General features: G+C 70.3%; 103 protein-coding genes, 1 tRNA gene and 2 pseudogenes (2 of these 106 running past the window's edge). 62 read left to right on the top strand and 44 right to left on the bottom strand.

Features of this window, described 5'->3' with window-relative positions; genetic code table 11:
- The 3 genes in view from priA to hisF are tightly spaced (at most 21 nt apart) and all read left to right on the top strand, a layout consistent with a single transcriptional unit that may run on beyond the window.
- Positions 1–200, top strand: the final stretch of a protein-coding gene (gene priA, locus ABN273_RS07650; RefSeq protein ID WP_349447937.1) for a bifunctional 1-(5-phosphoribosyl)-5-((5-phosphoribosylamino)methylideneamino)imidazole-4-carboxamide isomerase/phosphoribosylanthranilate isomerase PriA. It extends 523 nt beyond the left edge of the window; only the last 200 of its 723 coding nucleotides appear in the window; its start codon lies off the left edge, out of view; its stop codon occupies positions 198–200.
- Between the two features lie 21 nt (positions 201–221).
- Positions 222–632, top strand: coding sequence for a Rid family hydrolase (locus ABN273_RS07645; RefSeq protein WP_349447936.1), 411 nt, complete (start codon positions 222–224; stop codon positions 630–632).
- A complete protein-coding gene (gene hisF / locus ABN273_RS07640) occupies positions 629–1,390 on the top strand; it encodes an imidazole glycerol phosphate synthase subunit HisF (protein WP_349447935.1) in 762 nt (253 codons plus the stop codon). Before ABN273_RS07645 ends, hisF begins: the two co-directional genes overlap by 4 nt.
- 90 nt (positions 1,391–1,480) lie before the next feature.
- Here the strand turns inward: hisF and ABN273_RS07635 are convergent, their stop codons facing one another.
- The 3 genes from ABN273_RS07635 to ABN273_RS07625 form a co-directional block, all read right to left on the bottom strand.
- A complete protein-coding gene (locus ABN273_RS07635) occupies positions 1,481–2,842 on the bottom strand; it encodes a glutamine synthetase family protein (protein ID WP_349447934.1) in 1,362 nt (453 codons plus the stop codon).
- A 61-nt stretch (positions 2,843–2,903) separates the two neighbouring features.
- Positions 2,904–3,119 carry a hypothetical protein gene (locus ABN273_RS07630; RefSeq protein WP_344985121.1) on the bottom strand — a complete coding sequence of 72 codons (216 nt, stop codon included), beginning with the start codon at positions 3,117–3,119 and terminating at the stop codon, positions 2,904–2,906.
- Between the two features lie 139 nt (positions 3,120–3,258).
- Entirely contained in the window at positions 3,259–3,888 is a 630-nt protein-coding gene (locus tag ABN273_RS07625; RefSeq protein ID WP_349447933.1) for a TIGR03085 family metal-binding protein, read from the bottom strand.
- A 115-nt stretch (positions 3,889–4,003) separates the two neighbouring features.
- On the opposite strand from ABN273_RS07625, the gene ABN273_RS07620 reads away from it, so the two are divergent.
- Entirely contained in the window at positions 4,004–5,800 is a 1,797-nt protein-coding gene (locus ABN273_RS07620; RefSeq protein WP_349448253.1) for an ABC transporter ATP-binding protein, read from the top strand.
- Complete coding sequence (locus tag ABN273_RS07615; protein ID WP_349447932.1) at positions 5,797–7,578, top strand: ABC transporter ATP-binding protein; 1,782 nt, start codon at positions 5,797–5,799, stop codon at positions 7,576–7,578. Before ABN273_RS07620 ends, ABN273_RS07615 begins: the two co-directional genes overlap by 4 nt.
- Here ABN273_RS07615 and ABN273_RS07610 read toward each other — a convergent pair whose 3' ends face one another.
- Both ABN273_RS07610 and ABN273_RS07605 read right to left on the bottom strand, forming a co-directional pair.
- The gene (locus ABN273_RS07610; RefSeq protein WP_349447931.1) at positions 7,579–7,968 is read right to left on the bottom strand and encodes an ATP-binding protein; all 390 of its coding nucleotides are present in this window, start codon (positions 7,966–7,968) and stop codon (positions 7,579–7,581) included.
- Positions 7,961–8,842 (bottom strand): MEDS and STAS domain-containing protein, encoded by an 882-nt coding sequence (locus tag ABN273_RS07605; protein WP_349447930.1) that lies wholly within the window; start codon positions 8,840–8,842, stop codon positions 7,961–7,963. Before ABN273_RS07605 ends, ABN273_RS07610 begins: the two co-directional genes overlap by 8 nt.
- A gap of 89 nt (positions 8,843–8,931) precedes the next feature.
- Here ABN273_RS07605 and ABN273_RS07600 point away from each other — a divergent pair, with 89 nt between their 5' ends.
- The 10 genes from ABN273_RS07600 (at position 8,932) to ABN273_RS07555 (ending at position 19,282) form a co-directional block, all read left to right on the top strand.
- On the top strand, positions 8,932–9,267 hold the full coding sequence (locus tag ABN273_RS07600) for an STAS domain-containing protein (protein WP_349447929.1): 336 nt from the start codon (positions 8,932–8,934) through the stop codon (positions 9,265–9,267).
- Positions 9,268–9,332: 65 nt separating this feature from the next.
- The gene (gene hisI, locus ABN273_RS07595; RefSeq protein WP_349447928.1) at positions 9,333–9,680 is read left to right on the top strand and encodes a phosphoribosyl-AMP cyclohydrolase; all 348 of its coding nucleotides are present in this window, start codon (positions 9,333–9,335) and stop codon (positions 9,678–9,680) included.
- A 9-nt stretch (positions 9,681–9,689) separates the two neighbouring features.
- The gene (locus tag ABN273_RS07590; RefSeq protein ID WP_349447927.1) at positions 9,690–10,247 is read left to right on the top strand and encodes a Trp biosynthesis-associated membrane protein; all 558 of its coding nucleotides are present in this window, start codon (positions 9,690–9,692) and stop codon (positions 10,245–10,247) included.
- Positions 10,248–10,393: 146 nt separating this feature from the next.
- The gene (locus ABN273_RS07585) at positions 10,394–10,984 is read left to right on the top strand and encodes a DUF4190 domain-containing protein (protein WP_349447926.1); all 591 of its coding nucleotides are present in this window, start codon (positions 10,394–10,396) and stop codon (positions 10,982–10,984) included.
- Positions 10,985–11,146: 162 nt separating this feature from the next.
- The gene (locus tag ABN273_RS07580; protein ID WP_349447925.1) at positions 11,147–11,710 is read left to right on the top strand and encodes a CD225/dispanin family protein; all 564 of its coding nucleotides are present in this window, start codon (positions 11,147–11,149) and stop codon (positions 11,708–11,710) included.
- Positions 11,711–11,733: 23 nt separating this feature from the next.
- Positions 11,734–12,165 carry a DUF2752 domain-containing protein gene (locus ABN273_RS07575; protein WP_349447924.1) on the top strand — a complete coding sequence of 144 codons (432 nt, stop codon included), beginning with the start codon at positions 11,734–11,736 and terminating at the stop codon, positions 12,163–12,165.
- Between the two features lie 120 nt (positions 12,166–12,285).
- Positions 12,286–13,125, top strand: coding sequence for an indole-3-glycerol phosphate synthase TrpC (gene trpC, locus ABN273_RS07570; RefSeq protein WP_349447923.1), 840 nt, complete (start codon positions 12,286–12,288; stop codon positions 13,123–13,125).
- Between the two features lie 23 nt (positions 13,126–13,148).
- Positions 13,149–14,369 carry a tryptophan synthase subunit beta gene (gene trpB / locus ABN273_RS07565; RefSeq protein WP_502910981.1) on the top strand — a complete coding sequence of 407 codons (1,221 nt, stop codon included), beginning with the start codon at positions 13,149–13,151 and terminating at the stop codon, positions 14,367–14,369.
- Positions 14,370–14,481: 112 nt separating this feature from the next.
- Positions 14,482–15,276 (top strand): tryptophan synthase subunit alpha, encoded by a 795-nt coding sequence (trpA, locus tag ABN273_RS07560; RefSeq protein WP_349447922.1) that lies wholly within the window; start codon positions 14,482–14,484, stop codon positions 15,274–15,276.
- Between the two features lie 136 nt (positions 15,277–15,412).
- Positions 15,413–19,282: an endo-alpha-N-acetylgalactosaminidase family protein gene (locus ABN273_RS07555; protein ID WP_349447921.1), complete on the top strand. Its 3,870-nt coding sequence runs from the start codon at positions 15,413–15,415 to the stop codon at positions 19,280–19,282.
- 94 nt (positions 19,283–19,376) lie between these two features.
- On the opposite strand, the gene ABN273_RS07550 is transcribed toward ABN273_RS07555, so the two are convergent.
- Positions 19,377–19,787: a TetR-type transcription factor C-terminal domain-containing protein gene (locus ABN273_RS07550; protein ID WP_349447920.1), complete on the bottom strand. Its 411-nt coding sequence runs from the start codon at positions 19,785–19,787 to the stop codon at positions 19,377–19,379.
- A 204-nt stretch (positions 19,788–19,991) separates the two neighbouring features.
- Here ABN273_RS07550 and ABN273_RS07545 point away from each other — a divergent pair, with 204 nt between their 5' ends.
- From ABN273_RS07545 to ABN273_RS07520, 6 genes are all read left to right on the top strand, one after another.
- Positions 19,992–20,477 (top strand): MauE/DoxX family redox-associated membrane protein, encoded by a 486-nt coding sequence (locus tag ABN273_RS07545; RefSeq protein WP_349447919.1) that lies wholly within the window; start codon positions 19,992–19,994, stop codon positions 20,475–20,477.
- Entirely contained in the window at positions 20,464–21,222 is a 759-nt protein-coding gene (locus ABN273_RS07540) for a DsbA family protein (protein ID WP_349447918.1), read from the top strand. Before ABN273_RS07545 ends, ABN273_RS07540 begins: the two co-directional genes overlap by 14 nt.
- Before the next feature lie 26 nt (positions 21,223–21,248).
- Positions 21,249–22,388, top strand: coding sequence for a prolipoprotein diacylglyceryl transferase (gene lgt, locus ABN273_RS07535; protein ID WP_349447917.1), 1,140 nt, complete (start codon positions 21,249–21,251; stop codon positions 22,386–22,388).
- Positions 22,385–23,089 carry a VIT1/CCC1 transporter family protein gene (locus ABN273_RS07530; protein WP_349447916.1) on the top strand — a complete coding sequence of 235 codons (705 nt, stop codon included), beginning with the start codon at positions 22,385–22,387 and terminating at the stop codon, positions 23,087–23,089. The genes lgt and ABN273_RS07530 overlap by 4 nt, the downstream gene beginning before the upstream one ends.
- 1,061 nt (positions 23,090–24,150) lie before the next feature.
- Positions 24,151–24,837, top strand: a complete 687-nt coding sequence (locus tag ABN273_RS07525; RefSeq protein ID WP_349447915.1) for a hypothetical protein — start codon at positions 24,151–24,153, stop codon at positions 24,835–24,837.
- 394 nt (positions 24,838–25,231) lie between these two features.
- Positions 25,232–25,819, top strand: a complete 588-nt coding sequence (locus ABN273_RS07520; protein WP_349447914.1) for a hypothetical protein — start codon at positions 25,232–25,234, stop codon at positions 25,817–25,819.
- Positions 25,820–25,867: 48 nt separating this feature from the next.
- On the opposite strand, the gene ABN273_RS07515 is transcribed toward ABN273_RS07520, so the two are convergent.
- Positions 25,868–27,412, bottom strand: a complete 1,545-nt coding sequence (locus ABN273_RS07515; protein WP_349447913.1) for a bis-aminopropyl spermidine synthase family protein — start codon at positions 27,410–27,412, stop codon at positions 25,868–25,870.
- Between the two features lie 416 nt (positions 27,413–27,828).
- On the opposite strand from ABN273_RS07515, the gene gltB reads away from it, so the two are divergent.
- Entirely contained in the window at positions 27,829–32,334 is a 4,506-nt protein-coding gene (gene gltB / locus ABN273_RS07510; RefSeq protein WP_349447912.1) for a glutamate synthase large subunit, read from the top strand.
- A gap of 14 nt (positions 32,335–32,348) precedes the next feature.
- Complete coding sequence (locus ABN273_RS07505) at positions 32,349–33,845, top strand: glutamate synthase subunit beta (protein ID WP_349447911.1); 1,497 nt, start codon at positions 32,349–32,351, stop codon at positions 33,843–33,845.
- 40 nt (positions 33,846–33,885) lie between these two features.
- On the opposite strand, the gene ABN273_RS07500 is transcribed toward ABN273_RS07505, so the two are convergent.
- Positions 33,886–34,719: a helix-turn-helix domain-containing protein gene (locus ABN273_RS07500; RefSeq protein WP_349447910.1), complete on the bottom strand. Its 834-nt coding sequence runs from the start codon at positions 34,717–34,719 to the stop codon at positions 33,886–33,888.
- A 93-nt stretch (positions 34,720–34,812) separates the two neighbouring features.
- Here ABN273_RS07500 and ABN273_RS07495 point away from each other — a divergent pair.
- From ABN273_RS07495 to pyk, 4 genes and pseudogenes are all read left to right on the top strand, one after another.
- Positions 34,813–35,873: pseudogene (locus tag ABN273_RS07495) on the top strand (aldo/keto reductase).
- 147 nt (positions 35,874–36,020) lie between these two features.
- Positions 36,021–37,688 (top strand): S8 family peptidase, encoded by a 1,668-nt coding sequence (locus ABN273_RS07490; protein ID WP_349447909.1) that lies wholly within the window; start codon positions 36,021–36,023, stop codon positions 37,686–37,688.
- Positions 37,685–38,047, top strand: a complete 363-nt coding sequence (locus tag ABN273_RS07485) for a DUF2784 domain-containing protein (protein WP_349447908.1) — start codon at positions 37,685–37,687, stop codon at positions 38,045–38,047. Before ABN273_RS07490 ends, ABN273_RS07485 begins: the two co-directional genes overlap by 4 nt.
- 34 nt (positions 38,048–38,081) lie before the next feature.
- Positions 38,082–39,512 carry a pyruvate kinase gene (pyk, locus tag ABN273_RS07480; RefSeq protein WP_349447907.1) on the top strand — a complete coding sequence of 477 codons (1,431 nt, stop codon included), beginning with the start codon at positions 38,082–38,084 and terminating at the stop codon, positions 39,510–39,512.
- 217 nt (positions 39,513–39,729) lie between these two features.
- On the opposite strand, the gene dapD is transcribed toward pyk, so the two are convergent.
- Together dapD and ABN273_RS07470 are read right to left on the bottom strand one after the other, a co-directional pair.
- Positions 39,730–40,692 carry a 2,3,4,5-tetrahydropyridine-2,6-dicarboxylate N-succinyltransferase gene (gene dapD / locus ABN273_RS07475; RefSeq protein ID WP_349447906.1) on the bottom strand — a complete coding sequence of 321 codons (963 nt, stop codon included), beginning with the start codon at positions 40,690–40,692 and terminating at the stop codon, positions 39,730–39,732.
- 101 nt (positions 40,693–40,793) lie between these two features.
- The gene (locus ABN273_RS07470; RefSeq protein ID WP_349447905.1) at positions 40,794–41,216 is read right to left on the bottom strand and encodes a pyridoxamine 5'-phosphate oxidase family protein; all 423 of its coding nucleotides are present in this window, start codon (positions 41,214–41,216) and stop codon (positions 40,794–40,796) included.
- An 81-nt stretch (positions 41,217–41,297) separates the two neighbouring features.
- Here ABN273_RS07470 and ABN273_RS07465 point away from each other — a divergent pair, with 81 nt between their 5' ends.
- Positions 41,298–41,483 (top strand): hypothetical protein, encoded by a 186-nt coding sequence (locus tag ABN273_RS07465; protein ID WP_349447904.1) that lies wholly within the window; start codon positions 41,298–41,300, stop codon positions 41,481–41,483.
- A gap of 3 nt (positions 41,484–41,486) precedes the next feature.
- Here the strand turns inward: ABN273_RS07465 and ABN273_RS07460 are convergent, their stop codons facing one another.
- Positions 41,487–42,128: a transcriptional regulator gene (locus tag ABN273_RS07460; protein WP_349447903.1), complete on the bottom strand. Its 642-nt coding sequence runs from the start codon at positions 42,126–42,128 to the stop codon at positions 41,487–41,489.
- A 189-nt stretch (positions 42,129–42,317) separates the two neighbouring features.
- A tRNA-Leu gene (locus ABN273_RS07455) sits at positions 42,318–42,392 on the bottom strand.
- A gap of 115 nt (positions 42,393–42,507) precedes the next feature.
- Between ABN273_RS07455 and ABN273_RS07450 the strand changes: the two genes are divergently transcribed.
- The gene (locus tag ABN273_RS07450) at positions 42,508–43,092 is read left to right on the top strand and encodes an ANTAR domain-containing response regulator (protein WP_349447902.1); all 585 of its coding nucleotides are present in this window, start codon (positions 42,508–42,510) and stop codon (positions 43,090–43,092) included.
- 19 nt (positions 43,093–43,111) lie between these two features.
- On the opposite strand, the gene ABN273_RS07445 is transcribed toward ABN273_RS07450, so the two are convergent.
- Entirely contained in the window at positions 43,112–43,702 is a 591-nt protein-coding gene (locus tag ABN273_RS07445; protein WP_349447901.1) for a hypothetical protein, read from the bottom strand.
- Positions 43,703–44,141: 439 nt separating this feature from the next.
- Here ABN273_RS07445 and ABN273_RS07440 point away from each other — a divergent pair, with 439 nt between their 5' ends.
- The gene (locus tag ABN273_RS07440; protein WP_349447900.1) at positions 44,142–45,440 is read left to right on the top strand and encodes an ABC transporter substrate-binding protein; all 1,299 of its coding nucleotides are present in this window, start codon (positions 44,142–44,144) and stop codon (positions 45,438–45,440) included.
- A gap of 46 nt (positions 45,441–45,486) precedes the next feature.
- Here the strand turns inward: ABN273_RS07440 and ABN273_RS07435 are convergent, their stop codons facing one another.
- The 6 genes from ABN273_RS07435 to ABN273_RS07410 all read right to left on the bottom strand — a co-directional run bounded on the left by ABN273_RS07435 (position 45,487) and on the right by ABN273_RS07410 (position 50,745).
- Positions 45,487–45,888, bottom strand: a complete 402-nt coding sequence (locus tag ABN273_RS07435) for a hypothetical protein (protein WP_349447899.1) — start codon at positions 45,886–45,888, stop codon at positions 45,487–45,489.
- 62 nt (positions 45,889–45,950) lie between these two features.
- Positions 45,951–46,733 carry an ABC transporter ATP-binding protein gene (locus ABN273_RS07430; protein ID WP_502910962.1) on the bottom strand — a complete coding sequence of 261 codons (783 nt, stop codon included), beginning with the start codon at positions 46,731–46,733 and terminating at the stop codon, positions 45,951–45,953.
- The gene (locus tag ABN273_RS07425) at positions 46,730–47,668 is read right to left on the bottom strand and encodes an ABC transporter ATP-binding protein (RefSeq protein WP_349447898.1); all 939 of its coding nucleotides are present in this window, start codon (positions 47,666–47,668) and stop codon (positions 46,730–46,732) included. Before ABN273_RS07425 ends, ABN273_RS07430 begins: the two co-directional genes overlap by 4 nt.
- On the bottom strand, positions 47,658–48,656 hold the full coding sequence (locus ABN273_RS07420; RefSeq protein ID WP_349447897.1) for a branched-chain amino acid ABC transporter permease: 999 nt from the start codon (positions 48,654–48,656) through the stop codon (positions 47,658–47,660). The genes ABN273_RS07425 and ABN273_RS07420 overlap by 11 nt, the downstream gene beginning before the upstream one ends.
- A 16-nt stretch (positions 48,657–48,672) precedes the next feature.
- On the bottom strand, positions 48,673–49,965 hold the full coding sequence (locus ABN273_RS07415) for a branched-chain amino acid ABC transporter permease (protein WP_349447896.1): 1,293 nt from the start codon (positions 49,963–49,965) through the stop codon (positions 48,673–48,675).
- Between the two features lie 384 nt (positions 49,966–50,349).
- Positions 50,350–50,745, bottom strand: coding sequence for a PaaI family thioesterase (locus tag ABN273_RS07410; RefSeq protein ID WP_349448250.1), 396 nt, complete (start codon positions 50,743–50,745; stop codon positions 50,350–50,352).
- A gap of 80 nt (positions 50,746–50,825) precedes the next feature.
- On the opposite strand from ABN273_RS07410, the gene polA reads away from it, so the two are divergent.
- From polA to coaE, 7 genes are all read left to right on the top strand, one after another.
- The gene (polA, locus tag ABN273_RS07405; RefSeq protein WP_349447895.1) at positions 50,826–53,516 is read left to right on the top strand and encodes a DNA polymerase I; all 2,691 of its coding nucleotides are present in this window, start codon (positions 50,826–50,828) and stop codon (positions 53,514–53,516) included.
- A 59-nt stretch (positions 53,517–53,575) separates the two neighbouring features.
- Entirely contained in the window at positions 53,576–54,670 is a 1,095-nt protein-coding gene (locus ABN273_RS07400) for a polysaccharide deacetylase family protein (RefSeq protein WP_349447894.1), read from the top strand.
- A 193-nt stretch (positions 54,671–54,863) separates the two neighbouring features.
- Entirely contained in the window at positions 54,864–56,345 is a 1,482-nt protein-coding gene (rpsA, locus tag ABN273_RS07395) for a 30S ribosomal protein S1 (protein ID WP_349447893.1), read from the top strand.
- Positions 56,346–56,502: 157 nt separating this feature from the next.
- Positions 56,503–57,636 (top strand): epoxide hydrolase family protein, encoded by a 1,134-nt coding sequence (locus ABN273_RS07390; protein WP_349447892.1) that lies wholly within the window; start codon positions 56,503–56,505, stop codon positions 57,634–57,636.
- A gap of 91 nt (positions 57,637–57,727) precedes the next feature.
- Positions 57,728–59,200, top strand: a complete 1,473-nt coding sequence (locus tag ABN273_RS07385; RefSeq protein ID WP_349447891.1) for an alpha/beta fold hydrolase — start codon at positions 57,728–57,730, stop codon at positions 59,198–59,200.
- A complete protein-coding gene (locus ABN273_RS07380; protein WP_349447890.1) occupies positions 59,197–59,676 on the top strand; it encodes a GNAT family N-acetyltransferase in 480 nt (159 codons plus the stop codon). Before ABN273_RS07385 ends, ABN273_RS07380 begins: the two co-directional genes overlap by 4 nt.
- A 64-nt stretch (positions 59,677–59,740) precedes the next feature.
- Entirely contained in the window at positions 59,741–60,343 is a 603-nt protein-coding gene (gene coaE, locus ABN273_RS07375) for a dephospho-CoA kinase (protein WP_349447889.1), read from the top strand.
- 16 nt (positions 60,344–60,359) lie between these two features.
- On the opposite strand, the gene ABN273_RS07370 is transcribed toward coaE, so the two are convergent.
- Positions 60,360–65,933 (bottom strand): WD40 domain-containing protein, encoded by a 5,574-nt coding sequence (locus ABN273_RS07370; protein WP_349447888.1) that lies wholly within the window; start codon positions 65,931–65,933, stop codon positions 60,360–60,362.
- Positions 65,934–65,999: 66 nt separating this feature from the next.
- On the opposite strand from ABN273_RS07370, the gene ABN273_RS07365 reads away from it, so the two are divergent.
- Positions 66,000–67,172 carry an ArsB/NhaD family transporter gene (locus ABN273_RS07365; protein WP_349447887.1) on the top strand — a complete coding sequence of 391 codons (1,173 nt, stop codon included), beginning with the start codon at positions 66,000–66,002 and terminating at the stop codon, positions 67,170–67,172.
- A gap of 35 nt (positions 67,173–67,207) precedes the next feature.
- Here the strand turns inward: ABN273_RS07365 and ABN273_RS07360 are convergent, their stop codons facing one another.
- The 6 genes from ABN273_RS07360 to ABN273_RS07335 all read right to left on the bottom strand — a co-directional run bounded on the left by ABN273_RS07360 (position 67,208) and on the right by ABN273_RS07335 (position 73,490).
- The gene (locus ABN273_RS07360) at positions 67,208–68,035 is read right to left on the bottom strand and encodes an inositol monophosphatase family protein (protein ID WP_349447886.1); all 828 of its coding nucleotides are present in this window, start codon (positions 68,033–68,035) and stop codon (positions 67,208–67,210) included.
- Positions 68,036–68,045: 10 nt separating this feature from the next.
- Positions 68,046–68,663, bottom strand: a complete 618-nt coding sequence (locus ABN273_RS07355) for a hypothetical protein (RefSeq protein WP_349447885.1) — start codon at positions 68,661–68,663, stop codon at positions 68,046–68,048.
- Positions 68,660–69,748 carry a hypothetical protein gene (locus ABN273_RS07350; protein ID WP_349447884.1) on the bottom strand — a complete coding sequence of 363 codons (1,089 nt, stop codon included), beginning with the start codon at positions 69,746–69,748 and terminating at the stop codon, positions 68,660–68,662. The genes ABN273_RS07355 and ABN273_RS07350 overlap by 4 nt, the downstream gene beginning before the upstream one ends.
- A 113-nt stretch (positions 69,749–69,861) precedes the next feature.
- Positions 69,862–70,635 (bottom strand): sporulation protein, encoded by a 774-nt coding sequence (locus ABN273_RS07345; RefSeq protein ID WP_349447883.1) that lies wholly within the window; start codon positions 70,633–70,635, stop codon positions 69,862–69,864.
- Between the two features lie 10 nt (positions 70,636–70,645).
- Positions 70,646–71,884 (bottom strand): SPFH domain-containing protein, encoded by a 1,239-nt coding sequence (locus tag ABN273_RS07340; protein WP_349447882.1) that lies wholly within the window; start codon positions 71,882–71,884, stop codon positions 70,646–70,648.
- 1 nt (position 71,885) lies between these two features.
- Positions 71,886–73,490: an SPFH domain-containing protein gene (locus ABN273_RS07335; RefSeq protein WP_349447881.1), complete on the bottom strand. Its 1,605-nt coding sequence runs from the start codon at positions 73,488–73,490 to the stop codon at positions 71,886–71,888.
- Between the two features lie 60 nt (positions 73,491–73,550).
- Here ABN273_RS07335 and ABN273_RS07330 point away from each other — a divergent pair, with 60 nt between their 5' ends.
- From ABN273_RS07330 to uvrB, 3 genes are all read left to right on the top strand, one after another.
- Positions 73,551–73,724, top strand: a complete 174-nt coding sequence (locus tag ABN273_RS07330; protein ID WP_349447880.1) for a hypothetical protein — start codon at positions 73,551–73,553, stop codon at positions 73,722–73,724.
- Between the two features lie 369 nt (positions 73,725–74,093).
- Positions 74,094–75,710 carry an IS200/IS605 family accessory protein TnpB-related protein gene (locus tag ABN273_RS07325; RefSeq protein WP_349447879.1) on the top strand — a complete coding sequence of 539 codons (1,617 nt, stop codon included), beginning with the start codon at positions 74,094–74,096 and terminating at the stop codon, positions 75,708–75,710.
- Between the two features lie 43 nt (positions 75,711–75,753).
- A complete protein-coding gene (uvrB, locus tag ABN273_RS07320; RefSeq protein ID WP_349447878.1) occupies positions 75,754–77,862 on the top strand; it encodes an excinuclease ABC subunit UvrB in 2,109 nt (702 codons plus the stop codon).
- Between the two features lie 282 nt (positions 77,863–78,144).
- Here the strand turns inward: uvrB and ABN273_RS07315 are convergent, their stop codons facing one another.
- Complete coding sequence (locus tag ABN273_RS07315) at positions 78,145–78,906, bottom strand: alpha/beta fold hydrolase (protein ID WP_349447877.1); 762 nt, start codon at positions 78,904–78,906, stop codon at positions 78,145–78,147.
- A gap of 57 nt (positions 78,907–78,963) precedes the next feature.
- Between ABN273_RS07315 and ABN273_RS07310 the strand changes: the two genes are divergently transcribed.
- Positions 78,964–79,521 (top strand): PadR family transcriptional regulator, encoded by a 558-nt coding sequence (locus ABN273_RS07310; RefSeq protein ID WP_349447876.1) that lies wholly within the window; start codon positions 78,964–78,966, stop codon positions 79,519–79,521.
- A gap of 89 nt (positions 79,522–79,610) precedes the next feature.
- On the opposite strand, the gene ABN273_RS07305 is transcribed toward ABN273_RS07310, so the two are convergent.
- From ABN273_RS07305 to ABN273_RS07295, 3 genes are all read right to left on the bottom strand, one after another.
- On the bottom strand, positions 79,611–80,489 hold the full coding sequence (locus ABN273_RS07305) for a serine protein kinase RIO (RefSeq protein WP_349447875.1): 879 nt from the start codon (positions 80,487–80,489) through the stop codon (positions 79,611–79,613).
- A gap of 321 nt (positions 80,490–80,810) precedes the next feature.
- Positions 80,811–81,380 (bottom strand): Uma2 family endonuclease, encoded by a 570-nt coding sequence (locus ABN273_RS07300; RefSeq protein WP_349447874.1) that lies wholly within the window; start codon positions 81,378–81,380, stop codon positions 80,811–80,813.
- Positions 81,381–81,443: 63 nt separating this feature from the next.
- Positions 81,444–82,049: a hypothetical protein gene (locus tag ABN273_RS07295; RefSeq protein WP_349447873.1), complete on the bottom strand. Its 606-nt coding sequence runs from the start codon at positions 82,047–82,049 to the stop codon at positions 81,444–81,446.
- Between the two features lie 165 nt (positions 82,050–82,214).
- Between ABN273_RS07295 and ABN273_RS07290 the strand changes: the two are divergent.
- The 3 genes and pseudogenes from ABN273_RS07290 to ABN273_RS07280 form a co-directional block, all read left to right on the top strand.
- Positions 82,215–82,334: pseudogene (locus ABN273_RS07290) on the top strand (3-alpha-hydroxysteroid dehydrogenase); the annotation flags it as partial.
- Positions 82,335–82,410: 76 nt separating this feature from the next.
- Positions 82,411–82,602, top strand: coding sequence for an SDR family oxidoreductase (locus ABN273_RS07285; protein ID WP_502910961.1), 192 nt, complete (start codon positions 82,411–82,413; stop codon positions 82,600–82,602).
- Positions 82,603–83,397, top strand: a complete 795-nt coding sequence (locus ABN273_RS07280) for an alpha/beta fold hydrolase (protein ID WP_349447872.1) — start codon at positions 82,603–82,605, stop codon at positions 83,395–83,397. It begins immediately after the preceding gene.
- Here ABN273_RS07280 and ABN273_RS07275 read toward each other — a convergent pair.
- Positions 83,388–83,987: a DUF4126 domain-containing protein gene (locus tag ABN273_RS07275; RefSeq protein ID WP_349447871.1), complete on the bottom strand. Its 600-nt coding sequence runs from the start codon at positions 83,985–83,987 to the stop codon at positions 83,388–83,390. The genes ABN273_RS07280 and ABN273_RS07275 overlap by 10 nt on opposite strands.
- A gap of 4 nt (positions 83,988–83,991) precedes the next feature.
- On the bottom strand, positions 83,992–84,897 hold the full coding sequence (locus ABN273_RS07270) for a phosphotransferase (protein WP_349447870.1): 906 nt from the start codon (positions 84,895–84,897) through the stop codon (positions 83,992–83,994).
- Positions 84,898–84,965: 68 nt separating this feature from the next.
- Here ABN273_RS07270 and ABN273_RS07265 point away from each other — a divergent pair, with 68 nt between their 5' ends.
- Positions 84,966–87,323 (top strand): GcvT family protein, encoded by a 2,358-nt coding sequence (locus tag ABN273_RS07265; RefSeq protein ID WP_349447869.1) that lies wholly within the window; start codon positions 84,966–84,968, stop codon positions 87,321–87,323.
- On the opposite strand, the gene ABN273_RS07260 is transcribed toward ABN273_RS07265, so the two are convergent.
- The 4 genes from ABN273_RS07260 to ABN273_RS07245 all read right to left on the bottom strand — a co-directional run bounded on the left by ABN273_RS07260 (position 87,301) and on the right by ABN273_RS07245 (position 92,235).
- Positions 87,301–88,059: a GntR family transcriptional regulator gene (locus tag ABN273_RS07260; RefSeq protein ID WP_349447868.1), complete on the bottom strand. Its 759-nt coding sequence runs from the start codon at positions 88,057–88,059 to the stop codon at positions 87,301–87,303. The two genes, ABN273_RS07265 and ABN273_RS07260, sit on opposite strands and share 23 nt — an antisense overlap.
- A gap of 134 nt (positions 88,060–88,193) precedes the next feature.
- The gene (iscB, locus tag ABN273_RS07255; RefSeq protein WP_349447867.1) at positions 88,194–89,507 is read right to left on the bottom strand and encodes an RNA-guided endonuclease IscB; all 1,314 of its coding nucleotides are present in this window, start codon (positions 89,505–89,507) and stop codon (positions 88,194–88,196) included.
- A gap of 862 nt (positions 89,508–90,369) precedes the next feature.
- A complete protein-coding gene (locus tag ABN273_RS07250; RefSeq protein WP_349447866.1) occupies positions 90,370–91,500 on the bottom strand; it encodes a nitronate monooxygenase in 1,131 nt (376 codons plus the stop codon).
- A gap of 72 nt (positions 91,501–91,572) precedes the next feature.
- A complete protein-coding gene (locus ABN273_RS07245) occupies positions 91,573–92,235 on the bottom strand; it encodes an acyltransferase (protein WP_349447865.1) in 663 nt (220 codons plus the stop codon).
- Positions 92,236–92,345: 110 nt separating this feature from the next.
- On the opposite strand from ABN273_RS07245, the gene pyrG reads away from it, so the two are divergent.
- From pyrG to ABN273_RS07195, 10 genes are all read left to right on the top strand, one after another.
- Positions 92,346–94,010, top strand: a complete 1,665-nt coding sequence (gene pyrG, locus ABN273_RS07240; protein WP_349447864.1) for a CTP synthase — start codon at positions 92,346–92,348, stop codon at positions 94,008–94,010.
- Complete coding sequence (locus ABN273_RS07235) at positions 94,007–94,609, top strand: NUDIX domain-containing protein (RefSeq protein WP_349447863.1); 603 nt, start codon at positions 94,007–94,009, stop codon at positions 94,607–94,609. The genes pyrG and ABN273_RS07235 overlap by 4 nt, the downstream gene beginning before the upstream one ends.
- 15 nt (positions 94,610–94,624) lie before the next feature.
- Positions 94,625–95,530, top strand: a complete 906-nt coding sequence (locus ABN273_RS07230; RefSeq protein ID WP_349447862.1) for a site-specific tyrosine recombinase XerD — start codon at positions 94,625–94,627, stop codon at positions 95,528–95,530.
- 123 nt (positions 95,531–95,653) lie between these two features.
- Positions 95,654–96,589, top strand: a complete 936-nt coding sequence (locus ABN273_RS07225) for a ParA family protein (protein WP_502910980.1) — start codon at positions 95,654–95,656, stop codon at positions 96,587–96,589.
- Positions 96,586–97,404, top strand: coding sequence for a segregation and condensation protein A (locus tag ABN273_RS07220; protein WP_349447860.1), 819 nt, complete (start codon positions 96,586–96,588; stop codon positions 97,402–97,404). Before ABN273_RS07225 ends, ABN273_RS07220 begins: the two co-directional genes overlap by 4 nt.
- A 610-nt stretch (positions 97,405–98,014) precedes the next feature.
- Positions 98,015–98,548 (top strand): SMC-Scp complex subunit ScpB, encoded by a 534-nt coding sequence (scpB, locus tag ABN273_RS07215; RefSeq protein WP_349448249.1) that lies wholly within the window; start codon positions 98,015–98,017, stop codon positions 98,546–98,548.
- The gene (locus ABN273_RS07210; RefSeq protein ID WP_349447859.1) at positions 98,545–100,239 is read left to right on the top strand and encodes a pseudouridine synthase; all 1,695 of its coding nucleotides are present in this window, start codon (positions 98,545–98,547) and stop codon (positions 100,237–100,239) included. The genes scpB and ABN273_RS07210 overlap by 4 nt, the downstream gene beginning before the upstream one ends.
- Positions 100,240–100,308: 69 nt before the next feature.
- Positions 100,309–100,668 carry a chorismate mutase gene (gene aroH, locus ABN273_RS07205; RefSeq protein ID WP_349447858.1) on the top strand — a complete coding sequence of 120 codons (360 nt, stop codon included), beginning with the start codon at positions 100,309–100,311 and terminating at the stop codon, positions 100,666–100,668.
- Positions 100,669–100,732: 64 nt separating this feature from the next.
- Positions 100,733–101,833 (top strand): prephenate dehydrogenase, encoded by a 1,101-nt coding sequence (locus tag ABN273_RS07200; RefSeq protein ID WP_349447857.1) that lies wholly within the window; start codon positions 100,733–100,735, stop codon positions 101,831–101,833.
- 22 nt (positions 101,834–101,855) lie between these two features.
- Positions 101,856–102,140 (top strand): hypothetical protein, encoded by a 285-nt coding sequence (locus ABN273_RS07195; RefSeq protein ID WP_349447856.1) that lies wholly within the window; start codon positions 101,856–101,858, stop codon positions 102,138–102,140.
- On the opposite strand, the gene ABN273_RS07190 is transcribed toward ABN273_RS07195, so the two are convergent.
- On the bottom strand, positions 102,115–102,309 hold the full coding sequence (locus ABN273_RS07190; RefSeq protein WP_349447855.1) for a DUF2795 domain-containing protein: 195 nt from the start codon (positions 102,307–102,309) through the stop codon (positions 102,115–102,117). The genes ABN273_RS07195 and ABN273_RS07190 overlap by 26 nt on opposite strands.
- 111 nt (positions 102,310–102,420) lie before the next feature.
- The gene (locus ABN273_RS07185) at positions 102,421–103,266 is read right to left on the bottom strand and encodes a glycosyltransferase family 2 protein (RefSeq protein WP_349447854.1); all 846 of its coding nucleotides are present in this window, start codon (positions 103,264–103,266) and stop codon (positions 102,421–102,423) included.
- 103 nt (positions 103,267–103,369) lie between these two features.
- Between ABN273_RS07185 and ABN273_RS07180 the strand changes: the two genes are divergently transcribed.
- The 6 genes from ABN273_RS07180 (at position 103,370) to ABN273_RS07155 (ending at position 110,368) form a co-directional block, all read left to right on the top strand.
- Positions 103,370–104,017, top strand: coding sequence for a TetR/AcrR family transcriptional regulator (locus ABN273_RS07180; RefSeq protein ID WP_349447853.1), 648 nt, complete (start codon positions 103,370–103,372; stop codon positions 104,015–104,017).
- Positions 104,014–105,369 (top strand): carotenoid oxygenase family protein, encoded by a 1,356-nt coding sequence (locus ABN273_RS07175; RefSeq protein ID WP_349447852.1) that lies wholly within the window; start codon positions 104,014–104,016, stop codon positions 105,367–105,369. Before ABN273_RS07180 ends, ABN273_RS07175 begins: the two co-directional genes overlap by 4 nt.
- A 115-nt stretch (positions 105,370–105,484) precedes the next feature.
- Entirely contained in the window at positions 105,485–106,207 is a 723-nt protein-coding gene (cmk, locus tag ABN273_RS07170; protein WP_349447851.1) for a (d)CMP kinase, read from the top strand.
- A gap of 39 nt (positions 106,208–106,246) precedes the next feature.
- Positions 106,247–107,638 (top strand): ribosome biogenesis GTPase Der, encoded by a 1,392-nt coding sequence (gene der / locus ABN273_RS07165; protein ID WP_349447850.1) that lies wholly within the window; start codon positions 106,247–106,249, stop codon positions 107,636–107,638.
- Positions 107,639–107,932: 294 nt separating this feature from the next.
- Positions 107,933–109,195, top strand: a complete 1,263-nt coding sequence (gene aspS / locus ABN273_RS07160; RefSeq protein ID WP_349447849.1) for an aspartate--tRNA(Asn) ligase — start codon at positions 107,933–107,935, stop codon at positions 109,193–109,195.
- Positions 109,196–109,288: 93 nt separating this feature from the next.
- Positions 109,289–110,368, top strand: a complete 1,080-nt coding sequence (locus ABN273_RS07155; protein WP_349447848.1) for a PP2C family protein-serine/threonine phosphatase — start codon at positions 109,289–109,291, stop codon at positions 110,366–110,368.
- Between the two features lie 13 nt (positions 110,369–110,381).
- Here the strand turns inward: ABN273_RS07155 and ABN273_RS07150 are convergent, their stop codons facing one another.
- The 6 genes from ABN273_RS07150 to ABN273_RS07125 form a co-directional block, all read right to left on the bottom strand.
- Positions 110,382–112,061, bottom strand: coding sequence for an MFS transporter (locus ABN273_RS07150; RefSeq protein WP_349447847.1), 1,680 nt, complete (start codon positions 112,059–112,061; stop codon positions 110,382–110,384).
- Positions 112,058–112,702 (bottom strand): LppX_LprAFG lipoprotein, encoded by a 645-nt coding sequence (locus ABN273_RS07145; protein ID WP_349447846.1) that lies wholly within the window; start codon positions 112,700–112,702, stop codon positions 112,058–112,060. The genes ABN273_RS07150 and ABN273_RS07145 overlap by 4 nt, the downstream gene beginning before the upstream one ends.
- A 60-nt stretch (positions 112,703–112,762) precedes the next feature.
- Complete coding sequence (locus ABN273_RS07140; RefSeq protein ID WP_349447845.1) at positions 112,763–113,221, bottom strand: MarR family winged helix-turn-helix transcriptional regulator; 459 nt, start codon at positions 113,219–113,221, stop codon at positions 112,763–112,765.
- Positions 113,222–113,291: 70 nt separating this feature from the next.
- A complete protein-coding gene (locus ABN273_RS07135) occupies positions 113,292–113,876 on the bottom strand; it encodes a 4'-phosphopantetheinyl transferase family protein (RefSeq protein ID WP_349447844.1) in 585 nt (194 codons plus the stop codon).
- A 17-nt stretch (positions 113,877–113,893) separates the two neighbouring features.
- Entirely contained in the window at positions 113,894–114,712 is an 819-nt protein-coding gene (locus tag ABN273_RS07130; protein WP_349447843.1) for a hypothetical protein, read from the bottom strand.
- Positions 114,709–115,343 carry the final stretch of an MCE family protein gene (locus ABN273_RS07125; RefSeq protein ID WP_502910960.1) on the bottom strand. The gene runs 670 nt beyond the window's last position, so 635 of the gene's 1,305 nt are visible here — the last part of the coding sequence; its start codon lies off the right edge, out of view — the gene reads right to left on this strand; it ends in the stop codon at positions 114,709–114,711. Before ABN273_RS07125 ends, ABN273_RS07130 begins: the two co-directional genes overlap by 4 nt.

Below are 115,343 nucleotides of genomic sequence, written 5' to 3'. Positions count from 1 at the left end.
GTCCCAATCTCGACCTCTACCGCCGGATCCTGGCCCGCACCGGCCGGCCCGTCGTGGCCAGCGGCGGCGTCTCCAGCCTGGATGACCTGGTCGCACTCGCCTCCCTCGTTCCCGACGGACTGGAGGGGGCCATCGTGGGCAGGGCGCTCTACGCTCACGCGTTCACACTGGAAAACGCGCTTGACGCAGTACGCGTGTAGCTCTTGCCGGGAGGGGGCGAGATGAGCGTTGGCATCTTCGGCATGGAAAGCACCGGCTCGCGGGTGTTCTCCGGCGGCATCTGGGAGGAGAGGTACGGCTACGCCCGCGCCGTCATCGCGGGTGATCGGGTGATCGTGTCCGGTTGCACGGCCACGGTCGACGGAGAGGTGCGCCATGTGGGCGACGCCTACAGACAGAGCCTGACCGCGATCGACATCGCGCTGGAGGCCGTCACGATGGGCGGTCTGACCTGCGAGGACGTGGTCATGGTCCGTTACTATGTGGTGGAGCAGCGCCACTTCGACCTCGTTGGGCAGGCCATCGGCGAGGTCTTCGGAAAGGTGCGTCCCGCCTGCACTGGAGTGAGGGTGGCCGGGCTGGTCGACCCTCGAATGCTGGTCGAGATCGAAATCGAGGCTGTTCGAGCATGACCGTAGCCGTAAGAGTCATCCCCTGTCTCGACGTGGACGCCGGGCGCGTGGTCAAGGGCGTCAACTTCGAGAACCTGCGCGACGCCGGCGACCCCGTCGAGCTGGCCAGGCGCTACGACGAGGAGGGCGCCGACGAGCTCACCTTCCTCGACATCACCGCGTCGTCCGGCGAGCGGGAGACCATGCTCGACGTCGTACGCAGGACGGCCGAGCAGGTGTTCATCCCGTTGACCGTCGGCGGCGGCGTGCGCGCGGTCGAGGACGTCGACCGGCTGCTGCGGGCCGGGGCCGACAAGGTGTCGCTCAACACGGCCGCCATCGCCCGGCCCGAGCTGCTCACCGAGGCGTCCCGGCGGTTCGGCGCCCAGTGCATCGTGCTGTCCGTGGACGCCCGGCGCGCGCCCGGCACCGCCAGCGGGTTCGAGGTCACCACGCACGGCGGGCGGCGCGGCACCGGGATCGACGCGGTCGAGTGGGCGGCGCGCGGCGAGGAGCTGGGCGTGGGCGAGATCCTGCTCAACTCGATGGACGGTGACGGCACGCTCGACGGCTACGACCTGGAGATGCTGCGCGCGGTGCGGGCCGCGGTGCGGGTCCCGGTGATCGCCAGCGGCGGCGCCGGCCGCCTGGAGGACTTCCCTCCGGCGGTGGCGGCGGGCGCCGACGCGGTGCTCGCGGCCTCGGTGTTCCACTTCGGCACGCTCAAGATCTCCGAGGTCAAGGACACGCTCCGGCTGGCGGGCCACCCGGTCCGCTGACCGCGCGTCCGTCGTGATGCGGCGCCGTGTCGTGGGGCGGCGCCGTGTCGCGGGGCGGTGCCGCGCGCGCGTCGGCCGGGCGGGGGTCCGTCAGAACACCCGCATGTGGTGGAACAGCTCGTAGGCGACGTCCTTGGCCGCGAACGCCGCCGCCTCCGAGCGTTTCACGGCCAGGTACGCGCTGCGCCGCAGCGGCCCCAGGGCCTCCATGAGCACCTCGTCGGCCTCCAGCGCGTCCAGCGCCTCGTCCAGGGACGAAGGCAGGCGCGTGTACTGGCCGGGCCGCGTGTCCGGGTCCACGTCCACGGCGGGTCCGGGGTCCAGCTTGCGCCGGATGCCGTCCAGGCCCGCGTGGATGACGGCCCCGAGCGACAGGTAGGGGTTGGCGGAGGAGTCCGACGGTTTGAGCTCCAGGTTCGGCTCGCCGGTCTCACCCAGCGGCGAGCACACGCGGACCGCGGCCTCCCGGTTGTCGGGCCCGTAGACGGCGTACGCGCTCGACCACATGCGGGGCGCCAGCCGCCGGAAGCTGTTGACGCTCCCGCACGTCAGCGCCGTCAGGGCGGGCAGGTGGGCGAGCAGGCCGCCGATGAACCCGTCGCGCACCTCGCTCTCCTCGGCGAACACGTTCTGCGTGTCGTTCCACAGCGAAAGATGCAGATGGGCCCCGTTGCCCGCCTGGTCGGCCAGCGGCTTGGGGGCGAGCGTGGCCCACATCTGCATGCGCAGGGCGACCCCGCGCACGGTCTCGCGGTAGAGGACGTGGTTGTCGGCGGCGCGCAGCGCGGGCGCGTGGCGTACGGACAGCTCCTGCTGTCCCGGCCCGAGCTCGGGATGGTAGTGCTCGACGCGCAGCCCCTGCTGTTCCAGGGCGTGGATGAGCTTGATCGTGTAGTCGTGGGCCATGTCGAACCCGACGTTCGCGTAGCAGAGCGAGTCATCCATGGGCACCAGCCGGTCGGGGCCGCCGGTCGGGTCCGGCAGGCGGCGGCCGAGGGTGAACTCCGGCTCGAACGCCGCCACCAGCGTGTAGCCCTCGGTCGCCAGCTCGGCGACGGCGTCCTTGAGGAAGGTGCGTGGGCAGGCCCCCCACGGCTTGCCGTCCGGCAGGCGCAGGTCCGACAGCATCGCCGCCGCGCCGGGGGCGTGGGGCAGCGGGACGTACGTGGCAGGGTCGGGGACGATGCGCACCTCGCCCACCGGACCCATGTGCTCGACCTCCTGGAGCTGGTCGAGCATGTTCATCGCCATCATGGCCACCGTGTGCCCGATGCCCGTGCTGAGCCGTTCGGCCAACCGCGACCGCGATGCCGCCTTACCCCGGATCACGCCTCCGTGGTCGGCGTAGAGAAAACGGATCAGCTCGATGCCCTCGAGCTCGGTTCGCTCGAGGATCCGCCGCGCATTGGGATCGAGCTGATTGATCTTGGTGCCGCTCGGGCGATCTCTCATTCTGCCTGCGTAACACGATCTGGCAGCGCGGGGAAGCATCTACCGCAGACAGAAGCTCGCGTCAGGTCAGAACATTTGTAAAGAAGACAGCCAGTTGGTTGGCGCCTTGGAGGATTCCATCAAACACTCCGTTGACCGCCGCCGCAGCCTGGGCCGGCTTGGTGAAAAGGTAGAACACCACGAACGCGACAGCCACGTAGGTGAGCACCTTCTTGACCTGCATGGGGGCCTCCTGCAGTCCATTCCCAGCCGTATATACCCGGATCTGGGCGATCATCGGCATCTTCTGTGAAGATGTTCATGATCATAACCGGGGGGCTTCTTTCCTCTGCCATGGTACGGGCTAGAACCCGATCGCGAGCCCCTACGACACCGGGAATTCTGCGATAGGCAATCCGGATCACCGGACGGCCCGGCTACACGCCCAGAGGGGCGTCGCGGAGCCGGTCGACGGCCTCAGGGTCGCCGGTCAGCTCCACCTGGGCGTGCCGCTGCCGCCCGAAGCAGAACATCAGCAGCTCGGCGGCCCGGCCCGTGACCTCCACCCTGGTGCCGCCGCGGGGACCGCCGAGCACCACGCCGCCGCCGAGCCGGTGCAGCACCACGCCGACCGGCGCTTTGCGCAGCATCAGCCGGGCACCCGAGGCGACCCGCTTCCAGATGAGCTGCTCGAACTCCTCGGACAGCTCGCGGGGCTCCCACTCCGGCTGGGCGCGGCGCACGTCCTCGTGGTGGACGAAGAACTCCAGCGTGTTGACCGCCTCGTCGAGGAACGGCAGCAGCCCGTAGACGCCGCCCGGCTTGCGCACGACGCCGACCAGCTCGGGGTAGGGATGCCTGGCCTTGAGACCGTCCTGCACGGAGGCGGTGTAGCCGGACAGCGGCTTGATCGCGATGCCACCCATCGCGTCGGGCCTGCGCTCGCGCAGCACCAGGTGGGCGGCCAGATCGTACGTGCTCCAGCCCGTGCAGAGCGTCGGCGCGTCGGGGCCGAGGCGGTCGAACAGGTCGCAGAGCGCGGAGCGTTCGTCGCGAGCATGAGTCACATGGGCAACCCTACCCGCGGGAATAACGTGCAGATCTGGAGAGATAGTGACTTAGGTAGAAATGGCAGATTGAAGGGATCAATTCCGCGTGGCGACCAAGGTCACCTCGGCCGTGATGCGTCAAGGGCTCCGTGTCCTTGGGGTGGCCATTCGCACGGAGAAGGCGGTGTTCGCGCTGGCGGTGCTGGCCAGCGCGCTCTACGGCGGCATGACCGTGGGCTCCGCGTGGGCGCTCGGCTGGGCGACGCAGCACGTGGTGCTGCCCACGTTCGCCCAGGGCAACGTCGCCTCGGGAGCGCTGTGGGTGGGCACGTTCCTGATCCTGGGTGCGGCGTTGCTCAAGTCGTTCGGCGTGGCCGGGCGGCGCATCCTGGCCGGGGTCATCCAGTACCGCATGCAGGCCAGGTCGCGCAGGGACGTGACCAAGCAGTACCTGCGGCTGCCGTTGTCCTGGCACCATCGGCACCCGACCGGGCAGCTGCTGTCGAACGCCAGCGCCGACGCCGAGGCCGCGTGGGCGCCGCTCGCGCCGCTGCCGATGGCCGTGGGCGTGATCGTCATGCTGTTCACCGCGGCGATCGCGATGGTGTTCACCGACCTCACGCTCGCCTTGGTCGGTTTCCTGATTTTTCCAGCTATCGCCGTACTTAACCTGATTTATCAGCGCCAGCTCAGCCCGCTCGCCACCCGCGCCCAGCAGTTGCGCGCCGAGGTCAGCGAGATCGCGCACGAGAGCTTCGACGGCGCGCTCGTCGTCAAGACCCTCGGCAGGGAGGGGCTGGAGACCGACCGGTTCCGGCGGCGCGCCCACGAGCTGCGCGATGCGAACATCGCGGTCGGGCGCGTGCGCGGGCTGTTCGACCCGCTGCTTGAGGCCCTGCCGACGATCGGCGTGCTCGCGGTGCTCGCCGTCGGCGCGATGCGGCTGTCGGCCGGTTCGATCGGCTCCGGCGACCTGGTGCAGGTGGCGTACCTGTTCACGCTGCTGGCCTTCCCGATCAGGGCGCTCGGCTGGGTGCTGGCCGAGCTGCCACGCAGCGTCGTCGGCTGGCAGCGGGTGCAGGCGGTGCTGGATGCGACCGGCTCCATGGAGTACGGCAGCGTAGTCAGCGGGGCCGCCACGGCCTCCTCCGCACCGGCCGCGCTGGAGGTCTCGGGCGTCTCCTACGCCTACGGCGAGGCCGAGGTGCTGCACGACGTGAGCTTCGACGTGCCCGCCGGCCGTACCGTGGCCCTGGTGGGGCCCACCGGAGCGGGCAAGTCCACGCTCGTGCAGCTGCTCGTCCGGCTCGTGGACCCCGACTCAGGGCGCGTGCTGCTCGACGGCGTCGACCTGCGCGATCTCGCCTACGGCGGCATCGCCGAGTCGGTGGCGCTCGTGCCGCAGCAGACGTTCCTGTTCGACGACAGCGTGCGCGGCAACATCGCGCTCGGGCTGGAGACGAGCGACGAGGACGTGTGGGCGGCCCTGCGGCTGGCCCAGGCCGAAGGGTTCGTCGCCCGGCTCGCCGACGGGCTCGACACCCGGGTCGGCGAGCGCGGCGCGTCCCTGTCCGGCGGCCAGCGGCAGCGGCTCGCGCTGGCCCGCGCGGTCGTGCGCCGGCCGCGCCTGCTCATCCTCGACGACGCGACCTCCAGCGTGGACCCGCAGGTCGAGGCCAAGATCCTGTACGGGTTGCGGGACGCGGCCGAGGCGTCGACCGTCGTGGTCGTCGCCTACCGGATGGCCACGATCGCCCTGGCCGACGAGGTCGTCTACCTGGACCACGGCCGCGTCGTGGACCGCGGGACGCACGAGGAGCTGCTCGAGCGCTGCGCCGGCTACCGCAACCTGGTGACCGCGTACGAGCGCGAGGAGGCCGAGCGCGCTGCCATAGAGGTGACAGTGGAAGGGGAAGAGGTCGGCGCATGACGGCGCAGAGCATCCAGGGCAATTCCGAACGTTCCGCGCTGGACACGATCCGGCAAGGGCTCGCACTCGCCCCCGAGTTCCGCAAGGGGCTGGCGGGGACGCTGGCGCTGGCCGTCGTGGCGACCACCGGCAAGATCATTGTGCCGATCGCGGTCCAGCAGACGATCGACACGGGCCTCAAGAGCGGCTCTCCAGACATTCCCTACATCACCCGAGCCGTCCTGATATGTGCGGTGGCCGTGCTGCTCACGGCGCTCGCCGCGTACATCATGAACGTCCGCCTCTACAAGGCGACGGAGTCGTCCCTCGCGACCCTGCGCGTGCGCGGCTTCCGCCACGTGCACGACCTGTCGGTGCTCACCCAGAACACCGAGCGGCGCGGCGCCCTGGTCTCGCGCGTCACCAACGACATCGATCAGATCAGCAACTTCATGCAGTGGGGCGGGCTGATGATCATCGTGGCGTTCGGCCAGCTCTTCGTGGCCACCGCCCTGATGTTCGTCTACTCCTGGCAGCTCACGCTGCTCGTCTGGGCCTGCTTCGTCCCGCTGATGATCGCCCTGCCGCGCTTCCAGAAGCTGCTGTCGCGGGCGTACACGGTCGTGCGCGAGCGCACCGGCGACATGCTGGCGGCCGTCAGCGAGTCCGTCGTCGGGGCCGCCGTCATCAGGGCGTACGCCTCCGAGCGCCGCACCGCCGAGCGCATCGACAAGGCCGTGAACGCCAACAGGAGCGCCCAGGTCAGGGCGCAGACCATCGTCGGCTTCGTCTTCCCGCTGACCGAGATCGTGGCCGCCGTCGCCATCGCCGGGATCGTGCTGCTCGGCGTGCGGCTCGGCCTGTCAGGGGACATCACGCAGGGGGAGCTGGTGGCGTTCCTGTTCCTGGTCACCCTCTTCGTCTCGCCGCTGCAGACCGCCACCGAGGTGCTGAACGAGGCGCAGAACGCCGTCGCCGGCTGGCGCCGCATCCTCGGCGTCCTCGACACCCCGCCCGACGTGGCCGACCCCGGCGACGAGGGCGTGGAGCTGCCCCGCGGCCCCATCTCGGTCGCCTTCGAGGACGTGCACTTCTCCTATCCCGGTGGCGCGCCCGTGCTGCGGGAGATCACGCTGGAGATCCCGCCGCGCTCCCGGGTCGCCGTGGTGGGGGAGACGGGATCGGGCAAGACCACGTTCGCCAAACTCCTGACCCGCCTCATGGACCCGGCCGCGGGACGGGTCACGGTGGACGGCCGCGACCTGCGCGAGATCCGCTTCTCCTCCCTGCGCGAGCGGATCGTCATGGTGCCGCAGGACGGCTTCCTGTTCGACGGGACGCTGGAGGAGAACATCCGCTACGGCAAGCCGTCGGCCACCACCGAGGAGATCGAGCTCGCGATGACCGAGCTGGGTCTGGCCGACTGGCTGGAGGGCCTGCCCGCGGGCCTGGACACATCCGTGGGCCAGCGCGGCGAGTCCCTGTCGGCCGGCGAGCGGCAGCTCGTCGCGCTGGCGCGCGCCTACCTCGCCGACCCCGACCTGCTCCTGCTGGACGAGGCCACCTCGGCGGTGGACCCGGCGACGGAGGTACGGCTCGCGCGGGCGCTGGAGGGCGTCACGCGGGGCCGTACGGCCATCTCGATCGCGCACCGCCTGTCGACCGCGGAGAACGCCGACGAGGTCCTGGTCTTCGACGCGGGCCGCCTGGTGCAGCGCGGGCCGCACGCCGAGCTGGTCAAGGAGCCGGGCGTGTACGCCGACCTGCACGCGTCCTGGGTCTCGGCCGCCCATTCGTGATCAGGGGTTCACGGCGGCGAAGGTCACCGTCGTGCCCCCCGGCCCGGACACGATCGTGATGTGCTCGCACAACATCCGTGTCAACCACAACCCCCGCCCGCGGAACTCGAACCCCGCGGGCGGCCGCGTGTCGCCCATCCACCCCGTGGGCAGCCCGGGCCCCTCGTCGGTCACCTCGCACCACAACCGGCCGCCGTGCGACCACAGCCGCAGCCGACCGTACCCTCCGCCGTGGACCACGGCGTTGGTGGTGATCTCGTTGACCGCGAGCACGAAGTCCTCCAGGCGCCTTCCGCTCAGCCCCTCGTAGGCGGCGTGCTCGGCGACCGCCTTGCGAAGGAGCGTGATGCGCCCGCGGGCGAAGCTCGCGCACAATATCTGTCTACGCATCGCCCACCCGGCGAACGGTGATGAACTCATCCGCCCTGATCAGACGGAGCACCCTGGCCATGGACTCGCCGCACACGACCACGGTGGACCCCCGGGGCCTGGCCATGGCCGTGACGGTCAGCAGCTGCGCCGAGCCGGCGTCGATGAAGGCGAGATCGGACGCGTCGATCACTACCTCGGCCGGCTCCTTCTCCAGCCGCCCCAGCAGCGACGCGAACGCCTGCCTGTTGGTCAGGTCGACGTCGCCCCAGACCCGCAGCCCGCCGGGCTCGTTGGCGAAACGCAGCAGCGCCTGCTCGGGTGCGATCGGGTGCACGGACATGGCCCGTTCGATGGCCTCGCGTGGGAACAGGTTGCGGTCGTACTGGCAGACGGCCGCCAGCCACCGGTCGCCGAACAACTCGTTGGCCGCCGCCTCGAACGCCGCCTGCCCCTGCGCGTCGCACACCCCCCAGGACGCGTCGACCAGGGCGTACACGCCGTGCTGCCCGTGCTTGCGCGCCCGGTCCTTGGCGTCGGCCAGCTTCCTGAGCACCCGATCCGGGTCGAGCCGGCCGTCGATGAAGTGGGTGTCGGCGCAGGCCAGGATCTCGACCTGCCCGGCCGACTCGGCGTCGGCGAACCCCGGCACGAGCGGCGCCAGCCAGCCGCGCGTCCGCTCCGGGCTGTCGGCATGGGTGATGATCATCACCTTGGTGCGGCGGCGCAGGCCGTTCACCGTGAACGCCGTCGTGGCCGCCATCCGCTCGCGCTCGTCCTCGAACGGCAGGCACACGTGATCCCCCAGGTCGGGATCGAGGACGGAGCCCTGCACCACGATGGTGTCCTCCCTGCACACGTCGCGCCCCGAAGCTACTCTGTTCGGAGCCGTCACGCAGCGCATTGTCAGGAAAACCTACCGTGACGCGCCGCAGACAGGTGTACCTTTTCGGCGGGGCGGGAGAAGGCATGAGGAGCACGGGCGTGGATATCCTGCGAATGACGCGACGCCAACACGGCGATCTCGTGGTGGTCAGCCTGGCGGGCGAGGTCGACGTGGACAACGTGTCGCAGGTCCGGCAGTGCCTCGACGAGGCGGCCTCGGCGCCCAGGCCGCGGCTGGTGGTCGACATGACGGGGCTGACCTTCATCGACACGACGGGCCTCGGGGTGCTGGTGCGCCTGCTGGCCACGCTGCGCGAGCGCAACGGCACGCTGGCCCTGGTGGCCCCGGACGGCCAGGTGCTCCGGCGGCTGCGCCGCACGAACCTGGCGCCGCTGTTCCCCATCTACGACACCCTCTCCCAGGCCCTGGCCTGACCCCACCCCGCGGGACGGGGTGCGGTGGTGGCGGGGGCGTGCGGGTGGGCTGGTTGAATGGGTGCATGTCCCTCGATCCCAAGGTGGCCGCGCGGTTGAAGCGCAACCCCGACGGCCTCGTCGCCGCGATCGTGCAGCAGTACGACACCGGCGAGGTGCTCATGCTGGCCTGGATGAACGACGAGGCGCTGCATCGGACGCTCACCACCGGCAGGGCCACCTACTGGTCCCGCAGCCGCGCCGAGTTCTGGGTGAAGGGCGACACCTCCGGCCACGTGCAGCACGTCAAGTCCGTCGCGCTCGACTGCGACGGCGACGCCCTGCTCGTCAAGGTCGACCAGGTCGGCGCCGCGTGCCACACCGGAGACCGCACGTGCTTCGACGCCGACCAGCTCGAGATCGCGCTGGGTTAGCGGGGCCAGATGGGGCACAGAGAGCTGTGGGGCTGGCTGGGGGCGACCGCCCTGGGGTGCGTGCTCGTGCTGTTCGCCGCGAGCCGCACCTGGGTGCGCCTCCTGGAACCGGGAGGTGCGGGCGCGCCCACCGGCGGGGAGCTCAGCCCCGTGCTGACGCCCGTGGCCCTGGCCGGGCTGGCCGGGATCGTGGCCGTGCTGGCCACCAGAGGCGCGGGGCGGCGCGTCGTCGGCGCGCTGATCGCCCTGTGCGGTGCGGGCGCGGCGGCCGGTACGTGGACGGCGCTGAGCGGCGACACCGTGACCGGCTGGCTGCGCGAGCGCAACGTGCTGCGCGGCACCGCCGACCTCCCCTGGGAGATCACGCCGCTCTGGCCGGCCGTCGCCGCCGTCGGCGCGGTCCTGGTGATCGCCGGTGGGATCGTCGCCGTCGTACGCGGTGGCAAGTGGGCGGGGATGTCGGCACGCTACGACAGGACCGCCGGCAAGCCCCGGGCCCAGGCCAAGGACGACCGGGCGCTCTGGGACGCGCTCGACCGCGGCGACGACCCCACAGACCCGCGCTGAGCCCGCCGGGCGCCCGCCCGGCCTGCGGCGAGCCCGCACCGGCTATGACGTTTTCTTTACTGTTTTGATCCTGTGTCTGCTTGGCAAACGTTTCCTCAATAAGCTGCCGTTGCAACTCGCCACGAACTTTTTGAGGAGCCAAGGGCATGAGCTACGGGGATCAGGGCGGTAGCGGCGGCTACGGCGCACAGCCGCCCGGCGGCGGATACGGTCAGCAGCCTCCCAGCGGGGGTGGCGGCTATGGCCAGCAGCCGCCGAGCGGGGGCGGTGGCTACGGTCAGCAGCCGCCCAGCTACGGTGGCGGGTACGGCCAGCAGCCGCCCAGCTATCCGCAGGAGCAGCCGCTCGGCTACGGTCAGCAGCCGCCCAGCGCTGGCGGGTACGGCCAGCAGCCCCCGAGCTACGGCGGCTACGGCCAGCAGGGCTACGGCCAGTACGGAGCGCCGCCCCAGCCCGGCAGGTCGACCAACGGCATGGCGGTGGCCTCGCTCGTCCTGGGCATCGTCGGCCTGATCTTCTGCGGCCTCACCAGCATCCCGGGTGTGATCCTCGGCCACATCGCGCTCAACCGGATCAAGAAGACCGGCGAGGAAGGCTCGGGCATGGCCGTCGGCGGCCTGGTCACGTCGTACATCACCGTCGTGCTCTGGGTGATCGGCTGGATCATCTTCGGCGGCATGCTGCTGTCCCTCATCGGCCTCAGCGCCGCCGCCACGTCGTCCACGTACGACTACTGACCGTTCGATCAGCTGCTGATCCACGTAGCCGGACCGTGACGAGCCGCTTGCGGTCCGATTACGAATTGTCCGCAAAATGGACGTTTTTCCACGTAGGGCACGCATCCTCGCTAGGCTGCCGCGCGACTCACCACAAAGATGACGACATGAGGGGTCATTAGCATGAGTTACGGCAACCAGGGCGACGGCGGCTACGGGGCCCAGCCGCCGGGCGGCGGATACGGGCAGCAGCCTCCGAGCGGCGGCGGCGGTTATGGGCAGCAGCCCCCGAGTGGCGGCGGTTATGGCCAGCAGCCGCCGAGCGGTGGTGGCTACGGCCAGCAGCCGCCGAGTGGCGGCGGTTACGGTGGTGGTTACGGGCAGCAGCCGCCGAGCGGTGGTGGCTACGGCCAGCAGCCGCCGAGCGGCGGCGGTTACGGTGGCGGTTACGGGCAGCAGCCCCCGGCCGGGGGGACCCCGCCGGACAACCACCTGGTCTGGGCCATCATCACCACCCTGTTCTGCTGCCTTCCGCTGGGCATCGTGTCGATCGTCAAGTCGACGCAGGTCAACTCGAAGTGGCAGATGGGCGACTACCAGGGAGCCGTGCAGGCGTCCGAAGAGGCCAAGACCTGGTGGAAGCGGAGCCTGATCGCCGGCATCATCTGGTGGGTTCTGGTCATCGTCGGCTACATCTTGCTGTTCGTCATCCTGGCAGCCAGCGTCCCGAGCACGTCCTCCTACTGAGCTGGAAGGCGGATACTAGGAACATGAGCATCGCAACCACCGAGCGGCGCGGCACGGCTCGCCTCAAGGCGCTGCTCGCGCCGCTCGGTGTTGCGGGCGCGACGGGCGCCGTGTTCGCGTTCGTCGGCGTGGTGGACCCCAACCAGCCCGGCCACTACCCGACCTGCCCGTTCCTCTGGATCACCGGCCTCTACTGCCCGGGCTGCGGCACGCTGCGCACCATCCACGCGCTGGCCCACCTCGACCCCGTCACCGCCCTCGGGCTGAACCCGCTCGCGGTGGCCATGATCCCGCTCCTGCTGTTCTGGTGGGGGAGATGGGTCGTGCGCGCCTGGCAGGGCCGGCCGAGACGCACCACGCTCGCCCATCCGGCGTGGCTGTGGGCCTTCATCGCCCTCATCATGGTCTACTGGGTCGTCCGAAACTTGCCTTTCGGGGCGTTCCTCGCTCCCTAGTCAGGGGGCCTGTGGTGAGGTGACCCCACTCGGGCCGATACCATCGCAGGACAAGGCAGAGAGCGGACGCGACGCGAACTCTCCGCCGCCCCCACTGTCGACCGGAGGGACCCCAATCGCGTGAGTGAGCGGACGGAAGGGCCGAGTGTCCTCGACGACATCCTCGACGGGGTGCGCGCCGACCTCGCCGCCCGTCAGCAGGCCGTGTCCATTGACGATCTCAAGCGGCGGGCCGAGCGGGCCCAGGCCCCCAGAGACGCGATGGCCGCGCTCGGGGGTGACCGGATCTCGGTGATCGCAGAGGTGAAGCGGTCGAGCCCGTCCAAGGGCGCGCTCGCCGCGATCGCCGATCCGGCCGCGCTCGCGGCCGACTACGAAGAGGGCGGCGCTCACGTCATCAGTGTGCTGACCGAGCGGCGCAAGTTCGGTGGCAGCCTCGACGACCTGGCGGCCGTCCGGGCCCGGGTCGACATCCCGATCCTGCGCAAAGACTTCATCCTGACCTCTTACCAGCTCTGGGAGGCCAGGGCCCACGGAGCCGACCTGGCGCTGCTGATGGTCGTCTGCCTGGAGCAGGAGGCGCTGGTGTCGCTGATCGAGCGGGCCGAGTCGATCGGGCTCACCCCGCTGGTCGAGGTGCACACCGAGGAGGAGCTCGAGCGGGCGGTCGCCGCCGGCGCCCGGGTCATCGGGGTCAACGCGCGCAATCTGAAGACACTCGAGGTCGACCGCGAGGTCTTCACGAAGCTGGCGCCGAAGATCCCGGACAATGTGATCAAGATCGCCGAGTCGGGCGTGCGCGGCCCGCACGACCTGCTCGCCTACGCCAGGGCCGGCGCCGACGCCGTCCTGGTGGGAGAGAGCCTGGTCACCGGCAAGGACCCGCGCAAGGCAGTGGAGGCGCTCGTGACCGCCGGCGCCCATCCGTCGACGCGCCCCGACCACTCAGCAGAGGGATAGCAGTGGCACACGAAGGCTCCATCCTGACCACCGCCGACCTGGCAGGCAACGGCGCACAGGGCGACGACCCCGACGTGCACGGCAAGTTCGGCATCTTCGGCGGCCGGTTCGTCCCCGAGGCGCTCATCCCGGCGCTCGACGAGGTGGCCGCGGTCTACGAGAAGGCCAAGAACGACGCGCAGTTCATCCGCGAGTTCGATCACCTGCTGCGCACCTACGCGGGGCGGCCGACCACGCTGACCGACGTGCCGCGCTTCAGCGAGCAGGCAGGTGGCGCGAGGATCATCCTCAAGCGCGAGGACCTCACCCACACCGGCGCCCACAAGATCAACAACGTGCTGGGCCAGGCGCTGCTGACCAAGCGGCTGGGCAAGAAGCGCGTGATCGCCGAGACCGGCGCGGGCCAGCACGGTGTGGCCACCGCCACCGCGGCCGCCCTGCTCGGCCTGGAGTGCGTGATCTACATGGGCGCGGTCGACTGCGAGCGCCAGGCGCTCAACGTCGCCAGGATGAAGTTGCTCGGCGCCACGGTGATCCCGGTGACCAACGGCTCCCAGACGCTGAAGGACGCCATCAACGAGGCCTTCCGCGACTGGGTGACCAACGTCGACACCACCCACTACCTCTTCGGCACGGTCGCGGGGCCCCACCCGTTCCCCGAGATCGTGCGCGACTTCGCCCGCATCATCGGCGTCGAGGCCCGCCGCCAGATGCTGGAGCTGACCGGCAGCCTGCCCGACGCGGTGTGCGCGGCGGTCGGCGGCGGCAGCAACGCGATCGGCATCTTCCACGCCTTCATCGGCGACCAGGGCGTCCAGCTGCACGGCTACGAGGCCGCCGGGCGCGGCCTGGAGAGCGGCGAGCACGCGCTCACGCTCACCGCGGGCTCGGTCGGCGTGCTGCACGGCTCGCGCACCTACGTGCTGCAGGACGACGAGGGCCAGACCATCGAGTCCCACTCGATCTCGGCCGGGCTCGACTACCCGGGCGTCGGTCCCGAGCACGCCTGGCTGAAGGACTCGGGCCGCGCCACCTACCACGGCGTCACCGACGACGAGGCGATGGCCGCGTTCTCGCTGCTGGCCAGGACCGAGGGCATCATCCCGGCCATCGAGTCCTCCCACGCCCTGGCGGGCGCGCTGCAGCTCGGCCGCGAGCTCGGCCCCGAGGCGACCATCCTGGTCAACCTCTCCGGGCGCGGCGACAAGGACATGGGCACGGCCATGAAGTACTTCAACCTCTAATCCGCGACGGCCTGCGCCGGGCCGCCCGCCGCGCATCCGCCCAGGACCCTGACTCAGGGGTAAGGGCACGGCAGGGCATCATGGTGAGACTCGACCTTCGAAACGGACAGACATGACGACTCTTCAGACGGTTTTCGCCAAGGCGAAGGCGGACAACCGGGCCGCGCTCGTCGGCTACCTGCCCGCGGGCTTCCCCTCCAAGGGCGGCGACGTCGCCGCCGCCGCGGCCCTGGTGGAGGCCGGCTGCGACGTCATCGAGATCGGCCTGCCCTACTCCGACCCGCTCATGGACGGGCCGACGATCCAGGACGCGGTGCACAGGTCGCTGATCAACGGCACGCGCATCGCCGACGTGCTGCGCACGGTCGAGGGCGTCGCCGCCACCGGCGCCGCCACGCTCGTCATGACCTACTGGAACCCGATCGACAAGTACGGCGCCGAGCGGTTCGCCCGCGACCTGGCCAACGCCGGCGGCGTGGGCACGATCACGCCCGACCTGACGCCGGAGGAGTCGGAGCCGTGGCGGGCCGCGTCGGCGGGCGCGGGCATCGACACGGTGTTCCTGGTGGCGCCCAGCTCGACGGAGCAGCGCATCAAGGCCGTCGTCGACTGCTGCACGGGCTTCGTGTACGCGGCCTCGCTGATGGGCGTCACGGGCGCCAGGGAGACGGTCAACTCCGCCGCCGAGGGCCTGGTCCAGCGGACCCGTGCGCACACGGACCTGCCGGTGTGCGTGGGCCTGGGGGTCGGCACGGGAGCGCAGGCGGCCGAGGTGGCGGCCTACGCCGACGGCGTGATCGTGGGGTCGGCGTTCATTCGGCGCATCCTCGACGCGCCCGACGAGGCGGCGGGCCGGGCCTCCATCGCCCAGCTGGCCGGCGACATGGCCAAGGGCGTGCGCCGGTAGGCCAGAGCTTTACCGGCCATATGACGAAATTTCGCGATTAGTGCAAGGTTCTGGCGCTTAGGTCCTTGGCGTGCGGTCCGGCACGGGTGATGATCGGGTCCCCGAGCGGTGTGACGCATGACCCGAAAGGACACCAATGCGTCCCAGTCCCGTCATCTTCGCGGCAGCCCTCACCCTCACAGCCCCACTCCTCGCCGGGACCATGGCGATGAGTGGGACCGCCCCGGCGTCCGCCGACCCCACACCCGCGCCCACGTACGAGTTGTCGTCCCCGGAGCCGTCCGCGACCGGAGCGCCCCCGCCCAGCCCCACCGCGCAGAACGTGCCGCCGAGGCCCGCGGACGTGGCGAACCCGATCACGATCTCGTCGCCCGCGCTCAACGTGGAGCTGGACCCCGCCTTCCCGCGCGTCCTGCGCTACCTCGACCGGGCCGGCGGCGCCTGGCTCGCCGGCGGCGCGGGCGTGCCCGCCGTCGTGCTCAATGGCCAGGCGCGGACCGCCGCCGTGACGCTGACCGGGAACGACGGTACGACCGCGCGCTACCGGCTGGCCTTCCCCGATCTCGAAGGCGTCTTCCTGGGAGCCAGCATCGGGGTCAAGGGCCGGGTGACGACGTTCAGGATCGACTCGGTTGCCGACACCGAGGCGTTCCGCGTCAACACGATCGACCTGCCGGGCCACGACCTGGTGTCGGTGTCGAGCGCGCAGCCGGGCGCGGCGACCGCGTTCACCCGGCTGGATCCGAACTCGACCCGCACCGCCGACGTCTTCGCCCAGGTCACGGCGGACACCGCGCCCGACGCCGGCCCGGTCGGGGCGACGTACGCGATCGTGAACACCGATCGGCTGGCCGCGGCGGTCGAGTCGAACTCCACCTACGACCGCCCCTCCGGCGTCACCGACAAGGACGCGGCCAGGCTCTGGCACCAGGCCAGGAAGGACGCCGGCGGCACGGTCACGGTGGGCGTGTGGAGCGGGCAGTGGACGCACCGCGCGGACGGCTCGCCGTTCACCGAGGAGCCGCCCTGGGCCAAGGTCGTGGTCACCCCGGACGCGAACGGTGACGGGACGCTCGACTGGCAGGACGGCGCGGTGGCGTTCAGGGACATCGCCGTCAAGCCGCCCGGCGCCGAGCAGACCAGGGACCGCGTGGTCACCCACATCCCGTTCAACTTCTCCAGCCAGGCGACGCACCCGTTCCTGCGCACGCTCGACGACGTCAAACGCATCTCGCTGGCCACCGACGGCCTCGGCCAGCTCGCGCTGCTCAAGGGCTACCAGTCGGAGGGCCACGACTCGGCCCACCCCGACTACGGCGGCAACCACAACCGGCGCGCCGGGGGCCTGAAGGACCTGAACACGCTGCTCAAGGCCGGGAAGGGCTGGAACGCCACGTTCGGCGTGCACGTCAACGCCACTGAGTCCTACCCCGAGGCCAGGAGCTTCAGCGAGCAGCTCGTCAACAAGGACACCAAGGGCTGGAACTGGCTCGACCAGGCGTACCTGATCGACCAGCGCGGCGACCTGACCAGGGGCACCCTCGCGCGGCGGTTCGCGCGGCTGCGCCTGGAGACCGACAGGAACCTGGCCGTCCTGTACGTGGACGTGTTCAGGCCGTTCGGCTGGGTCGCCGACCGCGCGCTGGCCGAGCTGCGCAAGCAGGGCTGGCAGGTGACCACCGAGTGGTCGGACAAGCTGGAACGCTCGTCGCTGTGGTCGCACTGGGCCAACGACCTCAACTACGGCGGGGTCACCAACAAGGGGCTGAACTCGCAGATCATCCGGTTCGTCCGCAACGACGAGAAGGACGTCTGGAACGCCCACCCGATCCTCGGCAACGCCCGCATCGTCGAGTTCGAGGGCTGGCAGGCGAAGAACGACTTCACCGCGTTCTACCGCAACATCTGGGAGCACAACCTGCCGGTCAAGTACCTGCAGCACTACAAGATCATGGACTGGAACGCGGACGAGATCGTCTTCACCGGCGGCGTGCGCGGCACCTACCGGAACGGGAAGCGCGAGCTGTTCGCCGGCGGGCACAAGGTGCTCGACGGGTCCACGTACCTGCTGCCGTGGCAGGGCAAGTACTACCACTTCAACCCGGCCGGAGGGGTCACCACCTGGGACGCCGACCGTCCGATGACCGTCTACCGGCTCACCGACCAGGGCCGCGTCAAGGCGGGCACGGTCACCCCGGCCGACGGGAAGATCACGTTACGGGCGGAGGCGGGCGTGCCGTACGTGCTCTACCCCGGCCGGGCGCCCGAGCAGGCCGACCCTGACTGGGGGCAGGGCAGCGGCGTGCGCGACCCCGGCTTCAACGGCGACCGGCTCCGCGGGTGGACCGTCACCGGCCCGGTGAGCGTGCGGAAGAACGACCTGGGCCACCGGGTGGCGCTGCTCGGCGGCGGCGCGCGGGCGCGGCTCGAGCAGCGGCTGAGCGGGCTGCAGCCGGGACGTACGTACACCGCCTCCGCGTTCGTCGAGGTGGAGCCGGGCAAGGCCCGCGAGACCACCCTGGAGGTCGCCGGGCGGTCGGTGACCGTCAGCCGGTCCACGGCCAGGAACTACATCGCCTCCGACGAGAAGCACGACACCTTCTTCCAGCGGGCAAAGGTGACCTTCACCGCGCCGGGCGAGTCGGCCACGCTGCGGATCACGGCCGCCGCCGCCGAGGGGGACGTGCGGGTGGACGACGTGCGGCTGTTCCAGCGGGAGCCGGAGGGGCAGGTGGAGACGTTCGAGTCGGCCGAACCCGGCTGGGGGCCGTTCGTGAAGGGTGACGCGGGCGGGTCGTTCGACGCGCGCACGCACCTGGCGGAGCGGCACGAGCCGTACACGCAGGCCGGGTGGAACGGCAAGACGGTCGACGACGTGCTGGACGGGAACTGGTCGCTGAAGGCGCACGAGGAGCGGCAGGGGCTGATCTACCGTACGCTGCCGTGGACGGCGCGGTTCGAGCCGGGCCAGGCGTACGAGGTGTCGTTCCGCTACCAGAGCGCGCAGGCGGAGACATACCAGTGGGTGACCGGCTACGACAAGGGCGGTTCCAGCGTCGAGACGCGCCGCACGCCGATCCCCGAGCGGCGCGCCACGGCCACGTTCACCGAGCGGGTGGTGGGCGGCTGCGGTGACGTGTGGGTGGGGCTGCGCTCGCTCAAGGCCGAGCAGGCCGGGGCCGACTTCATCCTCGACGACTTCTCCGTGACCGGCCTCGGCCCGGCGCCGGACGCGCCGGCGTGCGGGTCGCTGGACGTGGCGCCCGCCGCGGTCTTCGAGCAGGGGTCGGCGGGTGAGGTCGTCACCACGTTCACGAACCTTGAGGACGTGGCGGTGGGGGACGTTCGCGTGGTGCTGGGCGTACCGGACGGGTGGGCGGTCAGCGGCGACGGGACGGGCGCGGTGGAGCCCGGCGGGAAGCTGACCACCACCTGGCAGGTCACTCCGCCCGCGGACGCCGCCTACGGCGCCTATCAGCTCACGGCCGCCGCGACCTACACCGCCGGAGGGGCGGCGAAGCGGCTCACCGCCTCCGCCACCGTGCGCACGTTGCCCCCGCCGCCCGCCGGGGACGCCTACGCGAGCGACATGGAGTGGGTCAGCGCCGCCAACGGCTGGGGCCCGGTCGAGCGCGACCGGTCCAACGGCGACACCGGCGAGGCCGACGGCGGGCCGATCGTCATCGGCGGGCGCACGTTCGCCAAGGGGCTCGGCACCCACGCGCCCGCCAAAGTGCGTTTCTACCTGAGGGGAGCGTGTACGGGGTTCACGGCGTTCGTCGGTGTTGACGACGTGCAGGCCACGCGGGGTTCCGTGCAGTTCAGTGTGGTCGCCGACGGCGTGGAGAAGGCGCGCAGCCCGGTGCTGAGAGCCGCCGACGCGGCGTACGAGCTGAGTGCCGACGTGTCAGGAGCCCGGTACGTGGACCTCGTGGCCGGGGACGGCGGCGACGGCAACGGCAACGACCACGCGGACTGGGGTGAGGCCGCCTTCAGGTGCGGCTGAGCTCGTCACGAAGCTCGGCGTAGAGCGCACGTAATTGAGGCCGATGGGGAGCCCGATGTCCACCGCCAGGGTGAGCAGGCCCTGAGCCGGGTGTTCATGCCTTGACCGCCCGGGCGAACAGCCCGGCCAGCTCGTCGGCGTACTCGGCCAGGTCGGCGTCCTGGTCGGCCTCCAGCAGGAACGGCAGCCCGTCGAGGGCCCGCTGGATCGCCATGGCCGTCACCCGCACGTTGAACTCGCCGAACTCTCCCGTCTCCTGACCCCAGGCCAGCAGCCGTTCGACGTGGGACAGCGCCGACAGGTCGGTGGCCGCCTCCCGCGCCGACGAGCCGTCCTGCGGGTGGAAGTTGAGGAAGATCTCCGTGGCCGCGCGCATCTCCGCGCGGTGCTCGCTGATGTACTCCACCAGGGAGCGGATGTACGTCTCCAGCGCCGCGCCGGGCGTGCGCTGGGCGCTGACCCGCTCGCTCATGAACGCCGACAGCTTCCCGTAGATCGTGACCATGGCCTGGCCGATCAGCTCGTCCTTGCCGTCGAAGTGGTAGGAGATCAGGCGCGTGCCCCGACAAGGACCGCTGCTTAATCAGTGCTTATCTGCCACGTGGTCATATGGGATCCCGGTACTGTGCCCATCCCGGCACAGAGAAAGAGGAGATGACCTGTGGACGCGTCACTACCGTCACGCAGCGCCTTTTCAGCGATACCCTGGGTGACGACGGTTGCCCGGCTGGTCCTGGGCGGAGTGCTGATCGCGGCGGGCGCGCTCAAGATCGGCAACCCGGCCGACTCGGTCGTGGCGGTCAAGGCATACCAGCTGCTGCCCGAGTCGGTCGCCGTCACGGTGGGCTACGCCCTGCCGATCCTGGAGATCGTCGTCGGCCTGCTGCTGGTCGTCGGTCTGCTGACCAGGGTGGCCGCGGTGATCGCCGGGCTGCTCATGTTCGCGTTCGTGTTCGGCATCGCCTGGGCCTGGGCGAACGGCCTGCGGATCGACTGCGGCTGCTTCGGCGGCGGCGGCCAGCTCGGGGCGGGACAGGAGCCGGCATACCTGCTCGACATCTTGCGCGACTTCGGGCTCGTGCTGCTCGGCGCCTGGACCGTGCGCTTCCCGCCGGGCCGCTACGCGCTTGACGGAGCCCTGGGCCTGGGGGGCGACAATCATAATGAGGGGGAGTACGACGATGAACAAGGCTGAGCGCACCAGTGCCAAGACGGCGCGCGAGAAGATCAAGGCACAGCAGGCCGCCGCACGTGCCCGTGACAAGCGCAAGCGGATCACCACCTACGTGACCGCGGGCGCGGTCGCGGTGGCGGCGGTGGGCCTCGGCTGGTGGTACGCGGCCAGCAGCTCGCGTTCGGAGGAGGCCGCCGGTGCCCTCGCGCCGATCACCGTGCAGGCCGACGGGTCGGTCATGATGGCCAAGCAGGGCGTCACCGCGCCCGTGGTCGACATCTATGAGGACTTCCAGTGCCCGGCCTGCAAGGAGCTCGAACGGGTCAGCGGCCAGACGTTCAAGAACCTCGCCGCGGAAGGCAAGGCCAAGGTCGTCTACCACCCGATCACGATCTTCTCGCAGGAGCCGACCAAGTCCAACTCCGTGCGCGCCGGCGGCGCCGCCCGGTGCATCGCGGACGGGAAGCAGTGGATGGCCTTCCACGAGCTGCTCTTCCAGAACCAGCCCTCCGAGACCGAGGCCGGTTTCACGCCCGATCAGCTGAAGAGCTGGGGCAAGCAGGCCGGGGTGAGCGCGCCGGACTTCGACCAGTGCGTCACCACGGGGAAGAACGCCAACGCGCAGCTCTCGTACAGCAAGAAGATCATGGACGCGCAGAAGCTCAACCATACGCCGACGGTGAAACTGGACGGTAAGGAAATCGACAATTCCGCACTCTTCAGCCCGCAGGAACTGCGCCAAGCGATTACGGGGGCGGCTAAGTAGGCTCAGTTCCGCTACCCTCACCTGACATGCCCCTTGCCTCGATTCCCAGCCCTTCCCAGGGGGTCTGGTATCTCGGAATCATCCCGATCCGGGCTTATGCGCTATGCATCGTGCTCGGCGTCATCGTCGCCGTCTGGCTGAGCGAGCGGCGCTGGCAGGCCCGCGGTGGCCAGAAGGGGACGATCGTCGACATCGCGGTCCCCGCGGTCATCTTCGGCCTGATCGGTGGCCGCCTCTACCACGTCATCACCGACTGGCAGACCTACTTCGGCAGCCGCGCGACCAAGGAGCCCATCCAGGCGCTGTACATCTGGGAGGGCGGCCTCGGCATCTGGGGCGCGATCTCGCTCGGCGCGCTCGGCGTCTGGTTGTCCGTGCGCCGGCGTGGCATCTCGATGGGCGCGGTCGCCGACACGGTCGCGCCCGGCATCGCCTTCGCCCAGGCCATCGGCCGGTGGGGAAACTGGTTCAACCAGGAGCTGTACGGCTCGCCCACCACGCTGCCGTGGGGCCTCGAGATCGACCCCGACCATCGGCTGGAAGGCTACGAGGACGTGGCCACCTTCCACCCGACCTTCCTGTACGAGTCGCTGTGGGACGTGGGGCTGGGCTTCGTGCTCCTCTTCGCGGGGCGGCGTTTCGCGCTGCACCACGGGCGGCTGTTCGCCCTCTACGTCGCGGGCTACACGCTGGGCCGCTTCTGGATCGAGGGGCTGCGCATCGACCCGGTCGGCGGGGTGGACCACGCGGTGACGTTCCTCGGGCTGCGGCTCAACCAGTGGACGTCGATCGTGCTGTTCGTGGCGGCGCTGGCGTACTTCTGGCTGGCCAGGAAGCGGGACAGCGCGGAGGTCGTGCTGCCGCCCGACCAGGCCGGCTCGACGGGTGCCGAGGCGCCGCAGGACGGCGATCCGGGGGCCGATGCGCCGGACGCCGACCGGCCGGAGGAGGATCGGTCGGGGGACGATCAGGCAGCGGATCGTGACACGCCGGAGGACGCCACTGCGGCAGCCTCCGAGACCGAGCACTCGGCGGCTCCTGAGAAGGAAGCCTCCGAGGAGCCGGGGCCGGATGCCTCTGACGCGAAAGCCGCCGAGGCTGAGGTCGCACCGGAGGACTCTGACTCTGACGGCGAAGTCGTGACGAAGGAGAAGAACCCTAGATGAGTGGTCGCGCGGAGATCCACCACCAGCATCGCGACGTCACCGGTGGCTGGTTGCGGCCGTCGGTGTTCGGCGCGATGGACGGCCTGGTGTCGAACTTCGCGCTCATCGCGGGTGTCGCGGGCGGCACGGCCAACACGAGGGTCATCGCCCTCGGTGGCGTCGCCGGGCTCGCCGCCGGTGCGCTGTCCATGGCGGGCGGCGAGTACGTCTCGGTGGCCAGCCAGCGCGAGCTGGCCCAGGCCGAGATCGCCGTGGAGCAGCGCGAGCTGACCCGCCACCCTGACGACGAGCAGGCGGAGCTGGCGCAGACCTTCATCGACAAGGGCGTGGCACCTGACCTGGCCGCCGAGGTGTCCAGGCAGATCTCCGGCAACCCCGACCGCGCGCTGGAGGTCCACGCCCGCAACGAGCTGGGCGTCGCCCCCGGCGAGCTGCCCTCGCCGATGGTGGCCGCGGTGTCGTCGTTCCTGTCCTTCAGCGTGGGGGCGGTGCTGCCCCTGCTGCCGTACTTGCTCGGAGCCCGGGAGCTGGTGTTCTCCGCGGTGGTGTCCTGCCTGGCGCTGTTCGCGGCAGGCGCGCTGGTCTCGGCCGTGACGGCGCGCAGCTGGTGGTTCTCGGGGCTGCGGCAGCTGGCGGTGGGCGGGGTCGCCGCGGCGGTCACGTTCGGCGTCGGCAACCTCATCGGCGCGGCGGGGGTGTGATGGCCCGCAGACGAGCCGGCTCCGGGTCGCACGGCAGACCTTCGCCGGGTACGGACGGCACGGGGCGCCCCCGCGGCACCCGCCATGCACCGGGCACCGACGTCCCCACCGGGGCGGATGGCACCCGACCGGGCCTTGGTGCGGATGGTGGCGGTTGGTCCGCGCAGGGTGCGGATGGTGGTGGCTGGTCCGCGCAGGGTGCCGAGGGTGGTGGCTGGTCCGCGCAGGGTGCCGAGGGTGGTGGCTGGTCCGCGCAGGGTGCCGAGGGCGGCACTTGGTCCGCGCAAGGTGCTGACAGCGGCGGTTGGTCCAGGCGTGGTTCAGGTGGCCGCCGGTCCAGGCATGGTTCGGACGGTGGCGGTCGGTCGGCGGGTGTGGAGAGCGGTGGCTGGTCCGCGGCGGACACGGGCAGTGGTGTCAGTGGTCACGCCTCGGGCGGCTGGCCGGAGGCCGGTGCGGATGGTGGCTGGGAGTCGAGTGCCGGTGGCCGGTCGATGGCTGGCGCCGACGACGGCGGGCGCTCGGCGGGGTCGCGTGGCGGGCGGAGGGCGGCGCGCATGCGGCGCGGCCGCTCGGCGGGCGATGCCGATGCCGGCAACTGGCCGGCCGATGATGGCGCTTCACCTGCTGGTGCCCATGGCGGTGGGCCAGCTCATGGTGGCGGACCGGCCCATGGTGGAGCTCCGGTCGGTGGGGATCACGGTGGATTAGCGGCCGATGGTGGCGATCCGGCCGGTGGCAAGGGTCGTCGTTCAGCCGACGGGGCTACGGGCGGTCGTTCGGCTGGCGGGTCGCGTGGCCGGCGGTCGACTGGACGGGTAAGTGGTGGCTATCCCGCAGATGGGTTCCACGACCGGGGTTCGGCGGATGGGGCCGTTCCTTCGGCGGTCGGTGCCGATGGTGGCGAGTCCGCCGGTGAAGTCGATGGTGGGCGGTCCGGTCGGTTCTCGAGCAAGCGGCGGCGTACCCCGCCCTCTGACTGGCAGCTTCCGCTGCTCACCGACTGGGGGCTGCGGCCGAAGCAGCAGCGGCTGCTCGTCATCATCGTCTCCGTCGTCGGCGTGCTGGCGGGCCTGGGCGGGCTGGTGGCCGTCGTCAACTCCCTCGGCACCTACTCCGCCCCGGAACGTCAGACCGGCGCCGCCGTGGTGGGTCCCGACACGGCGCTGCCGCACGTCTTCAGGGGCTGGGGTTCGCCCAAGCTGTTCGAACCCGTCACGGACCGGGCCAAGGACCAGCGGGCGCTCACCGAGAAGGAGGTGTTCGGCCAGCGCGAGCTCGCCGTCTCCAAGAAGCTCAAGCTCAAGCTCGTCAGCAAGAAGCTCGACACCGACTGCTCCGCGGCACTGTGGGGTGCGAGCCTCCTCGAGCAGGTGTCGGACGCCGGATGCACGCAAGCCGCGCGTGGCCTCTACGCCAGCTCCGACGGCCGCTACATCGGCCAGTACACGTTGCTCAACCTCAAAGACGGTCAGTCCGCCGCTGACCTGGTCGAGTCGTTGAAGACTCTTTACCGGGGCGGGTGGACGCGACCCCTGGAGTCCTCCAAGGCCGCCTTCCCCGCAGGTGGCTACTCCGAGGCGGGCGGCTACGCGCTCGGCCACTACGTCGGCCTGGTGTGGCTCGGGAGGGCCGACGGCGCGGAGCCAGGCGCAAAGGACGACTTCGTCTCGCTCACGCTGGCGTTGCGCGGAGCGGAGAAGGCCGTATACCGCCGCGTTGTATCGATCGCAGGGCCATCCTCTTGACGTCAAGCCATCTAGCCTTGTCCGCCATGTCATGCCATCCGGCTCCGGTCGTCGGCAGTCGGGGGCCCAGTTGCTCTGGCCGGAGCTCCGGCTGCCTGACAACTCCCGCCACGCCAGGCTCGGATGCCGTCCGTTGCTCGGCACCTGCCGCGCCGGGGCGCTCCGGAGTCGCTCGCCGGGTGCTGCCCGTCGTGTCGCGGCGTTCCGTTGCCTCGTGCCGGGTGGTGACCTGCGCACCGTGGTCCCGATCCGGGGGCTCGTGCCGGGTGATGTCCCTTGCGTCGTGGCCTCGATCCGGTGGCGTTCCGCCGATGCCTTGTGACGTTGTGACGGCCACCAGGGGTGGTCATCCGAGGTCCTGTGCTGGGGTCGCGTTCTTGGGGGTGGCCGGCTGATGTCGCGTCGTGTCGTCATCGCCGTTGTGCTCGTCAGCGTGGCCGTCATCGCCGTGGGCGGCTGGTTGTGGCTGCGCCGCGACGCCCCCAGGCCCGCCAGCCTCCGCGCCGAGCCCACCTCCGCCTTCTACGCCGCCATCGACACCCGCCAGAACGACGCCGCGCCGCTGACCCTGAACGAGGTCTTCACCCCGGCCACCCGGACCCTCGGCACCATGCGGCTGGACTCCACGCGGCAGGTCACCGACTGCGACGAGGTGCTCTGGGGCGTCTCCGCCACCGGCTGCACGCAGGCGCTCCAGGCGACGTACAAGGGAAGCACGGTGTCGGGCCAGTTCCTCATCTTCAACGTGAGCGACGGGCGAGCGGCCGACGCGCTGGTGTCGGCGCTGGGCAAGGACGGGTTCGTACGGCAGGACGGCGTGTTCGAGGCCGCCCGCAGCCGGGCCCAGGCGCGGGCGATGGGCCACTACGTGACCGTGAGCTGGGTCGGAGGGACGGCGCCCGACCAGGATCTGGTCACCGCCCTCGTGGCGCTCGACGGGCTCGGACGAGTGGTCCAGAGCCGCATCGTCGCCGCGACCTGACCTCGGCTCGAGCCTCACGGGCGGACGCCGCCGGGGCCGGGGTGGTGGTCAGGTGGTCGTCGTCAGGGCCGTGACGGTCGCGGTGACGGCTTCCGGGAGGCTGGACAGGCGGTGGAGCGGGGCCTCCAGCGGGGTCAGGCCCTCCGCCCACGGCGCCGCCTCGCCGATGAGCGCGCGGGCCTCGTTCTTGGTCAGGGTCGTGCCCTGAGCGCGGGCCACCGCGATGAGGGCCTCGCGCCAGGTGTTGGCCAGCTTGGCGTGCCCGTTGTCCAGGATCCTGCGCAGCACCGAGGCGGCCTCGCCGTCCGGCTGCGGCAGGCGTACGGCATCCAGGACGCCGCCGGCGGTACTCAGCTTGTAGACGGTGGACAGCACGTCCGGCAGGGGCGGGAGGCCGGACCCCGCGACGCGTACGTGGGATGCGCGGGTCGCCAGGAGCAGGCGCGGCAGGGCCGCCTCGAGGCCGGGCGGCAGGGCCACGGCCACGCGGTCCGTGGCGGCGGCGTACGGCTTGGAGAGCCAGGTCGAGAGCCGTGTCCGGGGCTGGGTGAGCTCCTTGGGCCAGTCGCCCACCAGCAGGTCGGGGTTGAAGCCCTGAACGGCCTCCAGCGACGCTGAGAGGGCGCTCTGGGGGCTTTCGACCGATTGTGGGCCTTGTGTATAGATGGCGGTGGTTTGACGGCTTAGCCGGGACGTCACGGCCGGGCGGGTCTTGGTGGTGGGACGGAGGATGTACAGGTCGGCGGCGGAACCGATGGCCTCTGCCCCGAAATATCGGTTGAAGTCGGGATAAATGGCTTCGTAGGCGAGGTTGAGCTCCCCGAGGGCCTGTTGGACCTTCAGCGCCAGCATCGGGGTGCGTTCGCCGGCGCCGTACGCGAGCAGGATGCGGCCGTTGTCCTTCACGCCCTCGGCGGCGCGTGCCGCGAACAGCCCCGTGCCCTCCGGCGTGTACGGCGGGTCGGTGATCGCCAGGTCGTGGTCCCGGGCGGAGGCGGGCAGGCCGAGGCGCAGGTCGGCCCAGCGGGTGCGGACGCCCAGCCGCTGGTCGTCGATGTAGGCCAGGATGCGCTCGTCGATGTCGACCACCGTGACGTCGGTCTCCGGGTGGACCAGCTTGACGGCCAGGGAGGTGAGGTCGTGGTCGCCCACGCAGAGCAGGCGCGTTCCGGGCAACCAGAACCGGGAGCCCAGCAGCAGCGCCCGCCGCAGCACCGTCTCCGGCGTGGCCGAGACGTGGTCGAGCACGTGACGGCCGCGCGGGGCCCTGGCGATGAGGTCGTTGAGCCGGTCAAGCTCGTGCGTGTAGTGGGGGAGCAGGTGGGCCACCGGGTCCTCGGGCGGCGGGGCCAGGGCGATGAGGTCCTGGTAGTCGGGGACATGGGTCAGCGGGATCCGGAAGGTGTCGCCCCTGCGCTCCAGGGGGAGCTCGCGCAGCAGGGCCTCGATGGTACGCCTGGCCGTGGCGGTCTCCCTGACCAGGTCCGCCAGCGTCCACCACCGGGCGTCGCACAGGAGGGTCAGGGCGTGCCTCAGCCGCCTACTGTCGGCCCCGGCCTCGGCGAGCAGGCGCTCCACCCCGTCGCGCTCCATGAGGCAACCCTATCGAGAGGGTCTTCCCGTCACCGGTCCCGGCCGCACGCCCCCCGATGCTCTCCGCGGTTGCGGGGAGTGGCCGTTCCGCCGATCGTCACCGTACGACGTCTCGCCGGCCCGGGGCCGGCGAGACGGATGGGCGTCAGGGGAGTCGCGGCATGCGGGCGTCGGAGAGTCGGGAGTTGCGCCCCGTGCCGGAAAACATGCCTGTCGAGCGGGAATTTTGGGGCCCAGATCCGGGGTTTGGGATAGAGAGTTCGGATGCTGGGATGAGCTCGAATGTTCGCAATGCGGACGTGCCGGGCACCATTCCGGCAGCGTGCGGTAATCTCTACCCACGATATGCAGCAGGGCCAACGTCGTCCCCGCCTGTAAAGCAGTTCTAGACAGACGATGACGACGGGAGGGATTCAATGCCTGCTGCCCACCTCGGGTTCCCCGAGCCCCAGGGCCTGTACCACCCCGCCAACGAGCATGATGCCTGCGGTGTCGCCATGGTTGCCGACGTCGCCGGACGCCGGGGGCACGGGATCGTGGTCAAGGCGCTGACGGCTCTGTGCAATCTTGATCATCGGGGGGCCAAGGGTAGCGAGCCGGACACCGGCGACGGAGCCGGGATCCTGACGCAGATCCCCGATGGGTTCTTCCGCGCGAGTGTGCCGTTCGCGCTTCCCTCTGCCGGCGCGTACGCGGCCGGCATGGCCTTCCTGCCGATCGACGAGCAGGCCAGGAGCGTCGCCAAGGGCCTGATCGAGGAGATCGCCGCAGAGGAAGGTCTCACCGTGCTCGGCTGGCGTGAGCTGCCGGTCGACCGCGCGCTGCCCGGGCCGAGCGCCAGGGCCGTCATGCCGCACTTCGCCCAGCTGTTCGTCTCGGACCCGCAGGGCCGGGAGGGGCTGGAGCTCGACCGGCTCGCGTACTGCGTGCGCAAGCGGGCCGAGCACGAGGCCGACGTGTACTTCCCCTCGCTGTCCGCCAGGACGATCGTCTACAAGGGCATGCTCACGCCCGACCAGGTCGAGCCGTTCTTCCCCGACCTGAGCGACGAGCGTTACGAGACGGCGATCGCGCTGGTGCACTCGCGCTTCTCCACCAACACGTTCCCGAGCTGGCCGCTGGCCCACCCGTACCGCTACGTCGCCCACAACGGCGAGATCAACACGGTCAAGGGCAACCGCAACTGGATGCGGGCCCGCGAGGCGATGCTGCAGTCTGCCCACATCCCGGGCGAAATTTCGCGACTTTTCCCCATCTGTGACCCGGATGGCAGCGACACCGCGAGCTTCGACGAGGTCCTCGAGCTGCTGCACATCGGCGGCCGGAGCCTGCCCCACGCCGTGCTGATGATGATCCCGGAGGCGTGGGAGAACCACACCGAGATGGACGCCGCGCGCCGGGCCTTCTACGAGTTCCACTCCTCGATGATGGAGGCGTGGGACGGCCCCGCGTCGATCACGTTCACCGACGGCACCCTGGCCGGCGCCGTGCTCGACCGCAACGGCCTGCGCCCTGGCCGCTTCTGGGTGACCGCCGACGGCCTGGTCGTGCTGGCCTCGGAGGCCGGCGTGCTGGACTTCAAGCCGGAGGACGTGGTCAGGAAGGGCCGCCTCCAGCCGGGCCGCATGTTCCTCATCGACACCGCCCGCGGCAAGATCATCGAGGACGACGAGATCAAGGCCGAGCTGGCCGCCGAGCTGCCGTACGCCGACTGGCTGCACGCGGGGCTCGTCCGCTTCGAGGAGCTGCCGGCGCGGCAGCGGGAGATCCCCACGCACGAGGCGCTCGTCAAGCGGCAGCAGACCTTCGGCTACACCGAGGAAGAGCTGCGCATCATCCTGTCGCCGATGGCCAAGGTCGGCCAGGAGCCGATCGGCTCGATGGGCACCGACACGCCCGTCGCGGTGCTGAGCGAGAAGCCGCGCCTGCTGTTCGACTACTTCACGCAGCTGTTCGCGCAGGTCACGAACCCGCCGCTGGACGCCATCCGTGAAGAGCTGGTCACCTCGCTGGCCAGCACCATCGGCCCCGAGGGCGACCTGCTCAACCCGGGTCCGTCGTCGTGCCGCCAGCTCGTGCTGCCGTACCCGGTGATCGACAACGACGAGCTCGCCAAGATCATCCACATCAACGACGAGCACGACCTGCCGGGCTTCCACCCGTACGTCATCAGCGGCCTGTACGAGGTCGCCGGCGGCGGCGAGGCGCTGCTGCGCCGCCTGGAGGAGATCAGGGCCGAGGCGTCCCAGGCGATCGCGAACGGTGCGCGGATCATCGTGCTGAGCGACCGCGGCTCGTCCGACACGCTCGCGCCGATCCCGTCGCTGCTGCTGACCGGCGCGGTGCACCACCACCTGATCCAGGAGAAGACCCGCACCAAGATCGGCCTGGTGGTCGAGACCGGCGAGGCCCGCGAGTGCCACCACATGGCGCTGCTCATCGGGTACGGCGCCGGCGCGATCAACCCGTACCTCGCGATCGAGACCATCGAGGACCTGGTCGACACCGGCGTGCTCCAGCTCGACAAGCGCAAGGCCGTGCGCAACCTGATCAAGGCGTACGGCAAGGGCGTCATCAAGGTCATGTCCAAGATGGGCGTGTCCACGGTGGCCTCCTACACCGGCGCGCAGATCTTCGAGGCGCTCGGCCTGAGCCAGGAGGTCATCGACTCCTGCTTCGTCGGCACCACCTCGCGCCTGGGCGGCGTCGGCTTCGATGTGCTGGCCGAGGAGGTCGCGCAGCGCCACCGCCACGCCTACCCGCGCGCGGAGAACGCCCACCGCAGGCTCCAGGTCGGCGGCGAGTACCAGTGGCGGCGCGAGGGCGAGCCCCACCTGTTCAACCCCGAGACCGTCTTCAAGCTGCAGCACGCCACGAGGACCCGCCGCTACGAGATCTTCAAGGAGTACACGAACCTCGTGGACTCCCAGGCGGAGCGGCTGATGACCCTGCGCGGCCTGTTCAAGCTGCGCAAGGGCAACCCGATCCCGATCGAGGAGGTCGAGCCGGCCTCGGAGATCGTCAAGCGGTTCTCCACCGGCGCGATGTCGTACGGCTCCATCTCGATGGAGGCGCACGAGACGCTCGCCATCGCGATGAACCGGCTCGGCGGCAAGTCCAACACCGGCGAGGGCGGCGAGGACCCCGAGCGGCTCTACGACGACACCCGCAGGTCCGCGATCAAGCAGGTCGCCTCCGGCCGGTTCGGCGTCACCAGCGAATACCTGGTGAACGCGGCCGACCTGCAGATCAAGATGGCCCAGGGCGCCAAGCCCGGCGAGGGCGGCCAGCTGCCCGGCCACAAGGTCTACCCGTGGATCGCCAAGACCAGGCACTCCACGCCGGGCGTCGGCCTCATCTCGCCGCCGCCGCACCACGACATCTACTCGATCGAGGACCTGGCCCAGCTCATCCACGACCTGAAGAACTCCAACCCGGAGGCCCGGGTCCACGTGAAGCTGGTCGCCGAGGTCGGCGTCGGCACGGTCGCCGCGGGCGTGTCGAAGGCGCACGCCGACGTGGTGCTCATCTCCGGGCACGACGGCGGCACCGGCGCCTCGCCCCTGACGAGCCTCAAGCACGCGGGCGCGCCGTGGGAGCTCGGCCTGGCCGAGACCCAGCAGACGCTCCTGCTGAACGACCTGCGCGACCGCATCGTCGTCCAGGTCGACGGCCAGCTCAAGACCGGCCGCGACGTCGTCATCGCCGCACTGCTCGGCGCCGAGGAGTACGGCTTCGCCACCGCGCCCCTCGTCGTCAGCGGCTGCGTCATGATGCGGGTCTGCCACCTCGACACCTGCCCCGTGGGCGTCGCCACGCAGAACCCGGAGCTGCGCAAGCGCTTCACCGGCAAGCCGGAGTTCGTGGTCAACTTCTTCGAGTTCATCGCCGAGGAGATCCGCGAATACCTGGCCGAGCTGGGCTTCCGCTCGCTCGACGAGGCGATCGGCCACGTCGAGATGCTCGACATGTCGGCGGCCGAGGACCACTGGAAGGCCAGCGGGCTCGACCTGGCGCCGATCCTGCACAAGCCCGAGCTGCCCGCAGGCACGCCGCTGCGCCGCGTCATCGAGCAGGACCACGGGCTGGAGCACGCGCTGGACAACACGCTGATCCAGCTCGCCGAGGGCGCGCTCAACGAGGGCACCCCGGTCACGCTGGAGCTGCCCATCCGCAACGTCAACCGCACGGTCGGCACCATGCTCGGCTACCAGGTGACCAAGCGGTACGGCGGCAAGGGCCTGCCCGACAACACGATCGACATCTCGTTCACCGGCTCGGCGGGCAACTCGTTCGGCGCGTTCGTGCCGCGCGGGGTCACGCTGAGGCTGACCGGCGACGCCAACGACTACCTCGGCAAGGGCCTGTCCGGCGGGCGGATCACCGTCCGGCCGCACGAGGAGGCCCCGCTCGACGGCCACATCATCGCCGGCAACGTCGCCCTGTACGGGGCCACGTCCGGCGAGGTGTTCGTCCGCGGCGTCGTCGGCGAGCGGTTCTGCGTCCGCAACTCCGGCGCCACGGCGGTCGTCGAGGGCGTGGGCGACCACGGCTGCGAGTACATGACCGGCGGTCGGGCCGTGGTGCTCGGCCCGACCGGGCGCAACTTCGCGGCCGGCATGTCGGGCGGCATCGCGTACCTGCTCGACCTGAAGCCCGAGCGGGTCAACCGCGAGATGGTCGCCATCGAGACGCTCATTGAGGAGGACGGCGAGTTCCTCAAGGAGGCGGTCGAGAAGCACTTCGCGGAGACCGGCTCGCCGGTCGCCAAGGAGCTGCTGGCCGACTGGGACTCGGCGCTCGCCCGGTTCGGCAAGATCATGCCGACCGACTACAAGCGGGTGCTGGCGGCCGCCGAGGCCGCCCGCATCGAAGGCAGGGACATCGACGAGGCGGTCATGTCTGCCGCGGTTCAGGGTTAAGGGAGGCGTACCGAATGGCTGACCCGAAGGGTTTTCTCACGCACGACCGGGAGCTGCCGGCGCGCCGCCCCGTGGACGTCCGCATCAGCGACTGGCGCGAGGTCTACCAGGACTTCTCGCAGGAGAAGCTGACCAAGCAGGCGGCCCGCTGCATGGACTGCGGCATCCCGTTCTGCCACAACGGCTGCCCGCTCGGGAACCTCATCCCCGAGTGGAACGACCTCGTCTACCGCACCGACTGGCGCGAGGCGATCGAGCGGCTGCACGCCACGAACAACTTCCCCGAGTTCACGGGCCGGCTCTGCCCGGCCCCGTGCGAGGCGGCGTGCGTGCTCGGCATCAACTCCGACCCCGTGGCGATCAAGCGGGTCGAGGTCGAGATCATCGACCGGGCGTTCGCCGAGGGCTGGGTGACCCCGCAGCCCCCGGCCGTCAAGACCGGCAAGAAGGTCGCGGTCGTCGGCTCGGGCCCGGCGGGCCTCGCCGCGGCGCAGCAGCTCACCAGGGCCGGGCATGACGTGGTCGTGTTCGAGCGGGCCGACCGGATCGGCGGGCTGCTGCGGTACGGCATCCCCGAGTTCAAGATGGAGAAGCGGCACATCGAGCGCCGTCTGGAGCAGATGCGGGCCGAGGGCACCGAGTTCCGCACCGGCGTGCACGTCGGCGTCGACATCACCGCCGCCGAGCTGCGCGAGCAGTTCGACGCCGTGGTGCTGTCGGGCGGGGCGACCCAGTGGCGCGACCTGCCGGTGGCCGGGCGCGAGCTCAAGGGCGTCTACCAGGCGATGGAGTACCTGCCGCTGTCCAACAAGGTTCAGGAGGGCGACTTCGACAAGCCGCCCGTCTCGGCCGAGGGCAAGCACGTCGTGGTGATCGGCGGCGGCGACACCGGCGCCGACTGCATCGGCACGGCGATCCGGCAGGGCGCCGAGTCCGTCACCCAGCTGGAGATCATGCCCCAGCCGCCGGCGAACAGGCCCGGCAGCCAGCCGTGGCCGACGTTCCCGATCCTGTTCAAGATGGAGAGCGCCCACGAGGAGCTGGCCGACGGCGTCGCCGACGAACTCGGTGGTGGAGACCGGGTCTACGCGGTCTCCACCACCGAGTTCGTCGGCGACGCCGACGGCAACGTGCGGGCGCTGCGGCTGGTCGAGGTCGGGGGCCCGCAGGCCGGGTTCAAGCCGATCCCGGGCACCGAGCGGGAGATCCCGGCCGAGCTGGTGACGCTGTCCATGGGCTTCGTCGGGCCGGAGAAGGGCTCGCTGCTGCAGGACCTCGCCGAGGTCGCCGGTGACGGCTTCTACGACGCGCGGGGGAACGTCTCGCGCGACAAGACGTACATGTCCAAGGTGGACGGCGTCTTCGTGGCCGGCGACATGGGGCGCGGGCAGTCGCTCATCGTGTGGGCCATCGCCGAGGGGCGCGCCGCCGCCTCGGGCGTGGACCGGTATCTGACCGGGGACACGGCGCTGCCGTACCCGATCCTGCCGACCGCACGTCCGCTCGTGTGACATTCAGCCCGGGGCTGCCATCAGCGCGGCCCCGGGCTTTTCACGTGCACTCGCGGGCGATGGCGTCGAGCACGCTCTGCGAGTCCGGGTCGGCGGCGCGGTAGATGATCAGCCGCTGCTCGGGGGTCTGGAGCGGGGCCAGCACCTCGTAGTCGACGGTCAGCGGGCCATGTGCCCTGTGTCGTAGCCGCTTCTGGCCCCGGCCGTTCACCCGCACGTCGCGCAGCGCCCACAGCCGCGCGACCTCCTCGCTGCCGGTCGTGAGCTCGTCGATCAGCTCCGTGAGCGCCTTGTCGTCGGGGTGGGCCGCCCACGAGGCCCGCAGGTCGGCGATGCCCTCGCGCAGCGCACGCTCCCTGTCGCAGAAGTAGTCGCGCAGGCCCGGATGCAGCATGCACAGCCACAGCGTGTTGCGCTGCGGCGCAGGCAGCGTGGCCAGGTCCATCGACAGCAGCGCCGCCATCTCCGGGTTCCACGCCAGGATGTCGAAGCGGTGGTTGACCAGCATGGCGGGCAGTGGCGACAGGTCCAGGACGAGCTGCGCCAGCGGACCGGCCTCGTCCGCCGGGGGAGCCTGCCGGGTGGGCCGCTGGCGGGCCAGGTCGAACAGGTAGGCCCGCTCGTCCTCGTTCAGCCGCAGGGCGCCGGCCAGCGCCTCCAGCACCTCGGGCGAGGGACGCAGACCGCGGCCCTGCTCCAGGCGGATCACGTAGTCGACGCTGACGCCCGCCAGCTCGGCGACCTCCTCCCTGCGCAGGCCCGGAGTGCGGCGCTGGGCGCGGCGGGCGGGCAGGGAGACGTCGCCGGGGGTCAGGCGCTCGCGGCGGGTGCGGAGAAAGGCCGCGAGCTCGCGGGTCTGATCCACGGTGCTCATCCCTTCGATCCTACGACGCGCCTGCCTAGGAAAACTCTTCCCAGGAAGAGCCTTCCCTTCCGCCCCGCTCGCCGGCGGAGCAGCCTTGATGGCATGACGACTCTTGACACCTACCGCCTGCTCGGGCGGTCCGGCCTGCGTGTTTCGCCGCTGGCGCTGGGGACCATGACGTTCGGCACGGATTGGGGCTGGGGCTCGGACAAGGACGAGTCGCGCCGGATCTTCGACACGTACGTGGACCGCGGCGGCAACTTCATCGACACCGCCAACCAGTACACGGAGGGCACCTCGGAGACCCTCGTGGGCGAGTTCGCGTCGGGGCGGCGCGAGCAGCTGGTGCTGGCCACGAAGTACACCCTGGCCAGACGGCCCGGCGACCCTAACTCCGGTGGCAACCACCGCAAGAGCATGGTGCAGTCGGTGGAGTCGAGCCTGCGCCGGTTGAACACCGACTACATCGACCTGCTCTACCTGCACGCCTGGGACTCACCACCCCGGTGGAGGAGATCCTGCGCGGCCTGGACGACCTCGTCAGGGCGGGCAAGGTGCTCTACGCCGGCATCTCCGACACGCCCGCCTGGCAGGTCTCCCGCATGCAGGCCATCGCCGACCTGCGCGGGTGGGCGCCGCTGATCGCCCTGCAGATCGAGTACAGCCTGGTCGAGCGGACCGTCGAACGTGACCTCATCCCGATGGCGCGGGAGATGGGGCTCGGGGTGGTCCCGTGGTCGCCGCTGGCCAGCGGGGTGCTGACCGGCAAGTACAGCCGCGCCGACCTCGACCAGGCGGTCTCCGCCGATCCGTCCGGCACGCGCAAGAACGTCGCGGCGGCCAACGGGTCGCTGACCGAGCGCGCCCTGGACATCGCCGACGTGGTCAAGCAGGTGGCCTCCGAGCTGCGCGTGACGCCGTCGCAGGTCGCCCTGGCCTGGACGACGCTCAACCCCGGCGTCACGGCGCCCATCGTGGGAGCGCGCACGCCGGCGCAGCTGGAGGACAACCTGGGGGCCTTGGAGGTGCGGTTCAGCGAGAGCCAGCTGGCCACGCTGGAGGAGGCCAGCCGGGTGGATCTGGGGTTCCCGCACGAGTTCCTGAACCGCCCCATGCCCCGCCAGGTCATGCTGGGCGGCGTCAAGCTCGACCTCGCCCGCTGACCGACCCCGCCCGGACCCACGGCAAAGCGGACCCCATGGCTGGGGTCCGCTTCCCTCCTTCCCATCCGAAATTTCACTGAGAAGTTGCATCAGCCGATGGCTGTCGGGAAGATGCAGAATCTGCGGCACTGGGTGGATGGGGGAAGTATGCGGCGAGTTGCCTCTGGCTTGGTGGCGCTGGCCGCCGTGGCCACGTTCACCGCCTGCTCCACCTCGACCCCGACCACGACCCCGCAAAAGCCCGCCGCCCCCCGGGGCGCCGAATACCTCGTCTTCTACGCCGAAGGGCAGCAGCGCCAGGCGCGGGAGGCCGTCGAGCGGGCCGGCGGCACCACGATGGGAGGGGACGCCAGACTCGGCTACCTGACGGCCTCGGGCAGTGGCGGGTTCCTGGAGGCGGTGGGCGCGGACCGGGCCATCATCGGGGTGTCCCCGGACCGGAGCATCGGCTTCGCCACCAACCGCGTCATCGCTCCTGAGGGCCGTACCGGAGCCAAGTCGAGTACGGCGGGCTCCCCCGACGCGGGGTCGTTCACCAAGAACCGCGCGGGAGAGCCGCTGGCAGGCCGCCAGTGGGACATGCGGATGATCGGCGCGGAACGCGCCAACGCCAAGGCGCCGGGCACCAAGCAGGTGCTGGTCGGCGTCATCGACACCGGCGTGGACGGCAAGCACCCCGACATCGCCCCGAACTTCAACCGCGAGCTCAGCCGCAACTTCGTCACCGACAAGCCCAAGGACGAGAACGGCGAGATGCTCGACGGCCCCTGCGAGGCCAGCGGCTGCAAGGACCCCGTGGACGAGGACGACGACGGCCACGGCACCCACGTGGCCAGCACGATCGCCTCCCCCATCAACGGCATCGGCATCGCAGGCGTGGCCCCCAACGTGCAGATCGTGAACATCCGGGCGGGGCAGGACTCCGGGTTCTTCTTCCTCAAGCCCAGCCTCGACGCCCTCACCTACGCCGCCGACATCGGTGTGGACGTCGTGAACATGAGCTACTACGTCGACCCCTGGCTGTTCAACTGCAAGGCCAACAAGGGCGACACGAAGAAGCAGCAGCTCGAACAGCAGGCCATCATCACCGGCATGCAGCGGGCACTCGACTACGCCCGCCAGCACGGCGTCACGCTCATCTCCGCCCTCGGCAACGAGTCCATCGACCTCGGCAGCCCCAAGGTCGACAAGGCGAGCCCCGGCTACCCGGCGGGCGAGAAGAAGGTCCGCCAGATCGACAACTCCTGCATCGACGTGCCCGCCGAGTCGGGCGGCGTCATCTCCGTCTCCGCGCTCGGCCCCTCCGGGCGCAAGGCGATCTACAGCGACTACGGCGTCGAGCAGACCGACCTGGCCGCGCCCGGCGGCGACGCCCTGGACGGCAAGGGCGCCAAGGCCACCAGGTCGATCCTGGCCGCCGCACCCGAGCGCGTGCTGCGCGCCGCCGGCCGGATCGACGAGAAGGGCGAGCCCAGGGGCGCGGACGTCGTCAAGGACTGCACAGCCGGCCCCTGCTCGTACTACCAGTACCTCGACGGCACCTCCATGGCCGCCCCCCATGCCACGGGCGTCGCCGCGATCCTCATCAGCCGCTTCGGCAAACCCGGCAAGGGCGGGCTCGACCTGTCTCCCGCCACGGTCGAGGACCTGCTGTACAAGACGGCGACCCAGAAGGCCTGCCCGACGCCCCGCAAGTACGTGTACAAGACCTATGGCGAGACCGTGACGCAGGACTGTGAGGGCGACCAGGCCGACAACGGCTTCTTCGGCCACGGCGTCGTCAACGCCTGGAACGCGGCTACCGTCGAGCCATGACGTATCGCATCATCGCGGACGCCGCGATGGTGGTGCACTTCGCCTTCCTGGCCTACCTGGTGGTGGGCGGGTTCGTCGCGTGGCGGTGGCGGTGGCGGTGGCGGCGTACGATATGGGTGCATGCAGCGGTCGCAGCCTGGGGCGTGATCTCGATCGTGACCGGCGTCGAGTGCCCATTGACGGTGCTCGAGGACTGGGCACGCCACCAGGCAGGGTTACGGGGGCTGCCGCCCAGCGGGTTCATCGACAACTACATCGAGGGCGTCATCTACCCCGAGGAGTACACGAACTTGGCACGCCTGGGGGTTGCCGTTCTCGTTCTGTTCTCTTATGTGGGCTACGTTCTCCGTCGTCAGTGACTGCCAGTGGTCTGTACCAATTAAGGTAGGACTCGTGACTCGTCGCGCGAAAATCGTTTGCACCCTAGGCCCCGCCACATCCTCCGAAGAACGCCTGCGTGAGCTGATCGCCGCAGGCATGGACGTGGCACGGTTCAACCTCAGCCATGGCAACCATGACATGCACAGAGAGGTCTACGACCGGGTCAGGGAGGTGGCGGCCGACCTCGGCCGCGGCGTAGGCGTGCTCGCCGACCTGCAGGGCCCCAAGATCCGCGTGGGCACCTTCGAGGAGGGCCCCGTCAGGCTGGGCTTCGGCGACGTCTTCACCATCACCACCGAAGACGTGCCGGGCGATCGCGAGCAGGTCTCCACCACCTACAAGGGGCTGCCCAACGACGTACGCCCCGGTGACACGATCCTGGTCGACGACGGCCGCCTCGTGCTCGAGGCCACCCGCGTCGACGGCGACCGCGTCATCACGCGCGTCGTCATCGGCGGCATGATCTCCGACAACAAGGGCCTCAACCTCCCCGGCGTCAACGTCAGCGCCCCCGCGCTGACCGACAAGGACGAGGCCGACCTGCGCTGGGCGCTGCGCACCGGTTTCGACATGATCGCTCTGTCCTTCGTGCGCCGCCCCTCCGACGCCGACGTGGTGCGCAACATCATGGAGCAGGAGGCCGTACGCCTGCCGCTGATCGCCAAGATCGAGAAGCCGCAGGCCGTCGACCGCCTTCCCGAGATCGTCGACGCCTTCGACGGCATCATGGTGGCCCGCGGCGACCTCGGCGTCGAGCTGCCGCTGGAGCAGGTGCCGATCGTCCAGCGGCGCATCATCGAGCTCTGCCGCGAGAAGGCCCACCCGGTCATCGTCGCCACCCAGATGCTCGACTCGATGATGAGCGCACCCCGGCCCACCCGCGCCGAGGCCTCCGACGTGGCCTACGCGGTCATGGACGGCGCCGACGCGATCATGCTGTCGGGCGAGACGTCGGTCGGCAACTATCCGATCGAGTCCGTCTCCACGATGGACCGCATCGCCTGCGCCGCGGAAGAGACGTCCCTGCGCGCGACCCACAAGCTCGAGCGCATGCCGGAGACCACCGGCGGCGCCATCGCGCGCGCCGCCGCCGAGGTGGGGGCCGTCGTCGGGGCCAAGGCGCTGGTGGCCTTCACCATGTCGGGGGAGACGGCCCGCCGCCTGGCCCGCTACCGCTCCCCGATCCCGCTCCTGGCCTTCACGTCCTCGCCCCACGTGCGGGGGCAGCTGTCGGTGACGTGGGGGGTGGAGACGTTCCACGTGCCGTTCGTGCACCACACGGACGACATGGTGCGGCAGGTGGAGGCGTCGCTGCTGTCGTCCGGGCGGCTGGAGAAGGGCGACAAGGTCGTCATCGTGGCCGGCTCCCCTCCCGGCACCCCGGGCTCCACCAACGCCCTCCGCGTCCACACCATCGGCTCCGCGGTGTCCCACGCCCACTGAGCTTCAGGTCCGCTACGGCTGCGCACGGTGAGTGCTGCTCTACGGAGCCGCTTTGCCCGCCTCACCGGCGCGCCGTGGCCCCGTTCGACCGGCACGCAGGCCGGCCCATCCACCGTTGTGTGCGCGGGCGGCGTGGGCACCAAGCCTGCGGCGCCGCCCGCGAAGCACGAAGAACAGGGCGTGAGCTCTGGAGCTGCGCCCGCGAAAGAACAGGGCGTCAGTTGGCGTGCAGAGCGGCGTTGAGCTCGATGCCGTCGCCGGTGCGGGGCACCGCCTCAACCGCGCCCGACTGCGAGTTGCGGCGCAGCAGGATCCCGTTCGAGCCGGACAGCTCGGCCGCCTTCACCACCGTGCCGTCCGGGAGGGCGACCTTCGTGCCCGCCGTCACGTACAGTCCCGCCTCGACCACGCAGTCGTCGCCCAGCGAGATGCCGATCCCCGCGTTGGCGCCCAGCAGGCAGCGCTCGCCGATCGAGATGACCTGCTTGCCGCCGCCCGAGAGCGTGCCCATGATCGAGGCGCCGCCGCCCACGTCGGAGCCGTCGCCGACCACCACACCGGCCGAGATGCGGCCCTCCACCATGGAGGCGCCCAGGGTGCCGGCGTTGAAGTTCACGAAGCCCTCGTGCATGACCGTGGTGCCGCTGGCCAGGTGTGCGCCGAGACGCACCCGGTCGGCGTCGGCGATCCGCACGCCGGAAGGCAGCACGTAGTCCACCATCCGCGGGAACTTGTCCACCTCGTACACCGTCACCGCGCCCCTGGCCCGCAGCCGCAGGCGCGTCTGCTCGAAGCCCGGCACCGGGCAGGGGCCGAAATTGGTCCACACGACGTTGGCGAGCAGGCCGAAGACGCCCTCCAGGTTCACCCCGTGCGGCCTGACCAGGCGCGAGGAGATCAGGTGCAGCCGCAGGTAGACGTCGTGGGCGTCCACGGGCGCCTCGGAGAGCTTGGCGATGCCGGTGCGCACCGCCACCACCTCCACGCCCCGCGCCGCGTCTGGACCCGTCAGTTCGGCCAGTTCGCCGGCCTCGCCGGCGGAGAGCCGCTCGGTGCCCGTCGAGGGCGCGTCGCCCAGCTCGGGGGCGGGGAACCAGGTGTCGAGTACGGTGCCGTCGGCGGCGATGGTCGCGAGTCCGACGCCGAAAGCGCCGGTCGAGGTGGGATCGATAGCAGTCACGGGCCCAAAATACCGTTTCCCGGGTCAGCGGAGAGCGCGCAGGTCCGCCGTGGTGTGTCCGGGCCGGCTGGGAGCCCGTCGGCCGGGGGAGCGGCCGGGAGTCAGCCGAGAGCGCCCAGGTCGGCGGAGAGCCAGTGGTCTGGCCGCATCGTGAACGTCATGAGCACGTGGAGGTCCGAGCCCTGCACGTATCCCTCCACCGCGTCGGGCGGCAGATAGCGGGAGGCGATGCGGGTCAGGTCCTCCAGCGTCGTGGGCTCGGAGGATATGACGGGGCCTTCAACGGACACGTACCGATATGTCGGGCTGACCCGCTGCACCAGCATCGAGAACCTGCCGGCCTTCGCGATCAGCTGGGCCTTGCGCGAGTCACCGTCCGTCAGGAACCGGATGTCCCCGCCGGGGACGTAGTCGTACCAGACGGGCACGGTCAGCGGTGCCCGCCCGTCATCCGCCTCCACGGCCAGGCTCGCGATGTGCGGCTCCGTCAGGAACGCCTCCCGCGCCGCCACGCTCAACGGCATCCTGCCCCACCCCCGATTCATCGATCTTGAGACGGCTATTCCCGGTGGGAGCGATCCCGAAAGCTCATCACCACTGCTTTTGTGACCTTGCGAAGGCTGCGGACGCGCGGTTCAGACCCACGGAAGGCGCCCCTGCGTCCGAGGGCGGGGGAAGGCGTCGCGCAGTACGAGGCCGCGGACGGCGCCGCCATCGTCATCAAGCTCGCCACCCTCGGGCCCGGCGGCCCGACAGGCGGGTTCTACGACGACGGGACCGTGCCATGGTGACGGTCAGTATTTCGGGCCGACGTGGAGGTCGAGCAGCTCCACGGCCTCCCGCCTGGCGACCGAGAGCTCGTTGCGTTTGTTGAAGCGCCAGGCGACCCCGAGCAGATCCAGCGCCTCACCGCAGAGTGCCAGAATGTCGCGGGACTCGTTCTTGAACAGGTAGCGCGGATACTCGTACCAGCGGACGCCGCTGGGGAGGACGCGGCGGACGCGATTCATCCCTCGGTAGCCGTCGGAATGCATGAGGCCTCGCACAAACTTCCCGGGATGCGCCGCGACGATCTCCCGCTGCCACGGGTCGAGCACGATCGCACGGTTGTGCTTCTTGCCGGGGCCGTGGTGCGGGAACAGATGTGGCCAGTGCTTGGAATAGGAGTTGACGTCTTTGCATCCTTGTAGCTGTCTCACACGGACCTTGTTGGTCGGCCGAATGGCTTGAAGGGCTTCGATGCATTCTTCGACGAGGCCGGGCCACCTGTCGGCGCATGCGATCCGCAGGGCCCAGACCTGCTTGGATCGGTCGCCGACCCAGCAGATGCAGCCGTCGCCGAGGTAGAGGCCCAGCAGGTAAGCGTAACTGTCGGCAGGAGCAGGGGAATGGGGTTGCAACGCACAACGTGGGCATGTGCCGGATTGGAGAGTCATGCGTCGGCCGGTTGTGCCACCGACGGCTCGTGGCGGGGCTGACACCGGTCTGGCGGCTGGTCTCGCTGATGCTGAGTCCCGAGGCAAGCTGGCAGAGCGCTTCGTCACGGACGGTGAGATCGTACATGCGGAGAGTGTTGCATCTAGGTCCGACAAAACCGCCCGGCAAAGAGCCGGGCGGTTGATCTGTGCCCCGGGTGGGACTCGAACCCACACTGTACGGGTTTTGAATCCGCTCCCTCATGCCAGTTGGGGTACCGGGGCTTGAATCCGAAAATTTCCGGATTCATTCAGATTGCACGGTCGAAGCTTAGCCCAAGCCTGAGCCGCACCAATCCAGCGTGGCTCTAATGTACCGGACATCGGTACTCTTCTGCTCGTGAGTACGCAGCGGCGAGTAGTGATCGCGGAAGACGAGGCCCTGATCCGCCTCGACCTCAAGGAGATGCTCCAGGAGGACGGCTACGTCGTCGTGGGTGAGGCCGGGGACGGTGAGCAGGCGATCCGGCTGGCCGCCGAGCTGAGGCCCGACCTCGTCATCCTGGACGTGAAGATGCCCGTGCTCGACGGCATCTCGGCGGCCGAGCGGATCGTGGCCGAGCGGATCGCCCCGTGCCTGATCCTGACCGCGTTCTCCCAGCGTGACCTGGTCGAGCGGGCCAGGGATGCGGGGGCGATGGCCTATCTGGTGAAGCCGTTCACGAAGGCGGATCTGGTGCCGGCGATCGAGATGGCGGTCAGCAGGCACGAGGAGATGGTGGCGCTGGCGGCCGAGGTGTCGAGCCTGTCGGAGCGGCTGGAGACGCGGAAGCTGGTGGAGCGCGCCAAGGGGCTGTTGATGACGCAGCACGGTTGGAGCGAGCCTCAGGCGTTCAGGTGGATCCAGAAGGCGTCGATGGATCGGCGGTTGAGCATGCGTGAGGTTGCCCAGATCGTTATAGACGACGCGGCCGAGCGGAGCTGAGCTCGGTCGTCGACGGCGGTCAGTCGGCCAGGCCGCAGACTTTGGCTGCCCATTTGATGAGGTAGTCCTGCTGTGGTTTGGGCAGTGTCACGACGACCACGCGTTCCTGGCCTCCGTCGACGCTTGCCCGCACGGGGAACAGGAACGCCTTCTTGGCCTCGGCGAACGCGTGGGAGTCGCAGCGGGCCGGAGTGAGCGTGATCGGCACTTCCAGTCGTTGCTGGTCCGGCTCGAGCGTGGCGAGCGGCCGGTGCTCGGGCTCGACCTGGTAGTGGGTGGTGCCGCCCATGTCGTTGAGTGTCACTTTGCCGGGGTTGCGGCGTGCGATCATCAGCTCGCCTCGCATGGTCTTGCCGGACGGCTTCCACTCCGGGCCGAACTCGATGTCCGCCACCTGTTTGATCAGGTACGCGGAGCATTCGTCGCGGAGCAGTCTGGCCAGCAGCGGGTCGGGGTGGGGCACCTTGAAGACCACCTTGTACGGCTGTCCGGAGCCGGTGCTGAGGTGGGCCACGACGGTGGCGGGGCTCACGTCGGGCAGGCCCTGGGGCGGGCAGTTGCCGGCGCCGTACGGGATGCGCAGGTCGGTGCGCTCGGTCCTCTTGAGCACGGCGTCGGTCTTTTCCGCGGGGAGCGTTTTGAAGGACGGCGTGACCAGCTGGAGGTCCGCGAAATGTACTGGCGTGTCGGTGGTATTACGGACGGCTACATGAAGCGCGTGCAGCGGCTCGTCGGAGCGCCATTGCACCAGGGAGACGGATACGCCTGCGGGTGGTGTGGCAGGTGGGGGCGCCGGCGGCGCGGAGCTGGTGCAACCGGCGACGAGCAGGCCTAAGGTAAGAAGTGGCGTAAAACGCTTCACTCGATGAACATTAAGCCTCCTTGCCCAGGTCCGTAAGTTGAGGACTGATTACGACTCCGCATCCAAGTGCCGACAGTTCCTCGCCGGATCTGGTTTGAACACGCTGCGGTTTTATACCTTTCCAGCATTCGATCGGGAACGCTCGGCGGTGCTGACGATCCCGGCCTGGCATTGAAGGAGACACTTCATGATCCGCATTGCTCCCGTGGGGCGGGCGCTGGCTGTCGTGGCTGCCACCAGCCTCGCCCTGACAGCCTGCGGCGGTGGCGGCGGCGACACCGCCACGCAGACTTCCCCTAGTTCTGCGGCGCCCGCCTCGTCGGCACCCGCGGCGAAGGGCGACGGCACGCTCACTCTCGGCACGCTGCTGCCCCAGACCGGTTCGCTCGCCCAGCTCGGCCCGCCCGAGTTCGCGGGGGTCGACCTCGCGGTCAAGGAGATCAACGAGGCCGGGGGCGTTCTCGGCAAGCCGGTGACCAAGTACGACACCGACTCGGGTGACACGTCCACCAACATCGCCTCGCAGTCGGTGGACAAGCTGCTGGCGCAGAAGGTCGACGCCATCATCGGTGCGGCGTCGTCCTCGGTGTCGCTGTCGGTGATCGACAAGATCACTGGCGCGGGTGTCGTGCAGTTCTCGCCGGCCAACACCTCCAACGAGCTCACCACGGTCAACGACAGGGGGCTGTTCTTCCGTACGGCGCCGCCGGACAAGCTGCAGGGCCGCGTGCTGGGTGACCTCGTGGTGTCCGACGGCAACGACACGGTCGGCATCCTGGCGATGCAGGACTCGTACGGCACGGGCCTGGCGGACCAGGTGACGCAGACGGTCACCGACGGCGGTGGCGAAGTGGTCGAGCGCGTCGACTACGACCCGAAGGCCGCTGACTTCTCCGCCGACGTCGCCAAGATCAAGGCGAAGAACCCCAAGGGCATCGTCCTGATCGGCTTCGAGGAGACCACCAAGGTCGTGCAGGAGCTGGTCAAGCAGGGCCTGACGTCGGACAAGCACAAGTGGTACATGGTCGACGGCAACCTGTCGAACGAGAACTTCCTCAAGTTCCCGAAGGGCACGCTCGACGGTGTCAAGGGCACGTACCCCGGCGCCGCGGCTCCTGACGAGTTCCGGAAGAAGCTTCTGGGCATCAACAAGGACCTCAAGGACTACCCCTACGCCAGCGAGTCCTATGACGCGACGAACCTGATCGCGCTGGCGGCGGAGGCCGCCAAGAGCGACGCGGGCACCGACATCGCCGCCAAGCTGATCGAGGTCAGCAAGACCGGCGAGAAGTGCAAGAACTTCAAGGAGTGCGCGGACCTGCTGAAGGCGGGCAAGGACATCGACTACGACGGCGTCAGCGGTCCGGTCGAGTTCAACGAGGCCGGTGACCCGGCCGTCGCCTCCATCGGCATCTACCAGTACGGCAAGGACAACACCTACCCCGCCAAGGCGGTCGAGTACAAGAACGGCAACATCTCCGGCTAGGTCGGCGTGAGGAGGGGCCCGGTCTTCGTGACCGGGCCCTTTCGCGTTACTTGCACCCCGCCAGGATCTCGTCGGCGGCCGCCCGGTACTGCTTCAGCAGCGCGACCTGCCGCTCTCGTGGCAGGTCGCTCTTGGACAGGCCTCCGGTCGCCGTCTTGAGCCGCTCCGCGGCCCCGTGCAGCGATTGGGGCAGCCGGTCGCCGTACTCCAGCGTGATCCCGCGCGCCTCTGCCAGGCGGCCGATCAGGGCGTCCTCGAAGTTCTGCCGGTCCTCCCGGCCCTTCGGCTCCAGCATGAGGCCGGCGTAGCCGATGGCGGAGACCACGCGGGCGCAGGGGTCGTCGGTGGGGTCGCCACCGGTGCTGTACTTCGCCGTCGAGGAGGCGTTTCCCTGGCAGCCCATGAGCAGGGCGGGGATCATGAGCGCGACTGTCGCTAAACGTTTCACACCGCTCATTAAAGAACGGCGGAGGGGCTCATGGGAGCCCCTCCGCCGTTCTCGATCGCGTGTTACGCCTTGGCGAGCGTGCCGAGGTAGAGCTGGATGACCTTGGGGTCGTTGGCCAGCTGCTGCCCGGTGCCGGTGTAGGCGTTGCGGCCCTGGTCGAGGACGTAGCCGCGGTGGCAGATCTGCAGGCAGCGGCGCGCGTTCTGCTCCACCATGATGACCGTGACGCCCGCCTTGTTGATCTGCTGGGTCTGGATGAACACCAGGTCCTGCAGCTTGGGCGACAGGCCGGCCGACGGCTCGTCCAGCAGCAGCACGGAGGGCTCGGTCATGAGGGCTCTGGCCATCGCCACCATCTGCCGCTCACCGCCGGACAGGGATCCGGCGCGCTGCTTGCGCCGCTCCTTGAGCGCGGGGAACAGCTCGGCGACGAACTCGAAGCGCTCCTTGAACTTCCCCGGCACCTGGAAGGCGCCCATCTCGAGGTTCTCCTCGATGGTGAGGCTGGGGAAGACGTTGTTGGTCTGCGGCACGTAGCCGACGCCGCGGGAGACCAGCGCGTGGGCCTTCATGTTCGTGATGTCCTCACCCTTGAGCAGCACCGTGCCGCTGCGGATGGTGACCAGCCCGAACATGGCCTTGAGCAGCGTCGACTTGCCGGCGCCGTTGGGGCCGATGATGCCGATCAGCTCGCCCTCTTTGACGTAGAGGTCGGAGCCGTTGAGGATGTTGACGCCCGGCAGGTAGCCGGCGATCAGCTCGTCGCACCGCAGCACGGCGTCCTTGGCGCCCTCCAGGTGAGCGCTGCGGTCGGTGACGGCCGCCTTGGACTCAGGGACGGTCACTTCTGCGTCTCCTCTTCGATCTCGGCCTCCAGCGCCGCCTCCGCCTCGTGGAGCTGGACCTCCAGCTCGGTATCCGAGAGCGGCGCGTCGTGGTGCGCGCCGAGGTAGGCGTCGATCACGCGCTCGTCGGACATGATCGTCCCGGGTGGCCCTTCCGCGATGACCGCGCCCTGCGCCATGACGATCACCCAGTCGCTGATGTCGCGGACCATGTCCATGTCGTGCTCCACGAACAGCACCGTCATGCCCTGCTCGCGCAGGTCCTTGACGTGGCCGAGCAGCGACTGCGTCAGCGCCGGGTTGACCCCGGCCATGGGCTCGTCGAGCATGACCAGTTCGGGCTGGACCATCAGCGCGCGGGCCATCTCCAGCAGCTTCCGCTGGCCGCCGGACAGCGATCCGGCGAAGTCGTCGCGCTTGGCGTCGAGCTTGAACCGCTCGAGCAACTCCTCGGCCCGCCCGGTGATCGCGTCCTCCTGGCCGCGCCAGAAGCTCGGCACGAGCGCGCGGAAGAAGTTCTCGCCCTTCTGCTGCTGGGCGCCCAGGCGCATGTTCTCCAGCACCGTCAGGCGGGACAGCGCCTTGGTGAGCTGGAACGTGCGCACCATGCCGGCGCGCGCCACCTTGTGCGCGGGCACGCCGTTCATGGGCCGCCCGTTGAACGTCCACGAGCCGGAGTCGGCCGTGTCGAACCCGGTGAGCTGGTTGAAGAACGTGGTCTTGCCGGCGCCGTTGGGGCCGATCAGCGCGGTGATGGAGCCACGCTGGATCTCGACGTGGTTGACCTCGACGGCGGTCAGGCCGCCGAAGCGGCGCACCACGTTGTCTATTACGAGGATGGGGTCAGGCTTGGGCACGCCGGGCTCGTGCGCCAGGTCCTTGAACGCCGCCAGGGCCGCGGCCTTGCGCCCAGTGGCAGTGGTTTCAGCGTGCATCGATTGCTATCTCCCTCTTGTCACCGAAGATGCCCTGTGGCCGGAAGATGAGCAACAGGATCAAGCCGAGGCCGACCAGGATCCAGCGGATGGCGCCGACCTGGTTGCTGTTCATGAACGTGATGTACCCAGCGCCGACCGCCTCGGCGAACACGTTGTAGATGAGGACCAGCAGCCCCCAGAAGAGCATCGAGCCGACGACGGGGCCGAGCACGCGGGCCGCGCCGCCGAGGATGACCATCGTGTACAGGTAGAACGTGGTCTCGGTGCCGAACACGTCGGGCTGCACGGAGGCGTAGGCCAGGCCGTAGAGGAAGCCGCCGAGAGCGCCGACGACGCCGCCCAGGACGAGCGACTGCATCTTGTACGAGAAGACGTTCTTGCCCAGGCTGCGCACGGCGTCCTCGTCCTCGCGGATGGCCTTCAGCACGCGGCCCCACGGGCTCTTCATGAGCAGGTAGACCAGGGCGCAGCACAGCGCGATCAGCACCCAGCCGACGAGGATGACCCACAGCTGCCGGTTGCTCCAGAAAATGGGCACCGGGCCGAGGTTGATGCCGTACTGCCCTTCGGGGAAGGGGTTGAGCGCGTAGAAGCCGTCGGAGAAGCCGCGCCGGCCGTCGGACCCGCCGAAGATTTCCTTGAACTTCACCGAGCGGAAGACGAGCCTGACGATCTCGGCGGCCGCGATGGTGACGATGGCCAGATAGTCGGCGCGCAGCTTCAGGGTCGGTATGCCGAGCAGGATCGCCAAAATCACGGCCGCGACCACGCCGATGGCGAGGCCGAGCCAGAACGGCAGGCCGAAGGTGCTGACGGTGACCGCCAGGCCGTAGCCCGCCACGCCCATGAAGGCGGCCTGGCCGAAGTTGAGCAGGCCGGTGTAGCCGAATTGGATGTTGATGCCGATGGCGGCAACGCCGTACAGCACCGTCTCGACGCCGATCGCGGCCTTGAGCGTGGTGCTGATGATCGTGATCCAGTCCATTCTGATCCTCCCCCGATCAGCCGATCCGCTCGCGGCGGCCCAGGATGCCCTGTGGCCGGACGAGGAGCACGATGATGAGTACGGCCAGCGCGCCGACGCTCTTGAGCTCCGGCGGCACCCACAGCGTGGAGACCTGGATGAACAGGCCCACCACCAGCGAGCCGACCAGCGCGCCGAACGCGGTGCCGAGCCCGCCGAGCGTCACTCCGGCGAAGATGAGCAGCAGGACGTCCTGGCCCATCGTGTATCTGAGGTTCTGCGACAGGCCGAGCATGATGCCCGCCATCGCGGCGATGGCGCCGCCCACAGTCCAGATGATCCGGATGACCCGGTCGACGTTGATGCCGGACGATGCCGCGAGCGCGGGGTTGTCGGCCACCGCCCTGGCCGCCTTGCCGGTGCGGGTGCGCAGCAGCGCGATGCCGACGATGATCAGGACCGCGAGCTCGAGGCCCATGGCGACGAAGTTCTTGGGGGCCGCCGTGATCGGGCCGATGTCGATGCCCGGCTGCGCGGTGTACTGCGCGTAGGCCTCGTTCTGGGGGCCGAAGAAGATCAGGAAGACGTACCGGAGCACGAGTGCCACGCCGATCGAGATGATCATCATGGCGATGGTGCCGGTGCCGCGCTTGCGGAGCTGGCCCCAGAACAGGCGGTCCTGCAGGTAGCCGAGTATCGCGGCGACCGCGACGGCGATCACCGCGGAGGGGATGAGATGCAGGCCCATGCCCACGTTGAACGCGTACGCGAGGACTGCGCCGAGCGTGACCAGCTCCCCGTGCGCGAAGTTGGTCAGGCCGGTCGTGCCGTAGATGAGCGACAGACCGAGCGCGGCCAGGGCGATGATGAGGCCCAGGTTGAGCCCCTCGAAGGTGAGCTGGGCGGCCTCGTCCAGGAACGAGGACTCCCCGCCGGTGCCCTGCTGCTGCGGCTGGCCCGGCACGCCCTTGGGCGTGAGCGCGTACAGGACCGTCGAGCAGTTGCCCTCGTAGACGGTCGGCGTGCGGACATTGTTGCCGCCCCGCACTTCAGCATTCTTCGGGAGGGTGCTGACATCCAGGGTGACCTTGTACTTGCCGGGTTTGTCGACCTGAACGTCCCACGCGCCTTGTGCGTTACTGGTGACCTCCTTGACGGGTTGTCCGCTCTCGGTGGTCACGGCGATTTTGGCGCCGTTCACTGGCTGGCCTTGGAGTTTGAGTGTCCCCTTCAGTCCCTGGCAATCGGCGGGACCCGCATGGGCGGGCCCTGCCAGCAGGAAGACGAGTCCACCCAGGAAGGCCGTGAACGCGATCACGGCTCTGCGCAATGGTGCTCCCTCAAGTAGGTCAAGAAGGGGTTGTGCCCCTCCGTCTCGACACGCGCGCATCGCAGGCACAACTGGGATGCTGTGGCGGGAGCTTATTCTGGTGCCGCCCGTTTCAGTATCGTTCGTCACCAATTAGTGACAAGTGCGTGTCACTCATGTGAGGAACCAACAAGCCTGGTCAGGGGCTAAATCGGGGTAGACGCCTGGCGCTTTCTGGAACGAATGCGTAACGATCAACAGGAAAGCTGGACGAGCCCGCGAGGCGGCCTTTGGGGCCGTGTAAGGCTTCCCCGGCCATACACGTTATCTACTGGGCCTTCCCGCGGGCTCGCGTTCGGACCACCGTAGCGACCCGCGGGCGCTGCGCGCAAAGGGATGGAAGTTTCACCTGTCGCGCAGCATGCAGGTGAGGCGAGAGGTGCAGATGAGTTTGCCCCGCTCATCTGTGATCTCGATGGCGTACGTCGCTAATGTCCGGCCGCCGTGCAGCCTGGTCGCGACGCCGGTGACGTACCCCGAGGTGGCCGGGCGGTGGTGGGTGGCGTTGATCTCGATGCCCACCGCGATGCGCTCGGGCCCCGCATGGATGGCCGCCGCCACCGAGCCGAGCGTCTCGGCCAGCACCGCCGACGCCCCGCCGTGCAGCAGGCCGTAGGGCTGGGTGTTGCCCTCGACCGGCATCCGGCCAACCACCCGCTCGGGGCCGGCCTCGAGGAACTCGATGCCCATGCGATCGGCCAGCGTGCCCTCGTGCGTGGCGCCGTACAGCGAGAAGTCCATGGGGTTGGTCTGCGTCAAAGGGACGTCTCCACTCTTCCGAGCTCAGGTTTTCTGTCGCAGACGCAGACTAGGCTGCGTGTGTGCCGAAGAGTGAAGTGACCCCCAGCCGCCCGCGCCTCCTGCTGCTTGACGGGCATTCCCTGGCCTACCGCGCGTTCTTCGCGCTGAAGGACGCCAACCTGATGACCACCGACGGTCAGCACACCGAGGCGGTCTACGGGTTCACCTCGATGCTGACCAACGTCCTGCGCGACGAGCAGCCGACCCACGTGGCGGTGGCCTTCGACAGGTCGGAGCCGACCTTCCGCCACGAGGCGTACTCCGACTACAAGGCCAACAGGAGCGAGACGCCCGAGGACTTCCGCGGTCAGATGCAGCTCATCTTCGAGCTGCTCGACACCTTCCGCATCCCGCGCCTGTCCAAGGCCGGGTTCGAGGCCGACGACCTCATCGCCACGCTCGCCACCCGGGCCGACGAGCAGGGGATGGACGTCCTCATCGTCACCGGCGACCGCGACGCGCTGCAGCTGGTCAACGAGCGCGTCACCGTCCTGATGACGCGGCGCGGCATCAGCGACATGACGAGGTTCACGCCCGAGGCGGTCATGGAGAAATACGGCCTGACCCCGGCGCAATACCCCGACTTCGCCGCCCTGCGCGGCGACCCCAGCGACAACCTCCTGAGCATTCCCAGCGTGGGGGAGAAGACCGCCGCCAAGTGGGTGCGCGAGTTCGGCTCGCTGACCGCGCTGGTCGACCGGGTCGACGAGGTCAAGGGCAAGGTCGGTGACAAGCTGCGCGAGCACGTCGCCCAGGTGCTGATGAACCGGCGGCTGACCGAGCTGCTCCGCGACGTCTCGCTCGACGTCGACCTCGGCGACCTCACGCAGGGCACCTGGGAGCGCGAGGAGATCAACAAGCTGTTCGACAGCCTGCAGTTCCGCGGCGAGCTGCGCGAGCGGGTGTTCAAGGTGTTCGGCTCCGGCGAGCAGGAGCCCGAGCAGGGCTTCGAGGTCGAGACCGTGCTGCTCGGCCCCGACCGCGTGGCGGGCTGGCTGTCCGCGCTGCCCGAGGGCCGGGCCGGGCTGGCCTTCAAGGGAGCCTACGGCAGCGGCACCGGCCGCGTCGACGGCATCGCCATCGCCTCGCCCGGTGGCACCGCCGCCCACATCGACCCCGTCAAGCTCACCGAGGCCGACGAGGTGGCCCTGCGGGCCTGGCTGGCCGACGACACCAAGCCCAAGGCCGTCCACGACGCCAAGGGGCCCATCCTGGCGCTGTGGGCGCAGGGCATGGAGCTGCGCGGCCTGAGCTGCGACACCGCGCTCGCCGCCTACCTCGCGATGCCGGGTCAGCGCACGTTCGCGCTGGAAGACCTGGCCAGGCGCTACCTCAACCGCGACCTGCGGGCCGAGGAGGAGTCCACCGGGCAGGCCGCGCTGTTCGGCGACGACGAGGACGCCCCGGCCAAGGACCTCGCGCTGCGCGCCCACGCCGTGCGCGAGCTGGCCGATGCGCTTGAGACCTTCCTGGCCGGCCGCGGCGGCACCCAGCTGCTGGCCGACGTCGAGCTGCCGCTGCTGGCCGTGCTGGCCGAGATGGAGCGCGCGGGCATCGCGGTCGACGGCGAATACTTCGCGGGCCTGGAGGCCGAGTTCGGGGCCGCCGTCAAGCACGCCGTGGAGGAGGCGCACCGCTCCGTCGGCGAGCAGTTCAACCTGGGCTCGCCCAAGCAGCTGCAGGAGATCCTCTTCGTCAAGCTCAACCTCCCGAAGACGAAGAAGATCAAGACCGGCTGGAGCACCGACGCAGACCAGCTCGCCTGGCTGGCCACGCAGACCGATCACGAGCTGCCGACGATCATGCTGCGCCACCGCGACCAGCAGAAGCTGCGCACCACCGTCGAGGGCCTGATCAAGGAGATCGCCGACGACGGGCGCATCCACACCACGTTCAACCAGATCATCGCCGCCACGGGCCGGCTGTCGTCGGAGAAGCCCAACCTGCAGAACATCCCGATCCGCACCGCCGAGGGCCGCCGCATCCGGCAGGGGTTCGTGGTCGGCGAGGGCTACGAGACGCTCCTGACGGCCGACTACAGCCAGATCGAGCTGCGCATCATGGCCCACCTGTCGGGCGACGAGTCGCTGATCGCGGCCTTCGAGTCGGGCCACGACTTCCACCAGGCCACCGCGGCCAGGGTGTTCGACCTGCCGCCCGAGCAGATCGACGGCGAGCTGCGGGCCCGCATCAAGGCCATGAACTACGGCCTGGCCTACGGCCTGTCCGACTTCGGTCTCGGCGGCCAGCTCAACATCCCGGTCTCGGAGGCGCGGGCGCTGAAGGAGGAGTACTTCGAGGAGTTCGGCGGCGTGCGCGACTTCCTGCAGGCCATCGTCCAGCAGGCGCGCTCCGACGGCTACACCGAGACGATCATGGGCCGCCGCCGCTACCTGCCCGACCTCACCAGCGACAACCGCCAGCGCCGCGAGATGGCCGAGCGGATGGCGCTCAACGCCCCCATCCAGGGCTCGGCCGCCGACATCATCAAGGTCGCCATGCTCAACGTCCACCAGGCCATGCGCGAGGAGGGGCTGACCTCCAGGATGCTGCTGCAGGTCCACGACGAGCTCGTGTTCGAGGTGGCGGCAGGGGAGCTGGAGCAGCTCACCCAGCTCGTGCGCGACCAGATGAACGCCGCCTACCACCTGCGGGTCCCGCTGGAGGTCTCCGTGGGCGTCGGGCGGACCTGGGAGGACGCAGGTCACTGATTTTTTTGGGTAGATCTGCACTAGCCTGAACTTAATTTCACCGAGCGGTCGGGAGTTCTGTGCGGATCTCAGCGTTCTCCACACGGATCATCGGCATCGCGAACGTCGTGGTGGTAACGGTGGCCGTCATCGGCCTGATCCTGTTACCGGGCGACGACCGTCCGCCCGCCAGGAGCAAGACCGCGGCCAAGGTCCAGGGCAGCGCCGAGCCGCCGAGCCCCTCCCCGGTGGGCGAGCCGCCGGGGGTGGTGGCCACCCCCGACTTCGCCCGCCAGGTGCACGCCAACGAGGCCGGGCTGGTGCCGGTGCTGATGTACCACCGCATCCTCGCCAAGCGGCTGGCCTCGATCGACCGGACGCCCGGCCAGCTCAGGAAAGAGCTGGAGAAGCTGGCCAGGCAGGGCTACGTGCCGATCACCGCCAGAGAGTTCGCCACCGGCGACATCAGGGTCCCTGCGGGGAAGTTCCCCGTCGTGCTGACCTTCGACGACGGGCACCCGAGCCACTTCGCGCTCGACGAGAGCGGCAACCCCAAGCCCGGCACGGCGGTGGGCATCATCCAGGAGGTGGCCAGGAAGTACCCGTCGTTCCGGCCGGTCGCCACTTTCTGGATCAACCGGGAGCCGTTCGGGCTGACCGACGGGGAGGCCCAGGCGGCCGCGGTGAAGTGGCTGGTCGACCACGGCTACGAGGTGGCCAACCACACCTGGGGCCACCCCAACCTGCGCGTACTGGGGAAGAAGAAGGTCCGCGAGCAGATCGTCCGGATCGAGCGCCTGCTGAAGAAGGTCGGCGCGCCGCCGTCCAAGACCATGGCGCTGCCGTTCGGCTCGATGCCCCGGTCGAAGAAGATCGCCCGCACCGGATCCTGGGACGGCACCCGCTACGATTTCGCCGGCGTGTTCCTCGCCGGAGCCGAGCCGTCGCTTTCGCCCTACGCGAAAAAATTCGACCGGGGAGCGATCCAGCGCATCCAGAGCAACGGCAAGAAGGGCGAGTGCCGCAAGTGGTGCTCGCAGTACTGGCTGGAATGGCTGAACAAGCACCCCCGGGAGCGCTACGTCTCCGACGGCGACCCGGCCCGGATCTCCATACCTGAGAAACTTCGGGGTAATATCGTCGCCAAGCGTGGGCTCCAGATCATTGCCTATTGACAGGTCCCCGGATTGACCGCGTGGCGAAGGTCTCATATGCTGATCGCTGCGCTGTGGGCTCGCGCGCGCCTCAGACGGAGCGGGCTCGCGCTCGGTCACGTCGATGTCGTAATTCCTCGGCTTGATGCGGAAGAGGGCCTGCGGCGCAGTCCGCCACATCGACATCCTGTCCGCGTTCGGAGCAATTCCACACATGACGTCCAGCACTGAGGCCACCTCGAGCACCCCGCAGGTAGCGGTCAACGACATCGGGTCCGAGGAAGCCTTCCTCGCGGCGATCGACGAGACCATCAAGTACTTCAACGACGGCGACATCGTCGAGGGCACCGTCGTCAAGGTCGATCGAGACGAGGTTCTTCTCGATATCGGCTACAAGACCGAGGGTGTCATCCCCTCGCGCGAGCTTTCGATCAAGCACGATGTCGACCCTGCTGACGTCGTGGAGGTCGGGGAGCACGTCGAAGCCCTGGTTCTCCAGAAGGAGGACAAAGAGGGCCGCCTGATCCTGTCCAAGAAGCGCGCGCAGTACGAGCGCGCCTGGGGCACGATCGAGAAGATCAAGGACGAGGACGGCATCGTCACCGGCACGGTCATCGAGGTCGTCAAGGGTGGTCTCATCCTCGACATCGGCCTGCGTGGCTTCCTCCCGGCGTCCCTGGTCGAGATGCGCCGTGTCCGCGACCTGCAGCCGTACGTCGGCCGCGAGCTCGAGGCCAAGATCATAGAGCTCGACAAGAACCGCAACAACGTGGTCCTGTCGCGCCGCGCCTGGCTCGAGCAGACGCAGTCCGAGGTTCGCCAGACGTTCCTCAACACCCTCCAGAAGGGTCAGGTCCGCAAGGGCGTCGTCTCCTCGATCGTCAACTTCGGCGCATTCGTGGACCTCGGCGGCGTCGACGGCCTGGTCCACGTGTCCGAGCTGTCCTGGAAGCACATCGACCACCCGTCCGAGGTCGTCGAGGTCGGCCAGGAGGTCACGGTCGAGGTCCTCGACGTCGACATGGAGCGCGAGCGCGTCTCCCTGTCGCTCAAGGCCACCCAGGAAGACCCGTGGCAGCAGTTCGCCCGCACCCACCAGATCGGCCAGGTCGTGCCGGGCCGCGTCACCAAGCTGGTGCCGTTCGGCGCGTTCGTCCGGGTCGAGGAGGGCATCGAGGGCCTGGTCCACATCTCCGAGCTGGCCGAGCGCCACGTGGAGATCCCGGAGCAGGTCGTCCAGGTCGGCGACGAGATCTTCGTCAAGATCATCGACATCGACCTCGACCGTCGTCGCATCAGCCTCTCGCTGAAGCAGGCCAACGAGGGCGTCGGGGCCGAGGTCGAGTTCGACCCGACCCTCTACGGCATGGCGGCCACCTACGACGACCAGGGCAACTACATCTACCCCGAGGGCTTCGACCCGGAGACCGGGGAGTGGCTCGAGGGCTTCGACAAGCAGCGCGAGGAGTGGGAGCGGCAGTACGCCGAGGCCCAGCAGCGCTTCGAGGCCCACAGGAAGCAGATCGAAGAGGCCCGCAAGGCCGAGGCGGAGGCGGGCGAGGCTGCTCCCTCCTCCTACAGCGGCGAGACGCAGGCTCCCTCGGGCGGCTCCTCGTCGAGCCCGGCCGGTGGCGCCCTCGCCTCCGACGAGGCCCTCGCGGCTCTGCGCGAGAAGCTCGCCGGCGGCCAGAGCTGACGATCTGGTCTGACTGACCCGTTTTCCGGAAGGCCCCGCACCCAACGTGGTGCGGGGCCTTCCGCGTTCTGCGACCGGCCCGCTTCGTGCGAGGGACCTTCCGGAAAAGGATGAACGCGGAACGATCCTTGCCGCATTGGCTCCTATGGTCGTCCCCATGAACGAGATCAAGCCCTTCCGCATCGACATCCCGCAGGAAGACCTCGACGACCTGCGGGCGCGGCTGCGGCGTACCAGGTGGGCGCGCCGGCTGCCCGGCGGATGGAGCAGGGGCGTGCCCGTGGCGTACCTGAGGGAGCTGGCCGAATACTGGGCCGACGGGTTCGACTGGCGGGCGCAGGAGGCCAGGCTGAACGCGTTCCCGCAGTTCACCACCGACATCGACGGCCAGACGATCCACTTCCTGCACGTCCGCTCGCCCGAGCCCCACGCGCTCCCGCTGATCATCACGCACAGCTGGCCGAACTCCATCGCCGAGTTCCTCGACGTCATCGGCCCGCTCACCGACCCACGAAGGCACGGTCTCGACCCCGGCGTCGCCTTCCACGTCGTCGCGCCCTCCCTCCCGGGCTTCGCCTTCTCGCCGTTCCCCGAACCGGCCGACGAGCGGCCGTGGAGCATCGAGCGGGTGGCCGGTGCGTGGGCCGAACTGATGCGCAGGCTCGGATACGAGCGCTACGGCGCCCACGGCAACGACGCCGGGGCGCTGGTCACGCCGCAGCTGGCCGCGCTGGACAGCGAGCACGTCGTGGGCTCGCTCATCACGGCCGGGCTGGGCATCCCCACAGGGGACTCCGCGCAGCTCGAAGGGCTGAGCAAGGACGAGCTGAAGGAGCTCGAGGAGATGTCCGCGTGGATGACCGGAGGCAGCGGGTACGGGCCCTACCTGGCGAGCAGGCCGCAGACGCTCGCGCACGGGTTCGCGGACTCGCCCGTGGCGCAGCTCGCGTACCTGGTGGAGCGGTTCAAGGAGTTCGACGGGTGGGGGTCGGGCGCCGAGCCGATCGACCGGGACCTGGTGCTCACCAACGCGGCCGTCTACTGGCTGACCGACACCGGCGGGTCGTCGTCGTGGACGTACTACGAGGGCGCCGCCGGGCTGCCGATCCACCAGAGCGCGGTGCCGACCGGCGTGACGCACGGCGGGTCCGCGCTGATGCGGCGGATCGCCGAGCGGGACAACGACATCGTGTACTGGGGCGACGCCCAGAGCCCCAGCCACATGGTCGCCATGGCGGCTCCGGAGCCGCTGGTGGCGGGCATACGCGCCTTTTTCCGGATGATCCGCTGAGCGGGCCGCAGATTTTACCTTGAGGTCCCCGCGAGCCCGCCACCCGCCGGGCCCTGCGCTGCCAAACTGACCTGCGCTGTTGACACCTACGATGCTCAGGGACGATGCGGTGGGCAAGGCTCAGCGGGTGACCATCCTGGTGACGGCCGTTCTGGCGGCCGCCGCCGCCGTTTCGCCGGCGGCGAGGGGCGGGGCCGCCACGGCCCTTCCCCAGTGGCAGGACTGCGGCGACGGGTTGCGGTGCGCCAAGCTGTCCGTGCCCGTCGACTGGGCCAGGCCGCGCGGGCCCCGTACCGAGATCGATCTCGCCCTGATGCCCGCGCAGGTCCCGGAGCAGCGCTTCGGCACCCTGGTGGTGAACACCGGCCATGGCCCGGCCATCGAGGCGGTACGCGCTCAGCCCGACACCGTGAGCGAGCTGACCAGGTGGTTCGACGTGGTGCTCGTCGAGGCGCGCGGGCTCGGCGACCGGGGGAGCGCGGCCATGGTGCGCTGCGCGGTGGCGCAGCCCAACCCGCTGCGCCTGCTCCTCGCCTCTGGAAAGGCCGGATGGCGCTCCTACGCGCGCGACAACGCCGCCTACGACAACAGCTGCCGGGCCGCCGCCGGGCCCGTCTACGACGGCCTCACGTCCTGGCAGGTCGCTCACGACCTCGAGGCCCTGCGCGAAGCGCTCGGCGAGCCGCGGCTGCGCTACTTCGGCTCCTCCTACGGCGCCGTGTACGGTCAGGCGTATCTGGAGCTGTTCCCGCACCGGGCCGGACGCATGTACCTCGAGGGCGGGTTCGACCACACCGAGCCCGGCCTGGAGCAGCGGCTGACCGCCGAGGCGCGGGCGGCCGAGCGGCGGCTCATCGCCTTCCGCGACTGGTGCAGGACCAACCAGGTGTGCCCGCTCAAGGACGATGACGCCGTGTCGGTCCTCGACGACCTGCGCCGCAGCACGCCGCTCAACGCCGGCCCGGGGCGCACGGTGAAGCTCAGGCGGCTGCTGGCCGCCGTCAACGCCGGGCTCGCCCCGCAGCACTGGCCGGAACTGGCCCGGGCCCTGTCGGCGGCCAGGGAGGGCGACGCGAGAGCGCTGGCCGCGATGGCCACCGTGACCGCCCCGGCGCCGCCGGGGACGGTGACGGGCTCCATGTTCTGCCACGACTTCATGCCCGCCGTGCCGAGCCACCGGCGCTTCCTCGCCATGGAGACGCGGCTGCGCGAGGTGGCGCCGCGGGTCGGGTGGATGGCCGGCCGGTACGAGATCGCACGCTGCCTGGGCATGTCGCGGCAGGACGCGCCGAGCTGGCCCCCGCACGCGCCGGACGTGCGTAACGGCCGGCCGGTGCTGGTCGGCGTCGGGCGGCTGGACACCTCCGCCCAGCCGCTCGGGCAGATCCCCGGGGCGCGGGTGCTGTGGCACGGTGACGGGCCCGGCGCGTACCTGCTCCAGGGGGCCGGCAAGCTCCGCGCGACCTGCCTGCGTACACACGTGCACGACTACCTCGTCAACGGCGTCCTGCCGGAGAAGGACACCTCCTGCCCCAGAGAGCTCACGGCGAGCCTCTATTCGTGACGAGTGGCGGTAGGGTGCTGCCCGTGCTGATCGAACGGGCGGTGGCGGCGGACGCGGGCGAGATCCTCACCGTGCAGCGGGCGGCCTACGTGAGCGAGGCCCAGCTGTACGGCGACCCGTACATCCCGCCGCTCGTCGAGTCGCTCGAGCAGGTCCGCAAGGTCATCGAGAGCGCCGTCGTGCTCAAGGCGCTCGACGCGGGCCGTGTCGTCGGCTCGGTGCGCGGGCAGGTCGCCGGCACGACCTGTCTGGTCGGCCGACTGGTCGTCGCGCCCGACCGCCAGGGCCAGGGCCTCGGCACTGCCCTGCTGACGGCCCTGCACGAGGCGGTCCCGGAGGCCGAGGCGTTCGACCTGTTCACGGGGCATCTGTCCGACGCCAACCTCAAGCTCTACCGCCGTCTCGGCTACCGGGAGACGCACCGGGAGCGGATGGACGACCACCTGACGCTGATCCACCTGCGCCGGCAGTCGTGACCATGGCGCGGCCCGGACGATCGTGGACTTCATACCTTCGACGATGACCCCGTAGGCTTTTCCCGTGTTGAAGACAGGGCTCACGGGCGGGATCGGATCCGGCAAGAGCGAGGTGTCGAAACGGCTCGCGGCCAGGGGCGCCGTCGTGATCGACGCCGACAGGATCGCGCGCGAGGTCGTCGAGCCCGGCACGCCGGGGCTGGCCAGGGTGGTGGCCACGTTCGGTGACGAGGTGCTCCGCCCCGACGGGTCGCTCAACAGGGAGCAGCTCGGCTCCATCGTCTTCGCCGACTCCGAGCGGCTCGCCGCGCTCAACGCGATCGTCCACCCGCTGGTGGGCGAGCGGGTGGCGGAGCTGCAGAGCCGGGCGGCCGACGACGCGATCACCGTGTACGACGTGCCGCTGCTCGCGGAGAACAACCTGGCCCCCATGTACGACGTGGTCATCGTGGTCGACGCGGCCGACGAGGTCCGCATCAGACGCCTGGCCGAGCACCGCGGCATGTCCGAGGCCGACGCCAAGGCCCGCATCGCCGCCCAGGCGAGCCGGGAGGACCGGCTGGCCGTGGCCGACATCGTGATCCCCAACGAGGGCACGCTCGACGAGCTGGACGCCCGGGTGGAGGAGGTCTGGGAGGAGCTGACCAGGCGCGCCGCCCGCGGCTGAGTGAGGCCGTTGACGGTCAGAAGGGTGAGTCGAGGGGCACCTGCCGCACCCCCGGCAGGTAGGCGTCGAGCTCGCCCAGCTCGAACCGCGACATCCCGATGACGTGCCAGAACTGCCCCGCGGGCGCCCCCTGGACCTTGTAACGGCCGTCGGGCGCGAGCGCCGCCCACCCCTCGGTCAGCCCGAGCAGGGTCGCCCGCCGCTCGCCGCCCTCCCAGAGGATCACCACGCCGTCGTCGCCCGCGCTGGCCAGCAGGTCGGAGACGGGGCTGAAGGCGACCGACCACACCCGGCGGGCGTGCCCGGCCAGCTCCTGCAGCGTCTGCCCGGTCGCGGTCTCCCAGACCCGCACCACCTGGTCGTCGCCGCCGGTGGCCAGCCGGTCGCCCGAGGCGTTGAAGGCCAGGCTCCACAGCCGCCCCTCGTGCCGCAGCTCGTGCACCAGCCGGGGCTGCCAGGCCTGGCCGGGGCGCAGCTCCCACAACATCGCCCGGCCGTCGTTGCCGGCGCTGGCCAGGTGGCGGCCGTCGGGGGAGAAGGCCACCGAGTAGACCCGGTCGGTGTGCCCTTCGAGGGTGGCCACCCGGCCGCCGGAGGCCACGTGCCACAGGCGTACGAGCTTGTCGTCGCAGCCGGTGGCCGCGTACTCGCCGTCGGGGCTGAACGCGATCGAGCGCACCCGCCCGCGGTGGTCGGCCAGGTTGACCGCCAGCCGCCCGGTCGGGCGGTACCAGATCCTGACGCTGTCGTCGTCGTTGGCCGTGGCCAGGAGATCGCCGTCGGGGCTGAACGCCTCGGCCCAGACGTGGTCGGTCTCGGCGTGCAGCTCGCGCTCGTAGTCGCCGGTGGTGGCGTTCCAGAAGTGCACGCCGCCGTCGTTGCTGGAGGTGGCCAGCACCGGCCCGGCGGGGGAGAACAGGGCCGAGATGAGCCGGTCGGCCGTGCCGGTGAACTCCCGCAGCCGCCGCCCGGTGCGCGACTCCCACACGCGTACGACGCCGTCGTTGCCGCTGGTCGCCAGCATCGAACCGTCGGCGCTGAACCTGACGGACGAGATGCGCCGCCCGTGCCCGCGCAGCACCCGCTGGCACTTGCCCGACTCGGGGTCCCACAGGCGTACGGTGCCGTCGTTGCTGCTGGTGGCCAGCTGCTGCCCGTCGGGCCGGAACGCGAACGGCCAGACCGAGCTGCGGTGCCCCGCCAGCTCGACCCGCCGCCCGCCGCCGATCGGCTGGAGCCGGACCACGCCGCCCGAGTCGCCGCTGGCCACCGTCTGCCCGTCGGGGCTGAACGTCACCTGGTAGACGGCCGCCGCGTGGGTGGTGTGCACGCCCAGGGACTCGCCCGACGCCTCCCACACGCGTACACCGCCCGCCGTGTCCCCCGTGGCCAGCCGCGAGCCGTCGGGGGAGAACGCCACGCAGTAGACGCTGCCCGCGTGCCCGGTCAGCACGTGCAGCGGCGTCCACGTGGCGGCGTCCCAGAGGCGTACGGTGCCCGCCTCGTCGCCGGTGGCCAGCAGGCGGCCGTCCGGGCTGTGCACGGCGCGGTAGACGCTGCCGCGATGGCCGTCGAGCGTCTCCTTCACCTGCCCCGACGCCAGGTCCCAGACCCGCACCACGCCGGCCGCGTCGCCCGTCACCAGCGTCGAGCGGCCGAACGACACCGTGTAGATCGGCGCCCGGTGCCCGCCCAGCTCGTGCGCGAGCCGCCCGGTGGCGCTCTCCCACACGCGTACGACGCCGTCGCCGCCACCTGCCGCCACCAGGTCGCCCGAAGGGCTGAGGCGTACCGGCCAGACACCGTCGGCGTGGCCGGTCAGCCAGCGCAGGCGCTCACCGGTGAGGGCGTCCCACAGCACCAGGGTGCCGTCGCTCGCGCCCGTGGCCAGCAGGTCGCCCGCGAACGTGACCGCGTAGACGCGGCCGCGGTGCCCCTGCAGCGTGCGCACGGGCGCACCGCCGACGCAGAGCAGCACGCCGCCGTCCTCGTTGCCGATCGCGATCGTGGCGCCGTCGGGGCTGTAGGCGATGGGCTCGGGCAGGCGGGTGGTCTGGAAGTGGTAGCCGTACGGGACGCCGATGCCGGCCGGCGCGAACTCCACCTCCACCGGCTGGCCCGGCACCACCGCCGCGCCGTGCAGGTGGGGCAGAGTGCCGGTCACGTTGATCAGCGAGGCCCGGTGCCAGCGGGCGCCCTCGACCGCCGCGTCGCTCAGGTCCACCTGCGCCAGCCGCGCCCCCGACAGGTCGGCGCCGGTCAGGTCGGCCCCGGTCAGCGCCGCGCCGTCGAGCCGCGCCCCGACCAGCCTGGCCTCGCGTAGGGTGGCCCTGGACAGGTTCGTGCCCGCCAGGGTGGCCTCCGACAGGTCGGCGCCGGTCAGATCGACCTCGCGCAGGTCCCTGGCCGACAGGTCCTCACCCTTCAGGTTGGCGCCGCGCAGGTCGGCGCGGGCGGGCGTGCGCAGCCTGGCCGAGATCTTGACCGCGTTCGCCCTGGTCACGTCGTCGCCCGGCGGGTCGGCGACCCACGCGCGCAGCGCCCGCACGTCGGCCAGGTCGCACAGGAACTCCACGGTCAGCGCCGACAGCGGCCTGCGTGACAGCAGCGCGAGGTTGTCCAGGGCGATGTGGCGGGCGATCAACCACTCCATCACCGACGCGTGGATGAACCCGAACATCCCCTCCTCGGTCCGCACCAGCAGGCTGCCCGAGCCCATCCGGTACGCCGCGTGCGCCGCCGACAGCTGACCGTCGGCCAGGTCGGTCAGCGTCTCGCCGAGCTCGGTCAGCTCGGCCACGCCCAGCAGCGACTCGCCGGTGTCCCACAGCCGCACCGCCAGCGCGGTCACCACCCGCCACAGCTCCTCGACGGTCAGCGCGGTGGCCGCACCGGGGACCCTGGCCCGCCGCTCCTCGAAGGCCAGCCAGGAGCTGAGGATCTCCTCGTACAGCAGCGCGGGGCTGATCGTGTGGCGGGCGCCGGCCACCGTACGCAGGCGGTCGGCGTCGAGGTCGGCGATGAAGCTCAGCATGCGTGGGTTCTGTGCCAGCGCGAGCAGGTCCGCGATCTCGCTCATCAGCGACATGCGCGCCCTGGCCTCGTCGCCGTCGTCGAACCGGTTGGCCAGGTAGGAGCGGATCTGGTCGTGCGTGAAGTCCTCGACGCTGAGCACCCGCCGTTGCGGCAGCACCCCGACCATCTCGCCGAGCGAGGTCAGCACCTGGCTGTGCGACTTGAAGTGCTGGGTGCGGCTGGCGACCACGATCTTCGCCTTGTCCTCCGCCGCCGCCAGCAGCGTGGCCAGGTGATCGGCCGCCCGGTCGAACGTCAAGCGGGTCACCAGCTCGTCGAACCCGTCGAACAGCAGCACGATCCGCCCCTGCCTGAGCAGGTAGCGGAACGCCTTCAGGTCGATGACCTCCTCGCCGTGGCCGGCCAGGTGGGCCGCCACCAGTGCGTCCACCGAGTGCGCCTTGTCCAGGGCGCGCAGCTCGATCAGGATCGGCGTCAGGTGCGGCAGCTCGGCCGGGATGCGCCGGGCCAGCTCGCGCAGCGCGAACGTCTTGCCGTGGCCGAAGTCGCCGAGCAGCAGCAGGAAGCGGCCGTGGTCGGTGGCCAGCAGCCGCATGAGCTCGTCGGTCAGGCCCTGCCTGATCTGGTTTTCCGGGCGGTCGAGCTCGCGGTAACGCTGCGGCACGTACAGGTCGTGCGGGTAGCGGCGGTCTGTCGTCAGCCTGGCCGTCTGCTCGGTGACGTAGCCGGTCAGGTCGAGCAGGCCCTGGAACTCGGTGAAGCTGCGCAGCCGCACCCCCTTGCGCATCAGGTCGTCGCGGAGCGCCCGGGAGGCGGGCGGCCCCTGATAGACCAGCTCGGCGGCCAGGCCGGTGGCGTGCGCCTGCCGGACGAACCCGTCGGCGGCGCCGCCGGTCAGCTCGCCCACGTGTGCGCCGATCATGGTCTGGCGGACGAAACCGTCCTCGGGGTGGGTGACCACCAGATGCGAGTCGAACCTGCGGATCCTGGCCCGCTCGTGCCGGGCCTCGCAGACCTCGGCGATGCGGTCGAGCAGCAGCTCGACCGGGCTGGGCGCGCGCTCGTCCGGCTTGGGCGCGGGCGGCTCGGCCGACGGGCTCTCGCCGGTGAACGTGGCCCGCACGGCCCTCCACCGGTGCGGGACCGGTTCGGGCTCGCCCGCGTCGGGCAGCCACGTGCGCAGCCCGTCAGGGGTGATCTCGACCACCTGGTGCCGCCCGGAGCGCGGCGCGGCGATCCTGCCCCCGTCCCCATCACTCGGCGCGCCGGCCGCACCCCCGTGGAAGAGCAGGTTGAGCCGGTGCGCGAGCAGCCGGTCGAACGCCGGCGCGTCCCGCAGCTCGCCCGTCGGATGCCCGATCGCGCCCAGCCGCAGCCACGCGCCCTCCTCGTACGGCCGCAGCCGCTCGGCGAACCAGGCCGCCTGCGCCTCGCCGAGCATTGCGTACGCGTCGCGCTCCAGATGGCTCATCGCCATCGTCGAGTTGAGCCCCGCCACGACCACCTTCAGGTCGGGCACCTCGAAGAGCGTCCACGGCTGCCCGCCGTCGAACACCCGGTCGTCCAGCCCCTGGTAGACCTCGCCGAACAACCCCGCGAAATGCCGCCACTTGGGCCAGTAGGGAGGCTGCGGGCTCACGTCGTCGGCCTCGCAGGTCATGAAGTACGCGCTGGCCGCTGCCTTGGTCACGTCGCGCGGCCCGGGCAGCAGCACCAGCCGGTGCGGCTCCAGCCCGATCAGCAGCCGCAGGTCGGTCACGAACCGCGTCGCCTGCCCGAACTGCCCCAGGCTGCCGGACTCGGTCAGGTCGCCGCTGACCACCATGAGGTCCGGACGTGGCATGCCCCGGTCGTACATGGCGGTCAGATCCGCCCAGATCCGCGCCTGCATGTCCTCCGGCGTGAACGGCTCGCCGGGATCGGGCAGCGCCCTGCCGAACCTCGGGCCGCCGATGTGCAGCACGCTGATCGACTCGCGCCCCCGGTCGGCCTTGGCCGCCGGGGGGAACTTCGGCGCCGTCACCGGCGTGCGCCGCGCCCTGGCCCGCTCGCCCGGCTCGGGCAGCGTCGGGGCGGGCGCCGGCACGCTCGACCCGTCGGGGAACGCGGGCGCCGCCTCCGGCTTGGCCCGGCCCGCCATCGCCTCCCGCACCCTGCCCAGCAGCAGCGCCCTGGCCTGCCCCGGGTCGGTGACGCCCAGCAGGTCGACCCAGGTGATCGTGGACAGCAGGCCCTCGAGCCGGACGTCCTCCAGCCTGATCGTGACGAGCTTGTTGGAGGGGTTGTCGGGGTCGGCCCGCATCGCCGCCTGCCACTCCATCCGGCCGTAGCGTGAGGTCAGGTAGTTGCGCGAGAGCACCGCGACGACCAGCTGCGCCTCGCTGACGCCACGGTCCATGAAGTCGATGAAGTTGGTGCCCGGCACGAAGTCCCACGCCTGGATCATGGTCCGGTAGCCCGCCGCCTCGAGCTCCCATGCGATCCAGGTGGCCCAGGCCGTGTCGGCCGGAGAGTAGCTGACGAAGATCTCTGTGGGCCTGCCGTCACGCGCCATGAGCTCAGTATCCCCTGTGGGACAGGGGTTTCAGCGGCTGAACCAGCCAAGCCGTAAGATCGACGGGTGTGGCGGCGTCTTGGCGTGCTCGACAGGATCAGGATCGGGCTGCTCGGTCTCGGTGTGGCGTTCGTGCCGACCGGGCTGCTGCCGTGGGAGGCCGCGGCTGAGAGCCTCGACGAGATCGGGCCGCTGCTGATCTTCCTGGTGGCGATCATCGTGCTGGCCGAGCTCACCAAGGAGGCTCAGGTCTTCGACGCCATCGCGGCGAGGATGGCGGTGCTCGGGCGCGGCAACTACGCCGCGCTCTTTTTTCTTTGCACTGCTTTTGCGTCATTTATCACGATATTTCTGAACTTGGACACGACGGCGGTCCTGCTCACCCCGGTCATGCTCGCCCTGGCCCCCAAGGCCCGCATCGCCGCGCTTCCCCTGGCCATGACCACGATCTGGCTGGCCAACACCGCGAGCCTGCTGCTGCCCGTCTCCAACCTGACGAACCTCCTGGGCATGGAGAAGATCGGCCTCGACGCCCAGGAGTTCGCCGCGCGCATGTGGGCGCCGCAGCTGGCCTCGATCGCGGTGACGATGGCGTTCCTGTGGGTGTTCTACTGGCGCCGCGGCGAGCGGCGCGACCTGCGCTACACGCCGCCGCTGCTGGAGCCGGTGGCCGACCGTGTGCTGTTCGGGGCCGCGTCGGCCGGCTGCCTGCTGTTCATCGCTCTGCTGCTGTTCGAGGCGCACGTGGCCGCCGCCGCCACGGCGGCGGCCGCGATCGTCGTGGTGGCCTTCCTGGTACGGGACCGCAAGCGCCTGACGTGGAGCCTGATCCCGTGGCAGCTCGTCGTCTTCGTCACGGGGCTGTTCCTCGTGGTGCCCACCCTCAGCAGGCACGGCCTGTCCGACCTCATGACGTGGCTGGTCGGCACGGAGGGTGACCCGTACCGCACGGCCGCCGTCGGGGCCGGGCTCGCCAACACGATCAACAACCTGCCCGCGTACAAGGCCGTCGAGACCGTCATCCCGGCCGGCGACACGAACCAGCTGTTCGCCTTGCTGGTCGGCGCCAACGTGGGCCCGGTCGTCACGCCGTGGGCGTCGCTGGCCACGCTGCTGTGGTTCGAGTCGTGCCGCCGCCACGACGTCAAGGTGCCGATGCGCCGCTTCCTGCTCACCGGCACGGGCCTGGCCGTGGTGGGGCTGCTCGCCACCGTGTGGGCGCTGGTGCGGTTCGCCTGAGTGACAAAAGACACACATCTTCTGCGGACTTCTCCTCACTTCAGGAGGGCGAGGAGCCCGGGCATGGCCCGCGGATGGGCGGCGACGAAGCTGCGGTCGTCGGGCGTGCCGTCGAAGCACTCCTCGAACGGGCCGCCGTCCAGCGCCCTGATCTCGATGCCCGCCTCCCTGGCCAGCAGCGCGCCCGCCGGCAGGTCCACCGCCTCGGCGCGGTAGCCCACGATGCCGTCGATGTCGCCGCGCGCCAGCATCGCCCACGACAGCAGCGGCGCCCACAGCTGCAGCAGCCTGCGCGCATGCAGCTCCAGCGCCGTCTTCAGCGCACGCACCGCCGTGTCGTCCCTGGTCACGTCGTAGCCCTGGGTCCAGGCCAGCAGCGGCCCGTGCGGTCTCGGCGCGTACGGGGGCGCCAGCCGCACCCCTGAGGACGACCCCGCCGGGGCGGACAGGGCGCCATGCCCGCGGATCGCCGACCACGTCTTCGCGGAGACCGGGTCGTGCACCACCCCGAGCACGGGACGCCCGCCCCGGCACAGCGCCACGCCCACCACGTAGGCGGGCAGGCCGATCGCCACGTTGTTGGTGCCGTCCAGCGGGTCGACCAGCCACGTCCACTCGCCGCCCGCGGCCCCGACCAGCCCCGACTCCTCGGCGATCACCGCGTGCGACGGGTACGCCGTCAGGATGCGCTCGAGCAGCAGCTTCTCCGAGGCCAGGTCGAGATCGGTCACCACGTCGCCGGCGTCCCCCTTGGCCCGGACGCCGACCGCGCCTCCGACTGAGCCCCGCATGCCCTCCAGGAGCAGCGCTCCCGCGGCCTCGGCGGCCTCGACGGCGACCGTGCGGGCGTGATCCAGGTCCATCGGGTGCCTCTCAGGTCAGGTGCGCCGTGATCAGGCGTACGGCCAGCTCGGTCTCGCGGGCGTCCAGCGGCTGCCTGGCCACGTGGTGCGGCCCGCCGTCCAGCGGGCCGAGCGACAGGTCGCGGCTGCCCGGGCGGCCCCGCCCGAGCGCGATCGTGGCCGCCTCGCCGCCCTCGGGCACGACGCTGCTGTGGAAGCGGCCGGCGGCCAGCGTGTACGTCTCGCCGGGACCGAACACCTCCACCAGGCCCGTCGCCTGCCGCACGGTGCGCCGGGTCGGCGAGATGCGGTCGCCGCCGGCCCCGCTGACCACCTCGAACACCCGGTGCGTGGCGTCCGTCGCGGTGTCGGTGACCACCATGTGCACGTTGCGCACCTGGCCGTAGAGCACGTGGCTCACCAGGTCCCAGCTGTGGCAGTGGATCTGCGAGGTGGTGCTCTCGGCGTGCGCGAGCGAGTCGGACCACAGGTGGATGCATACCCCTTCGCCGCCGTCGCGCTCCAGCGGCAGGCAGACGAATCCGAGCGGGTGGCGCACCGCGGTCAGGTGGCCGGCCGAGAGCGTCTCGAGCGCCCACGACCTGGCCTCACCCTCGAGCACCCGCTGGTGGACGCCGTGATGGCTCATGGTTCTCGCGGGTGAGCGGCCGGGAGCGGCTCACCATATGGGTCCATGGCGCGTAACGCCTTGCGGGCGATGTCGACGACGTCACGGCCGTTGTAGGACTTGGGCAGGGGCACCCCGATGCGTTCGAACAGCTCCTGCACCTCCTCGATGGTGGGCTCATCGCTGAGCGGCACCTTCTTGTACATCTCCAGCGGCACCCGCCGCGCCTGCTCGAAGCTGAGCCGCAGCTCGGTGTCGCAGTTTTCGTAGTAGAACGTGCCGGCCAGCGCGGTCATCGCCTTGTTGGGGTCTTCGACCGTCATGATGAGACGGGTGGCCGACAGGTCCCAGCGGAACGTGGTCATCGTCGACGACAGGCCCACCGCGATGTCGAGCAGGCCGTAGCGCTGGCGGTGCCAGAAGGCGGCCAGGATCGTCGCGTACGACTCCTTCCTGGCCCGGTCGGTCGTCCACGTCTCGCCGGTGCCGTCGGGAGCGTCGGACAGCGAGCGGCGGTAATGCGCGTACGTCTCGCACACCTCGGGGTTGGACGGGTCGATCACCTCGACCCTGACCGTGAGGTGGCGCTTGTCCCTGCGGGCGGCCGCGACGCACTCGGGCAGGGTCACCGCGCGCAGGTAGGTGCCGGTGCCGCCCTTGAAGCTCCACCTGGGGGTGTCCTTGCGCGCCTCCGCGTGGGACTGGGCGATCTCCTGCTTGCTGCCCAGCACCCTGACGAGCTGGAGGGAGTCGAGGGCCTTGCGGGTGCTGCCGACCAGCGTCTCGATCTCCTCCATGCGCGCCAGGCGCACGGGCAGCTCGGCCAGCGCGCCCGAGGTGATCGTCTCCTCGACCGGGGCCTGGCGGGCGCGGTCGCGCAGCAGCGCGGTGGCCACCAGCGCCATGATGACCAGCGTGGCGGCGTTGACCAGCTGCGTCTGCACCTCGGTCGGGACGATCTCGTTGGGCAGCACGCCCAGCACGCCGATCACGATCGCGAGCAGGAGGGCGATGGCGCCGTCGGCGTTCTGCGCCGCCCATGGGGCGATCCGCTTCACCGCCGCCACGAACCGTGCCATCGCCTCGCCCCGCCGTCCGACGATCATTGAGTCCCCGACGTCATGGTAACGACCGCGGCATGCGACTGCCAGGGCACGCAAAGGAGCGATCACCTACCCGTCGGCCGCCCCGCCGTTGGTCGGCGGGGCGGCGGTCGGGGTCAGAACCAGCCGCGGTGGCGGGCCATGGCCTCCAGCCCGCGCTGCAGCGCCGCGTCCGCCGCGTGGGGCGGGTCGTCGTAGCGCACGGTGAAACGGTTGTAGGCGTCGTGGCTCGAGGTCAGGAAGCCGCCCCGCTTGTCGGCCTCCAGGATGACGTCCATCTGCCGCGGCCCGGCGATGAACGTCAGCTCCAGCTCGTTGAAGTGGCGCCGCCACTGCCCGCCCGCGTAGTACTCGATCTCCTGGAAGAACGGCATCGTCGAGCCGTACAGCGTGCCACGCTCCAGGTCGGCCTTCTTGAACTGGAAGCCCAGCCGGTCGAGCGCGCCGATCACGTGGTCCTGCGCGGGCAGCGGGCTGACGAACAGCGGGTCGAGGTCGCCCTTGTCGAACGCGCCCGCCAGTGCCAGCTCCGTCTGGACGCCCAGCTTCATGCCGTGCAGCGGATGCCCGGCGATGGCGCTGATCGGCGTCTCCCACGGAACCGCGATCTCGAACGGTTGCTGGTGCTGCGCGCCCGCGGCCAGCTGGAACGTCCCCGCGACCTGCTGGCGCAGGAAGCTGTAGGTCGTCTTGTACTCGCTGTCGCCCGACTCGACCTCGACCACCGCGGTCAGGTCGATGTGGATGCCCTCGACCTTGTAGTCGGAGTTGCCGCCACGGAAGTGGACGACGCCGCGCAGGAGCTCGCCGGGGCGCACGCCGGTGTTGGTCAGCACCGTGTCTACTTCGACGCCCGCGCCGAACGCGGCCATTAACTTGCGGAACACCATGGGGGTTCTCCTAAGAAGGTGTGTGGCCGTTCAGCTGGCCGGTACCCGTGCCCGAGATGCGGGGGAGCAGCTGGGCGAGGAGGAGGGTGGAGAGGGCGGAGTCCGACTGGCCCTGCTGGGTCCGTACGACCAGCGGCTGGGGGGCGTTCTCCGCGAGCTTGGCGCCCACGTCGAGGCGCCTGCGGGCCAGCTCGTACTGCAGCACGGCCCGGTTGTCCCGGTACGACTCGGCCAGGCGGCGCAGCGCCTTGGCCTCGTTCTCGGCGGCGGTCAGCTCGGCCCGGCCGCGCGCCTCGATCTCCCACGTCACCCGCTGCGCCTCGGTCTCCTGCTCCTCCAGCATGCGCGCCACGTCCTTGCGCGCCTTGTTGTGGGCGGCCTTGACCTCGACGACGCGGGCGTCACGGGTCTTCTTGGAGCGCTCGATCTCCATCAGCAGGGTGTCGATGCGGCGCTTGCGGGTCAGCTCCCACTCGCGCTCGTAGGCCGAGAGCTCCTTGGCCACCTTCTCGCGGGTGGCCAGGTGCTGCTGGTACTGGTCGGGCAGCTGGACGTCGGGGATGTTGGCGCCCGTGATGCGCACGCCGTACCGGCCGAGCTGGCGGTTGAGTGCCTCCTGCATGTCGCCGACGTCGGAGCCGCGCAGGTCGTACGCGCGCTCGGTGTTGACCCGGCGGCTGCGCTGCCTGATCGCGTCCTGCACCGCGCTGGAGAGCACCAGGTCGAAGTTGCCCGCGCCGATGGTGCGGACGAACGCGACCGGGTCCACGATGCGGAACTTGAGGAAGAACTCGATCGACTTCAGCGGCACGCTCTCGGCGGTCGGGCAGGCCACGATCGGCGCCGAGTACGGGATCTCGGTGGAGGTGTCGACGACCGCGTCCACCCGGTCCCACGGCAGCCAGAGGTAGTGGCGGCCCGGCGGGAGGGTGCCGGTGATGGCTCCCCAGCGGCTGCGCACGCCGGTGGTGCCCTCCTCGATCTCGATGATGGCCTTGCGCCACATCGTGACCAGCGCCACGACCAGGAAGAACAGCGCGGCCAGCGCGGGGATCAGGGTGAGTTCGGTCAGGACGGCCATGCCGGCGAAGTACAGCGCCAGGAACACCAGCGCCATCCACGCGAAGCCGCGCCGGTCCTTGGGGATCACGACGGGCACGAGCTGGCCCTGCTCGCCGCCGCGCAGCAGCTGACGGATGTCGCCCCAGGAGGCGAGCGACTCCTTGATCTTGGAGAACTCGCGGGTCATGTCAGATCTCCCCCTTGCCGGGCAGCAGGCGTTCGACGGTTCGCTCCAGCTCCGCGTCCGGCTCCGGCGGGGCCTGGGGCTCGGTCACGTCGGCGGTGGCCTTCTTGAGCAGGGCGGAGATCTCGGCCTCACGGCTCTGCACGCGCGCGCCGATCTCGTCGAGCCTGGCACGGATCGCGGCCATGTCCTCGGCGGAGAACAGCGCCGCGTCCTTGCCGCCCACGAGCTGCTGGGCCAGGGCCAGGAAGTCGATGTCGGTCTCCTCGCCCACCTGCACCACCTGCGGCAGCCTGGTGGCGACCGACTCGAGCTTGTTCAGCAGGTCCTGCTGGAAGCGGTAGTCGAGGATCTCGGGCGCCTCCGCGGCCGACAGCGCCCGGATGTCCAGCGCCTGCGCCTCCAGGAGGGCGGCGTTGGCGTTGGCCGTGGACTCGGCCTCGACCAGGCGCTGCCTGGCCTGGGCCGTGGCCTGGTGGGTGGCGCGTTCGAGCGCGGTGTCCATGCGGGCCTGGTAACCGGCGATCTCCGCCTGGATGGCGCTCAGCGTCTCCTGCAGGCCGGCCAGCTCCTTGACCAGGTCGCCCTCGTTCTGCTCCTTGCGCAGCTGGAGCTCGTACTCGTAGGTGTAGGCCTCCTTGGCGACGCGGACCATCTCGGGGGCGGCCAGGTCCATCCGGTATTCCTGGCTGGACGGCTCGGCGTGCGTGATGTTCACGTCGGTGAGCCGCACGGCGGGCAGGAACTGCTGGTTGAGGCTCTCCAGCATGCCCAGTGTGCTCTCGCCCACCAGGTCGTAGATCTCCTCGGCCCGCTGGGCGTAGATGAGGGAGCGCGTGACCTCGCTGATGGCGTTCTGGAGCTTGGACTGGAAGCCGCTGACCGAGCCGAGCACGAAGATGAACTCCGCCGGGTTCTCGATCCTGAACTGCAGGAACAGGTCCACGCTCGCCTTGACGCCCTGCTGGGTCGGCGCCTCGCTGATCGGCGCGTTGAACGGGTACTCGCGCGTGGTGTTGACGATGTAGCTGACCCGCTTCCACGGGTTGAACAGCGTCACCCGGCCCGGGTCCGCGATGTGCACCAGCTTGCCGAACTGCGTGATCAGCGCCTTGCAGCCCTCGGGCACCATCACCACGCTGCGCCGCCACCACAGGAACCCGGCCGCCAGGACCAGCACCACCCAGTAGTGGGGACCGAAGATCAGATCGGTGTTCGGGATGACGTTGCCGAGCGCGCCGATCAGTCCCAGCACCACCAGGATGCCCAGCGGCACGACCACCTTCGCCGTGCTGCCCTTGGGGATGACCACCGGTGAGATGACGTGCATGCCGTTCTCGGCGAAGCTGCGGTTGACGATCTCGCCGGCCTCGTTCAGCGACGCCGACCTGGCCTCGATGACAGTACCGACGGAGGCGCCGCCGTCGCGCGCCGCGGCGAAGTCGTGCGGGTTCAGCGCGAAGCCCCGGGCCTGGCCCGCCAGTTGCCCCGCCTGGTCGACGACCTGGCCCACTGCCTGCCCCATCGCCTGCCGTACGTCACCCCCTTGGGCAACCGCTTGGGCTATGCCCTGCCCCGCTTGGATCATTGCCTCTCTGGGTCGTGACATCGAACCTTCCTTTTCCGCTACAGGCGAATCCGACCGTATCGGGTGTGACTTACTGTTCGCTTGCAATGTCACGTCCACTCGGCGCCGCTGACTCACGCGGCCGCCGCCGTGGAGATCGGCGGATCCCTGGCGGCCGGTGCGACCGCGCTCGTGCTGCTCGCCTGGGCCATGGCTGGGCTGGTGCTGGCGCTGCCGATCCTCTATCGGATGGCAGGGCACGAGTTGGGTGCGTAGCTAATAGTGACTGAGTGTGCATCAAGGTACATGAGGCGACTCTGTTGCGATATGGCACGGTGTGGATTCGCTGGAAACCCCGTGCGCAAAGGGGTGGCCCTCGTCCGACATACCGCTGTCGCGTCAGGGCCGCCTGCCGATCAGGGCTCAGCCGGGCGGGCCGCATATGAGCCTGCTGGTGTATCGCGCATATGTTCTATCGGTAGGGCAAACTCTTGGTATCGTTGCGGCCACGCAGCGTGAAAATCCGAGGAGAGTGAGTGCCAGTCGTGCCGGCGTGCCTGTTCGGCCGCGATCCAGAAGCGCTGACCGCCCGTGTACGTCGGTCGGCCATGAACCGCGACGGCATCGCGCCGGAGTGCCTCCGACATGGCTGAGCTTCGCGCGATCGCCTCCGCCTTCGTGGTGCCCGGCCCATCCGGTGTCGCTGTCCGCGACCGGCTCAAACACCTCACGCCTGAGGATGACAGGGTGTTGCGCTTGGTTGGCGCGCATCTGGGCGTGTTGGCCTCGGCCGACCTGAAAGCGCGATGCGCCGACGGGCTGGGACACTGCGCCGATACCTGGGCGGCCCGTAAGCGTGCGCTGACCGCGTTGTCGTCGGCGCGGTGGGCCGGGGCCATCACCAAAGCGTCCCACGATCAGTGGGCGCTGGCCCGCCGCTGCCAGGCCGACCACATCCGCGACCTCGCCGCTGCCATCGCCACGATCACCCGTCGCCTGTCCTTGCCCATCGGGAAGAAGGGAACCGGCAAGGAGCCGGGCGGATACCGCTCGGCGCAGGAGTGGTTCGCCAAGTCCCGCCGCCTGCACCTCCTGCACGACCGGCTCAAGCGGCTGCGGGCCGACCACCAAGCCGGACGGGTCCGCGTGGTGCGCGGCGGCAAACGCCTCGCCCGCGCCCGCCACCACCTGGAGGCCGCCGGACTCACGGAGGCCGAGTGGCGGCAGACCTGGGAGGCCGAGCGCTGGTTCCTGGCCGCCGACGGCGAGTCCGGTAAACGCTACGGCAACGAGACCATTCGCATCACCCCGGACGGGCAGGTGTCGATCAAGCTGCCTGTGCCGCTGGCGCACCTGGCGAACGCGCCGCACGGCCGCTACGTGCTGGCCTGCCGGGTGGCCTTCGCCCACCGGCGCAGCGAATGGGCCGACCGCATCGAGGCCAACCGGGCGGTGGCCTACCGCATCCACCTGGACACGGCGTGCGGACGCTGGTACATCACCGCCTCCTGGCAGCGACCCGCTCCCCCGGCCGTGCCCCTCTCGGCTGCGCTCGCCGCAGGGGTGATCGGGGTGGACACCAACGCCGACCACCTGGCCGCCTGGCGCCTGGACGTGCACGGCAACCCCATCGGCAACCCCCGCCGCTTCACCTACGACCTGTCCGGGTCGGCAGACCATCGTGACGCTCAGGTCCGCCACGCCCTGACCCGGCTGCTGCACTGGGCAAGGGCCTGCGGCGTGAAGGCCATCGCCATCGAAGACCTCGACTTTCAGACCGAGAAGACCCGGGAGAAGCACGGCCGCCGCAAACGCTTCCGAAAGCTCATCTCCGGCATACCCACCAGCAAACTTAGGGCCCGGCTCACCTCGATGGCCGACGCCACCGGGATCGCGATCATCGCCGCCGACCCGGCGTATACCTCCAAGTGGGGCGCCCAGCACTGGCAAAAGCCCCTCACCAGCAAGACTCGCACGACCACGCGCCACGACGCAGCCGCCGTGGCGATCGGCAGACGCGCCCAAGGGCACCCGATCCGGCGTCGGACGGCACCGCCCCCTGCCCACCGGAGTGATGGGCAGGGGCATCGGACCGTCCAGGCCGGAGCGGCCGCTCGCGGGCGTGAGGGACCCCGCCCCCGCGCACCCGGGCCACGGACGCGATCCGCCGGCGCCGGACGCGGCGAGTACGCGGGCGACCAGAACGCTCAACACCGTTCGGAGCGTTCGGCTGAGCATGCGCAACTCAAGCTCAGTCCTTAGGGACGGTGGCGTTTCTGTCGGTGGAGCGGCCTACAGTGGCAACATGCGACCGGTCACAGATTTGCAGCGGAAGGTGGCGCCGTTCGAGGTCGTCACCGAGATGACTCCCTCTGGCGACCAGCCGACGGCCATCGCCGAGTTGGAGCGCCGCGTCAAGGCCGGGGAGAAGGACAGCGTGCTGCTGGGCGCCACCGGCACCGGCAAGACCGCCAGCATCGCCTGGCTGATCGAGCGGCTGCAGCGGCCCGCGCTGGTCATGCAGCCCAACAAGACGCTCGCCGCGCAGTTCGCCAACGAGCTGCGGGAGATGCTGCCCAACAACGCGGTCGAATATTTCGTTTCTTATTACGATTATTACCAGCCTGAGGCGTACGTTCCGCAGAGCGACACGTACATCGAGAAGGACTCCTCGATCAACGACGAGGTCGAGCGGCTGCGCCACTCGGCCACCAACTCGCTGCTCACCCGCCGCGACACCATCGTGGTCGCCTCCGTGTCGTGCATCTACGGCCTGGGCACGCCGCAGGAATACGTCGACCGCATGGCCAGGCTGCGCGTCGGCATGGACGTCGACCGCGACCAGCTGCTGCGCCGCCTGGTCGACATGCAGTACACGCGTAACGACCTGGCCTTCACACGGGGCACGTTCCGGGTGCGGGGCGACACGATCGAGATCATCCCGAAGTACGAAGAGCTGGCCGTGCGCATCGAGATGTTCGGCGACGAGATCGAGAAGCTCTCGACCATGCACCCGCTGACCGGCGAGGTCATCACGGAGGACGAAGAGCTCTACATCTTCCCTGCCTCCCACTACGTCGCGGGCGAGCAGCGCATGGCCGCCGCCGTGGCGGGCATCGAGGCGGAGCTGACCGAGCGGCTGGAGGAGCTGGAGCGCCAGGGCAAGCTGCTGGAGGCGCAGCGGCTGCGGATGCGCACGACGTACGACATCGAGATGATGCGGCAGATCGGCACGTGCTCCGGCATCGAAAACTACTCGCGCCACATGGACGGGCGCGAGCCCGGCAGCGCGCCCAACACGCTGCTCGACTACTTCCCCGAGGACTTCATCCTGGTCCTCGACGAGTCCCACCAGACCGTGCCGCAGATCGGCGCGATGTACGAAGGCGACGCCTCGCGCAAGCGCACGCTGGTCGAGCACGGGTTCCGGCTGCCGTCGGCGCTCGACAACCGGCCGCTGAAGTGGGAGGAGTTCCTGGAGCGCATCGGCCAGACCGTCTACCTCTCGGCCACGCCGGGGTCGTACGAGCTGGGGCGGGTCAAGGGCGAGGTCGTCGAGCAGGTCATCCGCCCGACCGGCCTGGTCGACCCCGAGATCGTGGTCAAGCCGACCAAGGGGCAGATCGACGACCTGGTCCACGAGATCCGCGAACGGGCCGAGCGCGACGAGCGCGTGCTGGTCACGACGCTGACGAAGAAGATGGCCGAAGACCTCACCGACTACCTGCTGGAGCTCGGCATCCGGGTGCGCTACCTGCACAGCGAGGTCGACACGCTGCGCCGCATCGAGCTGCTGCGGGAGCTGCGCACGGGCGAGTTCGACGTGCTCGTCGGCATCAACCTGCTGCGCGAGGGCCTCGACCTGCCCGAGGTGTCGCTGGTGGCCATCCTCGACGCCGACAAGGAGGGCTTCCTGCGCTCGGATACGTCCCTGATCCAGACCATCGGCCGCGCCGCCCGTAACGTGTCCGGCCAGGTCCACATGTACGCCGACAAGGTCACGCCGTCGATGGAGCGGGCGATCGACGAGACCAACCGGCGGCGGGCCAAGCAGATCGCCTTCAACGAGGCCAACGGCATCGACCCGCAGCCGCTGCGCAAGAAGATCGCCGACATCCTCGACTCGCTGCAGCGTGAGGACGCCGACACCGACCGCCTGCTCGGCGGCGGCCGGCAGCAGTCGCGCGGCAAGGCCCCGGTGCCCGGCTTCGGGGCGCGGCAGGCCGGCCAGCATGCCAAGGCGATCGCGGGCGAGATGCCGCGGGCGCAGATGGAGTCCCTGATCGAGTCGCTGACCGAGCAGATGCACCAGTCGGCGGCCGATCTGCAGTTCGAGGTGGCGGCGCGGTTGCGCGACGAGATCAAGGAGCTCAAGCGCGAGCTACGCGACATGCGCGAGGCCGGGGTCAAGTGACGCCAGGCGCGTGACACGCGGAGACGCTGCTCCCTCGCCGGGCGCGTGACGTCGGGAGGCGCCCACCGCCCGCCTGACGCGCGACTTCAGGGTGCGCGGCGCCGGCTCCGTGCCGCGCGCCAAGCGGCCGTCCGCCACCCGCCCGTCGCGTCGGTCGGCTGCCCGGGGAGAAGACGATCAACACGGGTCGTCGCACTGCGAGGGCAAGAGGGGCAGTCCGGGCGCGGGCTACGGCAAGGCGGTCCGGACGCGGACTACGGCAGAGGGCAGTCCGGGCGCGGGCTAGGGCAAGAGGGTTGCCAAGGTGCGGGCGAAGGCCTCGGGGTTGTCGAGCATGATGTTGTGGCCCGACTCGGGGATCGCGACGACCTCGACGCCGCTTGCCCGCAGGCCGTCGGCGTCCTGCGGCGGGTCGCCCTCCGGATACAGGAAGGCGCGGGGGATCGGGAGGGTCTTGAGGAGCTCGCGCATGGTGGGCGTGGTGCCCGCCGCCAGGCTGACGGCCGTGCGGTGCAGCCCGCGCAGGTCCGCGAGGCGCATCGTGGACCACCAGTGAGGGCCTACGCGGTCGCGTACCTCCTTCCACCCGTGCGAGACGAACTCCTCCTCGGTGTAACTCGCGATCCCGCTGCTGCCCGGCTGGACCGGGGTCGGGGGATACGGGTCGAGGTTGGCGTCCACGAGGACCAGGTTGGCGACCAGCTCCGGATGGCGCGCGGCCAGGACGATCGCCACCGCGCCACCCATGCTGTGGGCGATCAACGACGCCCCGGCGACCCCGGCTTTGCGCAGCGCCTCGGCCAGGGCGTCGGCGTGGGCCTCCAGGGTGTAGGCGAAGTCGCGCGGCCGGTCGCTGATGCCGAAACCGAGCAGGTCGATCAGGAGGGAACGCTTGCGTGGCAGGAGCGGGTGGGCGGCGACCTCGGCGTAGTAGGGGGCCGAGGTGGCGCCGAGCCCGTGAACGTAGACGCGCGGCGGAGCGGCCCCTGGCAGCTCGACCCAGCGCATTCGGGTGCCGTTGGGGTGAACGATGGCATCATGCATGGCGTCTCCTTTGTATCGCGGCCAATATACATCGGGTTCGAGGTATAAGCTTGGGTCATGTTGGAGCTTGCGATACTCGGCTTCCTGAGGGACCAGCCGTTACACGGCTACGACCTGCGTACACGGGTGGCGGCGTTGATGGGCCACGTCCGCCCCGTGGCCGACGGCACGCTCTATCCGGCGATCAAGCGGATGGCGGCGGCCGGATGGCTGCTGAGGAACCACGAGCCGGGGCTGGTCGCCGCACCCCGGCGGATGCTCTACCTGACCGTCGAAGGCCGTCAGGAGCTGGAACGACGGCTGAGGGAGCCGGGCGAGCTCGACATCAGCGACGAGAACCGGTGGTTCACGCTGCTCGCGTTCCTCCGGCACCTGGACGAGCCCAAGGAGCAGGCGGCCGTGCTCCGCAGGCGGCTGGCGTTCCTGGAGGAGCCGACGAGCTTCTTCTACGAGGACGGGCGGCCGATGGCGGCGGAGGAGTTCGCCGACCCGTTCAGGCAGGGGCTGCTGACCATCGCCCACGCCACCAGCGAGGCGGAGCTGGCCTGGCTCCGCGCCACCATCGACTCGCTCGAGCCCCTCGAGCCGCCCGGCCCACACCCCGAGCGGCCGTGAGCCCGCCGCCCAGCGCCCTCGGGGTGCCTGGGACGTGTGGCTGTCGCGCGGCACGCCGGCGGCATGCGGCGGCTTCGGCAGGCTCGCGATCAGGAGTTCAGACCGGCCTCCTTGCGGAGGAGGGCGGCGAGGGAGTCCGGGTCGGCGGCCGGTACGCCCTTGGCGGCGAACCAGGTGGCGACGTTGTGCGCGTCCCGGTCGAGGAAGGACGGGCCGGTCGGGTGCGCGATCACGTCCACGATCTGCGGCAGGTCGATGATCACCAGCCTGCCGTCGTGGACCAGCAGGTTGTACGGTGACAGGTCGCCATGGGCCAGCCCCTCCCTGGCCAGCGTGGCCATGGCCGTCACGAGCTGCTCCCACAGATCGTCCAGATCGTCGGACACCTGCGCCAGCCGCGGCGCCGCGTACCCGTCCTTCGTCCCGATGAACTCCTGCAGGATCTCCGTCCCGACGATCTGCACCGGGTACGGGACGGGGACCCCCAGCTCCCACAGCCGGCACAGCGCCGAGAACTCGGCGACCGCCCACTGGGCGGCGATCACCTGCTTGCCGAACGCCGTGCGGTTGGCCATGGCCCGGTTCATGCGGCTCTCGCGGGTCCTGCGGCCCTCCAGATAGCCGGAGTCGCGGTGGAAGAGCCGGTGGTCGGAGGAGCGGTAGCGCTTGGCGGCCAGCAGGCAGACCCGGTCCGTGCCCGGCACGCCGCGGGAGATCAGGTGGACGTCGGCTTCCTTGCCGGTCTTGAGCACGCCGTACTCGGTGTCGACGGCGGCCAGCTCGGTGACCAGCCAGTCGGGGTACGGCCTGGGCCCCTTCTCGGTCGGTGTGCTCTGGTCCCAGGTGGACCAGCGGTCACCCTCGGGCGGCCCGTCGTCGGTCTCGGGAGTGCTGCTCTCCAGCCATTCGATGTCGTCGGCGTCGAGAGCGTGCTTGCCACGGGTACGGTGCTGCGAGTGCTTCGGCACGGTGGGATTGCTCCAGGTGTGAGGCCCACCGGCGCGCCGATCAGATCAGTGGCGGACACCCGGTGGGAAGGTTTGGGGACGCGGAAAACGGCACGCGAACAGTCGTCATCACGGTCTCACCCTCCCTTCGCACAAGGCTCAGCGATCAACGCGCCTGAGTATGCCGGGCCATGCGAGAGCCTCGCAACCCATTTAAAGGCGCATGGAAAATGTGGTGTGGCGGGTCGGGCCCAGGGGCCGCCAAGGCCCTCCGCCAACAGCCGCGCCACGGAAGCGGAACCCGCCGCGGTCATCTACCGCGAGTGGGCTTGCGACTGATCCCTAAGCCGGTGGCCATGGCAAGGTGAGATCGAGGTCCACGTCGAATCCGATGTGGGTCTGCAGTCGCTTGCGGTGAATGCCGGTGGGGACGTAGGCCTTGACGGCCGGCTCAAGCTCGAAGGTGTAGACGACGGGCAACCCGTCTTCCTGCTCCACTCGCCAGAAATACTTGATGCCCGCATTCGAGTATTTGATCGGCTTGGTGGTCCGATCCCTTTCCCTGGATTCGTCTGAGACCACTTCGACGACGAGGTGGACGTCCTCGGGCTTGAATGAAGTGACTTTCTTGCTGAAGGCTGACCGCTTGACCAGGAGAATATCCGGCTCCGGCCGCTGGCGAACCCCCAGCGTCACCGTCATTTCACGCGCGATGAGGAGCTCCTGTGGTGGACGGAGCGCTTGCTCGAACAGCCGAAGTGTGAGCATGTGGAAGGCCGTCTGCGGCGACATCATGATGAGTGACCCGTCGATCAGCTCGACGTGCCGAGGCGCGTCGGGGGGAAGATGATCAAGCATGTCGGCGGTCCAGCCGCCGGCAGGGCCGGGATAGAACCACTCAGGAAGGGTCATAGTCATAAGTCTGCCTCCTCAGCGTCTTACGCAGCGCATTCATTTTGCCACGTTGAGTACCTGTCAGGAGAGGTCTTTGCGCTCTTCCATGGAGCGGCGGTAGAGCTCGTCGATCTGGTCCAGTGGGTCGGGTGCGTGGCGGCGGGCCTCGATCTCCAGGTCGGTGCGGGAGCTGAGGTCGGCGATGCCCGTGGCCGTGTGCCGGACCTGGTCGCCCAGGAGGTCGGCGCGGATGCGGGCGCACATGGCTGTCAGCTTGGCCTGGTGCTCCCTGAGCCGGTCGAGCGTGGCGTGGTCGACGTACGGCGACACGCGGCGCTGCTGGGCGTACATCCCGAGCTGCCCGTCGTGGACGTCCGCCTGCGCCGACAGGTCGGCCATGAGGCGGGGTAGGTCGCCGAGGCCCCAGCCCTGGCTCTGGGCGTGGTCGACGGCCTGGCGGGTCAAAGACACCTCGCGGCGCAGGTCGAGCCGGAGGCGCTCGACCTCGGCGGCGTCACCCGTGCCCATGGCGTTGACGTGCGTGGTGAGCCGCGTCGTGGCCTGCTTGGCCTTGGACGCCGCCTTCTTGCCCAGCTTGACCAGGAGGTAGATGCCCACGCCTCCCAGCAGCAGGACGAACGCCAGGATCACCAGTAGGACGACAAGCAACTCGCTGATCTCCGCCACCCCCTGTCGTTGTTGATGAATTGAAGGATAGTGCGCCGAGGCGGATCCGGCGCAGCCTGCTACCAAGCAAGCACTTGATCAGATGGGCGAGGCTGTGCTTCAGTGCTGGCAGGAGGGCGACGTGCTCAGTGGCAAAGTTGTGATCATCACGGGTGGCGCCAGGGGATGGGGGCGGCCACCGCGCGGCGCTGCGTCGCGGCCGGGGCCCGGGTCGTGATCACCGATGTGCTGGTGGAGGAGGGTACGGCCACCGCCAAGGAACTGGGCGCCCGGTTCGTGGCCCATGACGTGACGGATCAGGGCCAGTGGACGGGCGTGGTCGCCGACACCGTGGCGGCGTACGACGCAGCCGCTCGGGGCCGTGTCGGGAGACGGCACCTTCCCGCTCGCCGCCGCCGGGCGGTGGGGCGAGCCGGAGGAGGTGGCGGAGGCGATCGTGTTCCTGCTGTCGGACGCGGCCTCGTACGTGTCCGGTGCGGAGCTGGCCGTGGACGGCGGGTGGACAGCCGGCGAGGGTGCGCTGATGTCCTGGGCGCAGGGTGAGGGGCGGTAGATGCCGTACGCGGACGTAGGCGGAGATATCCGGCTCTTCTACACCGACGACGGGGACGGGCCGCCACTGCTGCTCGTCCACGGGTGGGGCGCCGACTCCCACCAGTGGTCCTGGCACATCGACGCGCTGGCGGCCGCTCACCGGGTGGTCGCCGTCGACCTGCGCGGGCACGGCTACTCGTCCGTTCCCGAGGACGGCAACACCCCGCGCATGATGGCCGAGGACCTGCGCGTTCTCCTGGAGAGCCTCGGCATCCCTCAAGTGATCGCCGTCGGGCACTCGATGGGCGCCCAGGTGGTGTCCATCCTCGCCGTCGAGCACCCCGAGCTGGTGCGCGCGCTCGTCGCCGTCGACCCCGGCTACGGCATGACGGACGAGATCGCCCAGAGCTTCCCCAGGATGATCGCGGGCCTGCGCGGCGAGCACGCCCACGCCGTCGCCGAGCGGATCGACGAGTGGTGCACGAACGCCGGCACGCCCCCGGTACTCAGGCGCTGGCACAAGCGCAGGCTGTACGGCATGCCGCCGCACGTGCTGGCCCAGGCGTTCGAGGCCATGTTCACGGCCCGTGACGCCATCGGCCTGCGCCCGGCCAGCGACGGCTACCTGGTGCGCAGGCAGTGCCCTGTGCTGTCGATCTGGTCGGACCGGGAACGGGCGAGCTGGGAGTCGGGCCTGCTCAAGGACCCCGCGTCCAAGGTCGTGTGCTGGGAGGGCGCCAGCCACCGGCTGCACGAGGAGCGCCCCGAGGAGTTCGTCAGCCTGGTGGAGGAGTGGCTGCGCGCTCAGAGCTGACCGCGCGCCGCCCTTCTGCGGGCGCGGAATCGGCGTACCCGCCTGATCAGCCACCATGCCAGCACGGCGAGCACGAGCAGTGCGACGATCACGAGCACGGGGGCGAAGACGGCGACCACGCTCATGCCCAGTGAGCCCGCGTCCTCCATCGTGCTCACCACCGGAGCGCCCACGCCCGCCGTCCCGACGTTGATCATCGGACGGGCGGCGGCCTTGATCGCGTGTACGGCCAGCGCCATCACGATGCCCAGCAGCCAGCCGGCCCACGGGTGCTCGGCCATCCAGGTGGAATTGTCCAGTTCGGCCGCCGCACTCGTGGCCGAGAAGACCACGCCGCCCGACGCCGGGCGCACCACGGTCTGGATGGTGTCGTTGATGCTGTCCACGGCGGGCACCTTGTCCAGGACGAACTCGGCCACCAGCAGGACGGCGATCACCGCGAGCACGCCCCAGTTGGAGAGCCAGGAGTAGCCGTCGGGGAGCTGCACGGCGTCGGTGAAATTGGCCAGGACGCCCACGACCAGGAGCGGGATGTAGGCGTTCAGCCCGGCGGCCGTGGACAGCCCCAGGCCCGTCAGTGCGGCGATCATGCCCCTAGTCTGCCCGCGCCGCCTCCTCCATGATGTCCGTAAGGCCGGATCCGGTGAACTCGGCCACCGCCCGCTCGTACTTCTCCATGCCCCACGACCAGAAGTCGAAGTCGATGGTCTCGTTCGAGCCGTCCTGGATGGCGGCCCAGAGCGTCCAGCCGTACTTGGACATGAGGCCGAGCAGGCGGGCGCGGGCGATCTTGTGGCGCAGGCGGCGGCCGTAGTACGCGGTGACGAGCTCCTCCAGGTGGCCGGGCGGCAGGTCGGACTCGCTCCAGATGTTGCCGAGCTCGAAGCAGGGGTCGTTGTTGCCCGCGTACTCGTAGTCGATCAGCCAGAGGCGGCGGCCGTCGTCGAGGATGTTGCCGGGGAGGAGGTCGTTGTTGCACGGCACGGTGCCTTCCGCCCGTATTTCCAGACATTTCCGGATCCGGTCAACGGCGGGCATGAAATCGAGATATTTCGCGGGAAGTCGGTAACCGCGTTCCCGGACGATCCCCAGGTAACGCCGCTGGACGTCGAACATGTCGAAGTCCCGTACGAACCGCGGCCCGGCATGCAGGCGACGGCACGCCTCCGCCACCCTGGGCAGGTTCGCCGGGTCGCGGAGATCGGCCTCCGTGAACGTCCGCCCCGGCAGGAACCCCACCACCAGCACCCCCAGATCGGGCAGGTACGCGTGCACCGGCGCCCCCACCCCGGCCGCCTCGGCTGACAGGGAGCAGGCGTGCTCGGCGTCCCTGTCGATCCCCAGCAGCGAGCCGTCGCCGGCCCACACGCGCGCCACGTACACCCCGCCGGGGGTCGTGACCTTGTAGTTGCGGTTCGTCAGCCCTCCGGGCAGCTCCTCGACGGAACGCGGCACGCCGGAGAGCAAGGGGATGCGATCGAGCACCTCGGGCAGGGCCATGCTCGATGCTAGGACGTGCGACGCTAAACGGTCTAGACCTTTTATGGCCGGAGGGCTAGCCTCGCCCCATGAGCGACTCGGCCCGCATCGTGATCATCGGCGGCGGAGTGGGCGGCGCGTCCGTCGCCTACCACCTCACCCAACTCGGCGAACGCGACGTCGTCCTGCTGGAGCGGGACGAGCTCACCAGCGGCTCCACCTTCCACTCGGCGGGCCTGGTCGGCCAGCTGCGCGCCGACCCCACGCTGACCAGGATGAACCAGTACTCCGTCGAGCTCTACCGCACGCTCGACGCCGGATGGACGGAGTGCGGCGGCATCAAGCTGGCCGCCACGCCCGAGCGCATGGCGGAGATCCGCCGGCAGATCGGCTGGGCGCGGACGTTCGGGCTGCCGCTGGAGGAGATCTCGGTGGCCGAGGCCGTCGAGCTGTTCCCCCTCATGGATCCCGAAGGGGTCGTGGGCGCCGCGTACCTGCCCACCGACGGGCAGATCGACCCCTCGCAGCTCTGCTACGCGCTCGCCCGGCGAGCCCGCGAGGGCGGGGCGGTGATCCGCACCCACACCAGGGTGCTCGGCATCAAGACGGCGAACGGCCGCGTCACCGGCGTGCGCACCGACCAGGGGGACATCGACTGCGAGATCGTGGTGAACTGCGGCGGCATGTTCGCCGCCGAGATCGGCCGCATGGCCGGGGTGCGGATCCCGATCGTGCCCATGTCGCACCAGTACGTGGTGACCGACGCCTGCCACGACCACACGGGGCTGCCCACGCTGCGCGATCCCGACCTGCTGGTCTACTACCGGCAGGAGGTGCAGGGCCTGGTCATGGGCGGGTACGAGCGCACGTGCGCCCCCTGGACGGCCGGCCTGAACGCCTACGACGCCGTCCCCGCCGACTTCAACGGCCGCCTCCTGTCCGAAGATTGGCCAAGATTCGAGGAAATTTCCGATAATTCGCGGATTCGTGTGCCGGTGATGGCCGACGTCGGCATTCGCAAGCTGATCAACGGCCCGGAGGCGTTCACCCCCGACAACGAGTTCTGCCTCGGGGAGACGGAGGTCGGCGGCTTCTTCGTCGCGGCCGGGTTCTGCGCGCACGGCATCGCGGGCGCGGGCGGCATCGGCAAGGTGCTGGCCGAGTGGATCGTCGAGGGCGAGCCGAGCATGGACGTCTGGCACATGGACATCCGCCGCTTCGGCCGCCAGTACCGCTCGCCGTCGTACACGATCAAGCGGGCGGTCGAGAACTACGAGACGTACTACGACATCCGCTACCCCGGCCACGAGCGGTCGGCGGGCCGCCCCTTGCGCGTCTCGCCCGTGTACGGCTGGCACGCCGCGCACGGCGCCGTCTTCGGCGAGAAGGCCGGGTGGGAGCGGGTCAACTACTACCACTCGAACCTCTCCGGCGAGGACGAGCGCCCGGAAGGGTGGGCCGGGCGGCTGTGGTCGCCCGCCGTCGGGGCCGAGCACCGGGCCACCCGCACCACGGCGGGGCTGTTCGACGAGAGCTCGTTCGCCAAGATCGAGGTCACCGGGCCGGACGCGGCCGAGCTGCTGGAGTGGGTGTGCGACAACCGGGTCGCCCGCGAGATCGGCGCCGTCACCTACACCCAGGCGCTCAACCGGCGCGGCGGCATCGAGTGCGACTTCACCGTCACCAGGCGCGGGGAGGAGGAGTTCCTGATCGTCACCGGCACCGCGTCCGGCTCGCACGACCTGGGCTGGCTGCGCAAGCAGGCCGCGCTCACCGGCTCGGCGGCCAGGATCGCGGACGTCACCGGCCAGTACGCGTGCTTCGCCCTGTGGGGGCCACGTGCGCCCGAGATCATCGCGGGGCTCACCCCGGATCCGATGGACTTCCCGTTCATGTCCTCGCGCGAGATCACGGTGGGCGACGTGCCGGTGCTGGCGCTGCGGGTCACGTTCGTGGGCGAGACGGGCTGGGAGCTGTACTGCTCCAGCGAGTACGGACTGGCGTTGTGGCAGGCCCTGTGGGCGGCGGGGGAGCCGTACGGGCTGGTGGCGGGCGGCTACCGGGCCATCGACAGCCTCCGGCTGGAGAAGGGGTACCGGGTGTGGGGCGCCGACATCGACCCCGAGACGACGCCGTACGAGGCGGGGCTCGGGTTCTGCGTCAAGCCGGACAAGGACTTCCTCGGCCGGGACGCGCTGGACCCGGCGCCCGAGCGGCGGCTGCGGTGCGTGACGCTGGCCGGCCCGAGGGCCGTCGCGCTCGGCAACGAGCCCGTACGGCTGGACGGGCACGTCGTGACCCGGGTCACCTCCGGCGGGTACGGCTACACGGCCAAGGAGTCCATCGCCTACGCCTACCTGCCGGTCGGGCCGGGAGCCCGGGTGGAGATCGAGGTCGAGGGCGTCTGGGTGCCGGGTGTCGTGGTCAGGACCCCTCTGGCGCCGTGACCCCGCTGCGTACCGAGATCCGGACCCGGTCGGGACGGAACAGGTCGCGGGCGAACTCCACCGGCGTGCCGTCCCCCGCGTACGCCGTGCGCTCGATCAGCATGAGCGGCGCGCCCGGCGCGATGCCCAGCTCGGCGGCCTCCGCCGGGCGGGCAATCACCGGGTCGAGCTGCTCGACCGCCGTACGCGGCTCCAGGTCGTAGCCCGCGGCCAGCAGGGCGTAGAGGGAGCCGGTGAGGTCCTGGTCGAGGAAGCCAGGGAGGGGCGGGAAGTAGGAGCGTTCGAGCGCCACGGGCGAGCGCCCGGCCGATCGCACCCTGGCCACCTCGTGCACCGGCGAACCCGCCTCGACCTCCAGCGCCACGGCCGCCGCCCGCGGCGCGGGAACCGTTGCGGCCGTCAGGATCCGCGCCTCGGCCCGCAGGTGGGCCCGCCGCATCTGCTCCGTGAACCCCGCCAGCCCCGTCAGGTCGCACTCGATGCGCGGCTCGGCCACGAACGCGCCGCCCGACCTGCCCGGCACCCTGATCAGCACGCCGTCGCGCTCCAGCGTGGCCAGCGCCTGCCTGAGCGTCATCCTGCTCACGCCGAGCCGCCCGGCCAGCTCCCGCTCGCCGGGCAGCCGGTCGCCCGGCGCCAGCTCGCCACTGGAGATCGACTCCAGCAGCCACCGCTCGATCTGCACATGCGCCGGAACGCCGATGCCACGCTCCAGCTCAGGCGGTGTCCCGACCACACGCGCATCTTGACATGGGGTGGCATGAATGCCAAAGCCCAGGTCCTGCGCCACCCGACGTTCATGTGGTCCGACCATGGCCGGGGTCTTCTGGGAACGGGAACGGCGGGGTGGAGACCCTGCCTCAACAGCCTTCAGACAGGGGAGGAAATGCTGCATCCCTCCTTTCGCGTGGTATAGCCGTAGCCGTCCGCGCGCTGGAGCAGACGGAAGTGCTTGTGCCCAAGTCCTTGGACAAGACCGTGGCGAGTGCGGATGTTGAAGCTGCCGGTGGCGCGGACGGCAATGCGGCCGATATAGGTCCCTTGCTTCTTGCCGGCGGGGATCGCAGCGCGGGCAAGGTCCCCGGTCTGGTAGCCGAAGAACGTTTTCTGCCGAGGTAGGCGCAGACGGGGGAAGCCGTAGGCGTCAGTGCGGGTGCGGGTATAGGTGCCACGCCCCGTCGCGGTGACGGCGAGTACCGTCGCCGGGTACGCGCTGATGCTTTCGAGCCAGCCGACGCACAGTGCATCGAGAGTGTGAGTCTTGGGCAGGCCGGCGCGGGTGCGGTTCCACTTGGTACGCGCGCCGGAGGCGGTCCGTATCTGGCCGGGGAAGGCGGTAGCGAGAGCCCGCCACAGCGCCCAGCGGGTGGCGTTTACCGCAGCGGCATCCCGCAAGGGCGCCTTGGCCTGGGCGAGAATTGTCGCGAGCCGCTTCGGATCGCGTCGCAGAAAGTCCTCGATGGGCCGGTTGGACTTAGCCTGGTTGCAGGGGATACAGGCCAAGACCAGATTGCTGACGCGGTCGGACCCACCCCGTGAGCGGGGCTGGATGTGGTCGATGTTCAGCGGCACGTTGTTTGCGCCGCAGTAGGCGCAGGCCCGCCGCCACTTGGCGAGGAGGTACTCGCGTACCTCGTGTCCAGCGAGTGTCCCGTGCTGGTATTCCACCCCTTCCAAGGGGCGTCCGGCGGTGAGGGCGTGGGTGTCGAACGCCACCCGCTCCATGTGCACTCCGCGGACCGGAGCCCAGCGAGCCAGCCGGTGAACCCATGACATGACGGTGTCTACTCGATGCCGAAGAGACGGGGCGAGCCACCCTTCCGGGCGGCGCCGGTTGTTGAACCGGGGAGCGCGGTAGCGAAGGTTTCGCGACCGTCGGCCGCGCCGGTAAGCGGCCCGCTGCGCGAGCTTGTCCCGGATGACACTGCCGCGGTGGGTGAGGTCGATCGCATACAGCCCGCACCGGATGCCACGAGTCATGGTGAATATGGCGATGCCGGTGTGCTTCGATCCAGGGTCGATCCCGAGTTCCGCACCGTCGACCTGCGACTGGTCGGCGGTGCGGTCCTTGAGCCGGATCACGAACGGCGTATGGCGATGCACGACCGCCCGACCAGCCTTGAGCAACTTGCGGGCCCTCGCGGGCGTGGTCGGCTGCAAGGGGGCGCCGTCCTTGTCGAGCACGAACACTATTGGGTGGCCCTCACGGGCCTTCTCCCCAACCGAAGGGTTGGGGGTGACGCCGCCGGTGTCAGGTGAAACGCCGGCGATCTCCCCTCGCACATGTCTGCTACCGGGTGCCGTGCGGCGCTGTGGGCCCGTTTCGTCCCTGTCCCCGGGGTTGTCTGCTGCCCGCAGTTCAAGAGCCAACTGCTGAGGAAGCACAGTTGGGTTGGTCTGCTGTCCTGTAGCGAACGTAGCCATCTGGGTCACCTCCCTTTGGTGATGGCTGGTGCTGGTAACGGCGGGCCTCAGACCTTGTTGGCCGAGAGCCCTCGCCTTCAGGCGAGGGAACCCGTTACGTGGTCGTGGAACCAGTCCCTGTTGGTGCTGGTCGTGCTGGTGGCACCTCACGCTCCCAGGGGAGCGCCCACTGATCATGCGACGCCTGGTGATCGCTCCCTGGCAGTCAGTCCTTGAGACAATCGCGGACTGCCAGGCCGGATAAGGCAACTGTGACAGATGGCCCCTCGATCGGCCGCAGGTCAGCAAGGTTCGGCTCCAGCACCAAGCGGGCACAGCCCTTCGCCGAGCAGTACGGACACGAGGAGGTCAACGTATTCCGATCGCGAGCACAGCAGTACGTCTGCGTGGCTTCCACCCGACCTTCCTTTCATTACTCCTCGTGACCGCCAGGTTACCAAAACTTGGCTCTGTCGGGTAGAACATGTGAGCGATTCGCGGCCATCCTGGGGGGCAAGAGCGCTGCCTGCCGCCCGCTTCACACCGCCGCGCGGAACCTCCGCCGACGGCGCGCTCGCCCTGGCCAGGGCCGCCGCCGGCGGCGAGGTCCGGCCGCGCGACCCGTACCTGTACGTCTTCGCGGCTAGTCCGAGCCGGTCAGGCGCCGGAGCCGCGCCACCGCCTCCCCGAACTCGCTGATCATGTCGTAGACCACCTCGCGGGCCGGTCTGACCTGGTCGAGCTGGCCCACCACCTGGCCCACGAAGTAGTTGACCAGCTCCAGCGCCCCCGCCTCGCCCTTCTCGGCCGCCGCCTCGATGCGGGCCATCGCGCCCTCGGCCACCAGCAGCTGCAGCGGCATCCCCAGCGGCCCGGGGCTCTCCTGGCCGGAGTCCCACTCCTCCGTCCAGGCCGACTTGAGCTGCCTGGCCGGCTTGCCCGTACGGGACCTGGACCTGACCGTGTCCAGCGACGAGGCGGCCAGCAGCTTGCGCTTGACCGCGGGGGTGGTCTCCGCCTCCTCCGTGGTCAGCCAGACCGAGCCGCACCACACGCCCTGCGCGCCGAGTGCCATGGCCGCCGCCATCTGCCGGCCCGACGCGATCCCGCCCGCCGCCAGCACGGGGATCGGGGCCACGGCGTCCACGACCTGCGGCACCAGCACCATCGTGGAGACCTCGCCGGTGTGCCCGCCCGCCTCGGTGCCCTGCGCCACGATGAGGTCCGCGCCCGCCGCCACCTGCCTGCGGGCGTGCTCGACCGTGCCGACCAGCGCGGCCACCGGCACCCCGGCCTCCCTGGCCCTGGCGACCATCTCGGGCGGAGGCGGCCCCAGCGCGCTGGCGATGAGCCCGATCGGGTGCTTGAGCGCCACGTCGATCAGCCCCGTCGCCCCGGCCGCCGTCACCCGCCTGCCGAGCTCGTCCGCCACCGCCGTCAGCGGCTGCAGTGGGGCGCTCACGCCGTACTTGGACAGCAGGTGCGTGACGAAGTCGCGGTGACGGTCGGGGACGAAGTCCATGAGGTGCGCATGCCGGTCGAGCGCGGAGGCGTCGACCTTGCCGGGCACGAGCACGTCCACGCCGTACGGCCGGCCGCCCACCTGGGCGTCGATCCAGCTCAGCTCGGTGTCCAGCTGTTCGGGGGAGTACGCGATCGCGCCCAGGACCCCGAACCCGCCCGCGTTGGTGACGGCGGCGACCACGTCGCGGCAGTGGCTGAAGGCGAACAACGGGAACTCGATGCCCAGGCGCTCACAGATGGCGGTCCGCATGATTCGACGCTATCCGGCAGAAGCTTGTTCGGTCCATCCCCCGGTCCGTCCCCTTCGTCCGGCGTCGAGGGGTCAGGAGGCGGTGGCGCGGCGGTTCAGGGGGATGGGGCCGGAAGGGGCGTGCCAGCCGAGCTCCGGCGTGTAGCCGCGGACCAGCTTGGCCGGGACACCCGCGACGACGCTGTGGTCTGGGAACGTGCCGCGGACCACCGCCCCGCCCGCCACCACGCACTGGCGGCCCAGCGTCGTGCCGGGCAGGATGATCGCGCCGGCCCCCAGCCACGAGCCGGAGCCGATCGAGACCGGGCTGTTGCGGGGCCACTGGCGCCCGATCGGGACGTCCGGGTCGTCGTAGACGTGGTTCTGATCGGTGATGTACACGTACGGCCCGGTGAAGACGTCCGCGCCGATGTCGATCGACTGGTGGGCCACGATGTGCGAGCCGCGGCCGATCGAGCAGCCGCGGCCGATGCGCAGGATCGAGTCGGGCCCGAGGTCCGCGCCGGGCATCATGCCGCACGAGATCGACACGCGCTCGCCGATGAGCGTGTGGTCGCCGATCTCGATCCACTGCTCGCCGAAGATCGCGCCCGGGGGGAAGGCGATGCTGACTCCGTCGCCGAGCCGGCGGAACCGATAGCCCGCGGGGCTCAGCGGGGTGATGGCGCCGGCGTGGCGAATCGCCCCGTAGACACGGTGAATCAGCGCGCCCGCTGCCCGCCGTACGAATGACATAGGGACCAAAGTTACCGCTAGGTTAATCCGTTCGGGCATGTCGGGGGCGTTGTTTGATATCCTGAGAGCCCGTGGACACTTCGACCACACCTCGAGCCACGGGAGCCCCTTTGCGCAGCGCATCGCAAACCAAGCATCTGTTCGTCACCGGCGGTGTCGCCTCCAGTCTCGGCAAGGGGCTCACGGCATCCAGCCTCGGTCGCCTACTCAAGACCCGCGGTCTCAGGGTCACCATGCAGAAGCTCGACCCGTACCTGAACGTCGACCCGGGGACCATGAACCCGTTCCAGCACGGCGAGGTGTTCGTCACCGACGACGGCGCGGAGACCGACCTCGACGTCGGCCACTACGAACGTTTCCTCGACACCGACCTGCACGGCTCGGCCAACGTGACCACCGGGCAGATCTACTCCAACGTCATCGCCAAGGAGCGGCGGGGTGAATATCTGGGCGACACCGTCCAGGTCATCCCGCACATCACAAACGAGATCAAGGACCGGATCAGAGGCATGGCCGGTCCTGACGTGGACGTCGTCATCACCGAGGTCGGGGGCACCGTCGGCGACATCGAGTCGCTGCCGTTCCTGGAGGCCGTGCGGCAGATCAGGCACGAGGTCGGGCGCGACAACGTGTTCTTCCTGCACGTGTCACTGCTGCCCTACATCGGCCCGTCGGGCGAGCTCAAGACCAAGCCGACGCAGCACAGCGTGGCGGCGCTGCGCAGCATCGGCATCCAGCCGGACGCGATCGTGCTGCGCTCCGACCGGCCGGTGCAGGCGGCGATCAAGCGCAAGATCAGCCTGATGTGCGACGTGGACGAGGACGCCGTCGTCTCCGCCGTGGACGCGGCCTCGATCTACGACATCCCGAAGGTGCTCCACTCCGAAGGGCTCGACGCCTATGTGGTGCGCCGGCTCGGCCTGCCGTTCAGGGACGTCGACTGGAAGGAGTGGGAGCAGCTCCTGCGCCGGGTGCACCGGCCGGCCAAGGAGGTCACGATCGCCCTGGTCGGCAAGTACATCGACCTGCCGGACGCGTACCTGTCGGTCACCGAGGCGCTGCGGGCCGGCGGGTTCGCCAACGACGCGCGCGTCAACATCCGGTGGGTCAAGAGCGACGACTGCGAGACCCCCGAGGGCGCCGAGCGCGAGCTCGACGGCGTGGACGGCGTGCTGATCCCCGGCGGGTTCGGCGTGCGCGGCATCGAGGGCAAGATCGGCGCGATCCGCCACGCCCGCGTGGGCAAGATCCCGCTGCTCGGCATCTGCCTCGGCATGCAGGGCATGGTCATCGAGGCCGCGCGCAACATGGCCGGCATCGAGGAGGCCAACTCCACCGAGTTCGACCCCGACACCAAGCACGCGGTCGTCTCCACCATGGCCGACCAGGAGGACGTCGTCGCCGGCGAGCGCGACATGGGCGGCACCATGCGGCTGGGCATCTACACCGCCAAGCTCCTCGAGGGCACCCTGGCCAGGCAGCTGTACGCCGGCAAGGCCAAGGCCGACGAGCGCCACCGCCACCGCTACGAGGTCAACAACGCCTACCGCGAGCAGCTCGAGAAGGTCGGCCTGGTCTTCTCCGGCCTGTCGCCCGACGGCCGCCTGGTCGAGTACACCGAGCTGCCCACCGACATCCACCCGTTCTTCATCGGCACGCAGGCGCACCCCGAGTTCCGCTCGCGCCCCACGCGGGCCAACCCGATGTTCAAGGGCCTCATCACCGCCGCCCTGGAGTACGCGGACGCCAGGGTCGGTGCGAAGGTGAGCCGGTGAAAACGGCGGACACGCCCGAGGCGTGGGACGTCGTCGACTCCAAGGAGCGGTTCCGCGGCCACATCATCAACGTGGTCACGGACACGGTGAAGATGCCCCGCGACGAGGTCGCCGACCGCGACTACGTGGTGCATCCGGGCGCGGTCGCCGTGCTCGCGCTCGACGACCGGGACCGGGTCCTGCTGATCAGGCAGTACCGCCACCCCACCCGCATGCTGATGTGGGAGCTGCCCGCCGGGATCCGCGACGTCGAAGGCGAATCGCTGGTCGCCGGCGCAGCCCGCGAGCTCGCGGAGGAGGCCGGCTACCGCGCCGACACCTGGCACACGCTCGTCGACCTGCGCACCTCGCCCGGCATGAGCGACGAGCGGATCAGGGTGTTCCTCGCCCGCGACCTCACCAAGGTCGAGACCGACTTCGTCCACCGGCATGAAGAGATCGACATGCCGGTGGAGTGGGTGCCGCTGGCGGACGCGGTCGAGAAGGCGCTCATGGGAATGATCCACAATTCCCCGGCCGTGGCCGGTATCCTCGCCGCGTACGCGGCTTCGGTTGAGGGGTTCGCCCTGTTGCGCCCCGCCGACGCCCCTGAGGCGTGACGGAAGGACCAGCTCGTGGAGGCGGTGCTCTCCAGCTACCTCGCCCATCTGGCGGTGGAGCGGAGCCTGGCTGCCAACACGCTCGCGTCCTACCGGCGTGACCTGCGGCGATACGTCGATCACCTGCACGCGCGCGGCAGGATGGAGCTCGACGAGGTGGGGGAGGCCGACGTGCTGGCCTTCCTCGCCTCGCTGCGCGAGGGCGACGGCGAGCACGCCGCGCTGGTCGCCAGCTCGGCGGCGCGCGCCGTCTCCGCCGTGCGCGGGCTGCACCGGTTCGCTCTGCGCGAAGGCGTCACGGCCCATGACCCGGCCCACGAGGTGCGCCCGCCGCGCCAGCCGCGCAGGCTCCCCAAGGCCATCGCCGTGGACGAGGTGGAGCGGCTCATCGCCGCCTCCGGCCCCGACGGCGCCCCTCTCACGCTGCGCAACCGCGCCCTGCTCGAGGTCCTGTACGGCACCGGCGCCCGCATCTCCGAGGCCGTCGGCCTGGCCGTGGACGACCTCGACGACGACCAGGTACGCCTGCGCGGCAAGGGCGGCCGCACCCGCGTCGTGCCCTTGGGCCGCTACGCCCGCTCCGCGCTCGACGCGTACCTCGTACGGGCCCGTCCAGGGCTGCTCGCGCACGGGCGCGGCACCCCCGCCGTGTTCCTGAACGCCAGGGGAGGCCGGCTGACCAGGCAGGGAGCGTGGGAGGTGCTCCAGGCCGCCGCCGAGCGCGGCGGACTTGCCGGGATAAGTCCCCACGTTCTCCGACATTCCTTCGCAACCCATCTCCTGGACGGCGGCGCTGACGTTAGGGTGGTCCAGGAGCTGCTTGGCCACGCCTCCGTGACGACCACCCAGGTCTACACGCTGGTCACGGTCGACAAGCTCCGCGAGGTCTATGCCGCCGCGCATCCGCGTGCCCGGCAGTGATCTATAGTCTTTTGCGACGTGCGCCACCCTCGGCGTGCCGCCTTGCCGCATAAAGTGGCGACGCCATAGTGTCCGTCCGGACGGTCCGGTTCGGGATCGTCAGGGAGGTTCGAGCTGGTGACTGTGACGACCAAGGGTTCGACCCCGGGGACCCCCGACAACCCCTGGGGCGACACGAAGACCAACGCGCCTTCCAACGGCGTCAACCTGGGGCCCACGCGGCGGCCCCGACCCGTGTTCCCCGAGCCGGTGCCGCCCTCGGTGCACGGTCCGGCGCGCGTGGTCGCGATGGTCAACCAGAAGGGTGGCGTCGGCAAGACCACGACGACCATCAACCTGGGGGCCGCGCTCGTCGAATACGGCCTCAAGGTGCTGCTGGTCGACTTCGACCCGCAGGGGGCGCTCTCCGTCGGCCTGGGGATCAACCCGCTCCAGCTCGACCTGACCGTCTACAACCTGCTGATGGAGCGCGGCGTCACCGCCGAGGACGTGCTCCTGGAGACCGGCGTCGAGGGCCTCGACCTGCTGCCGAGCAACATCGACCTGTCGGCCGCCGAAGTCCAGCTGGTCACCGAGGTGGCCCGCGAGCAGGTGCTCGGCCGGGTGATCAAGCCGCTGCTGCCGCACTACGACGTCTGCCTCATCGACTGCCAGCCGTCGCTCGGCCTGCTCACGATCAACGCGCTGACCTGCGCCCACGGCGTGATGGTGCCGCTGGAGTGCGAGTTCTTCGCGCTGCGCGGCGTGGCGCTGCTCATGGACACGATCTCCAAGGTCCAGGAGCGGCTCAACGAGGACCTTGAGATCGAGGGGCTGCTGGCCACCATGTACGACGCCCGCACGCTGCACGGGCGCGAGGTGCTGGCCCGCGTGGTGGAGGCGTTCGGCGACAAGGTGTTCCACACGGTGATCAACCGTACGGTCCGCTTCCCCGACGCGACGGTCGCCGGCGAGCCCATCACCACCTTCGACCCGTCCTCGCTGGGCGCAAACGCCTACCGTGAGCTGGCCCGCGAAGTGCTGTCGCGCTGGCCGGCGCCTGCCACAATGGCCAGGTGACCGCGGCAGAGCAGACTCCTCAAGGGTTCCAGGTTCACCTGGACGTCTTCGAGGGCCCCTTCGACCTGCTCCTTGGCCTCATCGCCAAGCACAAGCTGGACATCACCGAGGTCTCGCTCTCCAAGGTCACGGACGAGTTCATCTCGTACATCCGCTCGCGCGGGCCCGAGTGGGACCTCGACCAGACCAGCCACTTCCTGCTGGTCGCGGCTACCCTGCTGGACCTGAAGGCGGCCCGGCTGCTGCCTTCCGGCGAGGTGGAGGACGAGGAGGACCTGGCGCTGCTGGAGGCCAGGGACCTGCTGTTCGCGCGGTTGCTCCAGTACAAGGCGTACAAAGAGGTGGCGAAGTTCTTCGCGGGGCGGATGGCGGAGGAGGCGCTGCGCTTTCCCCGTACGGTGCCGATGGAGCCACAGTTCGCCAACCTGCTGCCCGAGCTCATCCTGGGCATCGGGCCCGAGCAGCTCGCCAGGATCGCCGCCAAGGCCTTCACCCCCAAACTGCCGCCCACCGTCAACGTCGGGCACATCTACCAGCCCCTGGCGAGCGTCAAGGAGCAGGCGGCCATCCTGGTCATGCACCTGCGCCGGCTCCGGCGCGCCACCTTCCGCGCGCTGGTGGCCGACTGCGATGGGACCTTCGAGGTCATCGCGCGGTTTCTGGCGGTGCTGGAGCTCTTCAGGGAGTCCGCGGTGACGTTCGAGCAAGTCGAGCCGTTGGGGGACTTGCACATAACCTGGACGGGCGCTGACGACGGCGACGTCACGGTGGGCGACGATTACGAAGAATCCGCGGAGAAACCACGCAATGACTGACAACCCACTGCCCACTCCCCGCCGATCCCCCGACTCCGATCCGCCGCTGCCCGCCTGGATGGCCCTCCCGGGCTCCCTCGCCCAGCCCTCCGCCCCGGCTGTGGAGGATGAGGTGCTTGAGGACGACGCGCTGCCGGACGACGGCTCACCGTCCCCCGCGACCGCCGCCCCTTCCGGCGCCGGGTCCGTCGACGGTGAGGTGGCGGAGTCGGGTGCGACGGGCGCGGCCGAGGACGTGGACGCTCCGGAGGCCGGTGAGGCGGAGCCCGCGGCCGGCGGTGGCGCGGCGCGCGCGGTCGGCGTCGCACCTGTGACCGATGGTCCGGACGTTGATGCTCTGGACGCTGATGCTTCTGGCGTTGATGCTTCGGACGCCGATGGGGAGGTGGCTCAAGCGGAGGCTGCCCCGCCTGCGGGTGCTTCCGAGGCCGCCGCTGTGCCGGATCCATCGGGCGCGGGGCCGGCGGCTCGTGGCGCGGCGGAGTCCGGCGCGACGCGCGCCGCCGAGGACCTGGACGCCCCGGAGGCCGGTGAGGGAGCGGCGCAGGCCTCGGCGCAGGAGGAGAGCGACGAAGACTCGGGTCAGGAAGGCGGCGGGGAGGGGCCGACGCTGGCGGCGGCGTTGGAGGCTATCCTGCTGGTCGTTGACGAGCCCGTCGCCGAGGTGACTCTGGCTCAGGTGCTGGAGCGGCCCACCCACGAGGTCGCTACGGCGCTGCGGGGGCTGGCGGCGGAATACACCGCTGCCGGCCGGGGTTTTGACTTGCGAGAAGTCGCGGGCGGCTGGCGGTTCTACACGCGGGCCGACTGTGCACCCCTGGTCGAGCGGTTCGTACGCGACGGCCAGCAGACACGGCTGACTCAGGCCGCGCTTGAGACACTCGCGGTCGTGGCTTACCGGCAACCGGTGAGCCGGGCTCGCGTAGCCGCGGTACGCGGCGTCAACAGCGACGGCGTCATGCGGACGCTCGTCGCAAGAGGGCTGGTCGAGGAGGCCGGCACCGACCCGGAGAGCCAGGCAGTGCTCTACCGGACAAGCTCATACTTCCTTGAACGTCTGGGACTGCGGGACCTCAGCGAGCTCCCAGAGCTCGCGCCCTTCCTCCCCGACGACGTGGAAAACCTCGAGGAGACAACAAAGTGATCAACAGGCGAAGCACCCCGTCCGGTGATGGACGCGGTCGTGGACGTACCGGCGGCTCGGGCCAGGGCCGCGGCGGACGTCCCGCCTTCCGTTCCGACTCCGGTTCGGGCTTCCGTTCCGACGACGCCCGCAGTGGGGGTCGGCGCGACGACTCCCGCGGCGGATCCCGTGACTCCCTTCGCGCCGACCGGAGTGGATCGCGTGCCGGGTACGGGTCCGGTGCACGTGAGCAGCGGCCCTCGCGTGGCGAGCGCGACGACCGTTACCGCCGCGACGACCGGGGCAGCCGCTACGGCGACCGCGAGGGCCGTTACGACGGACGCGAGGGTCGTTCCGGCGATCGTGAGGGCCGTTACGGGCGCGAGGAGCGGCGCTACGAGGGCGACCGCTTCGAGCGGCCCCGCGGCGGCGACCGGACCGGATACCGCCCCGAGCGCCGCGACGACGAGCGTGGCGGTGGCTACGGCGCCGGCCGTCGTGAGGAGCGCGGTGGCTACGGTGCCGGGCGTCGTGGTGAGGAGCGCGGTGGTTATGGTGCCGGCCGTCGTGAGGAGCGCGGCGGTTACGGTGCCGGCCGTCGTGAGGAGCGCGGCGGTTACGGTGCCGGGCGTCGTGACGAGCGCGGCGGCGGCTACGGTGCCGGGCGTGGTGACGAGCGCGGTGGGTTCCGGGTCGATCGGAGCGGGCGCAGGGAAGGCGCCGCCCCGGCCTCCTCTCGCTCCAGGTATGGCAAGCGCGACGCCGACGCCCGGACCGAGCGGGCCCCGCGTACGACCCGGCGCGACGACGTACAGACCATCGGAGGCGACCGCCGGACGAGCGCGAGCGGCGGCCCCCAGCGCGACCGCCGGACCGGCGCGAGCGGCAGCCCCCAGCGCGACCGCGTGAAGGCCGCGCGCCAGCCCCTCCGCGACCGCGACTTCTACCCCGACGACTACACCGACGAGCGCGACACCACCGAGGTCCCCAACGGGGTGCGGCTGCAGAAGGTGCTCGCCCAGGCGGGCGTGGCCAGCCGCAGGGCGTGCGAGGAGATGATCGGCGAGGGCAGGGTCACCGTGAACGGCCAGGTCGTGCGGCGCTTCGGCGCCAAGGTCGACCCGGCGACGCAGGTCATCCACGTGGACGGCAAGCGCATCCCCACGGCCCCCGACCTCGTCTACTACGCCATCAACAAGCCCATCGGCGTCGTCTCCACCATGAACGACCCGCAGGGCCGCCCGTGCCTGGCCGACTACGTCGAGGAGCTGGCGCCGAGGCTGTTCCACGTGGGCAGGCTCGACACCGAGACCGAGGGCCTGCTGCTGCTCACCAACGACGGCGAGCTGGCCAACAGGCTGACGCACCCCAGCTACGGCGTACAGAAGAAGTACTGGGCCAAGGTGCCCGGCCCGATCCCGCGGGACCTGGGGCGCCGGCTCAAGCAGGGCATCGAGCTGGAGGACGGCATCGTCAGGGCCGACGAGTTCGCCATCGTGCAGGAGCACGGCCAGCAGGCACTGGTCGAGATCGTCCTGCATGAGGGCCGCAAGCACGTCGTACGACGCATGCTGGAGGAGGCGGGGCACCGGGTGATCGACCTGGCCAGGATCGAGTTCGGCCCGGTGAAGCTGGGCCGGACCAAGCCCGGCACGGTCAGGGCGCTGACCTTGAAAGAGGTCGGCGAACTTTACGCTGCCGTAAAGCTGTAATCTGGCTGGACGCAGGAGCCCGTGCGCATCTCCGCACGGGCTCTCCCGCTATGGAAGGGGACGAACCACATGGTGCGCGCGATCCGTGGGGCGATCCAGGTGGACGCCGACGACCGCGACTCGATCATCGCGGGCACGACCGAGCTGGTCAATGCGATCATGGAGCGTAACCGGCTGACCACGGACGACGTGATCAGCGTGCTGTTCACGGCCACGCCCGACCTGACGGCCGAGTTCCCGGCACTCGCGGCGCGTAAACTGGGTTTTCACGAGGTGCCGCTGATCTGCTGCACCGAGATCGCCGTGCCGGGCGCGCTGCCTCGCGTGGTGCGCCTCATGGCCCACGTCGCGACCGACCGCCCGCGGTCCGAGATCCAGCACGTTTACCTGCGTGGCGCGGTGGCGTTGCGGCAGGATATCGCGCAGTAAGCAGCTGAAAAGCGCACCACGAGACACTCAAAACCCCAATAGCCGGATAAATCAGGACACCGACATGGAACTTCGTACCGTGCTCGTCGTCGGCACCGGTCTCATCGGCACTTCCGCGGCCCTGGCGCTGCGCAAGCGCGGCGTACGCGTGCTGCTCGCCGACCGTGACCCGGGCGCCGTACGGCTGGCGCGGGAGCTCGGCGCCGGTGAGGAGTGGCAGACGGGCGAGGGGCAGAGCGAGGGGCCTGCCGAGCAGGTGGACCTGGCGGTCATCGCCGTGCCTCCCGCCCATGTGGCGAGCGAGCTGCTGGAGCTGCAGCGGATCGACGCGGCCAGGTTCTACACCGACGTTGCCAGCGTGAAGGTCGAGCCCCTCCACCGGGCCGCGCAGCTCGGCTGCGACCTGGCCTCCTACGTGGCCTCCCACCCCCTCGCGGGCCGCGAGAAGTCGGGCCCGGGGGCGGCCAGGGCCGACCTCTTCCTGGGCCGGCCATGGGCGCTGTGCCCCACCGAGGACTCCGGCCCCGAGGCGAAGGCGGCGGTGCTGCGGCTGATCGAGCTGTGCGGGGCCAACGCCGTCGAGGTGAGCGCCGCCGACCACGACCGCGCGGTCGCCGTCGTCTCCCACGCGCCCCACGTCGCCGCCTCCGCCGTGGCCGCCCGCCTGACCGACGCCACCGACGTCGCGCTCGGGCTGGCCGGCCAGGGCGTACGCGACGTCACCAGGATCGCGGGCAGCGACCCCGGGCTCTGGCTCGGCATCCTGTCGGGCAACGCCGCCCCGGTCGCCGCGGTGCTCGAGGCCGTCGCCGCCGACCTGGCCGAGGCCGCCGGCGCCCTGCGCGCGCTGGCCGAGGGCGACGGCACCGCCACCGGCGAGATCACCCAGCTGCTCAAGCGCGGCGTCGCGGGCCACGACCGCATCCCCGGCAAGCACGGCGGCCCGGCCGCCCCCTACTCCGTCGTCCAGGTCGTCATCGGCGACCGTCCCGGCCAGCTCGCCCGCCTGTTCCAGGTGTGCGACGAGGTGGGGGTCAACGTCGAGGACGTGCGCCTGGAGCACGCCCCCGGGCTGCCCCTGGGCATCGCCGAGCTGTCGGTGCAGCCCGACGCGATTCCCACGCTCTCCGACGCCCTGCGCGAGCGCGGCTGGCAGGTTCCCTGAGGGCGCCGTCACCGACGCCTCGGTGCCCGGCGTCGCCGAGCACGCTCATGTCTACGACGACCACGCGGGCGCCGTAAGGTACGCCGAGCACCTCGGGAGCGGCACCTCGATGCCGGGAGAGCGGGCCCGCGCCTGCCTGGACGCGGCGCTGCGGCGACTGGGCGTCGAGGTGCGTCAAGCGTGGTCTGGTGCCGGTCCGGACCTTCGCGCTGAGCGCCGGGGGCGCCTGAAACAGCACGCCGGGCGGGACCGTACGGCCCCGCCCGGCGCACTCCACGCGATCAGCGCTTGGTCACCGCCGCGCTGACGGCGTTCGGGCCGTCGTACTCGCGGTCGGGCAGGGCCTCGAGGGCCCTGATGATCTCCTGGCTCGCGTTGTGCTCGCGAGCCGCTCTGATCAGTTCCTGCTTGCTGGCCGGGTAGTCGATGCCACCGAGGTGCTTCTGCAGCTCGATCGGGTTAAGTGTTGTCTTCATAACTCTCTGCTGCCCACTGTTCACGCCACGTAACGCCAGGTGTGGAGTTTGTCGGAAAATGCCGGTAGATTTCGCCTCCACTCGCAGCGGGGCGTCTCGCCGATGCGCGGATCAGCCACCGGACCGCTCCAGCCTGCGCCGTGCCTGCTCCACGGCGCGCGGCAGCTCCCGCCGCTCGGCCAGCGCCCGCGGCAGCCTCGGCACGGCGCTGCGCAGCCCCTCCCAGCCCACGGGGCCGCCCCGCAGGGCGTCGAACGACCGTCGCGCCACCACCCGCCACGGGCGGCGCAGCACCGCGGTCAGCACGGAGTTGCGGGCGGCCAGCACCTGCCTGCCACGCGGGTCCCTGGCCCGAGCGGGGTGGTGGTGGGCCACGACGTCGTCCACGTACGCCAGCCCCCACCCCCGCGCGGCCAGGTCCACGGCCAGCCGCTCCTCCTCGCCGAAGAAGAAGATCACGTCGTCGAACCCGCCCGCCGCCAGGAACGCCTCCTTGCGCACCACCGCCCCGCATGCCAGGAACCCCAGCACGCTCGGCCCCGGCAGGTCCGGCTCCATGCCGAGCGGCGAGTCGCGCATCTGCTCCGACACCGGGTCCAGCCGCTCCTCGGGGCCCACCAGCACGCGCGCGCCCAGGACGGCCAGTCGCGGATGGGCGTCCAGCACGTCGGCGGCCCGCTCCAGCGCTCCAGGGGCCCACCAGGAGTCGTCGTCGGCGAAGGCCACGTAGGGGGTCCCGGCGAGCCGGACGCCGATGTTGCGGGCGGGCGCCCCCAGGTTCGTGCCCGCCTCGACCAGGTGGACGTCCGGGAAGTGGCGTCGCACGAACCCCGCCGTGCCGTCGGTCGAGCCGTTGTCGACCAGGATCACCGGGCGGGGATGCATGGGCAGCGTACGGGTCAGCGCCCGCAGCCTGTCCTTGCTGGCCACCACCACGGTGACTCTCGCCTCGCTCACATGGGGCCCACTTACCTCGACGGCCGTTCTTAGTCCTTGACGTGCCTCCCCGGTGAGCGTACAAAGGTGGGTAACAGTGTTACCGAACAGAAACGGCGTTACCGTGACCAGCGCGTACCAGCAGGCCCAGCAGGAGGGGCAGCACGTCGTCAGGGCCGCGATCCTCGACGCCGCCACCCACCTGCTCGTCACCGAGGGGCCGGCGGCGCTGACCGTGCGGCGGATCGCCGGCGAGGTCGGCTGCTCGACCAAGGTGATCTACACGCTCTTCGGCGGCAAGGACGGGCTCAGCGAGGCGCTCTGGCTGGAGGGGTTCGCGAGGTTCGAGCGGTGGATGGTCGAGGTGTTCCGGGACGACGATGCCCTGACCTCGCTGCGCGGGGGCCTGGACGCCTACCGCGCCTACGCGCTGGCCGAGCCCGAGTACTACCGGGTCATGTTCTTGGGGGCCATGGCCAGGTTCAAGCCGGGTGACGAGGCCGTGGGGGCCGCCAGGCGCACGTTCGACCTGCTCGTGCAGGGCGTGGGGAGGTGCCTGGAGGCGGGCGCGCTGCGCGGGGGAGAGGCCGAGGAGATCGCCGACGTGCTGTGGATGGCGATCCATGGCGCCGTGAGCCTGGAGATCCTGGGCTATTTCGACGAGCCCACGGCGGCGCGGCGCTACCGGCTGCTCTACGACTCGGTGCTGTCCCCCTTCCTGGCCCCCGACGAGAGGCCAGATGAGAGGCCCGACGAGAGGAACGGATCATGACGGACTACACCGGCGGGTTCGCCCCCGTGACAGAGGAGGTCACCGCCTTCGACCTGGAGGTCACCGGACGCATCCCGGCCGAGCTCAACGGCCGCTACCTGCGCAACGGCCCGAACCCGCTCAGCCTCGACGACCCGAGCGCGAGCCACCTGTTCCTCGGCGAGGGCATGGTGCACGGCGTGCGGCTGCGCGACGGCCGCGCCGAGTGGTACCGCAACCGCTGGGTACGCAGTGCCCGCGTCGCCGAACGGCTCGGCGAGCCGCCCAGGCCGGGACCGGTGCACGAGGGCATGGACTTCGCCGCCAACACCCACGTCATCGGGCTGGCCGGGCGCACGTTCGCGCTCGTCGAGGCGGGCGCACGGCCGTACGAGCTGGGTTACGAGCTCGACACCGTCGGCCCGTGCGACTTCGACGGCGGCCTGCCCGGCGGGTACGCCGCGCACACGCACCTCGACCCGGCTACCGGCGAGCTGCACGCGCTGGCCTACTTCTTCGGCTGGGACCACCACCAGCACATCGTGATCGGCCCTGAGGGCACGGTCACGCAGGTCAGGAACATCCCGATCGCCGACGCCCCGATGCTGCACGACTTCGCGCTCACCGAGCGGTACGTGGTGATCTACGACCTGCCGGTCACGTTCAGCATGGCCCACGCGGAGCAGGGCCGGCCGCTGCCGTACGCCTGGAACGACGCCCACGGCGCCCGGCTCGGGCTCATGTCGCGTGGGAGCGGCGACGTGCGCTGGGTGGACGTCGATCCGTGCTGGGTCTTCCACACGCTGAACGCCTACGACGACGGCGACGAGGTGGTCGTGGACGTGGTCCGCTACCCCAAGCGGTTCGTGGACGCCCGGCTCGACCAGGGCGGCCTGCCGACGCTCGACCGGTGGCGGATCGATCCGGCCGCCGGCAAGGTCCGCGAGACGCGGCTGGACGACCGGTCGCAGGAGTTCCCGCGCATGGACGAGCGCCGCACCGGTCGGCCGTACCGCTACGGCTACACCGCGACCGGCGGCGACCTCGACGGCGTGCTCAGCAAGACCGACACCGAGCTGGAGGACCTGCCCGACGAGGCGTTCGACAACACGCTCATCAAGCACGACCTGGAGCGGGGGACGACGCAGGCGCGGCAGTTCGGGCGCGGCGCTTACGCGGGCGAGCCGGTGTTCGTGGCCTCAGGGGCGGCCGAGGATGACGGGTACGTGCTCTCCTACGTCAACAACGAGGCCAGAGGCGCGGCCGATCTGGTGATCCTGTCGGCGCAGGACTTCACCGGCGAGCCGGTCGCCACCGTGCACCTGCCCGCCAGGGTGCCGCTCGGCTTCCACGGGAGCTGGATCGCCGATTGAGCCGGACACGGTACTCTCTCTTGGTGATGCGGTGACGGGATCGACGCATCCGGCCGGTCCACCCACGCGGCGAGGACCTGGTGTTCGCTGGAAAGCTCGTGAAGAGGGAGAGGCCGTGACCGGTCTGGTCGTCGCCATGGACGGCCCTTCGGGGTCGGGTAAGTCGAGCGTGTCGCGCGGGGTCGCCAAGGCGCTGGGCCTGCGCTATCTCGACACCGGGGCGATGTACCGCGCGATGACCTGGTGGATGCTCCAGCAGGGCGTCGACCTGGCCGACCCCGCCGCCGTGGCGGCCCGCTGCGGCGAGCCCCGCATCGGCTCCGGCACCGACCCCGACGGCCCCACGATCCACGTCGACGACGTCGACGTGGCGGGGCCGATCAGGCAGGCCGAGGTCACCGGGGCGGTCTCCGCGGTGGCCGCCGTTCCCGAGGTGCGGGCCCGCCTGGTCGCGCTCCAGCGGGAGATCATCGGCGCCGGTGACATCGTGGTCGAAGGCCGCGACATCGGCACGGTCGTCTGCCCCGACGCCGCCGTCAAGGTCTACCTGACGGCCAGCGCCGAGGCCCGTGCCAGGCGGCGCCACGCCGAGCTGGCCGGCTCGACCGTGGCGGCGCAGCAGGAGGCCATGGCCAGGCGTGACAACCTGGACTCGACGCGTAAGACGGACCCACTCTCGATGGCGGATGGCGCCGTCGAGGTCGACACCACCGCGCTCACCCTTGAAGAGGTGATCGCCGAGGTGTTGAGGCTGGTCCCGGAGCGGAGGAGCTCGGAAGGAGAGAGCGAAGCCAACGAGTTCCGAAGCGGCCGCGACCATGTCCGCGAGCGCACCTGAGGCTTTCAGGTGCGGTACTCACATTAAGGAATTCATATCGTGCCAACGGGGGATTGGGTCGAGGCCGACCTCGACGACTTTGAGATCACCGAGCACGGCGACAGCACGCCGCTGCCGGTCGTCGCCATCGTGGGGCGGCCGAATGTCGGCAAGTCCACGCTGGTCAACCGCATCATCGGCCGCCGCGAGGCGGTCGTGGAGGACGTGCCGGGCGTCACCCGCGACCGGGTCACGTACGACGCCAACTGGCGCGGCCGCCGCTTCACCGTGGTCGACACCGGCGGATGGGACCCGGACGCCACCGGGATGAACCTGCGCATCGCCGAGCAGGCCCAGGTCGCCGTCGAGCTGGCCGACGCGATCGTGTTCGTCGTGGACGCCACCGTGGGCGCGACCGACGCCGACGAGATCGTGGGCTCGGTGCTGCGGCAGTCCGGCAAGCCGGTCATCCTGGCCGCGAACAAGGTCGACAACCAGCAGCTCGAGCTGGAGGCCGCCGCCCTGTGGTCGCTCGGGCTCGGCGAGCCGTACCCCGTCTCGGCCCTGCACGGGCGCTCCAGCGGCGACCTGCTCGACGTGGTGCTCGACGCGCTGCCCGAGACCCCGGCCGTCAGCTTCGAGGGCGAACGCGGCCCGGCCCGCGTCGCGCTGCTCGGCAAGCCCAATGTCGGCAAGTCCTCGCTGCTCAACAAGCTGGCGGGCGAGGAGCGGGTGCTGGTCGACCCCATGGCAGGCACCACCCGCGACCCGGTGGACGAGCTGATCGAGCTGGGCGGGCGCACCTGGCGGTTCGTCGACACGGCCGGCATCCGGCGGCGCGACCGCGAGCTGCAGGGAGCCGACTACTACGCGGCCATGCGCACCCGGGCGGCGCTGGAGCGCACCGAGGTGGCGATCGTGCTCATCGACGCCAGCGAGCCGCTCACCGAGCAGGACCTGCGCATCATCGGCCTGGTCATCGAGTCGGGGCGGGCGATGGTCGTGGCGTTCAACAAGTGGGACCTCGTCGACGAGGATCGCCGCTACTACCTGGAGAAGGAGATCGACCGGCAGCTCGTCCGCACCCCGTGGGCGCTGCGGGTGAACATCTCCGCCAAGACCGGGCGGCACGTCGACCGGCTGGTGCCCGCACTGGAGAAGGCGCTGGACTCGTGGTCCACCCGGGTTCCCACGGCGCGGCTCAACGCCTTCCTGACGGAGCTGGTGCATCAGACGCCGCCGCCGGTGCGGGGCGGGAAGCAGCCCAAGATCCTCTTCGCCACGCAGGCCTCCGTCGAGCCGCCGAAGTTCGTGCTGTTCACGTCCGGGTGGCTCGAGGACACCTATCGGCGGTTCATCGAGCGGCGGATCCGCGAGGAGTTCGGGTTCGCGGGGTCGCCGATCGAGGTCGCGATGAAGATCCGGGAGAAGCGCGGCAAGAAAGACAAGTAATGGCTTTGCCGTTCACCTGCGCCTGATCGTAGGATCTACGGCAACGCGTCGACGGAGACGAGTAGCCAGCGGGCCCGCAGGGGTCCAGAGAGCCGCCGGTAGCTGCGAAGGCGGTCCCGTGCCCCGCTGGTGAAGACACTCCTGAGTGCGGGGAGGAAATGCCCCGCCGGTCTGACCCCCGTCATCGGGTCGTCGAGGCCGCCTGTCTCGCGGCGGCGAAAGTGCGGTGGCACCGGGAGCTCCCTTCTCCCCCGCACTCCCAAGGGGTCATGCACTTCCTCGTGAGGAGCTGTAATGATCTCTCGTGTCATGTCGGCGGAGCTCGCTGAGCACGCCGGCCAACGAGTGACGATCGCCGGCTGGGTCCATCGCCGCCGGCAGCTGAAATCCGTGTCCTTCCTCGTCGTCAGGGACCGCGCCGGCCTCTCCCAGGTGGTGGCCGCGCGCGAGCTCCCCGGCGAGGAGAGCGTCGTCGAGGTCACCGGCACCGTGCAGGCCAGCCCGCAGGCGCCCGGAGGCGTCGAGCTGGTGGAGCCGGAGATCGAGGTGCTGGCGGAGCCGTGCGCGGCGTCGCCGTTCGACCTGTACCGGCCCGTCGTGCCGGCCGGGCTGCCGACGGTCCTCGACCACGTGCCGGTCGCGCTGCGGCACCCGCTGCTCAGGGCGCCGCTGGAGATCTCGGCCGCGAGCGTGGCCGGGTTCCGGGAGGCGCTCGACGGGCTCGGGTTCACCGAGATCCACACCCCGAAGATCGTCGCCTCGGCCACCGAGTCGGGCGCGAACGTCTTCAGCATCGACTACTTCGGCAGGCCCGCCTACCTGGCGCAGTCGCCGCAGTTCTACAAGCAGGCGATGGTGGGGGTGTTCGAGCGGGTGTACGAGGTCGGGCCGGTCTTCCGCGCCGAGCCGCACGACACCGTACGCCACCTGGCCCAGTACACCAGCCTCGACGCCGAGCTGGGCTTCGTCCGGGACCATCGGGACGTGATGGCGGTGCTGCGGGAGGTGGTGGCCGGCATGCTGGAATCGGTACGGCGCCGCGCCGGCTCCGCCGTCGAGCTCATCGGGGCCGTTCTGCCCGAGGTGCCCGCCGAGATCCCGGCCATCCACTTCACCGAGGCGCAGGAACTGACCGGCTCGCCGGAGCCGGACCTGTCGCCCGCGCAGGAGCGGTGGCTGTGTGAGTGGGCGGTGCGCGAGCACGGGTCGGAGTTCCTGTTCGTCACCGGATACCCGATGTCCAAGCGGCCGTTCTACACCCACCCCGACCCGGCGCGGCCCGGGTACTCCAACGGGTTCGACCTGCTGTTCCGCGGGTTGGAGCTGGTGACGGGCGGTCAGCGGCTGCACCTTCACTCCGACTACCTGGCGGCGCTGGCCGCCCGGGGTGAGGGGCCGGAGGCGTACGAGGGGTACTTGCAGGCCTTCCAGCACGGGATGCCGCCGCATGGCGGGTTCGCGCTGGGGCTGGAACGGTGGACGGCTCGGCTGACGGGCGCCGTCAACATCCGCCAGACCACCGCCTTCCCCCGCGACCTGCACCGGCTCTCGCCCTAGGCCCTGGGAGTGTCGCCTCGACACGCGATTCGACCATTCAATAGAAAGGATCAGAGCCAGGACCTGAGCGAATGACGTGGAATCGGGGCGCGGATGAACCGACTCTCCACCAGATGGCCCTGGTACGCCTCGTTCATCCCGGCCGCCCTGATCGTCAGCGGGACCTTCGTGAACATCCTGTCTCCGCGTGACTATTGGGGCGACTACCAGCTGGGCGCCGCGGTCGTGCTGGCCGGAGCACTGCTCTCGCTACGGCACACGATCGCGGTCGCGGCGGCCTTCGTCCTGGCCGAGCTGGCGCTGTTGGTCAAGGACGGTTACTTCGGTCATGCCCCCGGCACCTACTCGCTGATCAACGCGGTGTTCACCGCGCTCGTCGGCCTCGGGGTGAACCGCGTGGTCGCCCGCCACGGGCGCCGCCTGGAAGCGGTGCGTTCCGTCGCCGAGGCCGCCCAGCGTGCCGTGCTGCCCGCACCGCCGGCGTGTGTCGGCCCGCTGGCCATCGCCGCCGTCTACAAGACCGCGCAGATCGAGGCATTGATCGGCGGAGACGCGTACGCCGTGCAGGACACGCCGTACGGCACCAGGCTGCTGATCGCAGATGTGCGGGGCAAGGGCCTGGGCGCGGTCGGCACGGTGTCCGTGCTGCTGGGGGCGTTCCGGGAGGCGGCAGACCAGGCACCCGACCTCGTGGCGCTGGCCGAACGTATGGAGCACGCACTGGTCAAAGCGGCCTCGTCGCGCGAGGAGGACATCCGGATGGAGGGGTTCGTCACGGCGGTGCTCGGCGAGATCACACCGGGCGCGGACCGCGTGCGGCTGCTGAACTGCGGCCACCCCTCGCCGTATCTCCTCGAGGGCGACACGGTGTCCTCGCTGGATCCGGGCGAGCCGGGTCTTCCCCTGGGCATGCGCAGCCTGGTTGGGCCGCAGGCAGGGCCCGAGAACTGGCCGTTCCCGGCTGGGGGCACGCTCCTGCTGGTCACCGACGGAGTGACGGAGGCTCGAGACCGGTTCGGGACCTTCTACGAACCGGCCAGCCGGCTCGGCGGCCTGGGCCCGTTCCGCCGGCCGGACGAGGTGGTCGAGATCCTGGTACGCGATGTCGAGCGCTGGACCGGCGGCCCGCGCGACGACGACATGGCGGTTATGGCGATCACCAGGCCGGCCTGAGGGGTGTCCGGGCTCACCTGGCTTTGCGAGAACCCTCGTGAGGTGGCATCAGCAGCGCGACGGCCGCGCCGAGCAGGCAGACGAACGCCGTGACCAGGAACATCTCCGTGTACTCCGTGTGCAGCGCCGTCTGCACCTTCGCGGTGTACTCGGCCAGCTGCCGCTGGTACGTCACCGCGTCCACGCCGAAGGGGAGCGGCGTGTCCAGGTGCGCGGTCAGCGACTGGAACCGGTAGAAGCCCCAGGCCGACACCGCCGCGATGCCGATCAGCATGCCCATCATCCTGGCCACCACGACCGCCGCCGACGCCACGCCGTGCTGGGCCGCCGGGCTCACGCGCAGCACGGCCGAGGAGACCGGGGCGATGACCAGCCCCAGACCCAGACCGGCCAGCACCAGGTCGAGGTCCACGACGAGACCCGCGCTCCGCAGGTCGAGCGGCCACTGGCTCATCAGCCAGTAGCCCGCCGCCCCCAGCGCCATGCCCGCCACGGCCACGGCGCGATCGCCCAGCCTGCGGCCCAGGAGGCCGCCCAGCAGGGCTCCGACGGTGAGCGCGGCCAGGAACCTGGCGAGGACCAGCGACGCCGCCAGCGCGTCCAACCCGAGCAGGGTCTGGGCGGTGAGCTGGACGAACACCATGGTCACCAGGAGCGCGGCCCCGGCCAGGAAGCTCACGGCCAAGGTGGCGAGCAGAGGGCCCTTGCGGGTGGTGGCGAGGTCGAGCAGGCGTACCGGGGAGCGGATCTCCCACCACACGAAGATCCCGGCCACCACCACCCCGGCCGCGATGACGACGAGGCCCCACGGCGGGAGCACGGTTCTGGCCGGGTCGGGGTTGTAGAGGCCCACGACCAGCAGGCCGAGCGCCAGGGCCAGCAACGCGCCGCCGACGACGTCGATCCGCCTCGCCGGCGGCTCGGACCCGCCCTTGGCCTGCGACTCCTGCCCATCCCCACCCTCGGTGCCCGCCTCCGGGCCGGCCGCGCTCGTGGGGCCGGACGACCCGTGCGGCACGCGTGTGGCGCCCGCCGGCCGCGCCGCCGCCCCGTCCGTGACGCTGCCGGCGTGGATGCCGGTGGTCGAGGGGTGTGACTTACCGGATGGCACGGTGAGCTGCACCGCGACGGCGGCCAGGGCGGCCAGCGGGACGTTGATCCAGAAGATGGCGTGCCAGCCGCCCAGCTCCACCCCCGCCACCACGGTGGCCGGGATCCCCGCCAGCACCCCGCCGTACAGGGGCCCGAGCGCGCTGCCGAGTTCCTGCGCCGCCCCCACTGCCCCCAGCGCCACCGGCCGCTCGTGCTCGTCCCACAGGTCGCCGATGAGGGCCATCGTGATCGGCAGCAGCGCCCCGCCCGCAATCCCCTGGACGCTGCGCCCGGCCACCACCATCACCTCGCCGGCGGCCAGGGCGGTCAGCACCGAGCCCAGCGCGAAGGCGGCCAGGCAGGCGTGGATGAGCGGCCGCCGGCCGTACCGGTCGGAGAGCTGGCCGAGCAGGGGCATCGCGGCGACGTACCCGAGCAGGAAGCCCGTGACGATCGGCGTGGCCCGCTCCAGGTGGTTCAGCGGGATGCCCACGTCGGCGGCGACGTCGATCAGGACCGTCACCACCACGTACGCGTCGAGCGCGGCCAGCAGCACCACCGCGCCACCGGCGCCGAGCACGACCCGGCGGGCGCCCCTCATCCGGCGGCGGGCGGCGTGATCGTGACCGGCGCGTCGTAGTCGCTGAACGACACCGTCACCGTGCCGTCCTGCAACGGCAGGCTGGCCTTGGTGAGCCGGCTGGTCGCCTTGTCGAGCCAGACCTTGGCGTTCACGCCCTGAGAGACGCCCGGGACGATCTGGCCGAGAACCTGCCCGGGCAACGTCGTGGCCACCCGGTACGAGTCGCCCTCCAGCGCCTCCACCTTGGGATCAGTGGCCGAGGCGAGCAGCTGTGCGATGCCCTTGGTCGGCTCGAGGATCACCGAGGGGTCGTAGATCTGCGCGAGCTGCTGCCGCGTCATCTTCTGGAAGCCGCCCGTCGGCCCCTTGAAGTGCACGGTGTCCCCGACCACGACGAAGCTGATCTCCTGCAGGCCCAGCACCTCGATCGTGATCGTCCCGTCGGCGTCACCGGCGGCCGTGAGCCTGCCGTCGGCCTTCTTGACCGGCACCTTAGGCTTGCCCTCCGTCGCGATCGAGAAGCTGGCCGACTTGACGCCCTTCATGGCCTCGGCGGCCTTCTTCATCAGGCCGGGACCGTCGGGCAGCGCGTCGCCGCCGCCCGACGAGCATGCCGACACGAGCGCGAGAACCGCCACGATCAGAAGCTTTCGAAGCATGAGCGGATCGTAGCGAGCGCTTGGGAACGTCCGTGAGCCGTCGCGGATATCGGTTGGATGTCAGCGCAGCTTCTTCAGATGCTCGACGATCGGCTCGAAGGCCGCCTCGAGCGCTTCGAGCTGGTCGTCGCTGAGGCGGTCGACGAAGTGCTCGCGCACGCTCGCCACGTGGTGCGGCGCCACCCGCTGGATCGTCTCCCAGCCCTCGTCGGTGAGCACCGCGAACGTGCCGCGCCGGTCGTCACGGCAGTCCTCCCTGGTCACCAGGCCCTTGGCCTCCATGCGGGAGATCTGGTGCGACAGCCGGCTGCGTGACTGGATCGTCGCGTCAGCCAGGTCGCTCATCCGCATGCGCCGGCCCTGGCTCTCCGAGAGGTTGACCAGGATCTCGTAGTCGTTCAACGAGAGCTCATGCGCCTGAAGCTCGCGGTCGAGCCGGTGCATGAGCAGCTTGTGCAGCGCCAGATGCGTGCGCCAGGCACGCTGTTCGGCGGGTGAAAGCCAGCGAGGCGCGCTCATGATCTCCAATGTAGCGCACGTAAGTGCGGCGCTATGGAGCAGCCGGAGCCGGGGGAGAGCCTGGGGACCGTCAGGGGATCGGCACCCGCCTGGCAGGGGCGTCCGTGACGACGGCGACTCTGATGTCAGGACCGGCGCTCCACTCCAGCAGGTGGCGGCCCGCCAGGTCGTCGCCGCCCGCGTGGAGCTTGTCGAGCGTCAGCTCGCCGCGCTTGATCAGCGCCTCCTTGCGCGTCCAGTGCCTGATCAGCTCGTCGTTCCCGGTGACCAGCGCGCGCTCGCGCGGGGTGCAGACCCGGTCGGCGAGCGCCAGGTCCAGCGCCCCGGGCGGCACGTGCTCGGCGTCCACGCCCACCTTGCCGGGCCCGGCCGCCGCGCACACATAGCCGCGCGTGTGGCTGAAGCTGACGCCCAGCTCGGGCGCCTCCTCGATGTACGGCTTGCCGTGTCCAGGGCCGTGCAGCTCGCAGCGTTGCTGCAGCGTCAGCTCGTACGGCTCGGTGCCGAGCGCGGCGGCGGCGCAGAGCCGCACGAGGAGGTGAGCGGCGACGTAACTGGCGCGATCCCCCTCGAACCGGAACCGCGCGGCTCGCTCCACCTCCACCTCGGTGAGCCAGTCCTCCGGGGCGCGCACCTCGTCGGGGCGGCCGCCCATCGCTAAAGGGCCGATGGTCAGTCCTTCTTCTTCTGGTCGCCGGTGAGGTTGTACTGGTCCTCCGAGGCCGCGCCGAGCACGGTCACGTCATGGATCTTCCAGGTCCCCTTCTCCTTCACAAGGCTGATCTTAAGGTGCGAGTCCTTGACGGAGCGGATCGCCTCAGAAGTGTTCACCTGCTGGTCGACGACGACGATGGCGTGCGCGGTGGCCTCGTCCACGTCGGCCAGGTAGACCTCGCGTACCGTGGCCTGCGAGGTGGCCTTGAGCTTGACGATGACCTGTGCCATCGCGCCGCCGAACGCCGCGTCGTACGTGGCCAGGAAGTCGCCCGTGGCCTGGGCGGCGAGGGTCGAGCGGGTGGTCTGGAGGTTCTGGTAGTCGTAGCTGAGCAGGGCCTTGCTGAACGCGCTCGCCGCCCCGGACACCTCCAGCCGCAGCGCCCGCTCGGTCTCGAGCCTGGCCCGCGCGTCCTCGGCCTGGGTGGCGGAGATCCACTGCAGGACGGCGGTGGCGGCGAGCGCGGCCACCAGCATCGCCGCCAGCGTCCCGAGGATCCTGGACCGCGTGACGCGCTCCCGGCCCTTGACGCCGGCCGCCCCCTCACCGGCCGCCCCCTCACCGGCCGCCCCCTCACCGGTTGTCTCCTCGCCGGTTTTCTCCTCGCCTTTGGCGCTCGCGTCCGCCGTCGTCGGCTGCTTGCCCTCGGTGCTCGGGTCCGCGGGCTCGGCCGACGGATCCGTCGTGGCGGAGGCGGCGGTCTCGCTGGGGGCCGGGTCGGGCTGGGCCTCCTCGGTGCGGGTTTCCTCGGCGAGGTCCTGCTTGGTGGTCATCATGACTCCTCACGGCGGCGGGCGGCCCGGCCCGTCGCGATCCAGCCCACGATCCCACCAGTGGCCACCACGGCGAGGAATATCCCGGCAATCAGCGGGGTGGTGTTCAGCGGGACGGGGGACGCGGGGCCGGTGGCCGCCGCGCCGCTGGGCGACGGGGTGGTCTCCGGACTCTTGGTCGGTTTCTCGGTGTCCTTCGCCACCGGGTGGGCGGACGCGGCGGGTGAGGCGGTGTCCGGCCGTCCGGCGGCGTCCTGGCGGCGGTCATCCGTACGGGAGTCGTCCGAGTCTTCGGAGTCGCCCGAGTCGCGGGATGGAGCGGGGCAGGAGCGCAGCGCGGGCACGGTGGGCGGCCCGATGGCGCTCGCGTACTCCTCGGCAGGGTTCGGCCCGCCCGGCCCGCTGAAGATGAAGGAGATCTTCCCGTAAACGGTGTCGCCGGTCGGGACAGTGATGTCGTCCGACAGGCTGAGCGCGGTCGGCATGCTGCTGAGTATGTGGTGCACGTTCCGCTCGGTCTGGGGTGAGAAGGCCGGCTGGTGCGGCAGTCCCGCCGCCGTCAGCAGGCACGAGAACCCCGGCCGCGACTTCTTGATCGCCGTGTCGAGCTGGGCGAACACCCCTGGCCCGCGGT

Origin of the sequence: Nonomuraea sp. B19D2 (assembly GCF_040137845.1) — a bacterium.
In the GTDB taxonomy this organism is placed as follows: Bacteria; Actinomycetota; Actinomycetes; order Streptosporangiales; family Streptosporangiaceae; genus Nonomuraea.
Note: the sequence above shows the minus strand (reverse complement) of the source record. Positions and strands in the feature narration are given on the sequence as shown.

Bases quoted from the DNA above. Each gene is read 5' to 3' on its own strand.
- ABN273_RS07590 (WP_349447927.1), top strand. From the start codon at position 9,690: ATGGGGCACAGAGAGCTGTGGGGCTGGCTGGGGGCGACCGCCCTGGGG.
- ABN273_RS07345 (WP_349447883.1), bottom strand. From the start codon at position 70,635: ATGGTGTTCCGCAAGTTAATGGCCGCGTTCGGCGCGGGCGTCGAAGTA.
- ABN273_RS07540 (WP_349447918.1), top strand. From the start codon at position 20,464: ATGAACAAGGCTGAGCGCACCAGTGCCAAGACGGCGCGCGAGAAGATC.
- ABN273_RS07555 (WP_349447921.1), top strand. From the start codon at position 15,413: ATGCGTCCCAGTCCCGTCATCTTCGCGGCAGCCCTCACCCTCACAGCC.
- ABN273_RS07500 (WP_349447910.1), bottom strand. From the start codon at position 34,719: ATGAGCACCGTGGATCAGACCCGCGAGCTCGCGGCCTTTCTCCGCACC.
- ABN273_RS07275 (WP_349447871.1), bottom strand. From the start codon at position 83,987: ATGATCGCCGCACTGACGGGCCTGGGGCTGTCCACGGCCGCCGGGCTG.
- ABN273_RS07325 (WP_349447879.1), top strand. From the start codon at position 74,094: ATGGCTGAGCTTCGCGCGATCGCCTCCGCCTTCGTGGTGCCCGGCCCA.
- ABN273_RS07515 (WP_349447913.1), bottom strand. From the start codon at position 27,412: ATGGAGCGCGACGGGGTGGAGCGCCTGCTCGCCGAGGCCGGGGCCGAC.
- ABN273_RS07610 (WP_349447931.1), bottom strand. From the start codon at position 7,968: ATGCGTAGACAGATATTGTGCGCGAGCTTCGCCCGCGGGCGCATCACG.
- trpA (WP_349447922.1), top strand. From the start codon at position 14,482: ATGACGACTCTTCAGACGGTTTTCGCCAAGGCGAAGGCGGACAACCGG.
- ABN273_RS07265 (WP_349447869.1), top strand. From the start codon at position 84,966: ATGAGCGACTCGGCCCGCATCGTGATCATCGGCGGCGGAGTGGGCGGC.
- ABN273_RS07615 (WP_349447932.1), top strand. From the start codon at position 5,797: ATGACGGCGCAGAGCATCCAGGGCAATTCCGAACGTTCCGCGCTGGAC.
- ABN273_RS07360 (WP_349447886.1), bottom strand. From the start codon at position 68,035: ATGGACCTGGATCACGCCCGCACGGTCGCCGTCGAGGCCGCCGAGGCC.
- gltB (WP_349447912.1), top strand. From the start codon at position 27,829: ATGCCTGCTGCCCACCTCGGGTTCCCCGAGCCCCAGGGCCTGTACCAC.
- aroH (WP_349447858.1), top strand. From the start codon at position 100,309: ATGGTGCGCGCGATCCGTGGGGCGATCCAGGTGGACGCCGACGACCGC.
- hisI (WP_349447928.1), top strand. From the start codon at position 9,333: ATGTCCCTCGATCCCAAGGTGGCCGCGCGGTTGAAGCGCAACCCCGAC.
- ABN273_RS07505 (WP_349447911.1), top strand. From the start codon at position 32,349: ATGGCTGACCCGAAGGGTTTTCTCACGCACGACCGGGAGCTGCCGGCG.
- ABN273_RS07310 (WP_349447876.1), top strand. From the start codon at position 78,964: ATGTTGGAGCTTGCGATACTCGGCTTCCTGAGGGACCAGCCGTTACAC.
- ABN273_RS07135 (WP_349447844.1), bottom strand. From the start codon at position 113,876: ATGGGCGGCCGCCCCGACGAGGTGCGCGCCCCGGAGGACTGGCTCACC.
- ABN273_RS07385 (WP_349447891.1), top strand. From the start codon at position 57,728: ATGCTCAGGGACGATGCGGTGGGCAAGGCTCAGCGGGTGACCATCCTG.
- ABN273_RS07630 (WP_344985121.1), bottom strand. From the start codon at position 3,119: ATGATCGCCCAGATCCGGGTATATACGGCTGGGAATGGACTGCAGGAG.
- ABN273_RS07315 (WP_349447877.1), bottom strand. From the start codon at position 78,906: ATGCATGATGCCATCGTTCACCCCAACGGCACCCGAATGCGCTGGGTC.
- ABN273_RS07245 (WP_349447865.1), bottom strand. From the start codon at position 92,235: ATGTCATTCGTACGGCGGGCAGCGGGCGCGCTGATTCACCGTGTCTAC.
- ABN273_RS07585 (WP_349447926.1), top strand. From the start codon at position 10,394: ATGAGCTACGGGGATCAGGGCGGTAGCGGCGGCTACGGCGCACAGCCG.
- ABN273_RS07550 (WP_349447920.1), bottom strand. From the start codon at position 19,787: ATGGTCACGATCTACGGGAAGCTGTCGGCGTTCATGAGCGAGCGGGTC.
- ABN273_RS07200 (WP_349447857.1), top strand. From the start codon at position 100,733: ATGGAACTTCGTACCGTGCTCGTCGTCGGCACCGGTCTCATCGGCACT.
- ABN273_RS07145 (WP_349447846.1), bottom strand. From the start codon at position 112,702: ATGCTTCGAAAGCTTCTGATCGTGGCGGTTCTCGCGCTCGTGTCGGCA.
- ABN273_RS07250 (WP_349447866.1), bottom strand. From the start codon at position 91,500: ATGCGGACCGCCATCTGTGAGCGCCTGGGCATCGAGTTCCCGTTGTTC.
- ABN273_RS07335 (WP_349447881.1), bottom strand. From the start codon at position 73,490: ATGTCACGACCCAGAGAGGCAATGATCCAAGCGGGGCAGGGCATAGCC.
- hisF (WP_349447935.1), top strand. From the start codon at position 629: ATGACCGTAGCCGTAAGAGTCATCCCCTGTCTCGACGTGGACGCCGGG.
- ABN273_RS07370 (WP_349447888.1), bottom strand. From the start codon at position 65,933: ATGGCGCGTGACGGCAGGCCCACAGAGATCTTCGTCAGCTACTCTCCG.
- aspS (WP_349447849.1), top strand. From the start codon at position 107,933: ATGATCTCTCGTGTCATGTCGGCGGAGCTCGCTGAGCACGCCGGCCAA.
- ABN273_RS07425 (WP_349447898.1), bottom strand. From the start codon at position 47,668: ATGCACGCTGAAACCACTGCCACTGGGCGCAAGGCCGCGGCCCTGGCG.
- ABN273_RS07485 (WP_349447908.1), top strand. From the start codon at position 37,685: ATGACGTATCGCATCATCGCGGACGCCGCGATGGTGGTGCACTTCGCC.
- ABN273_RS07530 (WP_349447916.1), top strand. From the start codon at position 22,385: ATGAGTGGTCGCGCGGAGATCCACCACCAGCATCGCGACGTCACCGGT.
- ABN273_RS07390 (WP_349447892.1), top strand. From the start codon at position 56,503: ATGAACGAGATCAAGCCCTTCCGCATCGACATCCCGCAGGAAGACCTC.
- ABN273_RS07140 (WP_349447845.1), bottom strand. From the start codon at position 113,221: ATGAGCGCGCCTCGCTGGCTTTCACCCGCCGAACAGCGTGCCTGGCGC.
- ABN273_RS07460 (WP_349447903.1), bottom strand. From the start codon at position 42,128: ATGACTCTCCAATCCGGCACATGCCCACGTTGTGCGTTGCAACCCCAT.
- ABN273_RS07300 (WP_349447874.1), bottom strand. From the start codon at position 81,380: ATGACCCTTCCTGAGTGGTTCTATCCCGGCCCTGCCGGCGGCTGGACC.
- ABN273_RS07620 (WP_349448253.1), top strand. From the start codon at position 4,004: ATGCGTCAAGGGCTCCGTGTCCTTGGGGTGGCCATTCGCACGGAGAAG.
- uvrB (WP_349447878.1), top strand. From the start codon at position 75,754: ATGCGACCGGTCACAGATTTGCAGCGGAAGGTGGCGCCGTTCGAGGTC.
- ABN273_RS07340 (WP_349447882.1), bottom strand. From the start codon at position 71,884: ATGACCCGCGAGTTCTCCAAGATCAAGGAGTCGCTCGCCTCCTGGGGC.
- rpsA (WP_349447893.1), top strand. From the start codon at position 54,864: ATGACGTCCAGCACTGAGGCCACCTCGAGCACCCCGCAGGTAGCGGTC.
- ABN273_RS07155 (WP_349447848.1), top strand. From the start codon at position 109,289: ATGAACCGACTCTCCACCAGATGGCCCTGGTACGCCTCGTTCATCCCG.
- ABN273_RS07520 (WP_349447914.1), top strand. From the start codon at position 25,232: ATGTCGCGTCGTGTCGTCATCGCCGTTGTGCTCGTCAGCGTGGCCGTC.
- ABN273_RS07190 (WP_349447855.1), bottom strand. From the start codon at position 102,309: ATGAAGACAACACTTAACCCGATCGAGCTGCAGAAGCACCTCGGTGGC.
- ABN273_RS07635 (WP_349447934.1), bottom strand. From the start codon at position 2,842: ATGAGAGATCGCCCGAGCGGCACCAAGATCAATCAGCTCGATCCCAAT.
- ABN273_RS07175 (WP_349447852.1), top strand. From the start codon at position 104,014: ATGACGGACTACACCGGCGGGTTCGCCCCCGTGACAGAGGAGGTCACC.
- ABN273_RS07270 (WP_349447870.1), bottom strand. From the start codon at position 84,897: ATGGCCCTGCCCGAGGTGCTCGATCGCATCCCCTTGCTCTCCGGCGTG.
- ABN273_RS07575 (WP_349447924.1), top strand. From the start codon at position 11,734: ATGAGCATCGCAACCACCGAGCGGCGCGGCACGGCTCGCCTCAAGGCG.
- ABN273_RS07280 (WP_349447872.1), top strand. From the start codon at position 82,603: ATGCCGTACGCGGACGTAGGCGGAGATATCCGGCTCTTCTACACCGAC.
- ABN273_RS07645 (WP_349447936.1), top strand. From the start codon at position 222: ATGAGCGTTGGCATCTTCGGCATGGAAAGCACCGGCTCGCGGGTGTTC.
- ABN273_RS07490 (WP_349447909.1), top strand. From the start codon at position 36,021: ATGCGGCGAGTTGCCTCTGGCTTGGTGGCGCTGGCCGCCGTGGCCACG.
- ABN273_RS07580 (WP_349447925.1), top strand. From the start codon at position 11,147: ATGAGTTACGGCAACCAGGGCGACGGCGGCTACGGGGCCCAGCCGCCG.
- ABN273_RS07355 (WP_349447885.1), bottom strand. From the start codon at position 68,663: ATGAGCCATCACGGCGTCCACCAGCGGGTGCTCGAGGGTGAGGCCAGG.
- ABN273_RS07410 (WP_349448250.1), bottom strand. From the start codon at position 50,745: ATGGACTTCTCGCTGTACGGCGCCACGCACGAGGGCACGCTGGCCGAT.
- ABN273_RS07440 (WP_349447900.1), top strand. From the start codon at position 44,142: ATGATCCGCATTGCTCCCGTGGGGCGGGCGCTGGCTGTCGTGGCTGCC.
- ABN273_RS07150 (WP_349447847.1), bottom strand. From the start codon at position 112,061: ATGAGGGGCGCCCGCCGGGTCGTGCTCGGCGCCGGTGGCGCGGTGGTG.
- lgt (WP_349447917.1), top strand. From the start codon at position 21,249: ATGCCCCTTGCCTCGATTCCCAGCCCTTCCCAGGGGGTCTGGTATCTC.
- ABN273_RS07470 (WP_349447905.1), bottom strand. From the start codon at position 41,216: ATGCCGTTGAGCGTGGCGGCGCGGGAGGCGTTCCTGACGGAGCCGCAC.
- ABN273_RS07420 (WP_349447897.1), bottom strand. From the start codon at position 48,656: ATGGACTGGATCACGATCATCAGCACCACGCTCAAGGCCGCGATCGGC.
- ABN273_RS07130 (WP_349447843.1), bottom strand. From the start codon at position 114,712: ATGATGACCACCAAGCAGGACCTCGCCGAGGAAACCCGCACCGAGGAG.
- ABN273_RS07350 (WP_349447884.1), bottom strand. From the start codon at position 69,748: ATGATCGTCGGACGGCGGGGCGAGGCGATGGCACGGTTCGTGGCGGCG.